The sequence below is a fragment of the Cryptosporangium sp. NPDC051539 genome, from assembly GCF_044454545.1.
GTDB lineage: Bacteria > Actinomycetota > Actinomycetes > Mycobacteriales > Cryptosporangiaceae > Cryptosporangium.
Map to the genome: position 1 here is coordinate 1 of NZ_JBITDV010000015.1, position 110,620 is coordinate 110,620.

The 110,620-nt window shown below is 71.8% G+C and carries 105 protein-coding genes and 4 pseudogenes (1 of these 109 cut by a window edge); 55 read left to right on the forward strand and 54 right to left on the reverse strand.

Translation table 11 applies throughout. The features are described 5' to 3' along the window. Positions 1-197: pseudogene (locus tag ACIBZJ_RS36880) on the reverse strand (hypothetical protein); the annotation flags it as partial. A 106-nt stretch (positions 198-303) separates the two neighbouring features. Here ACIBZJ_RS36880 and ACIBZJ_RS36885 point away from each other — a divergent pair. The 3 genes from ACIBZJ_RS36885 (at position 304) to ACIBZJ_RS36895 (ending at position 2,816) form a co-directional block, all read left to right on the forward strand. Further along, positions 304-1,170, forward strand: a complete 867-nt coding sequence (locus ACIBZJ_RS36885) for an enoyl-CoA hydratase-related protein (protein WP_395938165.1) — start codon at positions 304-306, stop codon at positions 1,168-1,170. Between the two features lie 33 nt (positions 1,171-1,203). Next, on the forward strand, positions 1,204-1,926 hold the full coding sequence (locus ACIBZJ_RS36890) for an alpha/beta fold hydrolase (RefSeq protein WP_395938167.1): 723 nt from the start codon (positions 1,204-1,206) through the stop codon (positions 1,924-1,926). 71 nt (positions 1,927-1,997) lie between these two features. Further along, entirely contained in the window at positions 1,998-2,816 is an 819-nt protein-coding gene (locus ACIBZJ_RS36895) for an alpha/beta hydrolase (protein WP_395938169.1), read from the forward strand. Positions 2,817-2,852: 36 nt separating this feature from the next. Here the strand turns inward: ACIBZJ_RS36895 and ACIBZJ_RS36900 are convergent, their stop codons facing one another. From ACIBZJ_RS36900 to ACIBZJ_RS36935, 8 genes are all read right to left on the reverse strand, one after another. Then, entirely contained in the window at positions 2,853-3,215 is a 363-nt protein-coding gene (locus ACIBZJ_RS36900) for a TetR family transcriptional regulator (protein ID WP_395938171.1), read from the reverse strand. 104 nt (positions 3,216-3,319) lie between these two features. Then, on the reverse strand, positions 3,320-4,996 hold the full coding sequence (locus ACIBZJ_RS36905; RefSeq protein WP_395938173.1) for a hypothetical protein: 1,677 nt from the start codon (positions 4,994-4,996) through the stop codon (positions 3,320-3,322). After that, complete coding sequence (locus ACIBZJ_RS36910; protein WP_395938175.1) at positions 4,993-7,689, reverse strand: hypothetical protein; 2,697 nt, start codon at positions 7,687-7,689, stop codon at positions 4,993-4,995. The genes ACIBZJ_RS36905 and ACIBZJ_RS36910 overlap by 4 nt, the downstream gene beginning before the upstream one ends. Beyond that, entirely contained in the window at positions 7,686-8,588 is a 903-nt protein-coding gene (locus ACIBZJ_RS36915) for a hypothetical protein (protein WP_395938177.1), read from the reverse strand. Before ACIBZJ_RS36915 ends, ACIBZJ_RS36910 begins: the two co-directional genes overlap by 4 nt. Then, positions 8,588-10,864 carry a hypothetical protein gene (locus tag ACIBZJ_RS36920; protein WP_395938179.1) on the reverse strand — a complete coding sequence of 759 codons (2,277 nt, stop codon included), beginning with the start codon at positions 10,862-10,864 and terminating at the stop codon, positions 8,588-8,590. Before ACIBZJ_RS36920 ends, ACIBZJ_RS36915 begins: the two co-directional genes overlap by 1 nt. Positions 10,865-10,882: 18 nt before the next feature. After that, the gene (locus tag ACIBZJ_RS36925) at positions 10,883-13,189 is read right to left on the reverse strand and encodes a hypothetical protein (RefSeq protein WP_395938181.1); all 2,307 of its coding nucleotides are present in this window, start codon (positions 13,187-13,189) and stop codon (positions 10,883-10,885) included. 3 nt (positions 13,190-13,192) lie between these two features. Next, positions 13,193-15,376 (reverse strand): hypothetical protein, encoded by a 2,184-nt coding sequence (locus ACIBZJ_RS36930; protein ID WP_395938183.1) that lies wholly within the window; start codon positions 15,374-15,376, stop codon positions 13,193-13,195. 18 nt (positions 15,377-15,394) lie between these two features. Then, positions 15,395-15,916, reverse strand: coding sequence for a hypothetical protein (locus ACIBZJ_RS36935; protein WP_395938185.1), 522 nt, complete (start codon positions 15,914-15,916; stop codon positions 15,395-15,397). Positions 15,917-16,142: 226 nt separating this feature from the next. Here ACIBZJ_RS36935 and ACIBZJ_RS36940 point away from each other — a divergent pair, with 226 nt between their 5' ends. Together ACIBZJ_RS36940 and ACIBZJ_RS36945 are read left to right on the forward strand one after the other, a co-directional pair. Next, complete coding sequence (locus tag ACIBZJ_RS36940; RefSeq protein WP_395938187.1) at positions 16,143-17,384, forward strand: neprosin family prolyl endopeptidase; 1,242 nt, start codon at positions 16,143-16,145, stop codon at positions 17,382-17,384. A gap of 3 nt (positions 17,385-17,387) precedes the next feature. Then, complete coding sequence (locus ACIBZJ_RS36945; protein WP_395938188.1) at positions 17,388-17,624, forward strand: hypothetical protein; 237 nt, start codon at positions 17,388-17,390, stop codon at positions 17,622-17,624. A 26-nt stretch (positions 17,625-17,650) separates the two neighbouring features. On the opposite strand, the gene ACIBZJ_RS36950 is transcribed toward ACIBZJ_RS36945, so the two are convergent. Further along, positions 17,651-18,541, reverse strand: coding sequence for an SDR family NAD(P)-dependent oxidoreductase (locus ACIBZJ_RS36950; protein WP_395938190.1), 891 nt, complete (start codon positions 18,539-18,541; stop codon positions 17,651-17,653). 102 nt (positions 18,542-18,643) lie between these two features. Between ACIBZJ_RS36950 and ACIBZJ_RS36955 the strand changes: the two genes are divergently transcribed. The 4 genes from ACIBZJ_RS36955 to ACIBZJ_RS36970 are packed head-to-tail and all read left to right on the forward strand — an operon-like array spanning position 18,644 to position 21,554. Next, on the forward strand, positions 18,644-19,318 hold the full coding sequence (locus ACIBZJ_RS36955; RefSeq protein WP_395938192.1) for a TetR/AcrR family transcriptional regulator: 675 nt from the start codon (positions 18,644-18,646) through the stop codon (positions 19,316-19,318). Between the two features lie 60 nt (positions 19,319-19,378). Further along, a complete protein-coding gene (locus tag ACIBZJ_RS36960; RefSeq protein ID WP_395938194.1) occupies positions 19,379-19,996 on the forward strand; it encodes a DUF998 domain-containing protein in 618 nt (205 codons plus the stop codon). Beyond that, positions 19,993-20,358: a YciI family protein gene (locus ACIBZJ_RS36965; RefSeq protein WP_395938196.1), complete on the forward strand. Its 366-nt coding sequence runs from the start codon at positions 19,993-19,995 to the stop codon at positions 20,356-20,358. Before ACIBZJ_RS36960 ends, ACIBZJ_RS36965 begins: the two co-directional genes overlap by 4 nt. Then, positions 20,355-21,554, forward strand: coding sequence for an RNA polymerase sigma factor (locus tag ACIBZJ_RS36970; protein WP_395938198.1), 1,200 nt, complete (start codon positions 20,355-20,357; stop codon positions 21,552-21,554). The genes ACIBZJ_RS36965 and ACIBZJ_RS36970 overlap by 4 nt, the downstream gene beginning before the upstream one ends. Positions 21,555-21,568: 14 nt before the next feature. Here ACIBZJ_RS36970 and ACIBZJ_RS36975 read toward each other — a convergent pair whose 3' ends face one another. Further along, positions 21,569-23,758, reverse strand: a complete 2,190-nt coding sequence (locus tag ACIBZJ_RS36975; protein ID WP_395938200.1) for an MMPL family transporter — start codon at positions 23,756-23,758, stop codon at positions 21,569-21,571. A gap of 142 nt (positions 23,759-23,900) precedes the next feature. On the opposite strand from ACIBZJ_RS36975, the gene ACIBZJ_RS36980 reads away from it, so the two are divergent. The 8 genes and pseudogenes from ACIBZJ_RS36980 to ACIBZJ_RS37015 all read left to right on the forward strand — a co-directional run. After that, complete coding sequence (locus ACIBZJ_RS36980) at positions 23,901-25,022, forward strand: sensor histidine kinase (protein WP_395938202.1); 1,122 nt, start codon at positions 23,901-23,903, stop codon at positions 25,020-25,022. Continuing rightward, on the forward strand, positions 25,019-25,720 hold the full coding sequence (locus ACIBZJ_RS36985; RefSeq protein ID WP_395938204.1) for a response regulator: 702 nt from the start codon (positions 25,019-25,021) through the stop codon (positions 25,718-25,720). The genes ACIBZJ_RS36980 and ACIBZJ_RS36985 overlap by 4 nt, the downstream gene beginning before the upstream one ends. Before the next feature lie 117 nt (positions 25,721-25,837). After that, the gene (locus tag ACIBZJ_RS36990; RefSeq protein WP_395938206.1) at positions 25,838-27,451 is read left to right on the forward strand and encodes an AMP-binding protein; all 1,614 of its coding nucleotides are present in this window, start codon (positions 25,838-25,840) and stop codon (positions 27,449-27,451) included. Continuing rightward, on the forward strand, positions 27,387-28,577 hold the full coding sequence (locus ACIBZJ_RS36995) for a lipid-transfer protein (RefSeq protein ID WP_395938208.1): 1,191 nt from the start codon (positions 27,387-27,389) through the stop codon (positions 28,575-28,577). Before ACIBZJ_RS36990 ends, ACIBZJ_RS36995 begins: the two co-directional genes overlap by 65 nt. Continuing rightward, positions 28,577-28,981 (forward strand): MaoC family dehydratase N-terminal domain-containing protein, encoded by a 405-nt coding sequence (locus ACIBZJ_RS37000; RefSeq protein ID WP_395938209.1) that lies wholly within the window; start codon positions 28,577-28,579, stop codon positions 28,979-28,981. The genes ACIBZJ_RS36995 and ACIBZJ_RS37000 overlap by 1 nt, the downstream gene beginning before the upstream one ends. After that, on the forward strand, positions 28,978-29,346 hold the full coding sequence (locus ACIBZJ_RS37005) for a MaoC/PaaZ C-terminal domain-containing protein (RefSeq protein ID WP_395938211.1): 369 nt from the start codon (positions 28,978-28,980) through the stop codon (positions 29,344-29,346). The genes ACIBZJ_RS37000 and ACIBZJ_RS37005 overlap by 4 nt, the downstream gene beginning before the upstream one ends. Before the next feature lie 4 nt (positions 29,347-29,350). Next, positions 29,351-30,169 (forward strand): SDR family NAD(P)-dependent oxidoreductase, encoded by an 819-nt coding sequence (locus tag ACIBZJ_RS37010; RefSeq protein ID WP_395938213.1) that lies wholly within the window; start codon positions 29,351-29,353, stop codon positions 30,167-30,169. A 3-nt stretch (positions 30,170-30,172) separates the two neighbouring features. After that, positions 30,173-31,645: pseudogene (locus tag ACIBZJ_RS37015) on the forward strand (long-chain fatty acid--CoA ligase); the annotation flags it as partial. Positions 31,646-31,681: 36 nt separating this feature from the next. Here ACIBZJ_RS37015 and ACIBZJ_RS37020 read toward each other — a convergent pair. Next, complete coding sequence (locus ACIBZJ_RS37020; RefSeq protein ID WP_395938215.1) at positions 31,682-32,833, reverse strand: TetR/AcrR family transcriptional regulator; 1,152 nt, start codon at positions 32,831-32,833, stop codon at positions 31,682-31,684. 82 nt (positions 32,834-32,915) lie between these two features. Between ACIBZJ_RS37020 and ACIBZJ_RS37025 the strand changes: the two genes are divergently transcribed. Next, entirely contained in the window at positions 32,916-33,881 is a 966-nt protein-coding gene (locus ACIBZJ_RS37025) for a zinc-binding alcohol dehydrogenase family protein (protein WP_395938217.1), read from the forward strand. On the opposite strand, the gene ACIBZJ_RS37030 is transcribed toward ACIBZJ_RS37025, so the two are convergent. From ACIBZJ_RS37030 to ACIBZJ_RS37040, 3 genes are read right to left on the reverse strand one after another with little or no spacing between them, the layout of a single operon-like run. Next, positions 33,871-34,338: a MarR family winged helix-turn-helix transcriptional regulator gene (locus tag ACIBZJ_RS37030; protein WP_395938219.1), complete on the reverse strand. Its 468-nt coding sequence runs from the start codon at positions 34,336-34,338 to the stop codon at positions 33,871-33,873. The two genes, ACIBZJ_RS37025 and ACIBZJ_RS37030, sit on opposite strands and share 11 nt — an antisense overlap. Positions 34,339-34,373: 35 nt before the next feature. After that, positions 34,374-35,444, reverse strand: a complete 1,071-nt coding sequence (locus tag ACIBZJ_RS37035; RefSeq protein ID WP_395938221.1) for a sensor histidine kinase — start codon at positions 35,442-35,444, stop codon at positions 34,374-34,376. Further along, positions 35,441-36,100 (reverse strand): response regulator transcription factor, encoded by a 660-nt coding sequence (locus tag ACIBZJ_RS37040; RefSeq protein ID WP_395938223.1) that lies wholly within the window; start codon positions 36,098-36,100, stop codon positions 35,441-35,443. The genes ACIBZJ_RS37035 and ACIBZJ_RS37040 overlap by 4 nt, the downstream gene beginning before the upstream one ends. Before the next feature lie 320 nt (positions 36,101-36,420). Between ACIBZJ_RS37040 and ACIBZJ_RS37045 the strand changes: the two are divergent. From ACIBZJ_RS37045 to ACIBZJ_RS37060, 4 genes and pseudogenes are all read left to right on the forward strand, one after another. After that, a pseudogene (locus ACIBZJ_RS37045) lies at positions 36,421-36,678 on the forward strand (trypsin-like peptidase domain-containing protein); the annotation flags it as partial. 193 nt (positions 36,679-36,871) lie between these two features. Further along, positions 36,872-37,876, forward strand: a complete 1,005-nt coding sequence (locus ACIBZJ_RS37050; protein WP_395938225.1) for a YbhN family protein — start codon at positions 36,872-36,874, stop codon at positions 37,874-37,876. Positions 37,877-37,896: 20 nt separating this feature from the next. After that, a complete protein-coding gene (locus ACIBZJ_RS37055) occupies positions 37,897-39,111 on the forward strand; it encodes a glycosyltransferase (RefSeq protein ID WP_395938227.1) in 1,215 nt (404 codons plus the stop codon). After that, positions 39,108-40,022, forward strand: coding sequence for a PIG-L deacetylase family protein (locus tag ACIBZJ_RS37060; RefSeq protein ID WP_395938229.1), 915 nt, complete (start codon positions 39,108-39,110; stop codon positions 40,020-40,022). The genes ACIBZJ_RS37055 and ACIBZJ_RS37060 overlap by 4 nt, the downstream gene beginning before the upstream one ends. On the opposite strand, the gene ACIBZJ_RS37065 is transcribed toward ACIBZJ_RS37060, so the two are convergent. After that, positions 40,023-41,462 carry an amidohydrolase family protein gene (locus ACIBZJ_RS37065; RefSeq protein ID WP_395938231.1) on the reverse strand — a complete coding sequence of 480 codons (1,440 nt, stop codon included), beginning with the start codon at positions 41,460-41,462 and terminating at the stop codon, positions 40,023-40,025. It abuts the gene before it with no gap. A 2-nt stretch (positions 41,463-41,464) separates the two neighbouring features. Further along, positions 41,465-42,682: an NAD(P)/FAD-dependent oxidoreductase gene (locus tag ACIBZJ_RS37070; protein ID WP_395938233.1), complete on the reverse strand. Its 1,218-nt coding sequence runs from the start codon at positions 42,680-42,682 to the stop codon at positions 41,465-41,467. A 91-nt stretch (positions 42,683-42,773) separates the two neighbouring features. On the opposite strand from ACIBZJ_RS37070, the gene ACIBZJ_RS37075 reads away from it, so the two are divergent. Beyond that, positions 42,774-44,180 carry a PucR family transcriptional regulator gene (locus ACIBZJ_RS37075; protein WP_395938235.1) on the forward strand — a complete coding sequence of 469 codons (1,407 nt, stop codon included), beginning with the start codon at positions 42,774-42,776 and terminating at the stop codon, positions 44,178-44,180. On the opposite strand, the gene ACIBZJ_RS37080 is transcribed toward ACIBZJ_RS37075, so the two are convergent. The 5 genes from ACIBZJ_RS37080 to ACIBZJ_RS37100 are packed head-to-tail and all read right to left on the reverse strand — an operon-like array spanning position 44,164 to position 48,755. Further along, a complete protein-coding gene (locus tag ACIBZJ_RS37080) occupies positions 44,164-45,141 on the reverse strand; it encodes a GlxA family transcriptional regulator (RefSeq protein WP_395938237.1) in 978 nt (325 codons plus the stop codon). The two genes, ACIBZJ_RS37075 and ACIBZJ_RS37080, sit on opposite strands and share 17 nt — an antisense overlap. Before the next feature lie 5 nt (positions 45,142-45,146). Further along, on the reverse strand, positions 45,147-46,079 hold the full coding sequence (locus ACIBZJ_RS37085) for an alpha/beta hydrolase (RefSeq protein WP_395938239.1): 933 nt from the start codon (positions 46,077-46,079) through the stop codon (positions 45,147-45,149). A gap of 5 nt (positions 46,080-46,084) precedes the next feature. After that, positions 46,085-47,083 carry an ABC transporter permease gene (locus ACIBZJ_RS37090; protein WP_395938241.1) on the reverse strand — a complete coding sequence of 333 codons (999 nt, stop codon included), beginning with the start codon at positions 47,081-47,083 and terminating at the stop codon, positions 46,085-46,087. After that, positions 47,080-47,793 (reverse strand): ATP-binding cassette domain-containing protein, encoded by a 714-nt coding sequence (locus tag ACIBZJ_RS37095; protein ID WP_395938243.1) that lies wholly within the window; start codon positions 47,791-47,793, stop codon positions 47,080-47,082. The genes ACIBZJ_RS37090 and ACIBZJ_RS37095 overlap by 4 nt, the downstream gene beginning before the upstream one ends. Next, positions 47,793-48,755 (reverse strand): sugar ABC transporter substrate-binding protein, encoded by a 963-nt coding sequence (locus ACIBZJ_RS37100; RefSeq protein ID WP_395938245.1) that lies wholly within the window; start codon positions 48,753-48,755, stop codon positions 47,793-47,795. Before ACIBZJ_RS37100 ends, ACIBZJ_RS37095 begins: the two co-directional genes overlap by 1 nt. Before the next feature lie 278 nt (positions 48,756-49,033). Between ACIBZJ_RS37100 and ACIBZJ_RS37105 the strand changes: the two genes are divergently transcribed. Then, positions 49,034-49,666, forward strand: a complete 633-nt coding sequence (locus ACIBZJ_RS37105; RefSeq protein ID WP_395938247.1) for a DJ-1/PfpI family protein — start codon at positions 49,034-49,036, stop codon at positions 49,664-49,666. 11 nt (positions 49,667-49,677) lie between these two features. Here the strand turns inward: ACIBZJ_RS37105 and ACIBZJ_RS37110 are convergent, their stop codons facing one another. Further along, a complete protein-coding gene (locus ACIBZJ_RS37110) occupies positions 49,678-50,178 on the reverse strand; it encodes an Lrp/AsnC family transcriptional regulator (RefSeq protein ID WP_395938249.1) in 501 nt (166 codons plus the stop codon). Positions 50,179-50,348: 170 nt separating this feature from the next. Here ACIBZJ_RS37110 and ACIBZJ_RS37115 point away from each other — a divergent pair, with 170 nt between their 5' ends. The 4 genes from ACIBZJ_RS37115 to ACIBZJ_RS37130 are packed head-to-tail and all read left to right on the forward strand — an operon-like array spanning position 50,349 to position 54,336. After that, entirely contained in the window at positions 50,349-51,326 is a 978-nt protein-coding gene (locus tag ACIBZJ_RS37115; RefSeq protein ID WP_395938251.1) for a thiamine pyrophosphate-dependent enzyme, read from the forward strand. Then, a complete protein-coding gene (locus ACIBZJ_RS37120; protein WP_395938253.1) occupies positions 51,323-52,291 on the forward strand; it encodes an alpha-ketoacid dehydrogenase subunit beta in 969 nt (322 codons plus the stop codon). The genes ACIBZJ_RS37115 and ACIBZJ_RS37120 overlap by 4 nt, the downstream gene beginning before the upstream one ends. A 12-nt stretch (positions 52,292-52,303) precedes the next feature. Next, positions 52,304-53,347 carry a Glu/Leu/Phe/Val dehydrogenase dimerization domain-containing protein gene (locus ACIBZJ_RS37125; RefSeq protein WP_395938255.1) on the forward strand — a complete coding sequence of 348 codons (1,044 nt, stop codon included), beginning with the start codon at positions 52,304-52,306 and terminating at the stop codon, positions 53,345-53,347. Between the two features lie 38 nt (positions 53,348-53,385). Continuing rightward, the gene (locus ACIBZJ_RS37130) at positions 53,386-54,336 is read left to right on the forward strand and encodes an acyl-ACP desaturase (RefSeq protein WP_395938257.1); all 951 of its coding nucleotides are present in this window, start codon (positions 53,386-53,388) and stop codon (positions 54,334-54,336) included. On the opposite strand, the gene ACIBZJ_RS37135 is transcribed toward ACIBZJ_RS37130, so the two are convergent. Beyond that, complete coding sequence (locus ACIBZJ_RS37135; protein ID WP_395938259.1) at positions 54,337-55,032, reverse strand: TetR/AcrR family transcriptional regulator; 696 nt, start codon at positions 55,030-55,032, stop codon at positions 54,337-54,339. Positions 55,033-55,169: 137 nt separating this feature from the next. Between ACIBZJ_RS37135 and ACIBZJ_RS37140 the strand changes: the two genes are divergently transcribed. The 5 genes from ACIBZJ_RS37140 (at position 55,170) to ACIBZJ_RS37160 (ending at position 59,736) form a co-directional block, all read left to right on the forward strand. After that, positions 55,170-55,616, forward strand: a complete 447-nt coding sequence (locus tag ACIBZJ_RS37140) for a nitroreductase/quinone reductase family protein (RefSeq protein ID WP_395938442.1) — start codon at positions 55,170-55,172, stop codon at positions 55,614-55,616. Between the two features lie 203 nt (positions 55,617-55,819). Further along, positions 55,820-56,839 (forward strand): zinc-binding dehydrogenase, encoded by a 1,020-nt coding sequence (locus ACIBZJ_RS37145; RefSeq protein ID WP_395938261.1) that lies wholly within the window; start codon positions 55,820-55,822, stop codon positions 56,837-56,839. After that, on the forward strand, positions 56,836-57,831 hold the full coding sequence (locus tag ACIBZJ_RS37150; RefSeq protein WP_395938263.1) for a methyltransferase domain-containing protein: 996 nt from the start codon (positions 56,836-56,838) through the stop codon (positions 57,829-57,831). Before ACIBZJ_RS37145 ends, ACIBZJ_RS37150 begins: the two co-directional genes overlap by 4 nt. Before the next feature lie 32 nt (positions 57,832-57,863). Beyond that, complete coding sequence (locus tag ACIBZJ_RS37155) at positions 57,864-59,255, forward strand: amidohydrolase family protein (RefSeq protein ID WP_395938264.1); 1,392 nt, start codon at positions 57,864-57,866, stop codon at positions 59,253-59,255. A gap of 13 nt (positions 59,256-59,268) precedes the next feature. Continuing rightward, positions 59,269-59,736, forward strand: coding sequence for a VOC family protein (locus ACIBZJ_RS37160; RefSeq protein WP_395938266.1), 468 nt, complete (start codon positions 59,269-59,271; stop codon positions 59,734-59,736). A gap of 25 nt (positions 59,737-59,761) precedes the next feature. Here ACIBZJ_RS37160 and ACIBZJ_RS37165 read toward each other — a convergent pair whose 3' ends face one another. Then, positions 59,762-60,673: an NmrA family NAD(P)-binding protein gene (locus ACIBZJ_RS37165; protein ID WP_395938267.1), complete on the reverse strand. Its 912-nt coding sequence runs from the start codon at positions 60,671-60,673 to the stop codon at positions 59,762-59,764. 92 nt (positions 60,674-60,765) lie between these two features. Between ACIBZJ_RS37165 and ACIBZJ_RS37170 the strand changes: the two genes are divergently transcribed. Beyond that, positions 60,766-61,302: a TetR/AcrR family transcriptional regulator gene (locus ACIBZJ_RS37170; protein ID WP_395938268.1), complete on the forward strand. Its 537-nt coding sequence runs from the start codon at positions 60,766-60,768 to the stop codon at positions 61,300-61,302. Here ACIBZJ_RS37170 and nagA read toward each other — a convergent pair. After that, positions 61,289-62,428: an N-acetylglucosamine-6-phosphate deacetylase gene (gene nagA, locus ACIBZJ_RS37175; protein WP_395938269.1), complete on the reverse strand. Its 1,140-nt coding sequence runs from the start codon at positions 62,426-62,428 to the stop codon at positions 61,289-61,291. The two genes, ACIBZJ_RS37170 and nagA, sit on opposite strands and share 14 nt — an antisense overlap. A gap of 4 nt (positions 62,429-62,432) precedes the next feature. Beyond that, positions 62,433-63,308 (reverse strand): alpha/beta fold hydrolase, encoded by an 876-nt coding sequence (locus tag ACIBZJ_RS37180; RefSeq protein ID WP_395938271.1) that lies wholly within the window; start codon positions 63,306-63,308, stop codon positions 62,433-62,435. Positions 63,309-63,394: 86 nt separating this feature from the next. On the opposite strand from ACIBZJ_RS37180, the gene ACIBZJ_RS37185 reads away from it, so the two are divergent. Beyond that, the gene (locus ACIBZJ_RS37185; protein ID WP_395938273.1) at positions 63,395-63,874 is read left to right on the forward strand and encodes a MarR family winged helix-turn-helix transcriptional regulator; all 480 of its coding nucleotides are present in this window, start codon (positions 63,395-63,397) and stop codon (positions 63,872-63,874) included. A gap of 159 nt (positions 63,875-64,033) precedes the next feature. Here the strand turns inward: ACIBZJ_RS37185 and ACIBZJ_RS37190 are convergent, their stop codons facing one another. Beyond that, positions 64,034-64,477, reverse strand: coding sequence for an Lrp/AsnC family transcriptional regulator (locus ACIBZJ_RS37190; RefSeq protein ID WP_395938275.1), 444 nt, complete (start codon positions 64,475-64,477; stop codon positions 64,034-64,036). Between the two features lie 133 nt (positions 64,478-64,610). Between ACIBZJ_RS37190 and ACIBZJ_RS37195 the strand changes: the two genes are divergently transcribed. Continuing rightward, complete coding sequence (locus ACIBZJ_RS37195) at positions 64,611-68,012, forward strand: indolepyruvate ferredoxin oxidoreductase family protein (RefSeq protein WP_395938277.1); 3,402 nt, start codon at positions 64,611-64,613, stop codon at positions 68,010-68,012. Positions 68,013-68,042: 30 nt separating this feature from the next. Here ACIBZJ_RS37195 and ACIBZJ_RS37200 read toward each other — a convergent pair whose 3' ends face one another. From ACIBZJ_RS37200 to ACIBZJ_RS37210, 3 genes are all read right to left on the reverse strand, one after another. After that, positions 68,043-68,987 carry an SDR family oxidoreductase gene (locus tag ACIBZJ_RS37200; RefSeq protein ID WP_395938279.1) on the reverse strand — a complete coding sequence of 315 codons (945 nt, stop codon included), beginning with the start codon at positions 68,985-68,987 and terminating at the stop codon, positions 68,043-68,045. A 198-nt stretch (positions 68,988-69,185) separates the two neighbouring features. After that, complete coding sequence (locus ACIBZJ_RS37205) at positions 69,186-70,004, reverse strand: crotonase/enoyl-CoA hydratase family protein (RefSeq protein ID WP_395938281.1); 819 nt, start codon at positions 70,002-70,004, stop codon at positions 69,186-69,188. Then, complete coding sequence (locus tag ACIBZJ_RS37210) at positions 69,997-70,917, reverse strand: hypothetical protein (protein ID WP_395938283.1); 921 nt, start codon at positions 70,915-70,917, stop codon at positions 69,997-69,999. Before ACIBZJ_RS37210 ends, ACIBZJ_RS37205 begins: the two co-directional genes overlap by 8 nt. 280 nt (positions 70,918-71,197) lie before the next feature. On the opposite strand from ACIBZJ_RS37210, the pseudogene ACIBZJ_RS37215 reads away from it, so the two are divergent. Next, a pseudogene (locus ACIBZJ_RS37215) lies at positions 71,198-71,296 on the forward strand (IS982 family transposase); the annotation flags it as partial. 16 nt (positions 71,297-71,312) lie between these two features. Here the strand turns inward: ACIBZJ_RS37215 and ACIBZJ_RS37220 are convergent. The 12 genes from ACIBZJ_RS37220 to ACIBZJ_RS37275 are packed head-to-tail and all read right to left on the reverse strand — an operon-like array spanning position 71,313 to position 82,989. After that, positions 71,313-71,930, reverse strand: coding sequence for a TetR/AcrR family transcriptional regulator (locus ACIBZJ_RS37220; RefSeq protein ID WP_395938285.1), 618 nt, complete (start codon positions 71,928-71,930; stop codon positions 71,313-71,315). After that, on the reverse strand, positions 71,927-72,373 hold the full coding sequence (locus tag ACIBZJ_RS37225; protein ID WP_395938287.1) for a nuclear transport factor 2 family protein: 447 nt from the start codon (positions 72,371-72,373) through the stop codon (positions 71,927-71,929). The genes ACIBZJ_RS37220 and ACIBZJ_RS37225 overlap by 4 nt, the downstream gene beginning before the upstream one ends. A 38-nt stretch (positions 72,374-72,411) precedes the next feature. Continuing rightward, entirely contained in the window at positions 72,412-72,927 is a 516-nt protein-coding gene (locus ACIBZJ_RS37230; protein ID WP_395938443.1) for a flavin reductase family protein, read from the reverse strand. Then, a complete protein-coding gene (locus tag ACIBZJ_RS37235) occupies positions 72,924-73,658 on the reverse strand; it encodes an alpha/beta hydrolase (protein WP_395938289.1) in 735 nt (244 codons plus the stop codon). Before ACIBZJ_RS37235 ends, ACIBZJ_RS37230 begins: the two co-directional genes overlap by 4 nt. Further along, positions 73,655-75,340: an FAD-dependent oxidoreductase gene (locus ACIBZJ_RS37240; protein WP_395938291.1), complete on the reverse strand. Its 1,686-nt coding sequence runs from the start codon at positions 75,338-75,340 to the stop codon at positions 73,655-73,657. The genes ACIBZJ_RS37235 and ACIBZJ_RS37240 overlap by 4 nt, the downstream gene beginning before the upstream one ends. Further along, on the reverse strand, positions 75,337-76,650 hold the full coding sequence (locus ACIBZJ_RS37245; RefSeq protein WP_395938293.1) for an NtaA/DmoA family FMN-dependent monooxygenase: 1,314 nt from the start codon (positions 76,648-76,650) through the stop codon (positions 75,337-75,339). Before ACIBZJ_RS37245 ends, ACIBZJ_RS37240 begins: the two co-directional genes overlap by 4 nt. 13 nt (positions 76,651-76,663) lie before the next feature. Next, positions 76,664-77,467: an ABC transporter ATP-binding protein gene (locus ACIBZJ_RS37250; protein ID WP_395938295.1), complete on the reverse strand. Its 804-nt coding sequence runs from the start codon at positions 77,465-77,467 to the stop codon at positions 76,664-76,666. After that, positions 77,457-78,272, reverse strand: coding sequence for an ABC transporter ATP-binding protein (locus tag ACIBZJ_RS37255; protein WP_395938297.1), 816 nt, complete (start codon positions 78,270-78,272; stop codon positions 77,457-77,459). Before ACIBZJ_RS37255 ends, ACIBZJ_RS37250 begins: the two co-directional genes overlap by 11 nt. Continuing rightward, positions 78,269-79,111 carry an ABC transporter permease gene (locus tag ACIBZJ_RS37260; protein ID WP_395938299.1) on the reverse strand — a complete coding sequence of 281 codons (843 nt, stop codon included), beginning with the start codon at positions 79,109-79,111 and terminating at the stop codon, positions 78,269-78,271. The genes ACIBZJ_RS37255 and ACIBZJ_RS37260 overlap by 4 nt, the downstream gene beginning before the upstream one ends. A 1-nt stretch (position 79,112) precedes the next feature. After that, positions 79,113-80,132 carry an ABC transporter permease gene (locus tag ACIBZJ_RS37265; RefSeq protein ID WP_395938301.1) on the reverse strand — a complete coding sequence of 340 codons (1,020 nt, stop codon included), beginning with the start codon at positions 80,130-80,132 and terminating at the stop codon, positions 79,113-79,115. Further along, on the reverse strand, positions 80,129-81,619 hold the full coding sequence (locus tag ACIBZJ_RS37270; RefSeq protein WP_395938303.1) for an ABC transporter substrate-binding protein: 1,491 nt from the start codon (positions 81,617-81,619) through the stop codon (positions 80,129-80,131). Before ACIBZJ_RS37270 ends, ACIBZJ_RS37265 begins: the two co-directional genes overlap by 4 nt. Positions 81,620-81,648: 29 nt before the next feature. Beyond that, positions 81,649-82,989 (reverse strand): LLM class flavin-dependent oxidoreductase, encoded by a 1,341-nt coding sequence (locus ACIBZJ_RS37275; protein WP_395938305.1) that lies wholly within the window; start codon positions 82,987-82,989, stop codon positions 81,649-81,651. Positions 82,990-83,182: 193 nt separating this feature from the next. Between ACIBZJ_RS37275 and ACIBZJ_RS37280 the strand changes: the two genes are divergently transcribed. Both ACIBZJ_RS37280 and ACIBZJ_RS37285 read left to right on the forward strand, forming a co-directional pair. Beyond that, complete coding sequence (locus ACIBZJ_RS37280) at positions 83,183-84,049, forward strand: LysR substrate-binding domain-containing protein (protein WP_395938307.1); 867 nt, start codon at positions 83,183-83,185, stop codon at positions 84,047-84,049. Further along, a complete protein-coding gene (locus ACIBZJ_RS37285) occupies positions 84,049-84,540 on the forward strand; it encodes a cupin domain-containing protein (protein WP_395938309.1) in 492 nt (163 codons plus the stop codon). The genes ACIBZJ_RS37280 and ACIBZJ_RS37285 overlap by 1 nt, the downstream gene beginning before the upstream one ends. Before the next feature lie 2 nt (positions 84,541-84,542). On the opposite strand, the gene ACIBZJ_RS37290 is transcribed toward ACIBZJ_RS37285, so the two are convergent. Genes ACIBZJ_RS37290 through ACIBZJ_RS37305 form a run of 4 tightly spaced genes read right to left on the reverse strand, consistent with a single transcriptional unit; the run spans position 84,543 to position 89,567 of the window. Beyond that, positions 84,543-85,319, reverse strand: coding sequence for an SDR family NAD(P)-dependent oxidoreductase (locus ACIBZJ_RS37290; protein WP_395938311.1), 777 nt, complete (start codon positions 85,317-85,319; stop codon positions 84,543-84,545). Positions 85,320-85,357: 38 nt separating this feature from the next. Then, complete coding sequence (locus tag ACIBZJ_RS37295; protein WP_395938313.1) at positions 85,358-87,670, reverse strand: FHA domain-containing protein; 2,313 nt, start codon at positions 87,668-87,670, stop codon at positions 85,358-85,360. Further along, positions 87,664-88,713 carry a type III polyketide synthase gene (locus ACIBZJ_RS37300; RefSeq protein ID WP_395938315.1) on the reverse strand — a complete coding sequence of 350 codons (1,050 nt, stop codon included), beginning with the start codon at positions 88,711-88,713 and terminating at the stop codon, positions 87,664-87,666. Before ACIBZJ_RS37300 ends, ACIBZJ_RS37295 begins: the two co-directional genes overlap by 7 nt. Before the next feature lie 29 nt (positions 88,714-88,742). Beyond that, positions 88,743-89,567 carry a UbiA family prenyltransferase gene (locus tag ACIBZJ_RS37305; protein ID WP_395938317.1) on the reverse strand — a complete coding sequence of 275 codons (825 nt, stop codon included), beginning with the start codon at positions 89,565-89,567 and terminating at the stop codon, positions 88,743-88,745. Between the two features lie 44 nt (positions 89,568-89,611). On the opposite strand from ACIBZJ_RS37305, the gene ACIBZJ_RS37310 reads away from it, so the two are divergent. The 6 genes from ACIBZJ_RS37310 to ACIBZJ_RS37335 all read left to right on the forward strand — a co-directional run bounded on the left by ACIBZJ_RS37310 (position 89,612) and on the right by ACIBZJ_RS37335 (position 95,395). Next, complete coding sequence (locus ACIBZJ_RS37310; protein ID WP_395938319.1) at positions 89,612-90,703, forward strand: methyltransferase; 1,092 nt, start codon at positions 89,612-89,614, stop codon at positions 90,701-90,703. Continuing rightward, positions 90,672-90,818: a DUF1059 domain-containing protein gene (locus ACIBZJ_RS37315; RefSeq protein WP_395938321.1), complete on the forward strand. Its 147-nt coding sequence runs from the start codon at positions 90,672-90,674 to the stop codon at positions 90,816-90,818. The genes ACIBZJ_RS37310 and ACIBZJ_RS37315 overlap by 32 nt, the downstream gene beginning before the upstream one ends. A 168-nt stretch (positions 90,819-90,986) precedes the next feature. Further along, the gene (locus tag ACIBZJ_RS37320; RefSeq protein WP_395938323.1) at positions 90,987-91,406 is read left to right on the forward strand and encodes a PEP-utilizing enzyme; all 420 of its coding nucleotides are present in this window, start codon (positions 90,987-90,989) and stop codon (positions 91,404-91,406) included. Between the two features lie 43 nt (positions 91,407-91,449). After that, on the forward strand, positions 91,450-92,883 hold the full coding sequence (locus tag ACIBZJ_RS37325; RefSeq protein WP_395938325.1) for a hypothetical protein: 1,434 nt from the start codon (positions 91,450-91,452) through the stop codon (positions 92,881-92,883). 59 nt (positions 92,884-92,942) lie between these two features. Beyond that, positions 92,943-93,548, forward strand: a complete 606-nt coding sequence (locus ACIBZJ_RS37330) for a hypothetical protein (RefSeq protein WP_395938327.1) — start codon at positions 92,943-92,945, stop codon at positions 93,546-93,548. After that, entirely contained in the window at positions 93,545-95,395 is a 1,851-nt protein-coding gene (locus tag ACIBZJ_RS37335) for a pyruvate, phosphate dikinase (protein ID WP_395938329.1), read from the forward strand. The genes ACIBZJ_RS37330 and ACIBZJ_RS37335 overlap by 4 nt, the downstream gene beginning before the upstream one ends. Before the next feature lie 11 nt (positions 95,396-95,406). Here ACIBZJ_RS37335 and ACIBZJ_RS37340 read toward each other — a convergent pair whose 3' ends face one another. Both ACIBZJ_RS37340 and ACIBZJ_RS37345 read right to left on the reverse strand, forming a co-directional pair. Next, on the reverse strand, positions 95,407-96,414 hold the full coding sequence (locus ACIBZJ_RS37340; RefSeq protein WP_395938331.1) for an HAD family hydrolase: 1,008 nt from the start codon (positions 96,412-96,414) through the stop codon (positions 95,407-95,409). Then, positions 96,411-97,403 (reverse strand): hypothetical protein, encoded by a 993-nt coding sequence (locus tag ACIBZJ_RS37345; protein ID WP_395938333.1) that lies wholly within the window; start codon positions 97,401-97,403, stop codon positions 96,411-96,413. Before ACIBZJ_RS37345 ends, ACIBZJ_RS37340 begins: the two co-directional genes overlap by 4 nt. Positions 97,404-97,546: 143 nt before the next feature. Between ACIBZJ_RS37345 and ACIBZJ_RS37350 the strand changes: the two genes are divergently transcribed. The 8 genes from ACIBZJ_RS37350 to ACIBZJ_RS37385 are packed head-to-tail and all read left to right on the forward strand — an operon-like array spanning position 97,547 to position 105,383. Further along, a complete protein-coding gene (locus ACIBZJ_RS37350; protein ID WP_395938335.1) occupies positions 97,547-97,840 on the forward strand; it encodes a EutN/CcmL family microcompartment protein in 294 nt (97 codons plus the stop codon). A 26-nt stretch (positions 97,841-97,866) separates the two neighbouring features. After that, entirely contained in the window at positions 97,867-98,190 is a 324-nt protein-coding gene (locus ACIBZJ_RS37355) for a BMC domain-containing protein (RefSeq protein ID WP_395938337.1), read from the forward strand. A 1-nt stretch (position 98,191) separates the two neighbouring features. Then, positions 98,192-99,580 carry an aldehyde dehydrogenase family protein gene (locus ACIBZJ_RS37360; protein WP_395938339.1) on the forward strand — a complete coding sequence of 463 codons (1,389 nt, stop codon included), beginning with the start codon at positions 98,192-98,194 and terminating at the stop codon, positions 99,578-99,580. Continuing rightward, positions 99,581-100,399, forward strand: coding sequence for an ethanolamine utilization protein EutJ (gene eutJ / locus ACIBZJ_RS37365; RefSeq protein ID WP_395938341.1), 819 nt, complete (start codon positions 99,581-99,583; stop codon positions 100,397-100,399). Next, the gene (locus ACIBZJ_RS37370) at positions 100,396-101,025 is read left to right on the forward strand and encodes a BMC domain-containing protein (RefSeq protein WP_395938343.1); all 630 of its coding nucleotides are present in this window, start codon (positions 100,396-100,398) and stop codon (positions 101,023-101,025) included. The genes eutJ and ACIBZJ_RS37370 overlap by 4 nt, the downstream gene beginning before the upstream one ends. Next, positions 101,022-102,254: a malate dehydrogenase gene (locus tag ACIBZJ_RS37375; RefSeq protein ID WP_395938345.1), complete on the forward strand. Its 1,233-nt coding sequence runs from the start codon at positions 101,022-101,024 to the stop codon at positions 102,252-102,254. Before ACIBZJ_RS37370 ends, ACIBZJ_RS37375 begins: the two co-directional genes overlap by 4 nt. Positions 102,255-102,256: 2 nt before the next feature. Next, positions 102,257-103,291, forward strand: coding sequence for an alcohol dehydrogenase catalytic domain-containing protein (locus tag ACIBZJ_RS37380; RefSeq protein WP_395938347.1), 1,035 nt, complete (start codon positions 102,257-102,259; stop codon positions 103,289-103,291). A 16-nt stretch (positions 103,292-103,307) separates the two neighbouring features. Continuing rightward, a complete protein-coding gene (locus tag ACIBZJ_RS37385) occupies positions 103,308-105,383 on the forward strand; it encodes a helix-turn-helix domain-containing protein (protein WP_395938349.1) in 2,076 nt (691 codons plus the stop codon). A gap of 7 nt (positions 105,384-105,390) precedes the next feature. On the opposite strand, the gene ACIBZJ_RS37390 is transcribed toward ACIBZJ_RS37385, so the two are convergent. From ACIBZJ_RS37390 to ACIBZJ_RS37405, 4 genes are all read right to left on the reverse strand, one after another. Then, positions 105,391-105,666, reverse strand: a complete 276-nt coding sequence (locus ACIBZJ_RS37390) for a BMC domain-containing protein (protein WP_395938444.1) — start codon at positions 105,664-105,666, stop codon at positions 105,391-105,393. A gap of 124 nt (positions 105,667-105,790) precedes the next feature. Continuing rightward, complete coding sequence (locus tag ACIBZJ_RS37395; protein ID WP_395938351.1) at positions 105,791-106,549, reverse strand: ATP-binding cassette domain-containing protein; 759 nt, start codon at positions 106,547-106,549, stop codon at positions 105,791-105,793. Further along, on the reverse strand, positions 106,546-107,559 hold the full coding sequence (locus ACIBZJ_RS37400) for an ABC transporter permease (RefSeq protein ID WP_395938353.1): 1,014 nt from the start codon (positions 107,557-107,559) through the stop codon (positions 106,546-106,548). The genes ACIBZJ_RS37395 and ACIBZJ_RS37400 overlap by 4 nt, the downstream gene beginning before the upstream one ends. Next, positions 107,556-108,611 (reverse strand): substrate-binding domain-containing protein, encoded by a 1,056-nt coding sequence (locus ACIBZJ_RS37405; protein WP_395938355.1) that lies wholly within the window; start codon positions 108,609-108,611, stop codon positions 107,556-107,558. The genes ACIBZJ_RS37400 and ACIBZJ_RS37405 overlap by 4 nt, the downstream gene beginning before the upstream one ends. 145 nt (positions 108,612-108,756) lie before the next feature. Between ACIBZJ_RS37405 and ACIBZJ_RS37410 the strand changes: the two genes are divergently transcribed. Beyond that, positions 108,757-109,770 (forward strand): LacI family DNA-binding transcriptional regulator, encoded by a 1,014-nt coding sequence (locus ACIBZJ_RS37410; protein ID WP_395938357.1) that lies wholly within the window; start codon positions 108,757-108,759, stop codon positions 109,768-109,770. Between the two features lie 51 nt (positions 109,771-109,821). Here the strand turns inward: ACIBZJ_RS37410 and ACIBZJ_RS37415 are convergent, their stop codons facing one another. Continuing rightward, a complete protein-coding gene (locus tag ACIBZJ_RS37415) occupies positions 109,822-110,346 on the reverse strand; it encodes a MarR family winged helix-turn-helix transcriptional regulator (RefSeq protein WP_395938359.1) in 525 nt (174 codons plus the stop codon). A 136-nt stretch (positions 110,347-110,482) separates the two neighbouring features. On the opposite strand from ACIBZJ_RS37415, the gene ACIBZJ_RS37420 reads away from it, so the two are divergent. Then, positions 110,483-110,620, forward strand: partial view of an FAD-dependent oxidoreductase gene (locus ACIBZJ_RS37420; RefSeq protein WP_395938361.1) — the 5' end (the start) only. Its footprint extends 1,011 nt past the window's final position; 138 of the gene's 1,149 nt are visible here — the first part of the coding sequence; its start codon is at positions 110,483-110,485; its stop codon lies beyond the right edge, outside the window.

The following is a 110,620-nucleotide window of genomic DNA, read 5'->3' on the forward strand; positions in this document are numbered from 1 at the left end:
GTGGACAGGTCGTTACCGAACGACGCGGTCTCGGACGTGAACCGGTCCCCGGTCAACTGCATCCCATCACCGGAGTCACCGGCAAACCGGATCACGACACGTTCCAGTTGCTGGACCTGCTTGTCCACAGCGCTTCCTGCCTCTCGCCGGCCCCGTCGAGAGGCGCCGTCAGCTCCCCAGCTTCCGTCCTCGTGGGGTCGGGCGGTAGGCCGGTTCTCCTGTTGACCTCATAACCTGCGCTTATGCCTGTCGAATGTGAGCCGGCCGCGACCCACCAAGCGATCGCTCGAATAGGCTGCCGCCATGACGGACCGGACGATCGCGCTCGAAGTGGCAGACCGGATCGCCACGATCACCCTCGACCGGCCGGAGCGCCTGAACGCGTTCACGCCCGGGATGGCCGGAGAACTCGTCGAGGCGTTCGACCGGACCGACGCGGACGATGACGTCCGGGTGGTGATCGTGACCGGACGCGGACGGGCGTTCTGCGCGGGCGCCGATCTCGGCGGGGGATCGGGGACGTTCGATCCTGCCCGCGGGCCTCGGACCACGGAGACGATCGACGGTTCGCCCCGGGACCTCGGCGGGGTCGCCTCGCTGCGGATCGCCGCGTCGCGGAAGCCGGTGATCGCCGCGATCAACGGACCGTCGGTCGGGGTCGGGGCGACGATGACGCTGCCGATGGACGTCCGGATCGCAGCGGAGTCGGCGCGGTTCGGGTTCGTGTTCGCGCGCCGAGGGCTGGTGCCGGAGGCCGCGTCGAGCTGGTTCCTGCCGCGTGTCGTCGGCATCTCCCAGGCGATGGAGTGGGTCGCGACCGGACGGGTGTTCCCGGCGTCGGAGGCGTTGAGTGGCCGGCTGGTGTCGCGGGTGGTGCCGGACGCCGCACTGATCGACACCGCGCGGGAGATCGCGGCCGAGATCGCCGCGAACACGTCGGCGGTGGCGGTGGCGGCCGCGCGTCACATGCTGTGGTCGATGCTCGGGTCGCCGTCGCCGTGGGACGCGCACCGGCTCGACTCGAAGGTGATCGCGACGCTCGGCGGCAGTCCGGAGGCCGCCGAGGGTGTCGCGTCGTTCCTGGAGAAGCGGCCCCCGGTCTTCCCGGGTTCGGCGCGCGACGCGATCCCCGGCATCGTCCCCGAATGGCCCGCCCCGCGGTGGCGGTAGCGCACGCCGGGCACCGTCGGAAACACTGCGTCCATGACTCTCTTCAGCGCTCCCTCGGACAAACCCACCGTCGTCCTGGTCCACGGAGCCTTCGCTGACGCGTCGAGCTGGAACGGCGTCATCGCGCCGCTGCTCGCCGACGGCTATCCAGTGCTCGCGCTGGCCAACCCGCTGCGCGGCGTGCTGTCGGATTCGGAGTACCTGCGCCGCACGCTGGCCGAGATCGAGGGCCGGATCGTGCTGGTCGGGCACTCCTACGGCGGCATGCTGATCAGCAATGCCGCGACCGGGAACCCGAACGTCAACGCGCTGGTCTACATCGGGGCGTTCGCGCCCGACGCAGGCGAGTCGGCGGGCGACCTGGCCGGCAAGTACCCGGGCGGCTCCCTGGGCGAGACGCTCACCCCGGTGAAGCTTCCGGACGGCACGTCCGACCTCTACATCCGCCCGGAGCTCTACCACGCGCAGTTCGCCGCCGACTCGAGCGCGGAGGTTTCCGCGGTGCTGGGGGCCGGGCAGCGTCCGATCACCGATCTGGCGTTGGGGGAGGCGTCCGGCGAGCCGGCGTGGAAGTCGATCCCGTCCTGGTTCCTGTTCGGCAGCGAGGACCTGAACATCCCGGTCGCCGCGCACCGGTTCATGGCCGAGCGCGCCGGCTCCCGCCGGACCGTCGAGATCGAGGGCGGCTCCCACACCGTCTCGATTCCCGAGGCCGCTCAGGTCGTCGACCTGATCCACGAGGCCGCCTCCGCCTGAGGCCGCGTCCGGCCTCACGGGTCCGTCCGAGGGCGGTCGGGACGCCGTCCTCGGGCCTCTAGGGTGGTGGCGTGAGGATCCAGGCGGACGACGTGGAGCTGTGCACCGAGGCGTTCGGCGACCCCGGCGACCCGCCGCTGCTGCTGATCGCGGGCCTCAGCATGTCGATGCTCTGGTGGGACGAGGAGTTCTGCCGGGCGCTGGCCGCCCGGGGCCGGTACGTGGTCCGCTACGACCACCGCGATACCGGCCGCTCCACGACCTGCGAGCCGGGCTACCGCAGCGGCGTCCTCACCGCCGACGCGCTCGCGATCCTGGATCAGCTCGGTCCGGCCGATCTGGTCGGAGTGTCGGCCGGCGGCGGAATCGCCCAGCAACTGGCCGTCGAGCATCCCGGGACGGTCCGCTCGCTGGTGCTCATCAGCACGTCGCCGGCGGTGGACGGCCCGCGCGACCTGCCCGGTCCCACCGAGAAGTTCCTGCACTTCTTCGCGAACACCGACGTCGACTGGTCCGACCGCGAATCCGTTACCCGGCACCAGGTCGGATCGTGGCGCGCCTGCGCCGGCGACCGCCCGTTCGACGAGGCCGCGACGGAGACAATGGTCCGCCGCGACCTCGCCCGGGCCCGCGACTTCAGTGCACTCCACCACCATGACCTGCTGATTCACGACGAGCCGCCGCGGTCGACGCTCGCGCAGATCACGGCACCGACGCTCGTGGTCCACGGCAGCGCCGACCCGGTGTTCCCGTTGCCGCACGGCGAGGCGCTCGCGGACGGGATCCCGAACGCCCGGCTGCTGAGACTCGAGGGCGCCGGCCACGGCCTGGAACGCATCGACTGGAGCACCGTCCTCGACGTGTGTCCACTCGCTACCACCGAGACGTGAGGAGACGCGGCCGCCCGCCCGGCGGCCGGGCCGACGCTAGCGGCCGGTGATGCCCGCCAGAAAGATGTCCACCCCAGCCGCCCGGGCGGCCTCGTCCCGGACCCGCCGCGCCCCTGAGGCATGCTGGGCCGCCGCGCCGAGCACGTAGCTGACCAGCGCCGCCCCCCTGTCGGACCGCGCCGCCCCGGCGATCCCGAGATCGTGCGGCAGCGCCCCGGCGCGGGTCCAGATCCCCTCACCGCCGACGGTGGCCAGCGCGGTCTCGACCACACCGTCCGCGGCTGCGGCGAGCAGATCGTCCTTGGTGGCCACGTGGTGGTAGATCGCACCCCGCCCGGTCGAGAGGTGGGCCGTGACCGCGCGGACCGTCGCGGCGAGGCCGAGGCCCTCGCCGCGCACGAGACCATCAACCTCATCGTCGGCCCCGCCGCCCCCAGGGCCTGGTCGACGTCGTCAACGGAGACCCCACCCCGGCCACCTGACCCGCCGTCCACGCTCGATCTCTAGACGACGACCAGATCGCCGGTCCTGACGTCCGACCAGGCGTCGGCGCCGTGGACGCGCCAGCGGTAGCCGGGGCGGAACACCGACCTCGGGGAGTAGCCCCACCCGACGCTCGGGCGGACCGGCGTCAGCAGCAGCGTGGTCGTCTCCGCGGGAGGGGCGTCCTGCGCGAGCAGGTCGACGGCCACGCGGCCGAGCGACTCGGTCCGGACCGTGACCGACTGCGGTCCGTGCCCGGGCAGCAGCGCGGGCGTCACCGTGAGCGCGGCGGCGGGCAGCGGCCCGACCCGGACGGCGGCGCTCCCGTCCAAGGGAGAGAAGTCGAGCGTCAGCGTCCCCGCGCCGAGGGTCTGCACGAACGCCACCGACGGCCGGTCACCGTCGAGCACGGCCTCGGCGACGCCGGATTCCGGCGTGGACGGTCGGAACGTCACCCGGACGGTGCTCTCGGAGAGGACCGGGCGGTCGGCCCGGACGGGGACGAACTCGACCGGGAAGTCGGCCGGGCCCAGCCGGACCGTGTCGTCGGCGTGGGAGATCTCGGGGCCGGTCAGCGGCTCGGCCAGTCCGGGAAGAACGACGTAGGTGACGCTGACGTACTCGACCGGCTCGCCCGGGGCGAAGCGCAGACGTACCGGCGGCGCGTCCGGCGGCAGCGGGAACGTGCGCAGCGCCCGGGATGGCTGCGGCCGGCGCGGCGGCTTCGGCGGTGCGATCAGTTCGACGCCGAGTTCGAGCGCACCGACCGGCGACGGCGGCAGGTTCGCGCTGATCGTCACGTCCACCGCACCGGAGTCGAGCGGCCGGACCACCCGCGATTCCACCAGCGCGTCCACCCCGTGCCGATCCGCCCACGAACGCGCGGGCAGCAGCGCGTCCGACGCCAGCGGCACCACCCGGTACGTGAGCAGTGGCTGACGCAGATCCCACCGCACGTGCCCCACCGGTGGCTCGGCCGGCAGCCGCAGCGCCGGCCGCCCGTCCGCGGTCACCGCCGGCTCGCCGTACCGGACGCGAATCCGGTCCGCCACCGCCGCCGCCAGCGCCTCCGCCGGCGAGTCGGCGTCTGCGTCCACCTCGATGGGCAGTTGCCCGGATGCCACCCGCGCCACCAGGTCCTCGCGCGCGACCACCTCGCCCAGTGCCGGGAGCAGTTGCTCCGGGGCGAAGGTCACCGCGACCGGCAACCGCGCAGCCACCCCGGGGTACTCCATCACCGCCCGCGTGCCCACCCCTACCGCTCCGCCCCCGAGCAGCCCGGCCAGCAGCGCCGCGGTCGCCCCCGGCACCCGCACGCTCAGCGCCGCCCGGTCGAGCCCGTCCGTCACCACCGCACGCGGCGACTCCAACGTCGAAAACCTTTGCATCCAGAGAAAACCGCTGCTCAGTGGCGTCGGCCGGACCGTGACACCGGGGATCGACCGGCGGAGCGCCGTGAGCGCGTCCTCGACCGGGCACTCCGCGAGGACGCTGAACTCGAGTACCCCGTACGGATCCGGCGGCAGCCCGGGCGCCGACCCCCGGACCAGGGTCAGGCGCAGATCCGGCGAACCGTCCGGACGCGACGCCACCTCCAGCCGGTCCGGGAGCACGAGCACCGCGCCACCCCCGAACGGGTGGTGCAGCCCGGGCGCGGGCGCGGCGAGGCCGAAGTCCGGCAGCCCGGTCAGGTTCATGCGTCGACCAGCGGAACCACCTGGATCGGCAGGATCGAGCTCTGCCGCCGCACCCACGGGCCGGTCGCGGTCCCGGTCAGCCGCACCGCGGTCACCCGGTACTGGTACTCGTTCAGCGAGGACGCGTTCACCAGCCAGTCCACCAGCGGCATCGCGAGGTCGACCGGCACCGACACCTTGATCGCGCCTTCCCGGAGCTGGTCCGAGGTGACCTGCACCGACACGTTCGTGCCGGCGCGGAAATCGACGATGAGCTCGACCGCTCGGTCGGCCCCGGCGAACGCGGACGCGAAAACCTCCAGCGTGATCGGGAACCGGTAGACCGCGGGTGCGGCCGAGACGACGACCGCGTCCCACACCGCGTGCGGCTCCGGATTCACCACGACCCCGCCGAGGTCGATCACGGCCTCGGGCGCCGTGCCCTCCGGAACCGGGGCCACGACGTCGCAGTCCAGGCCCGAACCGGGCGGCAAGAGCGCCGGCAGCGGCGGCGCCACCGCCCCGACCTGCGCCGGGAGGCCGGTGAGACGCGCGGCGAGCGTGTTGACCGTCACCGGGCTCTCGATCCGGTTGGTCAGCCGGACGTGGACCCGGCCGGGTCCCGCCGGGGTGCCGGCCACGTCGAGTACCGGCGGGCCGCTCGTCCGGCTGATCCGTGCGATCAGCCGGACGTGTTCGGTGTTCAGCGACCCGACCCGCACCGCGACGTCGCCCCGGAACAGCTCGGTGTCGGCGAAGAGCGCCTGGTAGACCGGCCGGAAGTCGGCCATCGCCATCGTCAGCGTGTCGACGATGCCGGTCCGCAGATCGACGAACGCGGTGGGCCGCGGCTGGGCGCCGGTCGAGCCGGTCCGGGACGGAATCGACAGGGTGTACGTCACCGCGCCGTCGGGAACCTGCAAGGCCTGGTGCACCGGACCGGTCACCCCGGACGGCAGCGACCCCGGCAGCAGGGGACGCAGCGCCGGGACGGCCGCGTCGAGCCGCCCCGGGTCGACGAACGGCACCGCGGTGAACCCGAACGTGACCTGGGTGGCCTCGACGTCCGCGAGATCCGCGCCGAGCTGCACCGACAGCGCGGGCACGTGCGGTGGGTCGTCCCGGCGCGCGAGCCGGAACTCGTCCGGGAGGTGGTAGAAGATCCACGGCCGGGCGGCGTCCTGGTAGTAGCTGTACGGACGGCCGCGGAACGACACGTCGGTCCTGGTCAGCCCGTCCGGCCCGGACGCGTCGCCGAGGCCGGAGAAGATCGGCGAGCCGGACGGGAACACGAACGGCTTCGGCGCCACCGCGGTCTCGTCCGAGTACGCGGTGACCCGGTAGCGGTCGGGCGCCGGCGCCGGTGGGTCGCCGCCCGGGCCGAACGTCACCCAGCGCAGCCGCAGGTTGTAGCCGTACTCGACCACCTGCATCTTGGCGACGTTCCCGGCCGCCGTGCGCACCGCGAACACCGACCCGGCGACGAGCTGGTTCGGCCCGTTCACGTGCCCCGGGATCGGGTTGGTGGAGAACGGCGCGGCCGCCACCTGCGACGGGAGCAGCGCGTCGAAGGCGGCCGGGCCGAGCGGAGCGATCGCCGCGCCGCCGGTCGGCACCATCAGCCGCGCGGTATCGGTCTGCTGCTCCCACCAGAGGTCGGCGCCGTCGCCGCTGGTCTCCGCCCCGGTGTCCACGTCGAACAGCCACGTCCCGTGCAACACGCCCTGACCGGCGGTGACGACCGGCGCGCCGGCCGGGCCCCGATCGGTGGAGTAGGTGACCCACTGCAGCGTGAGGTTGTAGCCGTACTCGACGACCCGCACCTTCGCGAAGTTGCCGCTGCTCGTGCGCACCGCGAACACGGTTCCGGGACCGAGTTCGTTCGGGCCGCCGACGTTGCCGGCCAGCGGCGTCGTCGAGTACGCCACCCCGGCCAGGTCGTCGACGGTCAGCGCGTCGAAGTCGCGTGCGCCGAGCGCCGCGGTCGCGGCTCCGCTCTGGACGACCAGCTCACGCAGGACGTCGGTGTGCTGCTCCCACCACACGTCCGCCGCGCCGAACGTCGTCTCCTGGCCGGAGTCGAAGTCGAACATCCAGGTCCCGCGCAGCACCCCCTGGCCCGACGACACGACCCGCCCGCCGGACCCGGGCACCAGCACCCCCACCGACGTGGACCGCCGGACGACCAGCTCGGCCGCGTACACCTGGTCGATCATCGCGAGATGGATCTGGTCGCGGGTGGCGCTGTCGGTGCCGCGCAGCACGGCGCGTACCCCTCCGGGCGTCGCGGTCCGCTCGTCCAGCGGCAGTTCCCTCACTCCGAGGATCACGCCGCCCGAGACGATCGCGAACCGCAAGGTGAGGCCGACGTCGTGCGGAAGCTCCTCGGCGTCCGCTCCCGACTGCTCCACCTCCGGCGCGCGGTACTTTTCCAGCTCGACGCTGAGCGACCAGTCGTTCGCGCCCTGGGCCAGGCGCAGCCGCAGCGGTGGGTCGTCCACGACGCGGTAGCGGGGCAGGTAGAGCTTGCGGGCCGGGTCGTCGGAGCGTTCGAACAGGACGGTGTCGGACGGCTCGGGGACCGGGCAGACCGGAACGGTCAGCTGGTCGCGGGGGAGGACGCGCGGGCGCGGAAGCGGGCGCCGGCGGATCGGGATGGGCCCGGCGGGGCCGCTGGGGTCGGGGCGGGCCGGGGTCCAGAGTGGCGCGTTCATGCCGGAGCCATCCCTACTGCGGCCGGGAGCCGGTGGCTCGACGTGATCGGAGCGAGCGTGACCGGGCCCGGACGCCAGCGCCTGCGGAGTGTGCTGACCTGGGGTGCGAGGACGTCGAGCATCGCGGGGTCGAACGGGAACAGCGTCCGGGCGGTGACGAAGAGCGCGAGGTCGAGTGGAGCGCGGTCCGAGCCGGTGGGGAGAGGCGGGCCGATGGGGAGGGGCGGGCCGGCGGCCAGGCTCAGGCCGAGCTTGCGTCCGGCGAGCCGGTGCAGGCCGTCGACGAGGTTCGCTTCCAGGGTGTGGGCGGCATCCGGGCGGCCGAGGGCGTGCAGCATGGCCGTGACCTCGGGCGGGTCGAGGGCGGGGAGCCGGACGTAGAGCTCGGTCCGGCCGGTGGCGGGCTCCAGGCCGAGCATCCGGGGTTCGGAGCCCGCGGGCAGCAGCGCGTGAGCGGCCTTCAGCGGCTCGGGCAGGCCGTACGCGACTCCGGCGGGCAGCTCGGCGTAGAGCTTGAGCGTCGCCGTGCCGTCGGGGTGCTCCCGGCCGCCCAGCCAGGCGCCGTACTGGAGATCACGGCCGCGCTGCGCCGCGCGCAGCGCGTCCAGAAGAACCGGGTTGAGGGGCTGGTGGGCATCCTGCAGGTGCCCGGCGGCGCGGTCGACGCGCTCGGGGTCGGGCACCTCGGGGCGGGCGACCTCGCTGACCCAGCGGGCCGCGGTGCCGGGCGGGCCGACCGTGACCTCGACCGGGAACCCGGACGGGGTCAGGCGGCTCCAACGGGTCACGACCTCGGGCCAGGCGGAGCGTTCGAGGTCGCGGAGGACCGCCTCGAGGTGTGCGGGCAGGCGCGGAGAGCCGGTGCAGTCCGACCAGAGGGCTTGGACCTGGGCTTTCATCAGCCGACTCCGATCAGGGTCTCGGTGCCGTCGATCGGTGGGCGCTGGTCGAACCGGCCGTCGGTGCCGATGACCGTGACGCGGTAGCGGAACGTGCGGGCGTCGGGGTCGAGGAGCGCGATGCGGAGCCGGACCGGCTCGGTGGCGTCGCCGCGGATCTCGAGGCGCTCCTCGCGGCGGTAGTGGTGGGGCCGGTCCTCGTAGAGGACGTCGACGAACGCGCGGCGAACGGTGCCCGGGGCGAAGAGCGGGACGAGCCGGAGGTCGAGCGCGGCCACGAACGGGTCGTCGACCGGGAGGTAGGGGGCGGTACCGGTGACCGGGTCGGAATCGCGGGTCGAGCCGTCGGCGAGGTGGTAGGTGAAGCGGGCGGTCCAGGTGCGGTGGGTGGGGTCGGTCAGGCGGAGCTTCCAGGTCTGCGCGGTGCCGGCAGGCAGGACCCGGATCGTGTCGTCGCGGCGGAACGTGTGGTTGTCGTCGTAGGTGAGGTGGACGTCGACGGCGTCGACCGCTCCCGGGTCGATGCGGTTGGGGAAGACCTGGAGCTGGAGGAATCCGAGGTCGTCGGACGGGTCGACGCTGAGGGTGCGGTCGATCGAGTTCTTCGGGGGGATGTCGTACGTGAGCTTCTCGCCGATCCAGTCGCCGTTGGGGTCGAAGTGGTACTGGGTGCCGACGGCGAAGTCGAGGTCGTGGCGGGCGTTGAGGAACGTGGTGAACGCCTTCGGGCCCGGGTCGGTGGGAGTGAGGCGGAATTCCTGGGGTGGTAGCTCCGGGGGATTGCCGTAGCGGACGGCGACGTCGATGGAGGAAAGGCCTATTCGGGCGAAGTCGGCGGGGGTGGCGAGGTCTACCCGGAGGCGTTCGAAGAACGGGTCGCGGAGGTCTACTTCGAGGAAGTGTTTCTGGCGGTCGGGGAGGTCGGCGAGGAGTAGGCCCAGGAAGCCCTGGGGGGCGTAGGTGCGGGTGACGGCGGTTTTTCGGTCGTAGGTGAGGCGGAGGTGTTTGCGTTCGTCCTGGTGGACGAATTTGAGTTTGAAGGAGACGAGGGAAGGCGTTTGGGGGGCGCCGGCGCCCTCGGCCGGGGGGTTTGGGGTGCCGCCTGGGGCTTCCGCGCTCGCGGGGGCTGGGGGCTGGGCGTCCGCGCCCGCGGGGGTTGGGGGCAGGGCGCTCGCGGGCAGCCGGCCCGCGGCGGCAGGCACCGCCGGGTGAGGCGCTCCGGCTCCGGGAGGCGCTCCGGCTCCGGGGGGCGCTCCGCCTCCGGGAGGTGCTCCGCCTGCGGGGGGCGCCCCGGCTCCGGGAGGTGCCCCGGCTCCGGGAGGGGTTGCGCCTCCGGGAGGTGCCCCGCCTCCTGGTGGGGTTGCGCCTCCTGGTGGGGTTGCGCCCGCGGGGAGTTGCTTTGCTTTGGCGAGGATGCCGTCGAGGCCGCTCGGGGCTCCGGCGCCCCCCTGGATCTTTCCCAGATCCAGCGACGGCTCGAACCACTTGCTCAGCAGGTGGTCAGTGAAAAAATCCAGCGCCCACTTCTCTTTCGCCTCGCGATCGGCCGTCCCGTGGAAGTCGATCACCTTCACCGTGATCGCACCCTGCTGCCGCAACCATTCCAGCGTCGCGTCGATACCGACCTTCAGCCAATAGATCTGCGCCTCGAGGTTCGCCGAGAACGCGGTGTAGACCCGCGACAGGTCAGCCTCGATCTCCACATTGATGTCCGGCGTCAGAACCGTGTACTGCAACTCGTAGACCACCCCGACCGGCGTGGCACCGGCCTCGAAGGCGCGCTGCATGATCGTCGCGCCCTCTTCGTCGAGTACCAGCGAGAACGCCGCTCGCTCGTCGCCGGCACCGGACGCCTGCCGGGCCCCGAGGATCTTCGTGACCCCCACGAACGATCCGGCCGGTGCGGCCGCCGCCGCGGTCCCGCCGCTCCCCTCGAGGTTGAGCGCGATGCACCGCACGGTCCCGGTGTCCACCGGCACCGGCGCCAGCCTGGGAGTCCCCCCGGGCACCAGCGGCGCGAGCTTCCCCATGATCTTGCTGCGCGTCGCGTCCGGAAGATCGACGACGGCCTCGAGCATCAGGAAACCGCCACCCCGGACGCCGGCATCAGCCACCGCGGGCTTGTACTTGATCAGGCTGAAGGCCGGGCTGTCGTCGGTCCGGCTCGCGAGCCGGACGCGGCTCGCGAGGTACCAGAACTGCGACGGGTCGGCATGGTCGCCGCGCACGATCACACCGTCGACCTCGATCTCGGGTCCGGTGCCGAGTTGCATCATGGGAGCCCCCGAGACGAGTCAGAGTGAGGAAGGAACGGTCACGACGTCCGCGTCGAAGCGGGTCCACTCCTGCTGCGCGGACAGACCGTTGCGCAGCACCCGGCGGATCCGCAGCTCGAACGGGTCGCGGGCCGGGTCGAGGTAGTCGAACTCGAAGAACGACGTGTCGCCTGCGGTCGTGAACGTGAACTGGTCGGCGAAGCTCAGCCCGGCGGCGTCGTCCGACGCCCGGGCCTCGACCTCGATCCGCTCCAGCCCGGCGGCCACGAAATCTGCCGGTGCGCGCAGCAGCACCGCCCGGTGCCCGCGCAGGTCGGCGCGGACGAAGATCCGGTTGTTGCGCGTCGTCGAGGCGGGCAGCTCGATCAGGCCGGTGTCGTTCATCAGCAGCGTGATCCGGTAACGGAGCAGGTTGAACCCGGGGTCGACCCGGTCGATCACGAACGGCTCCACCGGCTGGTCCGGCAGCACCTCGAGTGATCCCTCGACCAGCTGCCGGTTCGCCCGGTCGTCGTAGGAGATGTCGACGAACGCGCGCTCGACGTCGGAGCCGAGCGCCTCGACGACCTTGACGATCAGCCGCTGCGGCGCCGGATCGGCGATGTCGGCCTGCGGCTTGGTCAGCGGCGCGAACGCGGTCTCCCGTGTCCGTCCGTCGACGCCGAAGTAGGTGAACTTGGCCTCCACCGGTCCGGCGGCCGGCCCGACCGTGAACCGGGTCCACTCCGCGCTCGGCCGGTCGGCGGTGATCCGGACGACGTCGTCCTGGGCGATGCGCTGCGCCGCGTCGGTGTAGCGCAGCTGGACGTCGACCCGCGGATACCGCTCGAACGGGAACCTCGGCGCGGTGAGGATCGGGATCTTCTCCAGCCCGAACAGCTCCCGGGGCTGGATCTCCTGCTCCTCACCCAGCACCTCGACCGGCCCCGACCGCAGCTGCGACGGCCGCTCGCCGCCGTCGGCCGGGACCAGGTCGACGGTGTAGGTGAGCTGCACCGGCATCACCATCTGCCCACCGGAGAGCAGCGACGGGAACTCGACGGTGGCCTGGGGCCTCGTCGCGTCCAGCCGGAGCGTCTCGGTGCGGTCGCCGTACTTCAGCGTGCCGGTCATCGACCGCACCGGGTCGGCGGTGAAGTCGGCCCGCGAGATCAGCGTGACCTTCCGCCGCCGGAACCAGGGGTCGTCCACGTCCACCAGCGTCGTCACCCGCGCGGGATCGAACCCGGCCCCGAGCAGCCGGAACAATCCCGACAGGTGGCCCTGCGGGTAGATCGTCCGCTTGATCGTCGTGCTCTCGGAGAGGTCGACGTCGAGCCGCTTGCGGTCGATCCGGCTGTAGTGGGTCTTGCGGTAGGAGAACACGCCGACCGGGCCCGCGCGCCGGGGCGAGAACGACTTGATGACGTCGCGGGCCTTGTCCCAGCCGTCCGGTTCCTCGCGCAGCGGATCGATCGAGCTGACGAAGAACGCGTCGGTGATCATGTCGCGGGCCCGGGCCACCGCGGCGTCGCGGCGCTCCAGCACCGAGTTGGTGTCGTCCTCGGGCACGAACGTGTCGGTCTCGAAGACGATCGCGCGCTGCTCCTCCAGCTTCTCCACCGCGTCCTGGATCTGGACGTCGGTGAACAGGCTCTCGTGGCCGAACGTCGTGTCGAGAATGTCCTGCGTGCGGTCCCAGTCGATCGAGAGCCGCACGTGGTAGGCCGGCCGCAGCGCCAGGTAGTCCAGGCCGTAGACGACGCCGATCGGCGACATCTCGAGCGCCATCGCCTGACGCAGCAGCGTGATGCCCCGCTCGTCCAGCTCGACCGAGAACGCGGCGCGTTCGTCGCCGTAGAGCGCCGGATGGGCCGCGTGCCGGAACACTTTCACGAACCCGCCCGCACCCCCACCGCCTGCACCCCCACCGCCTGCACCCCCACCGCCTGCACCCCCACCGCCTGCAGCCCCGCCACCTGCAGCCCCGCCGCCCGCACCCCCGCCGGACTCGGCACCGAACAGCATCAGGCTGACCGTGCCGTCGACGACCGGCACCGGAGACAGGTGGGCCTCCGCGATCCCGGCGAGGTCGGCGACGCCGTCGGCGACCTCGGCGAGCTCGTCGTCGGTGAGACCCAGGTGGACGTCGAAGTCGACGAACCCGCCGCCCCCGGCCGCCGACCGGAACTCCAGCAGCGACAGCCGGGGCACCTCGAGGCCGCCGGACTTCTCGGTCACGAACCGCGGCGCCAGCGGCTGGTAGTAGAACTGCGTCGCGTCGGCGTGGTCACGCAGCACCGTGACGCCGTTGACCTGGTAATACGGGGGCGCTTCGAGCAACATCGCTCAGCCCGCGGGGAGTTCGAGGATCAGCGTCTCGTCGGCGATCGGCTCCGGCGACGACGCGGGGCGCTTCGACGAGTCCTTCATGAAGTAGGTCGCGGTCCAGGTGTAGGACTTCTTCGTGCGGTCGCGGATCGGGATCACGATCTGCTTCTCGGCCGCGCCGGCGCGGAACGTGGCGCCCTCGCGCTCGTCGACGTCGTGCGTGTCGTCCACGTAGTGCAGTTCGACCTGGACGAGCTTCACGACGTCCCACGGGACGAGGTCCGGCACGACGGTCACCTCGACCGTGGCGGCCTCGCGTCCGAGCAGCAGCGTGCCCCCGACGAGCGACAGTTCCCCGCTGTCGTCCGAGCTACCGTCGCGGAATGTGCCGATCGAGCGGTAGGTGACCTGCCCGGCGGACTCGTCGATCACCGGGAACGACCAGTCGAAGAACCGCTTGTCCTTGGAGAGCGCGATCGACGACGACTGCCGGTAGCCGTTGCCGTCGTCGGCGTACGACAGGTCGACGAAGTACGTGTCGATCTCCCGCTCGAAGTCACCGCGGGTCCGCAGCCGGACCGTCCGGTTCACCGAGAACGGGTCGTCCACGTAGAGCCGCTGGCCGGTCAGGCCGGGCAACTTCCGGACGAACTCGCGGCCGTCGGTCATGAAGAACTTCACCTCGCCCGAGTACGGCTGCACCGGCTGGAGCAGCACCTCCTCGACCCGGAACGTCGTGTGGTCCTTGTCGATGCGGAACCGGTTGACGGCCGGCACCCCGGGCGCGATCTCCGGGTGCGTCAGCGTCAGCTCAGCTGCCGTCACCTGCGTGAAGTTGATGTCGCCGACCTCGACGTCGACCAGCCAGAGCCCGAGCGCGTCCAGGTTGATCTTGAGGTCGTCACCCTCGTGGTCGTCCCACCGCGACGTGAACGCGCGGCTCTGCCCCTTGTAGTTGACGACGTAGCGGTACTTGAACTTCTTCGGCTGGCCGTCGGTGAACGCGTCGAAGTGGCCGATGTCGTCGGCCTTGGTGAACGTGAACGTCTTGATGCCGTTCTGGGCCGTGTGCGGCGGGTAGTCGATCGACACGTCGACGCTGAACAGCGGCAGCTCGGCGAAGTCGGCGTTGACCTGGATCGTCAGGTTGAGCTGGCGGAAGAACGGGTGGTCGAGATCGACCAGCTGGGCGTAGTCGTCCCAGTTGAAGCCCTGACTGACCAGCGAGGGCATGTTGCCCTGCGGCTCGGGCCGGAACGGCACCACGGTGTTCTTCGTGTAGTTGATCGTGACGTCCGCGCTCTTGTTCGTGACGACCGAACGGTGGATGTTCTCGAAATCCTCGTCGCGGATCTTCGAGAAATCGCGGTTCTCCGGTGGAATGGCGTCCAGCAGATTGCGCTTGGCCGCTTCGTCGAGCTGGCGCTCCACCGAACTGGTGAGGGAGTCGAGTGCTTTCGCGACTTCCGGGTCGGTGCTGACCAATCCCCCCGGATCGATCGTGACCGTGCGGGATTCGGAATTCCGGAAGATCTCGGTGATGTTCTCGGAGAAATCGTCCTCGCTCCAGAAGTTCTCGTCGAAATCGACGTCCTGCACGAAGCTGTAGAACTTCGACGCGTGCCAGGTGCCGGTCACCGATATCGGAGGCAGCCGCGCGGCGATCTCCAGCCCGTAGTTGACCCGCACGCCGCCGAGGCCCTGGCTCTTCATCGCGGCCTCGAAGACCGGCACGCCCCGCTGGGTCAGCTCGGCCGAGATCGCGACGACGAAGTTGCCGTACCGGGCCGGGCTGGCCGGCACGTTGGCCTTCTGCACCAGCGTGCCGTCGCCGGCCAGGATGTCGACGCTCACGGTCGCGTCCGAGACCTGCGGTTTGGCCAGCGTGAGCTGGGCCGGGTCGACCGGGTTGGGGTTGTTCGGGCCGCGACGCGCGTTGATCCGGGCCGCGATCTGCGTCCGCAGCGTCTGCTCCTGGGGCGGGGTGAGCGCGAGCTGGACGTCCATGAAGATGAGCGCGGCGCCGAAATCCCCGTTCGGCAGTGGCTTGAGCGTGCGGTAGGCGAGGTACTTGAACGCGGCCTTGTCGCCGTCCCGGCGGATCGTCGGCACGTTCGGCAGCGCGTACCAGGTGAGTTCGTCGCGGTCGTCGCCGTAGGCGGACGCGGTGGCGGTGTCGATGTGGTCGAGCAGGTTCAGCACGGCGGCCTCCGTCGGCGGTCAGGGATGTTCGAGCAGGTCAGCGATGTCGGCCGTCCGTTCGACCAGGCAGCCGGATGCGGGGGATTCCGGGGTCCGCGGGCCGGTCGGGTTCCGTCCGGGCGCGAACGCCGCGCGCAGCCGGACCCGCCCGTGGGTGCCGCTCAGCGCGGCCTTCACCGCCGGGGTCTGGTCAGCCGTCAGCACGGCCGACATCGCCGCGATCCACGGGGGCAGCCCGGAACTCGTGCTCGAGGCGAGCTCGGCCCACCGGGACCCGTGGTCGGAACGAATTTCCACCACGACCGCGTGGACGTCGATCGGCGCGCCGCGGACGGCGGTGGCCTCGGGATGAACCGCGCGGACACCGGTGAGCAGCGCGTCGACACGCTCGTCCGGCAGCCCCAGCCGGGCGGTCACCTGGAGGAATCCGGTCGTCCCGGCCTCGATCAGCCCGATCGCCGGAGCGCCGTCCGGAGTCCGGTCGAGCAGCGGGCGCGGCACGTACGTCCAGACGTCCGGCTCGTCCGGATCGGGACTCAACGCAATTCCGTCGACGTCGATTCGTGCGCACACCCCGGACCCACCCCCCGTTGTCACTCAATTGCCGGATCCACACTGTCCGGTCCGTTCCGGAGACCGGTCAACCTTTTCCGGGAACTGCCGGGGGAAATTCAGTGCTAGCACTGAAAAACGTTGCCCTGGGCTATTCGGCCGAGGTATTCGGTGATTGCGTCGACCTCGAATTGCCCGTCGGATGGAGAGCGCTATGGACGTCGGAATCGTCGAGAGAAACCCGGAAGCACCGCCGAGGGTGCCGGCGCCGCCGGCCGGACGGGAAGCGCCGGTCGCGGCACTGACCCGTGACGCGGGCTCCGATCGGGCGGCCGCGGCCCGCCTGGAGGAGATCCGCGAGTACTTCCACGACCAGTACTCCCAGCGCGACGTCGTCGCCCGCACCGCGACCAAGTCCGGGCAGCACGTCGACTGGGTGCCGGCCGAGTCGCAGACCCCGGACGGCGGGCCGCTCGCGGCCGCACCGCCGACGGCGTCGGTGCCGGAGGCCGACACCGCCGCCCCGCTGAACGGGATCGAGGCCGGTCCGCCGGGCACCGTGCCGCTGCTGCGCAAACCGGTCGAGACCCTGCGTCCGGCCGGCACGCTCCAGGACTACCTCGCGAAAGGACCCCGGCAGAAGGCGCTACCCCCGCCGGACGCCCTCGAGGCCCCGGCCGTCGCGGTGCCCGCGGTCGCGGCCGCCGTCCACAAATACGCGCACGCGGCCCAGTGGGTCACCTGTTACGGCACCGAGGGATACATCAACACCTGGAAGCCGTACGTGCAGTGGTCCAACGAGTTCTCGCTCGGACAGCTCTGGCTCGCGCGCGGCTCCGGTGCCGGCCTGCAGACCGTCGAGGCCGGGGTGCAGGTGCTCAAGGACCTCTACGGCGACTGGGAGCCGCACGTCTTCATCTACTACACGACCTGCGGATACACCCGCAGCGGCGCGAACGTCGGCGGGTACAACACCGACGTCGGCGGGTTCGTGCAGGCGTCCACGACGGTGTTCCCCGGCATGAACGTCGCGCTCAGCGTGCCCGGTGGGCCGGCCTACGACCTGCGGCTGAAGGTCCAGCTCTTCGACGGCAACTGGTGGATCCAGGTCGGCGACCAGTGGATGGGCTACTACCCGGCGTCGCTGTACAACGCGGCCGGGCTGCAGTCGCAGTCCGACCTGGCCGACTGGGGCGGCGAGATCGTCGACGACTCGGCGACGCACCCGGAGCCGACGAAGACGTGGATGGGCAGCGGTGCGTTCCCGCCCGGTGGTTTCGGCTGGGCCGCGTACATGCGCAACCTGGCCTACCAATCGGACCCGGCGGGCACGATGACGCCGTTACAGGGGGCTCCGTCGGTGACGAATCCGGCGTCCTACGACATCGTGACCGACTTCAGTGGTACATCGACGTGGGGATCGAACTTCTACTTCGGGGGACCGGGAGGCGTCTGAGCGATGACGAGCGACGACGAGCGGCCGGACGTCATTCCCTCGGCGGTCGATCCGGAGATCGAGTGCGTGCGGATCGACGGCCCGGTGGCCGCCGCCCCACCGGGCGGACGCCCGGACGAGCCGGGGCCGTGCCCGGAGGGGTACGTGCCCCGCCGTCGTCGTCGGCCGTACGGCCTGGACGGGAAGTCGGTGCTCACCGGCCGTCCCCCTGAACAGAATCCGGCTCCGCCGCCGGAGTGAGCCGTCCGCGCTCGACCGCCGGTATCTCACACGGGGAAGGTCACGCCGGTGAGGTCCTCCGACACCGCCCAGAGGCGCTGCTGGACCGCCACGTCGTAGGACTCGGCGCTGGACGTGACCAGCCGCGGGCACCCCCGGACCTCGCCGACACCCTGCGGGCCGTAGTACTGGCCCCCGAGGACGGCGGGGTCGGCCGCGGCCCGCAGGGTGGGCAGCGCGCCCATCGACGGCTTCTGCGTGACCATCGAGGCGAACGGGGCGAGCGGCCGGCGCACGACCGCCGGGGAGTTGCGGATCAGCTCGGTGTCGGACATGCCGGGATGCGCGGCTACCGCGGCGGTCGTGCCGTGCGGGGCGAGCCGCCGCTGCAGCTCGTAGGTGAACATCAGGTTGGCCAGCTTGGACTGCCCGTAAGCGGTGATCCGTCCGTACGAGCGGGTCAGCTGCAGATCGTCGAAGTGGATCGAGGCCCGGATGCGGTGGCCGACGCTGCTGACCGTGACGACCCGCGAGCCGGGTACCGGGAGGAGCCGGTCGAGCAGCAGCCCGGTGAGCGCGAAGTGGCCGAGGTGGTTGGTGCCGAACTGCATCTCGAAGCCGTCGCGGGTCGTCTGCTGCGGCGTGTACATCACCCCGGCGTTGTTGACCAAGAGGTCGATCTGCTCGTGCCCGGCGCGGAGGGCGGCCGCGGCGTCCCGGACGGAGGCGAGCGACGTCAGATCCAGCTCCTGCACGGTGACGTCACCGTGCATCTTCGCAGCCGCCTGTTTGCCCTTCTCGGTGTTGCGGACGGCCAGCACCACGCGTGCGCCGTGCTCGGCCAACGCCCGGGCGGTCTCGAACCCCAGACCGGTGTTCGCACCGGTCACGACCGCGGTGCGTCCGGTCTGATCGGGGATGCTCTGCTCGTTCCACATGACGTCGTCTCCTAAAGAACCGCCGGTCTCTTACGATTCCGACGTTAAGAGACCGGCGGTCTGATGTCAAGAGACCGTCGGTCTTTAAGCTAGGGTGAACTCATGACGTTCCAGCGGGCGCGCAGCGAGGAGCAGCGTGAGGTCCGGCGCCAGGCGATCCTCGACACGGCGGCGGCGATGCTCGGCGAGATGCCGGTGGCCGACGTGAGCCTCAACGAACTGAGCCGTCGGGTCGGTCTGGCCAAGTCGAACGTGCTGCGGTACTTCGAGTCGCGCGAGGCGGTGCTGCTCGCGCTGCTGGACGACTTCATGCGGTCGTGGCTGGCGGAGCTCGACGGCGAGCTGGCCGCCGACCTCGACCCGGTCCTCCCGGCCGAGGTGCGGTCGGAGCAGCTGGCCGAGGTGCTCAGCCGGACGCTGGCCGGCCGCGTGGCGCTGTGCGACCTCGTCGGCGCGCAGGGCGGCGTTCTGGAGCAGAACGTCTCCGCCGAGGTGGTGCGGGGTCACAAGCGGGCCCTTCTCGCCCACCTCGCGACGATGGTCGGCCTCGTGCGCCGTGCCGTGCCGGAGCTCGGCGAGGGCGCCCAGCTGGTGTGCCTGCAGGCCACGGTCATGGCCGGGGCGTTGTCGACGTACTGTTCGCCGACGCCCGCCGTGCTCGCCGCCTACGCGGCCGAGCCCGAGCTGGCCGTGCTCCAGTTCGACCTGCGTGAATCGCTGCGGGTCGCGATCGTCACGGCCATCCTGGGCGCGCTTCCGCGTCCGCCCGGTGGGTGATGTCGAGATCGGCGGGACGACTCCGAGGTAGCGGTGAAACCGTTCCGAACGGAGGAAGTCATGACCACGATCACCGCACCCCGCGTCCGACCGGCCGGGCTCCTGCTCGCCGGCGCGCTGGCCGGCCCGCTGTTCTTCGCCTCGGCCGTCACCCAGATGCTCACCCGCGACGGCTTCGACCTGACCCGGCACCCGATCAGCCAGCTCTCCACCGGCGGCCTCGGCTGGATCCAGATCGCCACGTTCGTCGTCGCCGGGCTCGGTGTGCTCGCGCTGGCCGGGGCCCTGAGCAAAACCGAGACCGCGCTCTCGATCCTGATCGGCATCTTCGGTGCCGGGCTGATCGTCTCCGGACTGTTCACGATGGACCCTCAGTACAACTTCCCGGCCGGCACCCCCGACGGCCCGGTGGATCACCTGTCGTGGCACGGGATCGTCCACGCGACCGCCGCGCTGATCACGTTCACCGCGCCGGCGATCGCCGCGATCGTGCTGGCCGTCCGGTACGTCCGACGGCGTTCGGCGCGGCTCGCGGTGCTGAACGGTGCCGTCGCGCTCGCGCTCCTGTTGCCCTTGCCGTCGGTGTCGGTGAGCATTCAGATCGCCGTTGCCGGGGTCGTCGCGTTCACCTGGACGACGGTCCTCGCGCTGAGCCTGATCGACGGAGGAACACGATGAAGTACCTGGTGCTCGGTTACGCGCCGGTCGCGGAGTGGGACGCCACCGACACCCCGTCCGAGGAGGCGCTGGCCGCCTACGCGGTGTACGCGCAGTTCGAGGCGGAGCTGCGGGCCACCGGGGAGTTCGTCACCAGCGAAGGTCTCGGTCACCCGGCGGTCAGCACGACGATCCGCCGCACACCGGACGGCGTCGTGGCCACCGACGGCCCGTTCGCCGAGCTCAAGGAGGTGCTGGCGAGCTTCGCGATCATCGACGTCGTCAGCTACGACCGCGCCGTCGAGATCTGCTCGCGGATCGTCGAGGCGCTCGGCGAGCCGCTCGAGATCCGTCCGATCATGCCCGAGGATTTCGCCGGATGACCCCCGACGTCGAGCACCTGCTGCGCCGCGAGGCGCCGCAGGTGCTCGGCGCGCTGGTCCGCCGGTTCGGGCGCTTCGACTTGGCGGAGGACGCCGTGCAGGAAGCGCTGCTGGTCGCGAGCCGGAGCTGGCCGGCCGACGGCATTCCGCAGGACCCGCGGAGCTGGCTGATCCGGATCGGGTACCGCAAGATGGTCGACCAGCTCCGCGCCGATCAGGCCCGGCGGCGGCGCGAGGTGCTCTACCAGGAGCCCTCCGGTCCGGTCTCCGCGGCCGACGACAGCCTGACCCTCCTGTTGCTGTGCTGCCATCCGGTCCTGTCCGCGGTCTCCCAGGTCGCGCTCACGCTCCGCGCGGTCGGCGGTCTGACGACCGCGGAGATCGCGCACGCCTACGGCACCACCGAAACCACGATGGGGACGCGGGTCAGCCGGGCGAAGCAGGCACTGGCCCGGGTGGACGCCCGCTTCACGCTGCCGACGGATTCCGACCGGCCGGAGCGGATCGCGGCCGTGATGCAGGTGCTGTACCTGGTCTTCAACGAGGGGTACACGGCGTCCGGCGGCGCGGCGCTCGCCCGGGTCGACCTGACCCGGGAGGCGATCCGGCTGACCCGGCTGCTCCACGCGTCCGTCCCGGACGACGGAGAAGTCGCCGGCCTGCTCGCGCTGATGCTGCTCACCGAGTCCCGGCGGACGGCCCGGACCGGCGCCGACACCGCGCTGATTCCGCTGGACGCCCAGGACCGGAGCCGCTGGGACGCCGGCCTGATCCGCGAGGGCACGGCGCTGATCGACGGGGTCTGGGCCCGGTACGACGTCGGTCCGTACCAACTGCAGGCGGCGATCGCGGCCGTGCACGCGTCCGACCGGGCCGACTGGCCGCAGATCGCGGCCTTGTACCTGGCGCTGGAGCACCTCCGGCCCACCGCGCCGGTGCGGCTCAGCCGGGTGGTGGCCGTGGCCAACGCGTACGGGGCCGCACAGGGCCTGGAGCTCCTCGACGATCTCAACCACCGGTTCGCGCTGGACGAGGATCCGCTGACCCGGCACCGCGAGCGGGCCGTCCGCGCCCACCTGCTCGAGCTGACCGGCGACCACACCGGCGCGGCCGCGCTCTACCGGGAGGCCGCGACGCTGACCCGCAACGAGGTCGAACAGCGGTACCTCCGCGACCGCGCCGATCAGCTGGCCTGACCGCCGGGGGCGACTCACGTCCGGACGTCGGCGACCTCCCGGGCCGGTTCCGCGACGAGCCCCGTGCCCTCCACGTCGACGTTCGGCAGACGCCGGTCCAGCCAGCGCGGTAGCCACCAGGCCGCCCGGCCGAGCAGCGAGAGCACGGCCGGCACGATCGTCATCCGGACCACGAACGCATCCACCGCGACGCCGAACGCGAGCGCGAAGCCGAGCGACTTGATGATCGGCTCGTCGGTGAGGACGAACCCGGCGAAGACGCTCATCATGATGATCGCGGCCGCGCTGACCACCCGGGCACCGTGGCTGACGCCGCTGATCACCGCGGCGTCCGGCGAGGCGCCGTGCACGTACTCCTCGCGGGCGCGGGTGACCAGGAAGACCTCGTAGTCCATGGCCAGGCCGAACAGGATGCCGATCAGGAAGATCGGCATCAGGCTGACGATCGGCCCGGTGGTGTCGAGGCCGATCAGGCCGGCGAACCAGCCCCACTGGAACACGGCGACGGTCGCGCCGAACGTGGCCGCGATCGAGAGCAGGAAGCCCAGCGTCGCCTTGAGCGGCACCGCGAGGCTGCGGAACACCAGCGTGAGCAGGACGAACGCCAAGCCGACGACCACGGCCAGGTACGGGACGAGCGCGTCGGTGAGCGTGTCGGAGACGTCGATGCCGAGTGCGGTGGGGCCGGTGACGGCGAGCGTGGCGCCCTCGGGGTCCGGGAGCGCGCGAATCGTCTCGACGAGATCCTTCGTGCTCTCGTCGCTGGGGCCGCCCGCCGGGATCACGGTGAGCACCGCGGTGTCGCCGGCCGGGTTGACGGTGGGCGGGGTGACCGTGACGACGTCGTGCAGGCCGGTGAGGAGGCGGTGCGCCTGCTCGGCGGCGCTGTCGGCCCGGCCCTCGCCGGCCCGGCCCTCGCCGGCCTCGACCAGGACGACGAGCGGGCCGTTGAAGCCCGCGCCGAAGCCCGCGCTGAGCTGGTCGTAGGCCTTGCGCTGGGTGGTGGCGGGAGAGGCGGTGCCGTCGTCGGGCAGCGCGAGCCTCAGATCCAGCGCGGGCACGGCGGTGAGCGCGAGCAGCCCGGTGGCGGCCAGCACCACCGCGACCCGGTGCCGGACCACGGCCCGCCCCCACCGCTCCCCGAGAGCCGCCCGCCCGGCCCGGTGCTCCCAGCCGCTGCCGGGGCCCTGGCGCCGGCCGCTGCCGAGGCTCCGGCGGCTCCGGCGGGGGAGCACCCTCGTGCCCGCGAAACCGAGCAGCGCGGGCAGCAGCGTCAGGCTGATCACGACGGCCACCGCGACCGTGGCCGCGGCGGCCAGGCCCATCGTGGTGAGGAAGCTGATGCCCACCACCGACAGTGCGGCCAGCGCGATCACCACCGTGAGACCCGCGAACACCACCGCGGACCCGGCGGTGCCGATCGCCCGCCCGGCGGCCTCCTCGCCACTGCGGCCCTGTCCCAGTTCGTACCGGTACCGCGACAGGATGAACAGCGCGTAGTCGATCCCGACGGCCAGCCCGAGCATCAGCGCGAGCGTGGACGTGGTCGCGCTGAGGTCGAAGAATCCGGTCGCGATCTGGATTCCGAGCATTCCCAGCCCGATCCCGATGAGCGCGGTGAGCAGCGGCAGGCTCGCCGCGACCAGCGACCCGAACGTCAGCACGAGCACCACCGCCGCGACCACGACCCCGAGGATCTCGCCGACCGGCGCCTCGCCGCCCCCGGCCACGGCCGACCCGGCGAACTCGACCCCGACGCCGGCCGGCTCGGCGGACCGGCCGGCGCCGAACAGGGCGTCCCGGGCGTCGTCCGTGAGATCAGCCGGGGGGACGTCGTAGGTGACCGTCGCGTAGGCCGTCCGCTGATCCTTCGCGAGGATCGCGTCGGTCACCGCCGCGACGTCCGGAAGCGCACGGAGCTCCGCGACCGCGTCCTCGATCGCCGCCTGCTGCCCGGCCGAGCCGGACGACGTGAACACGACGTTCGCCGACGCGTTGTCCCCGGACCCGGTCCCCATCTTCGTGCTGAGGACGTCCATGGCCCGCGACGACTCGCTGCCCGGGATCGAGAACCCGTCTTCGGTGGGGCCCGACAACGTCGCCGCGCCCAGACCGGACAACACCAGCAGCAGGGCCCAGACGAGGGTCGTCCGGCCGCGCCGGCGATAGGAGAACCGGCCGAGCCGGTAGAGGAGAGTAGCCACGCTCCGACGATCGCGATCACGGGACGCGGCGTCGTCCTGCCGCTGCGGACCGGGCACTACTACACCTGCGGTATCCGGCCGGCGGGACGCTACCGCGGGTGAAGGAGGTGTGGTCCTCCCGCCCGAACTACTGTCGGCCGGGATGACGCGGCACCGGGCACTACTGGGAGATCTGCTGCTCGCGGCGCTGATGAGCTTCCTCGCTCTGCAGGCCGAGCAGCCCGTCGACATGCCCTGGCGGGTGCCGCTCGCGGTACTCGGCGTGGCGGCGATCCTGGTGCGCCGCCGCTTTCCGCGGACGACGCTGGCGGTCGTCACGATCGTGGTGTCGGTCGGGGTGGCCTTCGGCCTGCTGTTCCCGGCGCTCGCACTCGCGATCGGCGTCCTCCTGTACGCGGTCGTGCTCGACCTCGACGGGAAGCGCCCGTGGCCGTACGCGATCGTCGCTTCGGCCGCCGTGTGCGTCCCCGGTCTGGTCCTGCACTTCCCCGACTGGTGGGGGCTGAACTCGCTCGCGGTACCGGTCTGGATCTTCGGCGGAGCGGCGATCGGGGACGCGACCCGGTCGCGGCGCGCCTACATCGCCGAGGTCACCGAACGTGCGCGCCAGGCCGAGCTGACCCGCGAGGAGGAGGCCCGGCGGCGGGTGATCGACGAGCGGCTGCGGATCGCCCGCGAGTTGCACGACGTCGTCGCGCACCACATCGCGGTGATCTCGGTCCAGGCCGGGGCAGCCACCCACGTGCTGCGCCGCGACCCGGAGCAGGTCTGGCCGGTGCTCACGCACATCCGGCAGGCCGCAGACACCGTGCTGACCGAGATCCAGTCCGTGGTCGGCGTATTGCGCGACCCGAACGAGCTGGCGAGCACGGAGCCGACGCCGGGCCTGGACCGGCTGCCCGCGCTGCTGGAGGACTTCCGGGTGATGGGGTTCCGGGTGTCGTGCCGGGAACACGGCGACACGCGCGAGTTGCCGGCGATGACCGACATCACCGCGTTCCGGATCGTCCAGGAAGCGCTGACCAATGCGCACCGCTACGGGGACGGGACGGCGTCGCTCGATCTCACGTTCACCGAGGAGGAGGTCCAGGTGGAGCTGACCAACCGGATGCGCCCGTCGGTCCGGTCCGGACCGGGCTCGGGATTCGGCCTGATCGGTATGCGCGAGCGCGCCGCTGCGGCCCAGGGCACGCTGGTCACCGGGCCCACGCCGGACGGCCGGTTCCGGGTCCGGGCGGTGCTGCCCGCGGCGACCGCCCCGTGATCCGGGTACTGCTCGCCGACGACCAGGCGCTCATCCGGGCCGGGTTCCGGATGATCATCGACGCCGAACCCGGGCTGGAGGTCGTTGGTGAGGCCGCCGACGGCCGGGCCGCCGTCGATCTCGCCCACACCGCGATGGCCGACGTCGTCCTGATGGACCTGCGCATGCCGACGATGGACGGCATCGAGGCCACCCGGCGCATCGGTGCCGACGACCGGCTGGCCGGTGTCCGCGTGCTCGTCCTGACGACGTTCGAAGAGGACGACAACGTGGTGCACGCACTGGAAGCCGGGGCCAGCGGATTCCTCGGGAAGAACGTGGCACCGGACGACCTGGTCGCCGCGATCCGCGTGGTCGCCGACGGTGAGGCGCTGCTGTCCCCGCGCGCCACCCGGGGGCTGGTCGCGCGGTTCATCGCGCAGCGCCGCCCGGAGGCACCGGAGTACCCGGGCCTGCGCTACCTCACCGACCGCGAACGCGAGGTGCTCGCGCTGGTCGCGCACGGTCTGTCGAACGACGAGATCGCCGCCCGGCTCCTGGTGTCGCCGCTGACCGCGAAGACCCACGTGAACCGCGCGATGACCAAGCTCAGCGCCCGGGACCGGGCCCAGCTGGTGGTCGTGGCGTACCAGAGCGGCCTGGTGCAGCCCGGCGAACCTCTGGCGTCGCCGGATCCCGACCGGCCGGGAGCCCGGTGACGCGGACGCTGCGGCCGGCTCTTGACACGAAGTAAACACTGAGCAATTCTCGGTTCCGCACTACTGACCTGATCCAGGCGTTCGTAAGTATTTAGCCGATCAGAAGGTTGTGAACCGATGGCTGACGCCGTTGTCATCTCGGGTGATCGCCAGGACCAGTTATCCGGCGTGCGGTCGCGGGCCGCGCGCCTCGGCGCCGGGCTGCGCTCGCTGGGCGTCGGGCCCGGTGATCGGTACGGCATCCTCATGCGCAACGAAACCGGCTTCCTGGAGGCCAACCTCGCCGCGCAGGCGATCGGTGCGGTGCCGGTGCCGATCAACTGGCACTGGACCGGGGCCGACCTCGCGCACCTGCTGGCCGACAGCGGCGTCACGGTGGTGGTCGGCCACACCGATCTGCTGCCGGCCGTCGAGCGGCTCGCAGCGCCGCACGTGCGGCTCGTGGAGGCGCCGGTGCCGCCCGAGGTCGCGCGGGCCTACCGGCTCGGGGACGTGCCGCTCACCGGGCGATTTCCGACCACCACCGAGCTCGTCGACGGGCATTCCGAAGCCGCGGGCGGCGCGGCACCGCCGATGTCGGTGATCTACACGTCCGGCACCACCGGCCTGGCCAAGGGGATCCTGCGGGAGCCGGTGACCGACGCGGCGGCGCTGCTCGGGCTCCTGCGACGCGTGATGGGGTTCGCCCCGGGCGGTACGACGCTGCTGCCGGCACCGCTGTACCACTCGGCCCCGAACGTCGCCGCCACGTTCGCCGCCGCGATGGGCCTGAACCTGGTGATCCTGCCGCGGTTCGATCCGGAGGAGTTCCTGCGTGCCGTCGAGGGGCACCGGGTGACGAGCGTCCAGATGGTGCCGACGATGTTCGTCCGGCTGCTGCAACTGCCCGGCGAGGTGCGGGCGAGGTACGACGTGTCCTCGCTGGAATCGGTCGTGCACGCGGCCGCGCCGTGCCCGCCCGAGGTCAAGCGGGCGATCATCGGCTGGTTCGGGCCGATCGTCAGCGAGTACTACGGCGGCTCCGAAGGCGGGACCTGGGTCCACTGCGACAGCGCCGAGTGGCTGGCCCACCCGGGCACGGTCGGCAAGCCGGTGCTCGACGCGCGGATCAAGATCCTCGGTCCCGACCGGAGGGAGGTGCCGGTCGGACAGATCGGCGTCATCTACGGCCGCTCGCCGTCGGTCTGGCCCGACTTCACCTACCTCAACGACGACGCCAAGCGGCGGGACATCGATGCCGGGGACGGGTTCATCACGGTCGGAGACGTCGGCCGGGTCGACGCGGACGGCTTCCTGTACCTGACCGACCGGCTGAACGACATGGTGATCTCCGGCGGGGTGAACATCTATCCGGCCGAGATCGAGGCGTGTCTGTCCACGCTCGACGGGGTGGCCGATTCGGCCGTGTTCGGCGTCCCCGACCAGGATCTCGGCGAGGTGGTCGCCGCCCACGTGCAGGTCCGGCCCGGCCGGACGCTCTCCGAGGCGGACGTGCGGGAGCACGTCGAGCACAACCTGGCCAGGTACAAGGTGCCCCGGGTGGTGGCGTTCGAGGCGGAGTTGCCGCGCGAGGACTCCGGGAAGCTGTTCAAGCGCCGTCTCAAGGAGCGGTACCGGAACGGCTCACCCGGGCCGGCCGGACCGCATGACGACGAAGGAGCCGGACATGACCGAGCGGGTGGTGGTAGCCGGGGTGGGGATGATCCCCTTCAGCAAGCCCGGCCGCAGTGAGAGTTACGACGTCATGGGCGCCGAGGCCGCCCGCCGGGCACTCGCCGACGCCGGCGTCGGCTACGCGGCGGTCCAGCAGTCCTACGTCGGGTACGTCTACGGCGACTCGACGTCGGGCCAGCGCGCGCTCTACCACCTGGGGAGGTCGCAGGCGCCGATCCTCAACGTCAACAACAACTGCTCGACCGGATCGTCGGCGCTGTGGCTGGCCCGCCAGGCGGTCGCGAGCGGCACGGCCGACGTCGTGCTGGCACTGGGCTTCGAGCAGATGACGCCGGGTGCGCTGAGCGCGGTGTACGCGGACCGGCCGGACGTGCTCGGGGCGTTCGCCGAGGTCCGCGACGAGGTGGCGGGGGTCCCCGACCCCGGCGTCCCGATGGCCGCCACCTACTTCGGCGCCGCGGGCGCGGAGTACGTGCGCAAGCACGGCATCGACCCGGAGGTGTTCGCCCACATCACGGTGAAGTCGCGCCGGCACGCCGCGGCGAACCCGTACGCGGTGTTCCGGGCGCCGCTGACGCTGGACGAGGTGCTGGGCTCCCCGCACGTCTACGGTCCGCTGACCCGGTTCCAGTGCTGCCCGCCGACCTGCGGTGCGGCCGCCGCGGTGGTGGTCTCGGACGGGTACGCGAAGGCGCACGGCCTGCGGTCCGACGTCGTCGTCGCGGGTCAGGCGCTCACCACCGACCCACCGTCCACGTTCGAGGGTGACCTGGCCAACCTCGTCGGTTACGACATGGCGGTCGCGGCGTCACGGCAGGTGTACGAGCAGTCGGGCATCGGACCGGAAGACGTCCGCGTCGCCGAGCTGCACGACTGCTTCACGACGAACGAGTTCCTCACCTACGAGGCGCTGGGCCTGACCCCGGAGGGCACCGCGGAGAAGTTCGTGCTCGACGGTGACAACACCTACGGCGGACGCGTGGTGACGAACCCGTCCGGTGGCCTGATCTCGAAGGGCCACCCGCTCGGAGCGACCGGCCTGGCCCAGTGCGCCGAGCTGGTCTGGCAGTTGCGCGGCCGGGCCGAGGGCCGCCAGGTCGACGGCGTCGACGTGGCGCTGCAGCACAACCTCGGGCTCGGCGGCGCCTGCGTGGTGACCATGTACCAGAAGGTGGACGCCTGATGGCGTCGCTGCTGGTCAGCCGCAGCCGGTTGCGGTTCTTCGCCGAGGCGACCGGCCAGACCGACCCGATCTACGTGGACCTGGACGCGGCCCGGCGGGCCGGGCACCGCGATCTGCCGGTGCCGCCGACGTTCTTCTTCGGCGTCGACCTGGAGGAACCCGACCCGTTCGGCTACCTGGCCGGGCTCGGCGTGGACCTGCGGTCGGTGCTCCACGGCGAGCAGGAGTTCGTCTACTCCGAACTCGCCTACGCCGGGGACGAGCTGACCACCACGCCGGCGATCGTCGACGACTACGAGAAGAAGGGCGGCGCCCTGCGGTTCCTGGTGCGCGAGACCCCGGTCACGAACCAGCACGGGCGCACGGTCGCCACGATGCGCTGCACATTGGTGGTGCGGACGTGAAGCTGGAGATCGCGCCGATCTCCCGGACCACGCTCGCGCTGTTCGCGGGCGCCTCCGGAGACCACAACCCGATCCACGTCGACCTCGACGTCGCCCGATCCGCCGGGCGGGACGACGTGTTCGCGCACGGGATGCTGTCGATGGCCTACCTGGGCCGGCTGCTGACCGACCACTTCCCCCAGTCGCGGCTGCGGTCGTATCGCGTGCGGTTCGCGGCGATCACGCCGATCCACGGGCAGCCGACGTGCACCGCGGTCGAGCGGGAGCGGCACGAGGGGCTGGTGACCTTCGATCTCACGGTCGCGCTCGCCGACGGCACGGTGACGCTCTCCGGTGAGGCAGTCGTCGCACTCGATGAGAGGTGAATCCATGGGCAAACTCGAAGGCAAATCCGCACTCGTCACCGGCGCCGGCCGGGGCATCGGCCGGCAGATCGCGCTGAAGCTCGCGGCCGAGGGCGCGCGGGTGGTCGTCAACGACCTGGACAAGGAGCCCTGCGAGGAGACCGTCGCGGCGATCGGTGGGGCGGCGGTGGCCCATCCCGGCAGCGTCACCGCCGACGGGTTCGCGCAGGGATTCGTCGCCACCGCGGTCGAGCACTTCGGCGGGATCGACATCATCGTCAACAACGCCGGCTACACCTGGGACAACGTCGTCCAGAAGATGACCGACGAGCAGTGGCACGCGGTCGTCGACCTGCACCTCAAGGCTCCGTTCGACCTTCTCCGCGCGGCCCAGCCGGTGATCAGCGCCGCCGCCAAGCGGGAGAAGGCCGAAGGCCGGGTCGTCCACCGGAAGGTCGTCAACGTCTCCTCGGTCGCCGGCGTGTTCGGCAACGCGGGTCAGGCCAACTACTCCTCGGCCAAGGCCGGGGTGGTCGGGCTGACCAAGACCATGGCCAAGGAGTGGGGCCGCTACCACGTCAACGTGAACTGCGTCGCGTTCGGCTTCATCCGCACCCGGCTGACCGAGGCCGCCGCCGACGGCGACGCGACGATCAACGTCGAGGGCCGCGAGATCAAGGTCGGGGTGAACCCCGCGGTCCTCGACGCGCTCCGGGCGGCGATCCCGCTCGGCCGCCCGGGCACCCCGGAGGAAGCCGCCGGGTCGGTCGCCCTGCTCACCTACCCCGAAGCCGACTACATCAGCGGTCAGCTGATCGTCGTCGGCGGCGGATACGAGGGCTGAGCCGTGCAGCTGACGCGCGCACTCCACAACGCGGCCCAGCGGGACCCGGGCGGCACCTCGACCATCTACCGCGACCGCCGACGGACGTTCGGCGAGACGCTCGACCGGGTGTCCCGGCTGGCCGGCGCGCTCCGGGCGCTGGGCGTCGCCTCTGGTGACCGGGTCGGGATCTACGCCTTCAACAGCGACCGGTACCACGAACTGCTGTTCGCGGTGCCCTGGGCCGGCGCGGTCGTCAACCCGGTCAACGTGCGGTGGAGCCGGCCCGAAGTGGACTACTCCCTGCGGGACTGCGACACCGACGTGGTGTTCGTCGACGAGCACTTCGTGGGCGACCTGCCCGTGCGTACGGTCGTCTTCTGCGGCGAGGGCCCGGCGCCGGACGGTCTGCTCTCTTACGAGGAACTGATCGCGAGCGACCCGGTCGACGACGCCCGCCGCGGTGGTGACGACCTCTACGGCGTCTTCTACACCGGTGGCACGACCGGCGACCCGAAGGGCGTGATGCTCTCGCACCGGGCCTGCCTGGTCTCGGCGATGGGCAGCCTGGTGACCACCGACATCCTCGGGCGGGGCGGGGTCTTGCTGCACGCCGCCCCGATGTTCCACCTCGCCGACATCGCCGCCTGGAACATGGGCAACCTGACCGGCGCGACCCATGTCATCGTGCCGTCGTTCACGCCGGCGGGCGCGCTCGAGGCGATCGAGAAGCACGCGGTCACCGACGCGCTGCTGGTGCCGACGATGATCCAGATGCTGGTCGAGGCGGCCGACGGCGCGGATCTCTCGAGCCTGGAGCACGTGATGTACGGCGCCTCCCCGATCTCCGAGACGGTGCTGGCCAAAGCCCGTGCGACGCTGCCCAACGCGTCGTTCACCCAGGCCTACGGCATGACCGAGCTCGCGCCGGTCGCGACGCTGCTCACCGCGGCCGAACACGACGACCCGACGCTCACCGGTTCGTGCGGGCGTCCGGCCGCCCACAACGAGGTGCGGATCGTCGGCCCGGACGACGTCGAGGTGCCGCGGGGTGAGGTCGGGGAAATCGTCGTGCGGGGTGACCACATGATGACCGGCTACTGGAACAAGCCCGCGGAGACCGACGCGGCCCTCCGTGGCGGGTGGATGCACACCGGCGACGCCGGCCGGATGGACGAGCGCGGCTACGTCTACGTCGTCGACCGGATCAAGGACGTGATCATCACCGGTGGCGAGAACGTCTACTCGGTCGAGGTCGAGAACGCGCTGGCCAAGCACCCGGCCGTGGCCCAGGTCGCGGTCGTGGGCCGTCCCGACGACCGGTGGGGTGAACGGGTGCACGCGGTGATCGTCGCCCGGGAGGCGGTGACGCTGGAGGACCTCCAGGTTTTCGCCCGGGGACTGATCGCCGGCTACAAGCTGCCGCGCAGCGTCGAGATCGTCGACGCGCTGCCGATGTCGGGCGCGGGCAAGGTCTTGAAACGCGAGCTGCGAAAGGCGGCCCAGCAGGTCGGCCCGGTGGACTCGTCCGGGTTACTCGAACAGGATCGCCTCGACCAGCACCTCGACGTTGGCCGGGAACGCACGGTCGAGTGAGACCCGCCGGTTCCGGTAGAGGTCGGCGATCAGCAGGATGCTCATCTGCACCCGCAGCCGGGCCTGGCGGGGCGGGATGTCGGGGCGGGCGAGGTTGAGCAGCGCGACCCACTCGGCGACGTATTCGCGCTGGCTGTTGAGGGCGTCCTCGGTGACCGTGAGCTCGGCGGTCGGGTCCTCGAACACCATCGACCAGCTCCGGGCGATCCGTGCGTACGAGCGGACGACGGCGACGAGCGCCTCGTGGGGCGTCCGGGCGTCTTCGAGCGCGTGGTCCAGCCCGAACCACAGCGCGTGGCGGCCCCGGTCGTACACGGCCCGGAGCAGGTCGGCCTTGCTGTCGAAGTAGCTGTAGAGGTTCTGGCCGGTGACGTCGGCGGCCGCACCGACGCTCGTCATCGACGTCTCTTCGTAGCCGTGGAGGCCGAACTGTTCGAGCGCGGCCTGGAGCAGGCGTTCCCGCCGCGAGACCGGCGCGAACGTCGCCGGGCGGGGCTGCTGCGGCCGGCCGGTCGGTTCCAGCGGCGCGTCGACCATGGCCCGGATCGCCGCGGTCACCGCAGGCACCCGGCTGGCGGCCGGCGCGTGGATCGCCCGCCGGCCCAGGCAGGAGAACGCGGACTGGAACGCCCACACGAGCAACTCCTGCTGCCCGGCGTCCAGATCGGGACGGCGGGACGCGACGGCGGGCCGGACGGAGTGCACCCACGCCGTCATCCGGCGGTTCAGCTCGGCCCGCCGAGCGGCGGGCAGGTACCGGATCTCGTGGATCCACAGGTCGGAGAGGTTGGGGTGGTCGCCGACCCTCGTGATCGCTTCCGCGACCGCGCGGTCGAAGTCGGTCTCAGTGACCGGGTGCGACAGCCACTCGAAGCTGTCGTCGACGACGTGTTCGAGCAGCACGGCCTTGTTGTCGAAGTGGCGGTAGAGCGCGCCCGCGGTGATGCCGAGGCGCTCGGCCAGCAGCGCCATCGAGACGTTCGGATACCCGCGCTCGACGAACAGGCCCCGGGCCGCCACCAGGATCTGCTGCTTCCGGTCGCGAGGACGGCGACGGGGCACCGCGGGGGATTCCGGGACCGACGTCACGAGAAACACCCTAAGGGCTTGAGAAAGTTTGTGGAACGAACTAAGTTGGTTCGTGACACAAACAAATCTTTCGGAGGACGTCATGGAGATCCAGGCCGCGGTGGTCCGCTCGTTCGACCGTCCGCCCCGTTTCGAGCCGTTCGAGCTGCCGGCCCTGACCGACGAGGACCAGGTGGTGGTCGACGTACTGGCCGTCGGCCTGCACCCCCGCGTCCGGACCGGCGCGTCCGGCCGCCACTACACGAGCGCCGGCCGGCTGCCGCTGGTGCCCGGCGTCGACGGCGTCGGCCGCCTCCCCGGCGGGCAACTTGTGTACTTCGTCGCCGAGGACGACGTGATCGGTTCGATGGGCACCAAGACCGTCATCGACGCACGCCGCACGGTTCCGCTGCCCGACGACGCCGACATCGTCAAGATCGCCGCCGCGATGAACCCGGCGATGTCTTCCTGGGTCGCGCTGCGCCGGCGGGTCCCGATCCGGCCGGGCCAGTCCCTGCTGATCCTCGGCGCCACCGGCAACGCCGGTCAGATGGCGATCCAGGTCGCCAAGCGGCTCGGCGCGGGCCGGGTGGTCGGCGCCGGTCGCGACCGGGCCCGGCTGGAGACGCTGCCGTCTATCGGCGCCGACGCGACCGTCGCGCTCACCGACGACCGCGAGGCCACGGCGGCCGCGCTCGCCAAGGCGGCGTCCGACGTCGACCTGGTGATCGACTACCTCTGGGGACGCCCGGCGAGCGACGCGATCGTGGCGCTGCTGACGGCGCGCGGCGACCGGAGCCGGGAGCTGAACTGGATCGAGATCGGTTCGATGGCCGGTCCGACGATCGAGCTGCCGTCGCAGGCGCTGCGGTCGGCCAACTTCCGGCTGCAGGGCAACGGGCAGGGTGCGGTCTCGACGCGTCAGTACCTGGCCGAGCTGCCGTCGCTGGTGCAGGAGATCAACGACGGCGGCCTCACGGTCGCGGCCCGGGCGCTGCCGATGGCCGACGTCGAGTCGGTCTGGGAGCTGCCGGAGGAGCCCGGCACCCGGACCGTACTCATTCCCTGACCGCGTTCCGGGTCAGAAGGCCGATGCGCGGGTCGACGCCGTGGCGCAGGGCGTCGGCCAGCGCGATCTGGAGGGCCGATCGGGCGAGCTGCCGCTGCTCGGCCGGCGACAGCCCACCGGTCATCACCTCGACCTGGGCCGCGAAGCGCTCGACCATCGCGTCGATCAGTTCGCGGCCCCGCGCGGTGATCACGACCCGGAACGAGCGGCGGTCGTCCTCGCTGGCCACCCGGGTCAGCAGGCTCCGGCGCTCGGCCCGGTCGACCAGGCCGGAGACCGAGGACTTGTCCAGCCCGAGGTGCCGGGCGAGCTCGAGCATCTTCGGCTCCCGGTCGCGCAGCACGCCGAGCATCCGGACCTGCACCAGCGACAGGTCGTACTCGGTCGCGATCTCGGTCATCGCGCCCTGGACGGCGAACGACAACTGCGCGAGCGCGTCCACCAGGTCTTCGTTCATGCGTCCAGCTTAGGCGAAGATGTTTGCCTCACGAACTAATTCGGGAACGACACTTCGATTCGTAGCCCGTCGTGCCCGGTCGACGTGGCCGCGATCACCCCGTCGTGGGCGCGGATGATCGAGCGGGCGATCGAGAGGCCCAGCCCCACGCCGCCGCTGTGGTCGATCCGGGTCCCGGCGAGACGGCGAAACGGCTCGAACAGCCCGGGGACGGCGTCCACCGGCACGTCGTCGCCGGTGTTCGTCACGACCAGCGCGGGAGCGTCGCCGACCCGGACGTCGACCGTGCCGCCGGGCCGGTTGTACCTGATCGCGTTCTGCACCAGGTTCGTGACCAGCCGCTCCAGCAGGACCTGTTCGCCCATGACCACCCGCGGGTGCAGCGTGCTGGTGATCGTCAGCCCGGCGTCGTCGGCGCGGGCCCGGTGGGCCTCCAGCGCCTCGGCGGTGATCTCGTCGAGGCGCAACGGCGTGCGCGACAGCAGGCCGCGGTCGCTCTCGCTGAGCACCAGCAGGCCCTCGATCAGCCGCTCGTTGCGCTCGTTCGTCGTCAGCAGCTGCCGGGTCAGCAGCGCGAGCTGGTCTTCGGTGAGGGCCCCGGCCATGCTGACCTCGATCAGCGTCCGCTGGACCGCGAGCGGGGTACGCAGCTCGTGGGACGCGTCCGCGGCGAACCGCCGCTGGGCGTCGTAACCGACGGCCATCCGGTCGGTCATCTCGTCGATCGCGCGGCTGAGTACGGCCAGCTCGTCGCGGCCCGGCCCGGGCCGGAGACGGTACCCGAGGTTCTGCGGCCCGACGTGCGCGATCACCGGCACGAGATCGCGGATCGGCCGCAGGCACCACCGCGCGGCCGCCCAGCACCCGGCCAGGAACACCAGCAGCACGAGCGTCGTGACGAACCCGGACGAGATGCTGGGCCGCTGGTAGAGCTGCTGGCAGACGAACGAGGCGTCGGAGTCCGGCGCCCGCAGCGGCGGCCGGGCGCACCAGTCCGGTCCGAGCACGGTCCAGAGCTCGAGAATCCGGCCGGCCAGCCACGGGGCGGACTGCGCGACGACGAGAACGGCCGCGCACAGGGCGAGCACCCGCCGGGCGGGCTTCACGTCCCGAGCCGGTAGCCGACGCGCGGCAGGGTCCGGATCGGCGAGGGGTCGCCCAGCTTGCGGCGCAACGTCATGACCGTGGTGCGGACCGTGTTCGTGAACGGGTCGGTGTGCTCGTCCCAGGCCTGTTCGAGCAGGTCTTCGGTGCTCACCACCCGGCCGCCGGCGCGCATCAGCACGTGCAGGACCGCGTACTCCTTCGGGGAGAGCGAGAGCGGCAGCCCGTCGCGGGCGGCAGTGTGCCTGGCGACGTCCAGCACGAGGCCGTCCTGTTCCAGGATCGGGGGCAGCGCCGTCGTCGAGCGGCGGGAGAGCGCCTGCAACCGGGCGACGAGTTCGGCGAACGCGAACGGCTTGGTCAGGTAGTCGTCGGCGCCGAGACCGAGTCCCTCGACCCGCTGGCGGATGCCCGCGGCCGCGGTCAGCAGCAGCACCCGGGTGCCGGTGTCCGAGCCGGCGATCCAGCGGCACACCTCGTCACCGGTGCGGCCGGGCATGTCCCGGTCGAGGACGGCGACGTCGTAGCGGTTGACCCCGAGCCGCTCCAGCGCGCTCTCGCCGTCGTAGACCACGTCGACGGCCATCGACAACCGGCGCAGCCCCTCCGCGACCGTGTCGGCCAGCACCTGCTCGTCGTCCGCCACCAGCACACGCACCGCGGTTCGTCCTTCCGGGGGGAGAGATCGTCGTCAGGCTGGCACAGCGCTCGTCAAGGATCCGTCAAGACGTCGCTCACCGTCCTCGGACGGCAGGATTCGCAGCATAAGTCCCTATGTTGCTCCGATGGCTCGTCGACGTCCTGCTGGTGGGAGCGGCGACCGTCGCCCCGGTGGGCGTCCGCCCGGCTGCCGCGATCGCCTACGGCGAGGACGCCGACTACTCGTTCGCGGTCCTGCTGACGATGACCGGTCTGCCCACCGCCGACCAGGGCACCCGTGACAGCTCCTGCTCCGGCGCGCTGATCGCGCCCCGCTGGGTGATCACCGCCGGTCACTGTTTCCGCGACGCCCGCGGACGCAAGGTGAGCCGGCCGGTGGCGGCCCGGACCGTCGCGACGATCGGCCGGGCCGACCTGAGCGCCCGGACCGGCTGGGAGCGGGAGGTCGTCGCCGTGCGTCAGGCCGAGAACGCCGACGTGGCCCTGGCCGAGCTCAGCGACGACGTCCCGGGTCTCACGCCGCTGGAGGTCGGCCGCAGTGCCCCGGTGGCCGGCGAGACGGTCCGGCTGGTCGGCTACGGCCTGACGATCCGCGGCGGCTACTACTCACCGGCGGCCCGGCTGCAGACCGGGGAGTTCGTTCACGGCGGCGGGTGGTGCCGGTCTCGTGCTGCTGGTCGTGGCCCTCGCCGGGTTCCGGCGGATCCGGGTCCGCCGCCGCTGATCTTCTTTCAGGTTTCCATCAGGAAACGACTGTCAACCTGCGGGCGTGATCATCCGTTTCCGCCGCGCTCTGCTGCTTCTCGCCGCGATCGCCCTCGCCGTTCTCGCCTGCCGGCACCTCAGTGCGCTCGGCGCCGACTGGTCGGTCGCGGTCCACCGCCTGGCCGGGCTCGGCTGGGGGCGACTGCTCCTCCTCGGCGCGGTCTGGATGCTCGGGCTCTGGGTGCACACGCTGGTGCTCACCGCCTCGCTGCCCGGCCTGACCCACCGGCGCGCGCTGACGCTGAACCTCTCCGGTAGCGCGGTCTCGAACGTGCTGCCGCTGGGCGGTGTCGCCGGCACCGCGATGAACCTCGGAATGGTGCGCGGCTGGGGGCACTCCGGCCGGGACTTCGCCCGGTTCACGATCGTCTCCAAGGTCAGCGACGTCGCGAGCAAGCTGCTGCTGCCGTTCGTCGCGACCTGCGCGCTGCTCGCGCTCAACCGGCTGCAGCCCGGCCCGCGGGCCGGCGTCTGGCTGGGCCTCTCGGCCGCGGCCGCCGTCGTCGGGATGCTGCTGGTCGCAGCCCTGTTCGGCCGCGCCCGCCCGTTGCTGCGGGTAGTGGCGCTCGCCGAACGCCTGACCCCCCGCAAGCGTGGCCCGGCCGCCCCCCGGGGCTGGACCGCGCACGCCGAAGCCGTGCTGGCCGGGACCGACGAGCTCGTCCGGCACCGGTGGGCGGCGCTGACCGGGGGCATGAGCGGTTACCTGCTCTTCCAGGGCCTGCTGCTCTGGTTGTCGCTGGACGCGGTCGGCGTCCACACCGCGCCGCCGGTCGTGTTCGGCGGGCTCGTCGTCGAGCGCGCGCTGACCCTGGTCGCGCTCACGCCCGGCGGCGCCGGGCTGGTCGAGGCCGGGACGGTCGCCGCGCTCGCGGTGCTCGGCGTCGATCCGACCGGCGCGCTGGCCGGCGTGCTGCTCTACCGGGCCTTCATCTTCCTCGCCGAGATCCCCGTCGGTGGCGTCGCCACCGCGCTCTGGGCGATCGGCCGCCGCGTCCGCCCCGCCTGACGAACCACGGAGCTCCCCCCATGCGCATCGCCCACGTCACCGACGTCTACCTGCCCCGCCTCGGCGGCGTCGAACTGCAGGTCCACGACCTGGCCTCCCGCCAGCGAAGTATCGGCCACGAGCCGATCGTCGTCACGACCACACCCGCGCCGAGCCTGACCGAGGCCGACGGGCTCGCCCGGCAGTTCGCGCACGTACCGGTGGTACGGCTCGGTGACGGCGCGCTCGCCGCCGGCCCGTACCGCGGGGTGTCGCACCGCGAGCTCGCGCACGTCCTCGACGGGTTCGGCATCGACGCCGTGCACGTCCACCTCTCGACGTTCTCGCCGCTCTCGTGGTCCGCGGCGCGCCTCTCGGTCCGGACCGGACGGCCCACCGTGGTCTCGGTGCACTCGATGTGGAACGACGTGCTCCCGCTCGTCCGTGGTTACGCCCGGTGGCACGGCGCCCGCACCTGGCCGGTGACCTGGGCCGCCGTCAGCACCGCGGCCGCGGCCGCGGTCCAGGAGGCCCTTGATGGTGCACCGGTGTCCGTTCTTCCCAACGGCATCGATCCGGACGCCTGGCGGCGACCGTCCGCCCGTCGTTCCGGCGACGTCCCGACGCTCGTGAGCGTGTCGCGGATGGTCCGGCGCAAGCGTCCGCGGGCGCTGCTGCACACGCTGCTCGAACTCCGGGCGGCACGCCGGTTCCGGGCCGTGCTGGTGGGCGACGGGCCGCTGGTGCCCGCGCTGCGCCGGGACGTCGCCGCGGCCGGGGCCGGGGCCGACATCACGCTGACCGGCGCCCTGGACCGCCCGGCCATCCGTGACTTGCTCGCCGGGGCCGACCTGTACCTCGCCCCGGCGCTCCGGGAGTCGTTCGGGATCGCCGCGCTGGAGGCGCGCAGCGCGGGGCTGCCGGTGCTGGCCCGGTCCGGCAGTGGGGTCGGCGACTTCGTCGCGCACGGCGTGGAGGGCTGGCTCGCCGGTTCGGAGGACGAGTTCCGGGCGGCCATCGCGGGCCTGCTCGCCGATCCGGCCCGGCTGCGGGCCGCGGCCGCTCACAACCGGGCCGTCCCGCCCCGGATCGCCTGGGGCTCGGTGCTGGCCGCCGCCGACCAGCTCTACGACCGCGCCGCCGCCCCCCGGCGCGCCGGAAGCCCGCAGGCCCAGGGTCCGAGCGGTCAGGGTCCGCGTGGGCAGGGTCCGCGCGGCCGGGACCCGCGTACCCCGCTGGCCGGGGCCGGCCGGTGAGGCGGCCGCGGACGATCGTCGCGTTCCATGCCCACCCGGACGACGAAGCGCTGCTCACCGGCGGCACGCTCGCCCGGGCCACGGCCGGTGGGCACCGGGTCGTGCTCGTCGTCGCCACCTCCGGCGAAGCCGGCCTGGCCGCCCCGACCGCCGGACCGGCCACCAATGGCGCCGGACCGGCCGTCAACGGCGCGGGACCGGCTACCGCAGGCGCGGGAACTGCCACCAACGACGCCGGACCGGCTACTGACGGCACGAGGCCGGCCGCCGGCGGCGGAGGGTTGGGCGACCGGAGGCAGCGCGAGCTCCTGGCCGCAGCCGCCGCGCTCGGCTGCGCCCGCGTCGAGACCCTGGGCTACGCCGACTCCGGCCTGCACGGCGACGCGCCGGGCGCCCGCCGGTTCTGCGACGTGCCGGTCGACACCGCGGCCGCCCGCCTGGCCGCGCTGCTCCTCGACGAGCGCGCCGACGTGCTGCTCAGCTACGACGCCCGCGGCGGCTACGGGCACCCCGACCACGTGCAGGTCCACCGGGTCGGCGCGCGCGCCGGTGAGCTGGCGGGCGTACGGGTGCTCGAGGCCACGATCGACCGGGACACGCTCCGCCCGCTCTTGCGCCTGCTCCGGTTCGCCGGGCGCCTGCTGCCGACGTTGCCGCTGGGCGGCGTCCAGACCGTGTTCACCGAACGGGCCGAGATCACCCACGTGATCGACGTCCGCGCCTACCTCGGCCCGAAGCGCGCGGCGCTGGCCGCACACGCGAGCCAGACCGAGGGCGGCCTGCGGACGGTGGGCGCGCTCCTGCGCCTGCCGTCCCGGGCGTTCGCGGTCGTCGCCGGCCGGGAGTGGTTCGTCGAACGCGGACGCACGCCGCAACCGGCGCCGCTGACCGACCTGTTCGCGGGTACCTGATCAGCCCCGCACGGGCCGGCCGGGGAGCGCGTCCGGCCGCAGGACGCCGTCGGTGACGACGGGTTCGCCGTTGACCAGGACGTGGACGAAACCGGTCGAGGGACTGACCGAGTGCTGGTAGGTCGCGGTGTCGGTGACCCGCGCGGGATCGAACACCACGACGTCGGCGTCGAAACCCGGCCGGAGCCGCCCCTTGCGCGAGAGGGCCGGGACGATCAGGGCCGGTTCGATCGTGCACCGGGCGATCACGTCGGCGAGCGGCAGGACGCCGCTCGCGAGCCGCAGCGAGCGTGCGAACGTGCCCGCGCTGCGCGGGTGGGTCCGGACGAAGGCCGGCGGCGGCCACTGCAGCGGGTCGTAGGCGTGGCCGTCCTCGACGATGAACGGGATCGCGTCGGACGCGATGACCGCGTGCGGCAGCGCGGCGATCCGGGCCAGGCGGTCCGGCGACGCGGCCTCGTCGAACATCGTGAGGAACGCCGGCCCGGACGGGTCCGCGGCGCGCAGCGCGAGCAGGCGCTCCGCGGACGCGACCGTCTCGCCGGTGCGGGCGTAGATCACGTCCCGGGGCGTTCCGGTGGCGCCGAGCAGGTGCAGCCGGTCGGGGTGGAAGAAGTCGGCCCCGATCGAGCTCATCCCCGAGCCGTACGGATAGACCTCGCTGGTCACCCGCGCACCCTCGGCGCGGACCGCCTCGACCAGGGAGTGGACCCGGTCCAGGTGGCGTGTCGACGTCGAGTTGATGTGGCAGTAGTGCATGTGCGCGCCGGTCTCCCCGGCCGCCCGGGTGAGTTCTTCGGCGCCGTCGACGACGACGTGCGGATCCTGCTCGACGAGGGGCCGCGCGTGCGTGAACGTCGGGACGTTCGCCGCCGCCGCGAGCCGGGCGACCTCGGTGTACTCGGCCGGATCGGTCGCCGCGGCGTAGCCGAGCAGGATGCCGATGCCGAGCGCGCCGTCGTCGAGTTCCCGCTGAAGCAGCCCGAGGACGTCCGCGAGCGGGGCCGGGCCGCGCCAGGCGTCGGATCCGAGATCGTCGAGCGGCCCGTGGCCGGTGTCGGTGAGCGGCCGGCCGCCGGCGACGGCCATCCGGATCCGCGCCCAGGAGGCCGAGAACCCGTAGTTGATCGGACGGCCCTCGGCCGCGGCCCGGCGGTAGGCCGCCGCGACCGGTGCCGCGCCCGCCTCGAGTTCGAGCGCGGTGGTGACGCCGTCCAGGGCCTGGAGACGGCCTTCGGCGATCGCCTGCCCGTGGCTGTGCAGGTCGATGAAGCCCGGTGCGACCACCAGCCCGCGCGCGTCGACCGCCGTCCGGCCGTCGAGGTCCTCTTCGGACACCGCGGCGATCAGGGGACCGGTGATACCCACGTTGCGGACGGCGTCGAGCCCGGTCTCGGGGTCGAGGACGCGGCCGCCGCGCAGGACGACGTCGTAGCTCATCGTCAGCGCAGCGGGTCGACGGCGCGGAGGGCGTCCGGCGTCCGGCCGGTGACGATCTGCTGGGCGATCAGCTTGCCGGTGACCGGGCCGAGCGTCATGCCCCACATGCCGTGGCCACCGGCGACGTAGACGTGCGGGTTGCGCGACCGCCCGATGAGCGGCAGCCCGTCGCTGGTGCACGGGCGCGAGCCGACCCACTCGTCCTGCCGGTCGTCCAGGTTCGCGCCCCGGAGCAGTGGGGCCGCGGCCTTGCGGATCGCGGCGATCCGGCGCGCGTCCCGGGGAGCGTCGACCGGGCGGAACTCCATCATCCCGGCGAGCCGGAGCCGGCCGTCGACCGGCGTGCAGGCCACCCGCTCGGCCGGGAAGTACACCGGCCCCTGCGGCAGGTGCTCGGTCGCGACCGTGAAGCTGTATCCCCGACCGGCCTGGACGAGGCGCTTGACGCCCACCGCACGCGCCAGGTCGGTCAGCCGTGCGCCCGAGGCGATCACCGCCGCGTCGAACTTCTCGCCCGCGATCCGGACGCCGTCGCGGTCGTCGTCGATCGCGTGGACCGGCCGCTGGATCCGGACCTGGACCCCGCGCCGTTCGACGACCTCGCCGAGGCCGCGGACGAACGCCGCCGGGTTCAGGAAGCGCTGGCCGTGGATCCGGATCGCCGCGCCGATCGCGCCCGAGAACGCGGGCTCGGCGGCCTGCGCCTCGTCGCCGCTGAGCAGCTCGTACTCGACCGGCTGGCCGGCCTTCTCGATGTGCCGGAACTCCTCCACCAGCACTTCCCGGGCGTCCTCGTCCCGGTACGCGGCGAGGAACGGGGTGGCCGGCCGGGTCGTGACGCCGAGATCGGGCACGTCCAGTTCCGCGAACGCGTCCAGAGCGCCTTCGTTCAGGGGGACCAGCGACGACATCGCGCGTTCCCACTGGACCTGGGTGCAGTTGCGGGCGAACTGGAGCAGGAAGCGGAACAGCCGCGGGTCGAGCGTCGGCGGGACGTAGACCGGCGAGGACGGGCTCAGCAGCGCCCGGAGGCCGTACTTGAGCACCGAGGGCTCGGGGAGCGGGGTCGCGATCGTCGGTGTCAGCCATCCGGCGTTGCCCCAGCTGGAGCCGGAGGCGACGTCGTCCTGCTCGAAGACGACGGTCTCGACGTCGTGGTTCACGAGGTGCCAGGCCGTGGAAAGGCCGACCATGCCGGCTCCGATCACTGCTACACGCATGTCCTGAGATTAAGGGCGCGTCCGGCCGCGGTATATGTCGGCGGCGACCATTCAAGGGCGCCTGGAGTGTCGGTTCACTACACTCCGGCGCATGCCCAGTGCGGTGGAGGTCCTGGCTGACCTCGGGGAGAACCTGGTGCGGATCGTGGGCGTCGGGGCGCCGGTGGACGTCACCCACGTGCACGTCTACGACGGCGAGGCACGGCCGGCCCCCGGAGCACTGGTCGCCGCGGTGGGTGTGCGGGCGCTGCCGGAGGCGGTACCCGTCGCCGGGGTCGTGTTCAGCGACCCGGGAGCGGACGTTCCCGGTGTCACGGTGGGCACCCTGGAGGGCGGCACCGACTGGGCGACGTTCATCGCGGCCGCGACCTCGGCGTTGCAGGGCCAGCCGCCCGGCGACTCCCTGGACCTGCATCCGCGTCTGTTCGAGCTCGCCGACCAGGTCGCTGACCTCCTCGGCGCCCCGGTGACGATCGAAGACTCCCGGCACCGGGTGGTCGCGTACTCGGCCGGGGAGGGCCCCCACGACGACGCCCGGACGCAGAGCATCATGGGCCGGGCCGTGCCCGCGGAGTTCGTCACCCGGCTGCGTGCGATGGGAGCGTTCCGGCGTCTGCTCGCCAGCGACGAGCCGTTCTTCGTGCCGGCCGCGGCGCCCGACTTCCTCCAGCGGCTGGTCCTCCCGCTCCGGCTGGGCCCGGAGACGCTGGGCTCGATCTGGGCGATCCGGGAGGACGGGCTGACCGAGGAGGTCCGCCGCCGGGTACGGCAGCCGGCCCGGACGATCGCGCTGTGCCTGCTGCGGTTGCGGGCGCACGAGAACAGCGCCGGCCGGTACTCGGTCGAGCAGGTCCGCACGGCGCTCGCCACCGCGGCCGACACCGATCTCGCGCTGCCCGGCGACACGACCCGGGTCGTCGCGCTGAGCCGGTGGGAGGGGACGTCGGCCGCCGACGACATCTCGGTCTGGCGGACGACGTTCCGCCGGCACGCGTGGGCCCACCCGATCCTGGCCGACCTCGACGGCCAGGTGTTCGCGCTGGTCACCGACGGCGCCACGGCGGGCGGCTGGGAGTGGCTGCGCGCGCTGAGCGAGCGGGGCGACCTCGGCGTGGTGGGCGCGAGCCGCCCGGCGTCGACGACCGCGTCGTTGCCGGACCGCAGGGCGGAGGCGTCCGAGGTGTTGCGGGCCGCGGCCGCCGCGGGCTCGAGTGCGGCCTCCTACGAGGAGGTCTGGGCGTCGATCGTGATCCGGCGCGGCAGCCAGGCCGTCGGCACCGGTGCCCGGGACGACCTGCGCGACCTGCCGGACCACCTGGCCGAGACGCTGCTGGCCTGGCTGCTGGCCTGGGGCGACTACGCCCGGACGGCACGGGAACTGCGGATCCATCCGAACACGGTGCGCCAGCGGATGCGCCGGATCCGGGAGGTGCTGGACCTCCTCGACCTGGAGGATCCGGAACAGCGGCTGGCGCTGACGCTCATCCTCGCGCGCTGACCCGCATCGTGGCGGCCCGGCGGTACTGCGTCGGCGAGACCTCGAGGTCGCGGATGAACGCGCGGCGCATGACCTCCGGCGACCCGTATCCGCAGCGGCGCGCGATCCGCGTCACGCCGTCGGCGGTATCGGTCAGCATGCGCTGCGCCGCTTCCAGGCGGATCAGGTCGACGTACCGGCCCGGGGTGACGCCGACCTGCTCGGTGAACGCCCGGGCGAAGTGCCGGGTGGACAGGCCCGCCCGCTGGGCCATCGCCGGCACCGACAGGTCTTCGGCGAGGTTGTCGACCGCCCAGTCCTGCACTTCCCGGAGCGGATCCGAGCTGGCGACCTGCGCCGAGAGCTGCAGGCTGACCTGCGCCTGGTTGCCCGGACGACGCAGGAACACCACGAGCAGCCGCGCGATCTCGTGCGCGGCCGCGCGTCCGTAGTCCTCCTCGACCAGCGCGATCGCCAGATCGATACCGGCCGTCACCCCGGCCGAGGTGGCGATCGGCCCGTCCTTGACGAAGATCGGGTTCGGGTCGACCGTCACCTTCGGGTACTTGGCCGCCAGGTCGTCGCAGGCCTCCCAGTGCGTCGTGGCCCGGCGGCCGTCGAGCAGCCCGGCCTCGGCCAGCACGTACGCCCCGGTGCAGACCGAGACGACGCGGTTGATGCCGGGCGCCCGGTGGCGTAACCAGCCGGCCAGCCGGTGGCCCGCTTCCTCCGCGCCGGGACCGCCGGGGACGAGCAGGATGTCGGGGTCCCCGACCTCGAGCAGATCGACGTCCGGCACCAGCCGCAGGCCACCGGCGCCCCGGACGCCCCCGCCGCCGAGCGACGCCGTACGCACGACGTAGGGGAGGCCGGGGCCGCCGGTGAAGCGCTCGGCGAGCGCGAACACGTCCATCGGCCCGGCCACGTCCAGGGGCTGGACTCCGTCGAACAGGACGACGAGCACTGATTTCGACGGAGCCACGACGCCTACCCCTCCATGCGTAGTCCCGCCCCTCGCCGGATGAGGGAGCTGACTGTGGTGGTGAGACGGGTGAAGGCCCGATCGGCCGACGGCACGCGAGGTGCGAAGTCGATCCAGCCGTGCACGAGCTCGGGATCGAATTGGATTGTCACCGCAACTCCCGCCTCCAGCAACCGTCGGGCGTAATCCTCGTTCGAGGGCCGCAGCAGGTCGTTCCCGGCGACGACCATCACGGCCGGGGGCAACCCGGTCAGGTCCTTCGCGCGGCCGGGCAGCGCGTACTCGGAGCCCTGGGACCCGTATTGCCGCAGCAGGAACCGCAGGTCCTCGAGCGTGATCCGCGACGTGTCGGCCAGCGCGCGCACGTCCGGACGGTCGACGTCGTCGTCGATACCGGGATAGATGAGCACCTGGGCATCGATGCGGGGACCACGATCGTCGCGGGCCTTCAGCGCGATGCACGCCGCGAGCGTGCCGCCCGCGCTGTCGCCGGCGACCAGGAACGGCAGCTCGGGGTGTAACGCACCGGCCCAGACGGCGGCGTCGTAGGAGTCGTCGAACGGGGCCGGGAACGGGTTCTCCGGAAGCATCCGGTAGTCGACCGAGACCACGACCGCGCCGGTGTCGCGGCACAGGCGCCGGGTGACCAGGTCGCTGGTCTCGATGCCGCCGGTCGTCCAGCCGCCGCCGTGCAGGAAGACGAGGACGGCGGTGGGGGTGCCCGGGCTGTAGATCCGGACCGGGATGTTCCCGGCGCGACCCTGCACGAGGACGTCCACGACGTCGTCGACCGGGATGGGGTCGGCGCCGCGGGTGAAGGCGGCGATCGCCTGCCGGGCGCCCTGGCGGAGCTCGTCGGCGGTGAGGTCCTCGGCGGGTACGGGGGAGGGCGGGCCGAGCTGGTCCAACAGGGCGCGGACGTCGGGATCGATGGTCATGGTGGCTACCTCTTCCGGTAGATACGGGCCCGGCGGAGGTGGTCGACCGCGACCGCGCAAACGAGGATCGCCCCGATCACGATGCTGTTGTACTGCGGAGGGATCCGCGAGAGCACCAGGGCGTTGTCGATGAGGGAGAGCAGGACGGCGCCGACCGCGATGCCCTGGATGCTGCCCAGGCCGCCCATCAGGCTGACACCGCCGATGAGCACCGCGGTGATCGCGATGAGCGTGGTCGAGGTACCGCCCGCGGTGACCTGTCCGGCGCCGACCCGGGCCGAATAGATCATTCCGGCCAGGGCGGCGGTGGCCGCGGCGATCACGTACAGCGCCAGGTCGAGCCGGAACACCTTCAGCCCGTTGCCGACCGCGGCCTGGCGGTTGCCGCCGAGCGCGCGGACGTTGACCCCGAACCGGGTCCGGTCGAGCAGGAACCAGAACACCAGCCCGACGACGACCGCGATGACCACGATGTTCGGTATCCCGGCGATGCTGCCCTGGCCGATCCGCTGGAAACCGGCCGGCAGCGGCAGCACGTCGAAACCGCCGGTGACCAGGTTGTCGAAGCCGGTGAGCATGAAGAACGTGCCGAGCGTGGCGATGATCGGGGGCACGTGCAGGTACGTGATGATCAGGAAGTTCACGACGCCGACCGCGCAGCACGCGGCCATCCCGATCAGCACCGCGACCGGCCAGGGCACGCTGCTCACCATCAGCTTGCAGGTCACCAGTGCCCCGAGCGTGAACACCGCCCCGGCCGAGAAGTCCAGGCCGCCGCCGATGATCAGCAGCGCGGCCCCGCAGGCCATCACGAAGTAGATGACCGTGCTGCGGAGGATCTCGGTCAGGTTGGCGCTGCTCAGGAACAGGTCGGAGCGGGACGCGGCCAGGCCGCCGACGACGACGATGACCAGCAGGAGGCTCGTTTCCTGCCGGACCATGACCTTGGTCAGCAGGCTCTCGCGGTGCGTTTCCCGGGGCGCCGTGAGCGCCGTGGTCGTCATGCGCGGATCGCCCCCGTGATCATGCCGATGACCTCTTCCCGTCCGACGTCGGCGATCCGGCGGGTCCCGACGGTCCGGCCGAGCCGGAGGACGGTGACCCGGTCGGCGTGCGAGAAGACGAAGTCCAGGTCGTGGCTGACCAGGAGAACGGCCTTCCCGGAGGCGCGGAGCTCCTCGATGATGTCGCCGACGTGCGCGGTCTCCTGGACGCCGAGCGCGGCGGTCGGCTCGTCCAGGAGCATGATCGGCCGGTCCATCCGGACCGCCCTGGCGATCGCGACGACCTGGCGCTGACCGCCGGAGAGCAGTCCCACCGGCGTCCGCACGTTGCCGACCCGCACCTTGAGGTCGCCGAGCACCTTGGCGGCCTCGCGCTCCATCCGGCGGCGGTCGAGCACGATCCCGAACTTCCGCGGCAGGTTGCCCAGGGCCATGTTGTGGGCGATGTCGAGGCACTCGACCAGGGCGAGGTCCTGGTAGACGACCGCGATGTCCCGGTTGCCCTCGGCGTCTCCCTCGACCAGCACCTCGCCCTCGTCGGCCCGGTGGATGCCGGTGATGATCTTGATCATCGTGGACTTGCCGGCGCCGTTGTCGCCGACCACCGCGTGCACCTCACCGGGGTAGGCCGCCAGCCCGACGTCCTCGAGGGCCGAGACCGACCCGAAGTACTTCCGGACGTTGCGGAGCTGCAGTACCGGGGTGGCCACTACACCCAGCCCTGGTCGAGCAGGGCCTGCATCTGGTCCTTGCCGACGACCTGGATGCGGACCGGCACGGTGGGCGCGGGCTTCTTCTCGTGGACGTCCATGACCCCGTCGACGAGCTCGGTGCCCAGCGAGCAGACGTTCTGCAGCAGCACCAGGTTCGCGGTGCCCTCCTGCAGCGCCTCGGTGCCGCCGTTGTCGTGGCCACCGGCCAGCAGGAACGTTTTGCCCTTGCGTCCCTGCGACTTGATCGCGGCGACCGCGCCGGGCGTCGTCGTGCCCATGTGCGTCACGATCTCGGTGACGTCGGGGTGGGCGGTGAGCAGCGCGTTCACCTGGGGGAGAGCCTTCGCGGCGTCGTCGCCGGTGTAGACCTCGCCGGCGATCTTGACGTTGCTGGCCGTCGCCGCCGCGGCCTTGACGCCGTCCAGCCAGGACTTGCCGAGCCCGGTGTCGGCGGCCGCGACGAGCCCGAGTACGTGCTGCCCGGGCAACGCGGCGACGGCACTGACCAGCTTCTGCCCGATCTCCGACCAGTCCGGACCGGCGTTGATGTCGGCGTCGCCCGGCGTCCCGTAGAGCGTCCCGGTGACCATCCCGCTGGACTGGGCCTGCTTGAGCACCGGCGCGAACCCGTCGCTGACCGGCATCGTGATGACCGCGCCCTTTTTGTTGGCGATGGCCTGCTGGACCTGCTGGATCATCGCGCTGGCGTCGAGGGCCTGGCCGCTCGGGCCGCTCTCGGTGAACTCGGCGCCGCGCTTGACCGCCTCCTTCTCCATGCAGTCGCCGATCAGTTTCCAGGTCGGGTAGTTGGGCAGCGGGTTGACGAACTGGATCGTCATGGCGCCCGGCTTCCCGGACGTCACCGGGCCGGTGGAGGCGGTGCCGTCGGAGCAGGCGGTCAGGCCGACGAGAACGATCGCGGACGTGGTCAGCGCCGTCAGGGTGGATCTGGCGGTCATGGGGGTTCCTCCTGGAGGGCAACCGCGGTTCGGGCCGTGGTTCGGGCCGGACCGGGCCGGGGTTCGGGCCGGGTTCGGGCCGTGGCGAGGGTGGTGCCGTTGGCCGGCGTGGAGGGGTCGACGGTGATCGATCCCGCCGTGGTCCGGGACTGTAACCACGCCTCGCGGGCCGCCATATCCCCCTGCGGTGATCGTGGCCGAAATCGTGGGGCGTGCGTCCTTGCTGGTCAGGGTCGTGCGTTGTCACGATCGACTCCCTATTGAGCAGAGGAGCCCGTATGCAGGTGGCGATCGTTCTCTATCCCGGCTTCACCGCGCTGGACGTGTTCGGCCCGTACGAGGTGTGGGGCCGGCTCCCCGATACCGAGGTGGTTTTCGTCGCCGAGAACCCGGGTCTGGTCGGCAACGATCTGAAGAGCCTGAGCGTCAACGTCGTCGCGACGCTCGCGGACGTGCCGTCGCCGGACGTGGTCCTCGTGGGCGGTGGCCCGGGCCAGGCCCAGCAGATGGACGACGGCCCGCTGCACGAGTGGCTGCGCACTGTGGACCGGACGACCACCTGGACGGCGTCCGCGTGCACGGGGTCGCTGATCCTGGCCGGCGCCGGGTTACTCGCCGGGCGCCGGGCGACGAGTCACTGGCTCGCGCTCGATCTCCTCCCGCAGTTCGGCGTCACGCCCTCGAAGGAGCGGGTCGTGATCGACGGTCACTACGTCACCGGGGCGGGGGTGTCGGCGGGCATCGACATGGCGTTGACCGTGGGCGGTCTGCTGGCCGGCGACGACGTCGTCCAGACCGTGCAGCTCATCATCGAGTACGCGCCGGAGCCGCCATTCTCCGCGGGTTCGCTCGACACCGCACCGGCCGCGGTCGTCGAGAGCGCACGCCGGAGGCTGTCGGGCCGGTTCTAGGGGGGCCGGTTCTAGGGGGCCGGTGTCGAACGGCCCCATCCGGCGTCGCGCGTGACGTCGGTGAGCAGGGGAAGAACGCGGTGCGGGATCGGCGTCGACACGGTGAACGTCGACGTCGTCTTGCGCACGCCGTCGAGCAGGACGATCGCGGCGGTGAGCCGCTGGAGCTCCTCCAGCGACGCGATCGCGACGTGGACCAGCAGGTCCTCGCGTCCGGCCTGGATCCGGACCTCGAGCACCTCGGGCAGGTCGCGGAGACCGTCGATGATCGTCGGCATCTCGCGCTGGTCGATCTCCAGGCTCACCAGCGCCTGGACCCCCAGACCGATGACCGACAGATCGATGATCGGCTGGAAGCCGACCAGGATGCCTTCCTCCTCCAGCCGGCGCAGCCGGTGCTGCACGGTCGTGCGGCTGACCCCGAGGTCGGACGCGAGCTCGGCCACCCCGGCCCGGGCGTTCGCGATCAGGCGGGACAGCAACTCGACGTCGAGCCGGTCGATCGTTGCCAATGTGCCGACCTCCTCGCCGGGACACGCGGGGCCATCGCATCGATCTGCCTAGTTGGCCCGAAGTTAGTTGACGATTTCGCTGAGCATAACGAAGCTTTGCACGTCAGACCGACAAGGCGGAAGATCCCGCGGCGGTCTGGACGTCCCGCCTACCGGCATCAGGGAGCACCATGACAGAGCAAGTCGACGTCGACCTTGCCCGCACGCTCTACCGCGACATGGCCAGAGCTCGCCGCCTCGACCAGGAGGCGCTGGCCCTCGCGCGTCAGGGACAACTCGGGCTGTGGCTGCAGTCCTGGGGACAGGAGGCCGCCCAGGTCGGTTCGATGCGCGCGCTCGACGCGAACGACTGGGTCTTCCCGTCCTATCGCGAGCACGCCGCCGCCCTCACCAGGGGCATCACGCCCGCCGAGCTGTTGTCGCAGTGGCGCGGCTCGACCCACGCCGGCTGGGACCCGGCCACCTACTGTTTCCACTTCTACTCGCTGGTCCTCGGCACACAGACCCTGCACGCCACCGGCTACGCGATGGGCACCAAGCTCGACGGCGGCAACCAGATCGTCGTCACGTACTTCGGGGACGGCGCCGCCAGCCAGGGTGACGTCAACGAGGCCTTCAACTGGGCGGCCGCGCGCAGCCTCCCGGTGCTGTTCGTCTGCCAGAACAACCAGTGGGCGATCTCCACACCGACCGAACTGCAGTTCGGCGCGCCGCTGCACCAGCGGGCGGCCGGCTTCGGCCTGCGGAGCTTCGTCGTCGACGGCAACGACGTGCTGGCGGTGCACGCCGTCACCCGGGAGGCGGCCGAGGTCGTGCGGTCCGGCCAGGGCCCGGCCTTCGTCGAGGCGGTCACGTTCCGGATGGGTGGTCACTCCACCGCCGACGACCCGGCCCGCTATCGCGACCCGGCCGACGTCGAGGCCTGGGCGGCCAGGGATCCGCTGCTCCGGCTCCGCGCGGTCCTGCACTCGGAGGAGGCGTTCTTCTCCGATCTGGACGCCGAGATCGACGCGTTCGGGGCCGAGGTCCGGGCCGCGTGCCACGGGCTCGGAGAGTGCGATCTCGACGAGGTCTTCGGCTACACCTACGCCGAGCCCCACCCGTCGCTCGCCGTGGAGCGCGCGGCCCGGCTGGCGAGCCTGACGTGACCGCGTCGCTGACGCTCGGTAAAGCGCTCAACGCGGCTCTGCGCCGCGAGCTGGCCGACGACCGGAAAGTCCTGGTGATGGGCGAGGACGTCGGTGCGCTCGGAGGCGTCTTCCGGGTCACCGACGGCCTGCAGAAGGAGTTCGGGGCCGATCGGGTCCTCGACTCGCCGCTGGCCGAATCGGCCCTGGTCGGCACCGCGATCGGCCTCGCGCTCCAGGGCTACCGGCCGGTGGTCGAGATCCAGTTCGACGGTTTCGTCTATCCGGCGTTCGACCAGATCGTGTCGCAGCTCGCGAAGATGCGGGCCCGCTCGCGGGGCACGGTCACGCTGCCGGTCGTCATCCGCATCCCGGTCGGCGGCGGGATCGGCGCGGTCGAGCACCACAGCGAGTCCAACGAGGCGTACTTCGCGCACACCGCCGGGCTGCGAGTGGTGTCGTGCTCGCACCCGCTCGACGGCTACCGCCTGCTGCGGGCCGCGATCCGCAGCGACGACCCGGTGATCTTCTACGAGCCCAAACGTCGCTACTGGGACAAGGGTGAGGTCGACCTCGGCGCGCAACCCGCGTCGCTCGATCGCGCCCGCGTGCTGCGGACCGGCAGCGACGTGACGCTGGTCGCGCACGGGCCGTCGGTCGGGGTCGCCCTGGAGGCGGCCGGCCAGGCGTCGTGTTCGGTGGGCGTGGTCGACCTGCGGACGCTGGCACCGCTCGACCTGCCGACGCTCCGCCGCTGTGCGGAGGCGACCGGACGAGTGATCGTCGTGCACGAGGCCTCGACGTTCCTGGGGATCGGCGCCGAGATCGCCGCCGCGATCACCGAGTCGTGCTTCTACGCGCTCGAGGCACCGGTACTCCGGGTCGGCTCGTATCACCTGCCGTACCCGCCGTCGTCGGCCGAGGAGGAGTTCCTTCCCGACGTCGACCGTGTGCTCGATGCCGTCGACAAGTCACTGGCCTACTGAGGAGACCTCGCGATGTTGCACGACTTTCTGGCCCGGGACTTCGAGCAGCTGGTGGTGTGCCGCGATCCGGGTACCGGCCTCGAATCCGTGATCGCCGTCCACGACACCACGCTCGGCCCGGCGCTCGGCGGCGTCCGGATGCGGCGCTACGACGATCCGGAGGCCGCCGTCCGCGACGCGATGAACCTCGCGCAGGCGATGACCTACAAGTCCGCCGTGGCCGGCCTCGACCTGGGCGGCGGCAAGAGCGTCATCAACGCGCCCGCGGATTCGGCCTCGCGCGACGAACTACTGGCCGCGCACGGGCGTTTCATCGGATCGCTGGGCGGGCGTTACATCCCGGGCGCCGACATGGGCACCGGGGCGGCCGACATGGACCTGCTGGCCCGGTACGTGCCGCGGGTGTCCAGCCGTCGCGATCCGTCCCGGTTCACCGCCCGGGGGGTGCTGCGCGCGCTGGACGCGGCCGTGGCCTGGAGCGGGGTGGGCAGCCGGCGGGTGGCCGTGCAGGGCCTGGGCAAGGTCGGGACGCATCTGGTCGAGCTGCTGCGGGCCCGGGGCACGGAGGTGGTCGTCACCGACCTCGATCCGGCCCGCGTGCGCCGCGCGATCGATGCCTACGGCGTCGAGGCCGTGCCGGTGGACGAGATCCTGTCGACCGACGCCGACGTCGTCTGCCCGTGCGCGGCCGGTGGTGTGCTGACCGAGGCCGCGATCGACCGGCTCAAGGCCCGGGTGGTGATCCCGGGCGCGAACAACGTCCTGGCTGCCGACGCCGACGCCGACCTGCTCGTGGCCAGGGGGATCGTGTTCGTCCCCGACTTCGTCGCCAACGCCGGTGGCGTCATCGCCTGCGAGGCCGAAGTGAAGGGAACCGACGAGGGCATCAACGCGAAGATCGACGCGATCGGCACCACCACGACGGCGATACTCGAGGAGGCCTCCCGGCGGGGAACCGACGTGGTCACGGTGGCCACGATGCTCGCCGAGCGACGCCTGCGTGAACGCCGCTCGCAACGGCCGTACTGGCAAAACGCGAAATCTACGATAGCGTAGGTTACGGAAGCGTAACCGAGCTCAGGGGAGTGGCCCGCATGGCCGACCAGTTGTCGACGACTGACTTACTTCGCGAACTGGAACCGGTCGTGGAGACCAACCTGAACCGGCATCTGTCCACGGCCAAGGAGTGGTTCCCGCACGAGTACGTCCCGTGGAGCCAGGGCACCGACTTCGACGGCGTGCTCGGCGGCGAAGCGTGGGCGGTCGAGCAGTCCACGCTCTCGGACGTGGCGCGCACCTCGCTGATCGTGAACCTGCTGACCGAAGACAACCTGCCCAGCTACCACCACGAGATCGCGACGATGTTCGGCCGCGACGGTGCCTGGGGCACGTGGGTGCACCGGTGGACCGCGGAGGAGGGCCGGCACGGCATCGCGATCCGCGACTACCTGCTGACCACCCGCGCGGTCGACCCGGTCGCCCTCGAGCGGGCCCGGATGGTGCACATGGGCACCGGCTTCGAGAACGCCTATCTGGACGACACCGCGCTGCACGGTATCGCCTACGTGTCGTTCCAGGAACTGGCGACGAGGGTGTCGCACCGCAACACCGGCCGCATCAGCGGTGACCCGATCTGCGACCAGCTGCTGGGCCGGGTGGCCGCGGACGAGAACCTGCACATGATCTTCTACCGGAACCTGCTCGGGGCCGCGTTCGAGCTGGCCCCCGATCTGGCCATGCGGGCGGTGTGCGATGTCGTCAAGACGTTCCAGATGCCCGGGCACAGCATCGAGAACTTCGGTCGCAAGTCGGTCCAGATCGCGATGGCGGGCATCTACGACCTGCGCATCCACCACGACGAGGTGGTGATCCCGGTGCTGCGCAACCTGAAGGCGCTGGAGGCCACCGGGCTGTCGGCCGACGGCGAGAAGGCGCGCGACGAGCTGGTGGAATTCCTGGCCGAGCTCGACCGCCAGGCGACGCGGTTCACCGAACGCCGGGACAAGATCGCGGCGACGAAGGCCGCGAGGGCCGCCCGCGCGTAGTCAGTTCAGGCCGAGCCGGGCGCCCACGCCGGTCATCTGGAACACGAAGTAGGCCTCGTAGTCGTGGATCACGTTCTTCAGGTGGTCGAACAGCTCGAAGCTGATGCTGCCGATCAGCTGGGTCCAGGCCATCAGCGCGCGGGCGTACTGCTCGTCGCTGAGGCCTGGCGCGATTTGCGGGCGTAGCGCCTCGAAGTCGGCGCGCACCGGCGCCGGGATGTCCGCGTCGCGCGCGTCGCGCAGCTGCCCGGCGTCCGCGGCGTCGTTGAGGACGCGCAGGAGCAGCAGCGGGACCCGGGTGGCCGGATCGACGGTCGTGCCGGGCGCCCGGTAGCCGGGCACCGGGCTGCCGAAGATCAGCGCGTACTCCTCGGGACGAGCCACCGCCCACCGCCGCACGGCGGTCGCGGTGACGAGCCAGCGGCCGGCGTGATCCGCGCGCGCGACGGAGGCTTCGGCCTGCTCGGCGGCAGCGCCGACCGCGTCGTAGGCGTCGACGATGAGGGCGGTCAGCAGTTCGTCGCGGCTGGGGAAGTACCGGTAGACCGCCGACGACGCCATCCCCAGTTCGCGGGCCACCGCGCGCAGCGACAGCGCGGCCGCGCCAACGTCGGTGAGCTGCCGGGACGCGGCTGCCTTGATCTCCCGGGTCAACTCCTCGCGGGCGCGGGCTCGGGCGGTTCGGGGTGCACTCATGACGCTCACTATGCCGGTCGTCCGAGAGCGCTGCAACTTTTCGAGAGCACCGCTCTTGACTTTGTCGACTCCAGGGGAGATCGTTGATCTCAACAGAGAGCGGTGCTCTCGAAACGAAGGAGAAGGCGATGGCCACCATGGAACAGACCCCCCGTTACCTCGAGCCCGGCTGGTTCACCCACCACGTGTTCAACCGCGCGGTGCGGACGCTGACCGGGGCCGGCCTGAGCCTCGCCGGCTCCCGGGTCCTGCGGGTGCGGGGCCGCAAGAGCGGCGAGTGGCGCGAGACCGCGGTGAACCTGCTGACGCTCGACGGCGAGCGCTACCTGATCTCGCCGCGCGGTACGACCCAGTGGGTCCGCAACCTGCGCGTCGCCGGTGACGGCGAACTGCGCGTCGGCCGGCGGGTCGAGGCGTTCGCCGCGACCGAGCTGCCGGACGAGGTGAAGCTCCCGGTGCTGCGCGAGTACCTGCGCAAATGGGGCTGGGAGGTCGGTCAGTTCTTCGAGGGGATCACCAAGGACTCGACCGACGCCGAACTCGACGCGATCGCGCCCGGCTTCCCGGTCTTCCGCCTCTCCTGATCAGCGAACGCCAGGGTCCGGCCGGCCGATGTCCGCATCGCGCATGGCAGGACGGCGTCACGCATAGCCTTTGACATTCGCGCGAATCGCGTCCTAGTCTCAGCGCCAACGCGAGTAGGCAACAGACTCCGTTGGTGGACCCCCGTTGCAAGCCGGTCGGCTTGCACCCGCCCGGCTCACAAGCCGAGCGAGCGGAGTAGTTGATGCGAGCGGTTCGCCATCACGTTCACGGCGGTCTCGACGCGCTGGTCGTCGACGACGTGCCCGTGCCCGAGCCGGGCCCCGACGAAGCCCTCGTGCGGGTCGAAGCCTGTGCGGTGAACTTCCTCGACATCCAGCAGCGGCGTGGGCCGGCCCTGATCCCGGGCTTCCGGCTCCCGCACATCGCGGGCATGGACATCGCCGGCACGGTCGAGGCAGGCGACGGCATCCCCACCGGCACCCGCGTGGTCGTGAACCCCGCCGTGCCCTGCGACGATTGCGACACGTGCCGGTCCGGCCGCGACGGTCACTGCCCGAACGCCAAGGTCCTGGGCGGAACCATCCCGGGCGGCTACGCCGAGTACGTCGTGGTGCCGGTGGCGAACCTGTACCCGGTGCCGGACGGCCGCGACCTCGTGGAAGCGGCCGTGGTGCCGACCATCTGGATGACGGCCAACCACGCGTTGCACGTGACCGGCCGGGCCGCGGCGGGGGAGACGGTCCTCGTCCACGCCGGGGGCAGCGGGGTGAGCACCGCGGCGATCCAGCTCGCCCGTGCGGCCGGCCTGCGGGTCATCTCGACCGTGAGCCGGCCGGAGAAGGCGGACTACGTCCGGGCGATCGGCGCCGACGTCGTCATCGACACGTCCGCGCAGGACATCGTCGGCACGGTCCGCGAGGTGACCGACGGGCGGGGCGTCGACCTGGTGCTCGACCACGTCGGTCCGGCGACCTGGGCCGCCGGCCTCTTCAGCCTGGCCGCGCGCGGCCGGCTCGTCTTCTTCGGCAACACCACCGGCGACGTCGCTGAGACCAACCTCGTCTACGCCTACCACTTCGGGCTGCAGCTCCTGGGTTCCGACCCGTACGACCGCGCCGAATTCGCGCCGGTGCTCGACGCCTACTGGAGCGGCGGCTTCCGGACGCCGATCGACAGCGAGTTCGCGCTGACCGACGCCCGGGCGGCGCAGGAGCGCCTGGAGCTCCGGCAGGCCACCGGCAAGGTGGTGCTGCGGCCATGACCAGTCCCGCGCCCGTCTGGGATCTGATCAACGGCTACGCGGCCTACTGGGCGCTGCACACCGCGGTCGAGCTCGGGCTCTTCGAGCACCTGCCGGCGACCAGTGCCGAGCTCGCCGGAGCGACCGGCGTCGCCGACCCGGCCGACGTCACGCTGCTCGCGCAGCTGCTGGCGGCGAAGGGTCTGCTGGAGACCGACGGCGAGCGGTGGAGCGCCACCCCGGTCTCCGAGCGGTTCCTCACCTCGGAATCGCCGGCCACGATGACCGGGCTGGTCCGGCACTCGCCCGGTCCGAAGGCGGGCTGGGCGGCGCTGGCCGACACACTTCGCGCCGGTCGGCCGTCCGTGGAGATCCGCGACGCGCTCGACGCGCTCTACCCCGAGCTCGTCGCGGCGACCGCCGCGACCCAGGGCGCGGTCGCGCGCGGGGTGGCGGCCGAGCTCCGCACCCGCGGCCTCTGGGACGGCTCCCGCCTGGTCGTCGACCTCGGTTGCGGCTCCGGTGCCTGGCTCGAGGCGCTGACCGCCGACGGCGCGGGCGGTATCGGCGTCGATCTGGCCCACGTGCTGCCGGGTGCGCTGAACCGGCTGGCCGGGGGCACGGTCGCGTTCATCGCCGGTGACTACCTCGAGGTCACGATTCCGCCCCGGCGGGCAGGCGTCGTGATCCTGGCGCACGTCCTGCGCGCCGAACCCGCCGATCGGGCCGAGGCCCTCTTCGGTCGTGCGCTCGACCTGCTCGCCGAGGGCGGCGTCCTCGTCGTCGCCGACTACTTCCGTCCGGCGGACGGTGCCCTTACCCAGGCCTGTGCCGACGCCGTCCACGACGTCACCTTGGCGCTGACCATGCGGGCCTCGACGCTCGGCCGCGGGCTCACCGAAACCGCGCTGGCCGACTGGTGCGCCGCCCGCGGGGCCCGCACCGTCGCGGTGGTGGAACCCGTGCCACGCCAGCGCGTGCACCTCATCACGCTCTCGGGAGGTTCCCAATGACCAATGCCGACCCAATGACCAATGCCGACCCAATGACCACGACACATGCCGACACGCTGATCGTCGGCACGACCGTCGTCAGCATGAACGACGAGCGGCACGTGATCACCGACGCGGCGGTAGCGATCAAGGACGGTCTGATCGCCGCCGTCGGGAAGACGGCCGACGTGCGGGCGGCGTGGCACGCCGACGACGTGATCGACGGACGCCGTTTCGTCGTGACGCCCGGCCTGATCAACACCCACGTGCACGCGACCGGCGAACCGCTGACCCGCGGGTTCGTCCCGGACGACACGCCGTTCATCGAGAACGTGTTCGAGTGGCTGACGCCGATCCACACGTTCTACAGCGAGGAGGACGAGCACATCTCGGCCCAGCTCGCCGCGCTCGAGATGCTCAAGTCGGGCACCACGACGTTCCTCGAGGCGGGCACGGTCCGCTTCATCGACCCGGTGGTGGAGGCCCTGGGCGAGATCGGCATCCGGGCCCGGGTCGGGCCGTGGGCCTGGGACCTGGTGCAGGACTACGACGTCCTGAAGATGGACACCGACACCGCGATCGCGACGCTCGAAGACTCGATGAACCGGCACGCGTCGAGCTACGACGGGCGGATCCAGGCCTGGCCGATCATCATCGGGCACACCTGCTGCAGCGACGAGCTCTGGAAGGCCGCGAAGGAGCTCTCGGTGCGGCACGGCACCGGGCTGAGCTTCCACATGTCGCCGGCCGCGATGGACCCCGAGGGCTTCCTGGCGAAGTTCGGCCAGCGCCCGATGGTGCACCTCGACGAGATCGGGGTGCTGGGCGAGAACGTGATCCTCACCCACGCCGTCCACGTGGACGACGAGGAGATCGCGCTGCTGGCCAGTACCGGCACGAGCGTCTCGCACTGCCCGACGACCGCGCTGAAGGTCTCGTACGGCGTGACGCAGATCGGCAAGTTCCCGGAGATGGCCGCCGCCGGTGTCAACGTGGCGATCGGCACCGACGGCAACAACGCGTCGAACTACCACGACCTGATGCGGGCGACGTACCTGGTCGCGGGCCTGTTCAAGGACGCGCGCCGGGACGCCACGATGTTCCCGGCCGAGACCGCGTTCGCGATGGCCACCCGCAACGGCGCCCGTGGGCTGCAGGAGTCCGACCGGCTCGGCTCGATCGAGGTCGGCAAGCAGGCCGACCTGGTGCTGCACGACACCGACCGTCCGGAGTGGCGTCCGCTGCACAACGTCGCCAACCAGCTGGTGTGGTCCGCCGACGGGCGTGGCGTCCACACCGTGATCGTCGGCGGGCGTCGCGTCGTCGAGAACTACCGCTGCACCACGCTCGACGAGTTCGACCTGCTGGAGCGCGCGCAGCGCGCCGGCGACGGGATCCGTCGCCGCTCCGGGCTCCCCGACCGGGCCAAGTGGCCCACCATCTGAGAGGACAACGATCATGGCTCAACTGACCGAACCCCGCTGGACGCACGTCGCACTGCCCGTCACCGACCTCGACGCGTCGATCGAGTTCTACACGACGGTGACCCCGCTGGTGATCGTCACGCGCAACGTCGACGACAACGGCCGGGGCGTGTGGCTGTCGAACGCGAACCAGGTCGACTCGCCGTTCGTGCTGGTGCTGGCCGAGTTCAAGCCGGAGATCGGCAAGAACTTCGGCATCGAGCCGGGGCAGAAGGCGACGACGCTCGCGCCGTTCGCGCACCTCGGCATCGAGCTGCCGAACCGCGAGGACGTCGACGCGGTCGCCGAGAAGGCCCGCGCGGTCGGCGCGCTGGAGTGGGAGCCGCGGGACATGGCGGCGCACATCGGCTACATCTGCGCGGTGAAGGACCCCGACGGCAACACGGTGGAGTTCTCGCACAACCAGAAGGTGTTCTCGACGATCACCGAGCTCTGGGGCTGAGTACGTCCGGCCCGGCCTCCTGCGATCAGGGGCGCCGGGCCATGTTCTTCTGCGCCCACTCGTCGAACGTCGTGAGCCCGATGCCGAGTTCCGTGGCGAATTCCGGTCGCGCGGGCTGTCCGGCGACGTTCATCAGCTCCATCGGGAGGGACGCGTAAGCCGGCATGCCTGCGGCGAGCGCCTCCGGCCCGGTCAGGTCTGGTGCGGTGATCGGAGTTCCGAGGGCGCGGGACAGGACCTCGGCGATCGCGGTCATCGGCAGGTAGTCGCTCGCCAGTTCGAGCTCGACCCGGTGGAAGCGTTCCGGCTGCGCCACGGCGGCGGCGACCGTGGCACCGATGTCGTCGACCGCGACCAGCGACAGGCTCGTGGTGGGCCGGAGCACGGTCACGAGTCCGCCCTCGGCGCCGCGGGGCAGCAGGTACGCGGCCGAGAGCAGGAAGTTCTCCATGAAGAAGCCGGGCTTGACCAGCGTCCAGAACGGAAAACCGGCCTCGCGCACGCGGTTCTCGATGCCCTGCTTGGCAGCGTAGTACGGCTCCATCGGAGCCCAGCGGCCCTCCGCGTAACCGGGCGCGGTCTTCAGCCGGCCGGAGCCGGAGACCGAGGTGTGCACGAACTGCTCCACGTTCGCGGCGCGCGCCGCGTCGATCAGGTTGGCCGCCAGCCGCACCTCGCCGTCGAAGTCGAACGCGCCGTTCTTGACCTCGGGCATCTGGATCGAGAAGACCGAGGTCACGCTCTCGACGGCGGCCCGGAGCGACTCGCGGTCGCGCAGGTCGCCGACGACGAGGTCAGCGCCCGCGCCGGCCACCGCCTGCGCTGCGGGGGACGCCGGGTCGCGCACCAAGGCGCGGACGGGGACGCCCGCGGCCAGCAGAGCGCGGGCGGACGCGCCGCCCTGCTGGCCGGTGGCGCCGACGACGAGGACGGTCATCGTTATCTCCTTCGGGCAATAAACGGCGGGGCCCGCCGCTTCTGTGTTCGCTAAGATACGGCGGGGCCCGCCACTTAGCAACCGGAGGTGTCATGCGTGCCGACGCCCAGCGCAACTACGCGGTGCTCCTGGAGGTGGCCGCGCGGGCGGTGGCGGAGCAGGGCGCCGACGCGTCGCTGGAGCAGATCGCGCGGACGGCGGGGGTCGGCTCCGGGACCGTGCGGCGGCACTTCCCGAACCGGCAGGCCCTGCTCTCGGCGGTGTTCCGCAACCAGGTCGACGCGCTGGCGGAACAGGCCGAGGCGTTGGGCGGGCACCCGGACGCCCGGGCGGCGCTGCTGGAGTGGCTCCGGGCCGTCCTGACGTTCGCGGCGACGAACCGCGGGCTGGCGGAGGCCCTCAACCGCGACGCCGTCGACCCGCACGAGCACTGCGCGACCGGACGGCTGACCGCGGCCGGTGCGCCGCTGGTGCGCCGCGCCGCGAACGCGCTGGCGCCCGGGGTGACGATCACCGACCTGCTGACCCTGGTCACCGGGATCGCGCTGGCGACCGAGCGCCATCCGTCCGCGGCCGCCGAGGCCGAGCGGCTCCTCCGGCTGACGATCGACGGGGTCAGCCCGAGCTGAGCCTCACGTCGCGGACCTGGAGATCCTCGTCCAGCCGGACCAGGTCGGCGGCCAGGCCGGGGGAGAGGCTGCCGGTGCGGTGAGTGAGGCGCAGCACGGCCGCCGGGGTGGTCGCGGCCGAGACGGCAGCGTCCACGATGGACAGGCCGGTGACCCGGACGGCGTGGCGCAGGGCGGCGTCCATCGTGAGCGTGCTGCCGGCCAGCGTGCCGTCGGTGAGACGAACGGTGCCGTGGTCGGCGATCACCGGCACCGGGCCGAGGTGGTACCGGCCGCTGCTCATGCCGGCGGCGGGGGTGGCGTCGGTGATGAACGCGATGCGCCCGGGCCCGGCCGCCGCGACCGCGAGCCGCACGGCGTCGTCGTGGACGTGGACGCCGTCGTTGATGACCTCGCAGGTGACGCCGGGGTTGGCAAGGGCCGCGCCGGCCGGTCCGGGATCGCGGTGATGGAACTGGCGCATCGCGCTGAACAAGTGCGTGGCCAGGCGAGCGCCGCCGGCGAAGGCGTCCCGGGCCTGGACGTAGTTGGCCTCGGTGTGGCCGACGGCGGCGATGACGTCGTTCGCCACTACCTCGGCCAGCAGCTCCATGCCGCCGGGCAGCTCCGGGGCGAGCGTGATGACCCGGACGTGTCCGCGGCCGGCGTCGCGCAGCCGGTGGAACGCGGCCAGGTCGGGGGCGAGCAGGTATTCGCCGTGGTGGGATCCGCGTTTGGCCGGGTTGAGGAACGGACCCTCCAGGTGGATACCGGCGATGCCGGGCTCACCGGCGTCGATCAGATCGGCGATGACGCCGACGGCGGCGAGCATCCGGTCGAGCCGGTCGGTCACCAGGCTGGCCAGGGTCGTCGTGGTTCCGTGGGCGCGGTGGAAGGCGACCGCGCGGCGGATCTCGTCCGGATCGTCGGTGGTGATCTGAGCCCCGCCCCCGCCGTGCATGTGCAGGTCGACGAAGCCGGGTAGCAGCCATCCGCCGTCGAGGTCGACGGTCTGCCGATGGGGTGGAGGAGTGCCGCGGCCGATCGCGACGATCCGGGAACCGTCGACGGTGAGCCAGCCCGGGTCGAGGACCGCGGAGGGAGTGACGATGCGGCCACCGGTGTACGCGATCACGTCGGGGGGCACGAGCTCATCGTTGCTCAGCCAGGTGGCCGTTGTCGACGCGGGCGGCGAACGTCAGGATCGCGTCGGCCAGTGGTCCGGGGGCTTCCTGGGCCACCAGGTGGCCTACTCCGTCGAGGTGGACCGAGGTGACCTCGCCCGCGCTCACCTGGCGGAACGTGTTTTCGGTGAGCGATGCGCTGGGGCCCCCGACGGTGAGCACCGGTACGGTGAGCGGGCTCGATTCGGCCAGTTCCCTGGTGGCGCCGTGGTCGGCGAAGATCGCCTGGTAGAGGCCCGCGGTGCCGCGCCAGCCGTCGGGGCGCGCGTATGTGCGGAGGAATTCGTCGAGGTCGGCGTCGGTGACGGCGTCTTTCGTGGCGCTCATCATTGGGTAGGCCCAGCCGGCCAGCAGGTCGCGCTCGTGGCCGGGTAACAGGAGCTCCGGAATGCCCGGGGTGCCGAGGAAACCGACGTGCCAGGAGCCGCCGTGGTTGACGTCGGCGAGGTTCTCGAGGCCGTACCCGGGAAGGGTCGTCTCGACCGCGATCAGGCTGAGTACGTCGGCGGCGTGCGTGGCGGCGAGGTGGAAGCCGACGCCACCGCTGATGTCCTGGACGGACAGGTGGACCGGGCCGGCGCCCAGGTGCTGGACCAGGTGGTGCAGGTCCTCGGCCGAGGTGGCCGGGTCGTAGTCGCCGTCGGCGTGGCTGGAGTCGCCGAAGCCGCGGAGGTCGACGGCGTAGACCCGGTGGGTCTCGGCGAGCAGCGGGATGAGCTCGCGGAACGCCCACCACGTCTCGGGCCAGCCGTGCACGAGCAGGATCGGGGAGCCGGTGTCGCCGGCCGAGACGTAGTGCAGCTCGGCGCCGTTGACGTCGGCGAGATGGTGGCTGACGTTCATGGTTACTCCCGAATTCGACAACCTGACTGTCGAAAATATTAGACAGCCAAGTTGTCGATGTCAACAGCTCGGTTAGGCTGCCCGGCATGTCACGATCCGGCGCCGACCTCGCGCTGCTGCTGCTCGGCGGATTTCGTCACCTGGCTGACCGGGCGACCGTCGAACTCGCGGCCCGGGGCTACGAGGACGTGCGCCCGGTGCACGACTTCGCGCTGACCGCGATCCTCGGCGGAGCCGACAACGCGTCCGAACTCGGAAGGCGGATGTCGGTGACCAAGCAGTCCGCGGCCAAGATGATCACCGTGCTGGAGGAGCGCGGGTTCGTGAACCGCGAGCCCGATCCGGCGGACGGACGCCGGATGCGGCTGCACGTCACCGAGCGCGGCCTCGCGATGCGCCGCGAGGGCGAAGCGATCTTCGACGAGCTGCGGGTGGAGTGGGAGCGGCAGGTGGGGGAGCGCACACTGGCGGCCGTGGAGGACGCACTCCGGCACCTGGTCGGCGACGGCCCCGGCCGGATCGATTCTCCCGGCTGGCTGCTCCAACACCTCCCTTCGGACGAATGATCGCCCGGCTCGTCCTGGTGGAGCCCGGGACAGGCGAAGACCCGTGTGCTGTGCAGGGAGGTTGGTCAATCGGGTGATGGGTGGCTGGGCTCTGATGGCGGCCATCGTTTCGCGGTGCGCCAGGCGACCCGTAAGTACTCCGCGGCACTAGCGTGGGACCTAGCGCGGTTCGTCGCGGGTCCAGGAACCCATGACCATGAGCGTCTTCGTCCCGACCACCGAGCCGGTACGGCGCAGCCGATCGATCACCTGCTGCAGGTGGCCGATGTCGCGGACCCGCAGGTGGATCAGCGCGTCCGGGTCGCCCGCGATCGTGTAGACGGCCTCGACCTCCGGCACGGCGGACGCCGACCCGATGATCTGACTCACCGGCGTGGCACCGGCGTAGCGCAACTCGGTGAAGGCCTCGACGTTCCACCCCAGCTTCGCGTGATCGATCTTCACGGCGAACCCGGTGATGATCCCGCGCTCCCGCAGGCGGTCGACCCGGCGCTTCACGGCCGCGACCGACAGGCCGACCTCGCCCGCCATCTCGGAGAACGTCCGCCGGCCGTCCGCGGCCAGCAGACGCAGCAGTTCGTGGTCGATGTCATCCACGGTCATACGCAAGAGTTTCACGCCATCCGTGCTCGCTGCGTGCGGTTTTTGCGTGATTCCCCGCGCTTCTCGCAAGGTGCTTGCGGCGCTGGTGCCGTCCCAGGTCAGCTGAGGCCAAGCCCCGCAGGAGGAGAAGCCCATGAGCGCCTCGGTTTCCCTGGACGACAAGTACACCGCTGAGAACGGCCGGGTCCTGATCTCCGGCATCCAGGCCCTCGTCCGGCTCGTGCTCGAGCAGCGGAAGCTCGACGAGGCCCGGGGCCTGAACACCCGGATCTTCGTGAGCGGATACCAGGGCTCGCCCCTCGGCGGCCTGGACATGGAGATGGTCCGGGCCCGGCGGTTCCTCGATCCCGCGGGTGTCGTGTTCCGGCCCGGCCTCAACGAGGAACTCGCCGCTACCGCGGTGGGCGGCACGCAGCTGCTCGGTCAGGTCCCCGGTGCGCGCCACGACGGGGTCGTCGGATTCTGGTACGGCAAGAACCCCGGCCTGGACCGCGCGGCCGACGCGATCCGGCACAGCAACGTCGCCGGAACCGCCGCGCTCGGCGGCGCGGTGGCGCTGATCGGCGACGACCCCGGCAGCAAGTCCTCCACGGTGCCGAGCTCGTGCGAGCCGATGTGCGAGAACCTCTCGATGCCGTTCCTGGCCCCGGGGACGGTGGCCGAGCTCATCGAGTACGGACTGCACGCGGTCGCGCTGTCGAGGGCGTCCGGCCTGTGGGTGGGTCTGAAGATCGTGGCCGACGTGGCCGACGCGTCGACCACGCTCGACGTCACCGGAACGACGGCGGGTGTGCCCGCGCCGGGACGCACGCCCCGGCCGGCTCCGCCGATCCTCGTCGGACCGGCGTCGCTCGACGCCGAGCACGACATGCTGACCCGCCGTCTCAACCTCGCCCGCGAGTACGCCCGCGTCGCGGGCCTCAACCGGATCGTGTTCAGCGCCCGGCGGGCGACGCTCGGCGTCCTCGCGTCCGGCACCGGCTACGCCGTGCTGCAGCGCGCGCTGGACGACCTCGGCCTCGACGAAGCGGCCCAGGAGCGGCTCGGGCTGCGCCTGATCAAGCTGGCCATGCCCTACCCCGCCGACCGCGAACTGCTCGCCGAGCTCACCGCCGGTCTGGACGAGGTCCTCGTCGTCGAGGACAAGGTCCCGTTCCTCGAGGGGCATCTGAAGGAAGCCCTCTACCGGCGGCCGGACGCACCGATCGTGGTCGGCCGGTACGACGAAACCGGCCGCCCGCTGCTCACCGCGCGCGGCACGCTCAGCGCGGACGACGTCGCGACCGCGCTGGTCGCCCGCATCGGCGCCGAGCACTTCCCGGAGAAGGCCGCGGCGACGCCCCGGCCCCGCATTGCGCTGCCGACGATCTCCGCCCGGGCTCCGTACTTCTGCTCGGGCTGCCCGCACAACACCTCGACCCGCACCGCCGACGACACGCTGGTCGGCGTCGGCATCGGCTGTCACGCGATGGTCGCGCTCGACCAGCACGGCCGCGGCACCCCGGTCGGCATCACCCAGATGGGCGGTGAGGGCGCCCAGTGGATCGGGCTCGCCCCGTTCACCGACGACCGCCACTTCGTGCAGAACCTCGGCGACGGCACGTTCCACCACTCCGGCTCGCTGGCGATCCGCGCGGCCGTCGCGGCAGGCGTCCGCATGACCTACAAACTGCTCTACAACGACGCGGTCGCGATGACCGGCGGTCAGCGGGCCGAAGGCCGCCTCGACATCCCGACGCTGACCCGGTGGCTGGCCGACGAAGGCGTCCGGAAGGTCGTCGTCACCACCGACGACCCCGGCGCCTACCGCACCGTCCGGCTGGACCCGATCGCCTCCGTCCGCCACCGAGACCAGTTCGCGGACGTCGAACAGCAGCTCGCCGCCGTCGACGGCGTCACCGTCCTCCTCCACGACGACCGCTGCGCCGCCGAGGAACGTCGGCTGCGCAAACGCGGGCAGCTCCCGACGCCGGCCGAGAAGGTCGTCATCAACGAGCGGGTCTGCGAGGGCTGCGGAGACTGCGGGGAGAAGTCCACGTGTCTGTCGGTGCAGCCGGTGAGCACCGAGTTCGGCCGCAAGACCCGCATCCACCAGGCCTCCTGCAACTCCGACTTCACCTGTCTGACCGGTGACTGCCCGTCATTCCTGCTGGTCGAGCCGGGGAAGCCGACGCCTCGCACGGTTCCCCCGGTGCCGGTCGCGCTGCCGGAACCCCGCCCGCGCTTCGCCGGCGCCGACGTGCTGCTGCGCATGCCGGGCATCGGTGGCACCGGTGTGGTCACCGCGTCGCAGATCCTGCAGATGGCCGCCCACCTGGACGGGCTGCACACCGCCGGCCTGGAGCAGACCGGGCTCGCGCAGAAGGGCGGTCCGGTCGTCAGCGACGTCCGGATCTCGACGGCGCCGCTGACCGGTGCGCTCCGCGCCTCCCGCGGAGCGGTGGACGTGCTGGTCGGCTTCGACCTCCTGGGCGCGGCCGCGCAGTCCACGCTCGACACGGCCAGGGCCGGCCACACGATCGCGGTGCTCAACAGCGCGATCGTCCCCACCGCGGCGATGGTCACCGGCCGCGTCGTGCTCCCGGACAGCCCGGACGACGCGCTGGAGCGCATCGCGTCGGTCACCCGGTCCGACGCGACCATCCACGTCGACGCGCAGGGACTGGCCGAGGCGCTGTTCGGCGACCACATGCCGGTGAACATGCTGCTGCTCGGCGCCGTCTACCAGCACGGGTGCCTACCGCTGTCGGCCGGCGCGATCGAGCAGGCGATCCGGCTCAACGGCGCCGCGGTGGACCGGACCCTGGCGGCGTTCCGGTGGGGGCGGGCCGTCGTCGTCGACCGGAGTGCCGTGGAGGCCGTGTTCCGGGCGGCCCCGGCGGCGGGGGTCTCGTTCGACGAGGTGCTCGCCACCCGCGTCGCCGACCTCACCGGCTACCAGGACGCGGCCTACGCCGCCCGCTACCGCGACGAGGTCGAGCGGATCGCCGCGCTGGCCGGCGAGCGGTCCGGCGCCGAGGCCGGTGAGCGGATCGGCGTCGCCTACGCCCGGGGCCTGCACCGGTTCATGGCCTACAAGGACGAGTACGAGGTCGCCCGGCTGCACCTCGACCCGGCCGAGCGGGCCCGGCGCGAGGCCGAGTTCGGCGCCGGCGCGGCCGTGTCGGTGCTGCTGCACCCGCCGGTGCTGCGCGCGCTGGGGATGAAACGCAAGATCCGGCTGCGCCGGACCGCGTCCCCGGCGTTCCGGATCCTGCGCCGGGCCCGGCACCTGCGCGGGACCCCGTGGGACGTCTTCGGCTACGCCGAGGTCCGGCGGGTCGAACGCGCGTTGATCGCCGAATACCGGGCCGCGGTCCGGGAGGCGCTCGCGGCCGGCACCACCGACCAGGTCGTCGCCGTCGCGGAACTCGCCGAGGTGGTGCGCGGGTACGAGGACATCAAGCTGGCCCGGGTGGAACAGTTCCGGGAGCAACTCCGGGCCGCGCTGGCGGAGATCGCGGACGGCGACCGGCGGCCGGCGGCCGCGGTCTGACGTCACGGCCGGCCGCTGCCACGACCGTGCTCAGGTCGTCGGCAGCGCGGCCGGGAACGAGGTGCCGGTGAGCTCCTCGGAGATCTGCCAGATCCGGCGTGCCTCGTCCTCGCTGCGCAGCCGCGAGTAGACGTCCTGCTCGGCGGGCGCACCCGACAGATGCCCGAGCCCGCCCGGGCCGTAGAACCGTCCTCCGCGCGCGTCCGGGGAGGTCGCGGCCATCAGCGCGGGCAGCGCGGCCGACTCCGGCGTGCCCAGCAGGCCGACGCGGGACAGCGCCCGGATGACACGCACCGCGGCCGTGTCCTTTCCCCGCCCGACCTCCGGGCGCGCGGCCAGCAGATTCGTCGGCGCCACGCCGGGGTGCGCGATGTTGCTGGTGATTCCCCAACCGGCGGCCCGGCTGCGGCGGTCGAGCTCGAGCCCGAACAGCCCGAACGCGATCTTGGACTGGCTGTACGCGTCCCCGCCTTTGTACGACTTCTCCCAGTTCAGGTCGTCCCAATTGATCGCGCGCCCGTTCGCGGCGACGCTGAGCTGCGACGTCACCCGGGCCCTCCCGTCGCGCAGCAGCGGCAGCAGGTGACCGACGAGCGCGAAGTGCCCCAGGTGGTTGCTGCCGAACTGGAGTTCGAAGCCGTCGGCGGTGGTCTGCCGCTCCGGCGGCGTCATCACGCCCGCGTTGTTGATCAGGAGGTGGATCGGCCGGTTCTCGCCGCGCAGCGTGGCTCCGAGCGCGGCGACCGAGCTCAACGACGACAGGTCGAGTTCGCGCAGCGACACCGTCGCGCCGGGGTTCCGCGCCGTGATCGTCGCGATCGCCGCGTCACCCTTCCGACGGTTCCGGACCGGCATGATCACCTCGGCCCCGGCGGCGGCGAGGCGGGTGGCCAGGTGCAACCCGACGCCGTCGCTGGCTCCGGTCACGACCGCGAGTTTTCCGGAGAGGTCAGGAACGGTGAAGGTGCGCGCCATGGTCATCCTCGGCTTCAATCGAATTCGGTGGACGACATTCAGGCTGCACGTCCGTCGCGGAGCTATCCACGGCCTGTCGATCCCCGGCTGGCGGGAACCCGGATGCGTGCCTGCGGCGGGTGTCGCGGATTCTCGGCACGACGGACCGGCGGTCGTGGCGGCAACTGGCGTTTCACCCGCGTGTGAGGGCCGACGCGCTCAGCCGGCGTCGGTGAAGTTCGGCGCCCGCTTCGCGAGGCCGGCGGCGACCGCTTCGGCCTGGTTGGGCGTGCCGATCAGCGCGGCGATCTCCTTCTGCTCGGCGGCCAGGCCCGCCTCCAGGTCGACGGTGTCGGCCAGGTCGAGAAGCCGTTTGGACGCCCGGATCGCGTCCGGGCTGCGGCCGGCGATCTCGCGGGCCAGCGCGAACGCGGCCGCGAGCGGGTCGTCGGCCGTGCGGGTGGCCAGACCGATCGCCGCGGCCTCGGTGCCGAGCACCTTCCGGCCGGTGAACACGAGTTCTCGCGCCTTGTCCGGGCCGACCAGCCGGGGCAGCACCTGGGTACCGGTCATGTCGGGCACCAGCCCCCAGCGCACCTCCATCACGCAGAGCACGGCGTCCGGCGCCACGATTCGGATGTCTGCCCCGAGTGCGACTTGCAGACCACCGCCGAGCGCGTTCCCGTGGACCGCGGCGATCACCGGTACCGGGACCTGCGTCCAGACGTACGCGGCGCGCTGCCCGAGCGCCTTCGCCGGCCCGTCACCCGGCGGCAGATCCACCCCGCTGGTGAGCCGGTCACCGCTGCCGAGCGCCTGCATCGCGCCGAGGTCGAGCCCGGCGCAGAAGTCCCGGCCCGTGCCCGACAGCACGACCGCGCGGAGCCCGGGTTCGGTGCGCAGCCGTTCGCCCGCGCGCACCAGCGCTTCGAACATCGCCGGGTCGAGCGCGTTGCGCTTCTCCGGCCGGGCCAGCCGCACGTCGGCGATCCCCTCGGCGACGTCGACCGTGACCCGAGTACCACCCGCATCAGCCATCCGCACACCATAAGCGTTCCCGACGATTCAGACGCCGGAGCAGGACCGCGAGCGCCAGCGCGACGACCGTGAAGTCGTACCGTCCGCCGAGGCCGGCGCCTCCGGCGAGCAGGACGAAGAACGCGAGGACGCCGGTCAGGCCCGGCAGTGCCGCGCCGCGGGGCACGAGCCGTACTCCGGCGACGATCGGCACCAGCGTGAGCGCGAGCCCGAGCGGCCACGCGAGCCCACTCGACGCCACCGTGTAGACCAGTACGAAGTGGACGGCGGTGCAGGCGAACGCCACGAGGGCCGCAGGCCGCGGCCGGTATCGGCCCTTCGCGTGAGCCGTCGTCCGGCCCCGGGGAACCAGGAAGGCCGCCGCGATCAGCACCACGAACAACCCGGCCGACGCGACCACCGGGCCGAGCGGGCCACGCTCGTACGTCTCCCAGGTCACAAGCGGTACCGACGCGAACGCCGGCGCGGGCAGCACCAGCCACCGCAGCCGCAGCCAGGGTTCGTGCCGGAAGGCGGGGAACAGACGCTCGACCAGCACGATCGACGCCCCGATGCTCACGACGACGTGGAAGGCCGTGAGGTGCGTGGCGAGCACCAGGCTCGTGCCCCACACCCGGCCGTAGTCGCCGACCCCGACCCTTGCCGCGTACCCGGGGTCGAACCAGTAGTCGTCGACCAGCGCTTCCTCGTACACCGCGTACGCGGCGGCCAGCAGCGCCAGCCCGAGCGTCCCCAGCCGGAACCGGCGCGCCAGCTCTCGGCAGAGCAGCGCGCCGCACCCGTAGAGCGGGATCAGCACGAGCGGTCCCCAGACGAGGAGTTCGAGCGGCGCCGTCGCGGTCGACAGGCACTCACCGAGGACCGGGGCCAGCACCAGGATCGTGAGTACCGGCCGGAGACGAGAACGCGCCATGGCTCCAGCGCACCACCCGGCCCTGCCGCCCGGCCGCGGCCGGAGGACGATCCTCCGTCGACGAAGGTCGATAGCGCCCGGTCGCGCGGGCCGCGGAGTACCTCCGGGTCGCCTGGCGCACCGCGAAACGATGGCCCGACCGCTACGCCTCGGCCGGTGGTCCGCAGGATCGTGTATCTGCGCTGGAAACAACGCCACCCCGGTCGGCTGCGGCACGTCCCGAGAAACCGTCCACCGCTCCGACCTGGCCGGATACGAGTTCGAGAGCCAGCTGACCGGCCGCGTCGCCCAACGCCTCCTCGCACTGACCGCCGCGATCTGGCACGACGACCACACCGGCCAACCGGTCACCCGATCACTGATCGCCTACGACCACTGACATGGGAATCAACCACCTAGACCAGGGACGCGAGCACGATCTCGCGCACGCCTCGGACCGTGGCCGCGAACGCCGCCGGGTCCCGTCCGAGGCGTTCGGCGCCGGCGCGCACCGCACCCGACAGCAACTCGACCAGCAGCTGCACGTCGCCGACGTTCCGGAACTCCCCGCTCGCGATGCCGTCCCGGACGACGTTCTCCACTTCGTCCACGACCGCGGTGAACGGATTGCCGGGCCCCTTGGGGACCTCGGCCACCAACGGCGCGGAGCCCGGCCGGAACATCAGTTGCAGTGCCGGGTCGGTGGACGACCGCAGGACCACCTCGATGATCTCGCGCATCCGGTCCGGGGCCGGGTCCGCGGACCGTGCGGCGATCGCGGTCACCTGCTCGAGCATGGGCCGGCTCGCCCGTTCGGTCAGGGCCAGCACCAGCGCGCTCTTGTCGCCCGCGTAGTTGTAGAGGGTGTTGCGCGCGAGCCCGGCCCGGGCCGCGATGTGCCCCATCGTGATCGAGTCGTAGTCGCGCTCCAGCAGGAGCTGCCGCATCGCCTCGGCGAGGTCGGCCCACACCATCTCGTGGTGCTGCCCGATGCTGGCTCCCCGGATCCGCGGCATCCGCCGATCTTCCCTCATCCCTCCTGAGCAGCGAGGGCGACGCCCGAGAGGTGCGCGTTCTCCTGGTGCGCCGCGGTCAGCCGAACCCGGCTCAGCCGCCAGCCGCCGGACGTGCGGACCGCCTCGTTGTCGTAGAAGCCGACCACCAGCCAGCGGTCCGGCTCACCGGCGACCCAGTGTTCGGCCCGCACGTGCGCGTGGATCGTCGCCGTGTCCCCGTCGATGCGGACGACGGGGCCGGTGATCGCGTGGTGGGTCGCGGTGAACGGCGCGAACGAGGCTCGGAGGATCTCGACGTAGTCGCCGAGCGGCACGGTCATCGGGGGGATGGCGGCGACCGACCGGAAGTCGAGCGTGACCGGGTCGGTGAAGACCAGGCCGGGGAGCTCGGTGTACTCCTTCAGGTCCGCGAGGTCGGCGTAGCGGGACAGCAGCTCGACGAGTTCGTCGCGATCGGTCACGGAAGGCTCCTTCATTTGACGACAACCTGTCGCAAAGATTACGACAGATTGTCGTCAAAAACCAGTGACTCCAGGTGGCGGAAGCGGCTGGCGTGGAAGATCAGCGGGCTCAGGTCGTGGTGGGCGTCGAGGTCCACCACCCGCAGCACCACGATGTCGTGGTCACCCGCACGCACCTCCTGCTCGATGCACGTCTCGAACCAGCCGCTCGCGTGCTCCAGCAGCACCGCACCGCCGTCGGTGGCACGCCAGGACAGGCCGGCGAAGCGGTCCGCCGCGCGGCCGGCCAGCTGACGACCGGCGTGTTCCAGGGCGCCGGACAGGATGCTCACGCCCAGGCTCGGGGCGGCGCGCAGCACCGGCCAGGTGGTCGACGTGCGCGCGATGCAGAAGGACACCAGCGGCGGATCGAGGGACACCGACGTGAACGAGCTCGCGGCCAGGCCCGCCGGAGCGTCCCCGGTCAGTGCCGCCACCGCCACCACGCCGGACGGGAACGCGCCGAACACGTGCCGGAGACGCCGCGGGTCGGTCCGCGAGGAGGTCACGGTCACCACGCGCTCGATTCGACCGAGAGCACCGGACGTAGCTCGTTGCGCACTGTCTCCAGGAACGTGACGATCTCCGCGGCCACCGAGCGGTGCTGCAGGTCGTTGAGCACGTCGTGGTGACCGTCGTGCACGACGACGAGCCGGGCCCGGGGGAGCGCCTTGGTCAGGCCGGTGAGCGCGGCCCGGTCGGCGTACGGGTCCGCGTCGCCGATCAGCAGCAGGTGCGGCAGGTCGGCGGTGCTGCCGTAGGCCGCGTCGAGCAGGTCCGCCGGTGGGGCCTCGTCGAGCGCGCCCGGCTCCACGTCCGCGTCGCCGGACAGAACTCCACGATGGACCGGACAGTGGGTACGCGCGTCCAGCTCCTCGTCCCACGAGGCGGTGGTCGACCGGGCGTAGCCCGGCAGGCCGGCGAGCACGACCGCCTGCGGCCGCCCTCGCCCGGTCGTGTCCCCGCCCGCCACCAGCGCGCCGACGGCGGCCGCGCTCAGGTCCGAGCCGACGAGGACGATCGGCAGCACCGGATCCGGGCCGAGGTCCGCCACCGCCCCGGCCACGACGGCGGCGAGCCCGTCCGGGGAGGCGGGCGGGGCCAGGACCCGCACCCGGTAGGCGTCGGCGGCCAGCCGGGCGCCGAACCGGGCGTAGCTGCGCCGGGTCTCGCCGCGGCCGGGGAGGACCAGGATGGTGCCGCGGGTCCGCAGGCCCTGCGGACCGAGGTACTCGTGCTCGGTCACGAGCTGGCTCCTGTCAGTACTCGGTCGGCGGCGGTCGCGCCGAGGATCCGGTCGAGGACGGCGGCGGCGCCGCCGGTCGGGAGGTCGCGGCCGCGCCAGGCGACGTGCTGGTCCGGGCGGACGAGGACGTTGTCGGCGCCGTAGAGGGCCCGGACCTCGGGGTCGGCGAGGTGGACGACGGTGAACGGAAGCCCGCGGGCGGCGGCCTCGGCGGCGAACGCGGCCTCGGCCGTGCGGTCGGGGGCGAGCACCAGGAGCGCGAAGCGGTTGCCGATCCGGTCGTAGAGCGTGCCGCCGTAGGGGTCGATGACGCCGTCCGGCGCGCGGTGCCCGGGCCGGGGATCGTCCTGGTAGACGTCGGGGCGCCAGGCGGGCTCGGTGTCGTGCTGGCCGTCCTCGTACCAGAGCACCCCGGAGGCGTCGTAGCGCTCGTCGAACGTGACGCCGGTCGCGTCCTGCCGGTCGGCGGCGATCCGGCGGGCGATCTCCTCGCGCCGGGCCCTGGCCTCCTCGCCGGTGTCGGCGTCCGCCGGGACGCCGATGCGGCGGATGTCGGCGAGCGTGGCCCGGTTGCGCCGGGCCCGGGCGAGCGCGAAGTCGGCCACCCGCTGGTTGTGCGGACGCCGCTCCTGGTCGTACGAGTCGAGCAGACGGTCGTCGGCGTGCCCGGCGAGCACCGCGGCGAGTTTCCAGCCCAGGTTCACGACGTCGCCGAAGCCCTCGCCGAGGTTGCCGCCCGGCGTGCGCACGTGCGCGGCGTCGCCGGCCAGCAGCACCCGGCCGGAGCGGAACGTCCGGGCGATGCGGGTGGCCTCGTAGAACGTCGTCGCGGACGCGATCTCGAGGTCCAGGTCGAACCCGAACGCGGCCCGGGCGGTGTCGAGCAGCTCGTCGTCCGACGGGTCGTGGTCGAGCGGGAACGGGCCGGCGTACACGCGCCACTCGCGGGTGCTGACCGCGGCCAGGAAGCCGGAGGCCTTCTGGTTGAAGACGATGTTCGTGCCGCTCGGGGCCGGGCCGACGCGGCCGGAGATGTCGCCGGTGCGCACGATGAGGCGCAGGCGTTTCTCGGTGGCGCGCTCGCCGTCCCGCTCGATCCCGGCCAGCCGGCGGACCGTGCTGCTGCCGCCGTCGGTGCCGAGGAGGTAGCGCGCCCGGATCGTCTTCCGGCCGACGACCGCCTCGATGCCGTCGGACGTCGGCCGCAATGCGGTGAGCGGCCGGCCGCCGGCCACGGTGACGCCGCGCTCGGCCAGGTGGTCCAGGAAGACGCGCTGGAGTGCGGACTGCGGGCGGCGCAGCGCCTCCTCGGAGGAGCTCCCGGCGGTGCGGCCGGTGGACGCGAACGACGGGGCGCGGCCGGGCGCCAGGTCGTGGCCGACCAGCGAGGTGACCAGCCGGATGCCCCGGTTCCACTCGGGCGGGAACGTCCACTCGTCGCGGATCCGCTGCAGCAGGCCCCAGCGGCGGAAGTGCTCGACGACGCGGGGCGTGTGACCCATTGCCCCGGCGCGGATCAGCGTCGCTTCGCGCGCCCGGTCGACGACCGCCACGCCGACGCCGCGCCCGGCGAGCTCGACGGCGGCGGACAGCCCGACCGGCCCGGCGCCGACGATCAGCACGTCGACGTCGTCCGGCGGCGCGGCCGACGGGAAACGGACGGTGTGGATGTCCCGGCTCATGACGCGTACCGGTTGCCGGGGATCGGCAGGCCGAGATGCCCGCGCAGGGTCTCGGCCTCGTACGAGGTGCGGAACAGGTCGCGCTTCTGCAGGAGCGGCACCACCCCGTCGACGAAGTAGTCGAGCTCCTCCTCGGTGCGGAACGCGAGGTTGATGCCGTCGAACGTGCCGGCGGCGAACCACTGCTCGATCGTGTCGGTGACGGTCTGCGGAGACCCCACGAACGGCGAGTGCTTGAACTCGTTGACCGTGTCGACGACCTGCCGCAACGTCAGGTTCTCCCGCCGGGCCCGCTCGATGATCTTCGTCGCGCCGGTGCGTCCGCCCCGCTCGGCGAGGTGGGCGACGTCCGGGAACGGGCCGTCCGGGTCGTACACGCTGAAGTCGTGGGCACCGAAGCCGCGTCCGAGCAGCGCCAGGTTGCGTCCGAAGTCGTTGTCCTCGGCGAAGATCTCCCGTTCGCGCTCGCGGGCGGCCGCGTCGGTCGCGGCGACGACCGGGCCGCCGTGGATGAAGATCTTGAGGTGGTCCGGGTCGCGTCCGGCGGCGGCGGTGCGGCGCTTGACGTCGGTGTAGTACTCGTGGGCCTGCTCGATCGAGCTGCCGGGCGCGTAGATGCCCTCGGCGACGGCGGCCGCCAGATTGCGTCCCTCCTCGGAGACGCCGGCCTGGAAGATCACCGGCTGGCCCTGCGGCGAGCGCGACAGGTTGAGCGGCCCGTCGACCCGGAAGTGCTCCCCGACGTGGTTCAGCGCGTGCAACTTGGCGGGGTCCAGGAACACCTCGCCCTCGGCCGGGAACGCGTCGTCCTCGTAGGAGTCCCAGAGGCCGCGGACCACCTCGACCGCCTCGAGCGCCCGGCCGTAGCGGGTGGCGTAGTCGAGGTGCTCCTCCAGCCCGTAGTTGCGCGAGGTTCCGGTGTCGAAGCTGGTCACGACGTTCCAGCCGGCCCGGCCGCCGCTGATGTGGTCGAGCGAGGCGAACCGGCGGGCCAGGTTGAACGGCGAGTTGTAGGTCGAGCTCGCGGTGCCGACCAGGCCGATCCGGGACGTGTGGACGGCGACCGCGGAGAGCAGTGTCAGCGGCTCGAGCCGGTTGAGGTAGTGCGACGGGTAGGTGCTGTTGATGAACTGGCTGTCGACGATGATCAGCGCGTCGAACAGGGCGTGCTCGGCCGCCTGGGCCTGCCGGATGTAGTACTGGATGTCGATGCTGGCGTTCTTGGCGATCCGGGGGTCTTTCCACAGACCGTGCTGGCCGGGGCCGCCGACGCCGTAGGGGTGCAGGGCGAGGTGGATCTTGCGGGACATGAGGGCCTCCCGATCAGGCGTGCAGGAGCGCGCGGAGTTCTTCGCGTCCGGCCCGGTCGGCCGCGGCCGACCGCAGCGTCGGTACCGAGCTGACGAGTAGCCGGGTGTAGGTGTGCTCGGGGGCGGTGATGACGCGGCGGGCCGGGCCGTCCTCGACCAGTTCGCCCTGGTACATCACCGCGATGCGATCGGCGATGCCGGCGACCGAGCCCAGGTCGTGGGAGATGAAGAGCTGCGCGACCCGGAGTTCCTTGAGGATCGCCAGGACCTGGACCCGGTTGGCCGAGTCGAGGGCACTGACCGGTTCGTCGAGGATCAGCAGCGCCGGGTCGGTGATCAGCGCCCTGGCGACGGCCACCCGCTGCCGCTGGCCGCCGGAGAGTGCGCCGGGCAGCCGGTCGAGCAGTTCCTCCTCCAGCCGGACGCGGTCGAGCAGACGGCGGGCACGATCGCTCGCCTCCCGCCGGGCCACGCCCTGCACCAGCAGCGGCTCGATCAGCGACTCCTCGATCGTCAGATCCGGATCGAGGCTGCGCAGCGGGTCCTGGAACACGTACTGGACGACGCCCCGGCGCCGGAACGCTCGCCACTGCCGCGGCTTGTACGAGAGGACGTCGGTTCCGTCCACCACCACCTGCCCGGACGACGCCGCGACCAGGCCGAGCACCGCGCGGGCCAGCGTCGACTTGCCGGAACCGGTCTCGCCGATCACCCCTACGGTCTCGCCCGCGTTCACCCGGAGCGAGACGTCGCGCAGCGCGTGGTGCCTCCGGTAGTGCACGTTCAAGCCGGTGACCTGAAGGATTTCACTGGGCATGGGCCGGCTCCCCGAGGTACTTGTCCAGGCCGTACTGTTCGTGCTCGGCGATGAGCAGCCGGGTGTACTCGTCCTGCGGGTTCTCCAGCACGTCCGACGTCGAGCCCCGCTCGACGACGTCGCCGTGGCGCATGACCAGCACCTCGTCGCAGACCTGGGCGATCACGGCCAGGTCGTGGGAGACCACCAGCAGCGCGAGCCCGGTGCGTTCCCTCAGGTCGGCGAGGAGATCGAGGATCTCGGCCTGCACGATGACGTCGAGCGCGGTGGTGGCCTCGTCGGCGATGAGCACGGCCGGGTCGGCGGCGATCGCGGAGGCGATCAGGACCCGCTGCAGCATCCCGCCGGACAGCTCGTGGGCGTACTGCTGGTACACCAGCGCCGGGTTGCGGAGGTGAACCGCCGCGAGGAGCTCCACCGCGCGGCGGCGGGCGTCCCGCCGGGAGAGCCGCTTCTTGACCCGGAGCACCTCGGCGATCTGCGCCCCGACCCGGATCGACGGGTTGAGATAGGACGCCGGATCCTGGAACACCGCGCTGATCGTCGACCCGCGCAGGCCTGTCCATTCGGCGTCCGAGAGCCCGGCGATGTCCCGTCCGCCGATCTCGACCGTGCCCGCCGAGATCGCGAAGTGCTCGGGCAGGATGCCGAGCGCGGCCCGGCAGGTCAGCGTCTTCCCGCTGCCGGACTCGCCGACGATGCCGACGACCCGGCCCGGCGTCAGGTCGAACGAGATGCCGTGGACGATCTCGCGGTCGTTGACGTAGTCGTGGATGTGGAGGTCGCGTACGGCCAGTGCGGTCATCGGAGCTGTCCTGCCTTCCGTGCGTCCACCAAGGCCCGTCCGGTCGCTCCGGAGACGTCGCGGATCGCGTCGGCCAGCAGGTTGGAGGCCCAGACCGTCGCCATGATCAGCGCGGCGGGAGCGACCGGCGCGAAGGGCCGGTAGTGCAGGTAGTTGAGGTCGGAGGCGAGCAGACCGCCCCAGGTGGGCGCGGGCGGCTGAACGCCGATGCCGAGGAACGTGAGGCTGGAGACGATGATGAAGCCGACTCCGATCGTCTGGGCCAGCGCCACCGCGATCGGCGGGAGCACCTTCGACCAGACGTGCCGGCGGATGATCCAGCCGATCGAAGCGCCGGAGATCTGCGCCGCCTCCACGTACTGCGAGTGCGCGACCGCCATCGTCGCGGCCCGGGTGACCCGGTAGAACAGCGGCGAGACCAGTACCCCGGTGACGACCATGGCCTGGGTGAGCCCGTTGCCGAGGAGTGCCGTGACCGCGACGGCGAAGACCAGGAACGGCAGGGCGACGAGAGTGTCCACCAGGCGCAGCGTCGTCCATTCGAAGACCCGCCCGAGCAGCACCGAGAGCAGGCCCGGAAGCACGCCCACGACCAGCGCCACCAGCGCGACCAGGACCGATCCGACCACGCTGTCCCGGGAACCGGCCAGCAGCCGGCTGAAGACGTCGCGCCCGAGGTAGTCGGTGCCGAGCCAATGCTCGCCGGACACCCCCAGCAACGGTGTGGTGGCGGCCCGGTCGGACGCCAGCAGCGGACCGAGGACCGCCAGCAGCGCGACCAGGAACAGGATGCCGAGGGCGATCCGGCCCGCGCGCAGCGCGAGAACGCGTCGGAGCATCTCAGACCCCCCGGTGGGCGGCCGGCGTGATCCGGCCGAGCACGAGATTGACGATCAGGTTGAAGCTCACGACCAGCACGATCGAGACGACCAGCACGCCCTGCACCTCGGGCACGTCACCGGCCTGGGCGGCGTCGTTGGCGAAGCGCCCGAAGCCCTGCAGGCCGAAGATCCACTCGGTGACGACCGAGGCGCCGATGATCACCGGGAACTTCAGGCCCAGCACGGCCAGCGCCGGTCCGACGCCGTTGGGCAGGACGTGCCGGAGAAAGATCCGCCGCCGGCTCAGCCCGCGGACCACCGCGCCGGTGACGTAGTTCTCCGAGTAGGCCCCGACCAGCCCGGCCCGTAGCTGCCGGGCCACGTCGGCGATCGCGTCGAAACTCAGCGCCAGCGCCGGCAGCAGCAGATGCGAGAACCAGGGCGAGATGCCGACGCTGAACGGGACGTAACCGCCGGACGGGAACCAGCCCAGCCCGACCGCGAACACCTCGACCAGCAGGATGCCGATCACGAACGGCGGCATGATCGAGAACAGCGTCAGCACCGCGGTGATCGACCGGTCGATCCAGGTACCGCGCCGGAGCGCGGCCAGCGCTCCGAACGCGAACCCGAAGACGACGCCGAGGATCATCGCCAGCGTGGCGATCGACAGGCTGATCGCGAGCCCTTCCGCGATCAGCGTGCTGACGTCCACCCCGTTGGTCCAGCTGCGGCCGAGGTCACCCCGGAGCACGTCGCCGAGCCAGTGCCAGTACTGGACCAGGAACGGCTGGTCCAGGCCCCACTCGTGCTCGATCCGGGCCACCGCCTCCGGGGTGGCGTCCTCACCGAGCTGACTGTGCGCCGGGGTCAGCCCGCTCAGCGCCCGGAGGGCGAACGTCACGAACGTCGCCACCAGGAAGACCGGGACGAAGATCGCCAGCGACCGGGCGACCGTGAGCAGAATCCGGCCGGCGGCGCGCCGCAGGGTGATCCCGGCGAGGCCGGTCCCGAACGTCGGCTCCAGGGCGATCGTCATCCGATCCTGACCCCGGTCCAGTCGAGGTGGCCGGGATTCGCGGGCAGCGCCGACACCGACTTGCTCTTCGCCAGCAGGTTGGGTGAGGAGTACGTGAACACCAGTGCCCGGCTCTCCAGACCGGCCCGGGTGGCCGCCTGCAGTGTTGCCGCGTACTCCGGCGACTCGATCGGGGTCTGGCGCACCTTCGCGACCGCGGAGTCGAACCCCGACGGCTGGTACGGCGAGCTCAGGTTGAGCGGGCCGTTCGGGCCGAAGTGCGCGGTCAGCGTCTGGACGGCCGAGTCGCGTCCGGTGGTCCCGTACAGCGACAGCGTCAGGTCCTTGGCGAAGAACGGCGTGGCCCAGTTCTTGTCGACCTTGATGTCGACGGTGATCCCGACCGCGGCCAGCTGCGACTGGACGATCTCGGCCTGCGGATCGGCGGACGGGATGACGAGCGTCAGCGTGATCTTCGGGATACCCGACAACAGCTGCTTGGCCTTGGCCGGGTCGTACGGGTACTTGTCCTTCGACTGCGGGTCGTAGGCGACGTAGCCGGGCGGGAACGGCTGGTCGGTGGATTCGCCGTAGCCGAACCCGAGCTTGTCGACGAATTCCTTGCGGTTGATCGCGTACCGGACCGCGTCGACGACCTTCGGGTTGTCGAACGGCGCCTTGTTGATGTTCAGGCTGATGTTGTTGGCGTTGAAGCCGGGCTGCACGAACACGTCGAGCCCCGCGTCCTTGGCCGCGGTCGCGTTGTTCGGTGTGATGTCGGCGAAGTTGTAGACGCCGGTCTGCAGGCCCGAGACGACGGTGGCGGCGTCCGGTGCCGAGATCAGCTCGACGTGCTCCAGGTGGATGTTCTTGGCGTCCCAGTAGTCCGGGTTCTTCTTCAGGACGGCCTTGGTGCCGGGAATCAGCTGGGTGACGATGAACGGCCCGGCCCCGACCGGCTTCTGGTCGAGTGCCTGGGGGTCGGCCTTCGGGCTGGCCACCTGGAGCACGCGCTCGCCGAACAGCAGCGGGATCTGGTAGTCGGTCTGGGTCAGGTGCACGACGGCGTCGAGATCGCCGTTCGTCGTCACGGATTTGATCGACGTCAGGTCACCGAAGAGCGCGGAGTTCTTCTGCGTCTTGGCCCGCTCGACGGCTGCTTTGACCGCGGCCGCGTTGACCGGGGCCCCATCGCTGAACGTGAGACCCGCGCGCAGGTGGAACGTCACCTCGTCGCCGGTGCTGTTGTACTTCCAGCTCTCGGCGAGGTCCGGAACCGCGTTGCCCTTCGCGTCGGTCCTGGTCAGTGAGGCGTAGACGAGCGCGAGCTCGCGGAACTGCGCGCCGCTGCCCGAGACGACCGGGTCCCAGTGCGTCGGGAAGTACGACGTGGCCCATTTCAGCGTGGCCGTGCCGTCGCCGGCGGCGGCGGTCCCGCCACCGGCGCAGGCGCCGACGGCGAGGATCAGCAAGGCCGCGAGGGCTACCCGGATCGGTCGCGAGGGCATGGCGGTTCTCTTCCGTCGTGGGGTGGGGGTCATCGGACCGGCTCCGGCGTCCGGCGCGCCGCCGTGTGGCGGTTCCGGGGGAGGGGGAGGCCGAGGTTTCCGCGCAGGGTGTCCGCTTCGTACTCGCTCCGGACGACGCCCCGGGCGCGGAGAATCGGCACGACCTGCTCGGTGAAGCGGGCGAACTCGCTCGGTGAGTTGACGCTGACGCTGACGCCGTCGAAGCCGCCGCCCTCGAACCACCGCTGGATCTCGTCGGCCACGGTCCGGGGCGAGCCGACGAACGGCGAGCGGCCGGCGTCGACCTGGTGCTCGACCACCTGGCGGAGCGTGAGGCCGTTCTCCCTGGCGTGCCGGGAGATGTTTTCCGCCTGGGTGCGGAAGCTGCTGCCGAGCTCGACGTCCGGGAACGGGGCATCCAGGTCGTATTGGCGGAAGTCGTGCCAGCCGAACGGGCGTCCGAGCTCGGCCAGGGCCTTGTCGAAACTCTTGGCGCCGAGGATCGCGGTCTCTTTGGCCCGGGCCTGCTCGTCGGTGTCGGCGATGATCGGGAAGATCCCCGGGACGATCAGGACGTTCTCCGGGTCGCGGCCCTTGGCGGCGGCCCGCTCGCGCAGTTCGGTGCGGAACGCCCGGGCTTGTTCGAGCGTCGCCGCGTGCGTGAAGATCGCGTCGGCGACGGCGGCGCCGAGGTCGCGGCCGTCCTCGGAGTCACCGGCCTGGAAGATCACCGGCTGGCCCTGCGGCGACCGCTCGAGGTTCAGCGGCCCGGCGACCCGGAAGTACTCGCCCTGGTGGTCGAGCGTGTGTTGCTTGGTGCGGTCGAAGAAGACGCCGCGTTCCTTGTCACGGGGAAACGCGTCCTCTTCGTACGAGTCCCACAGACCCTGCGAGACCCGGACGTGCTCGAGCGCGCGGCCGTAGCGGGTCGGGTAGTCGTAGTGCTCGTCGCGGCTGTAGTTGCCCGCCGTACCGGCGTCGCCGCTGGTCACGACGTTCCAGCCGGCGCGGCCCCCGCTGATGTGGTCCAGCGAGTAGAGCCTGCGCGCGAGGTTGAACGGCTCGTTGTAGGAGGTGGTGGCCGTACCGACCAGGCCGATGTGGGTGGTGTGGACGGCGATCGCCGACAGCAGGGTCAGCGGCTCCAGGCGGCTGAGGTAGTGGTTCGGCGAATCCGGCGTGATGAACTGGCTGTCGACGATGAAGACGAGGTCGAACTTGGCCGCTTCGGCTTCCTGCGCCCGGGCGATGTACCAGCGGACATCGACGCTGGCGTCGGCGGCGACGTCGGAGTTGAGCCAGGTGTTGTGCTGACCCGGGCCGCCGACTCCGAGGAGAATGGCGCCGAGTTTCAGGGTGCGGCGAGACATACGGGTGCCTTCCGGGCAGGAGTGGTCTCAGCGGGCGTGACGTCAGCGTCAGCGACAAACCGCGGGGTGCATCACACTCTCCGGCGGCTTCATGTCCACTATCCTGATCGACTAGGTAGGGAAAGTCCAACGACGGTTAGCGATCGCGATCCATCACGTCCGCTGATGAATCGCGGAGCCGAGGGGAGGGGCCATGACCCTGGACATCGCGCCGCTGCGGAGCATCGTCGCCGTCGCCGACCGCGGCGGATTCCTGCGCGCCGCGCAGTCGCTGCAGCTGAGCCAGAGCGCGATCAGCCAGCACGTCCGGCGGCTGGAGGCGGCGATCGGCCGTCCGCTGGTCGTGCGCCACGGTCGCGGATCGCGGTTCACCCCGGACGGCGAGCACCTGCTGGCGCACGCCCGGCGGATCCTCGCCGCCCACGACGAAGCGCTCCGTGCGTTCGGTGTCGAGGCCGACCGGGCCATCGTCATCGGGTCGACCGAGCACGCGGCAGCGCAGCTGCTGCCGTCGCTGACCGCGGCGCTGGAGCGGAGTCTCCCGGCCTTCCGGACGCGGTTCCGGATCGACCGCGGTACGCGGCTGCGCGACAGCCTCGCGGCCGGGACGATCGACCTGGCGCTGCTGCTGGGCGCCAGCGACGACCCCAGGGCGGTGCCGGTCGGGGAGCTGGAACTCACCTGGTACGCCGCGCCGTCGTGGCAGCCGTCGGCCGGGCGGCCGATCCCGATCGCGGCGTTCGACGATCCGTGCGTGCTCCGCAGCCGCGCTCTGGAGACGCTCGCCGAGCACGGCGTCGCGGCCGAGATCAGCGCCGAGTCGGCTCAGCTCGCCGGGGTGCAGGCCGCGGTCGGCGCCGGGCTCGGCGTCGCGCTGATGGCGACGCTCGGGCAGACGCCGGAGGGCCTGGTGCCGCGGGCCGACCTGCCGCGGCCGCGCCCGGTGACGCTCAACGTGTGGTCGCGCAGCGGTCTGTCGTCCGACGTGACCCGGGCCGCGGCCGACGCGGTGGCACGGTTGGTGGGAGATCCCGTTTTCGAACTGGCAAGGGGTGCCTGATGTCTGCTCTTCACGTCCCAGCGGGCTCGACGCCGAGCGGTGTGGTGCTGCCGGACGACCTCGACCCGTTCCACCGTCGTCTGCACCGGATCGCACCGGCCGGGCTGGTCGGCGACACCACGCAGACCACCGGCATGCGCCGGGTCGAGGCGATCAGCGGCAAGTCGGTCGGCGCGCGGAATCTCTGGATGGGCCAGACGCACGTTCCGGCGTCCACGAACTCGGCGAACCACCACCACGGTGCGTCGGAGACCGCGATCTACGTGGTGTCGGGGTCACCGGCGTTCGTGTTCCTCGACCTCGAGGGCGACGAACCGGTCGAGACCCGCATCCAGACCGGTCCGGGCGACTACGTCTTCGTGCCTCCGTTCGTCCCGCACCGGGAGGAGAACCCGGATCCGGACGTGGAGGCCGTGGTCGTCATCGCCCGGACGACGCAGGAGGCGATCGTCGTCAACCTCGAGTCGCTGAGCTGGGACGGCGTCGGCTGATCCTACTTCGGAGGCATCCGGATGCCGCCGTCGACGCGGATGACCTCGGCGTTCATGTAGCTGTTGGTGAGCACCTCGACGACCATGCTCGCGAGTTCGTCGGCGATGCCGAGGCGCTTCGGGAAGAGCACGCTCTCTCCGAGTTTGGCCTTGAACGCGTCGGCGCCCTCGCCCTCGCCGTAGATCGGGGTGTCGATCAGCCCGGGCGCGATCGTGTTGAGCCGGACGCCGACCGCGGCCAGGTCGCGAGCGACCGGCAGCGTCATGCCGACGACCCCGCCCTTCGACGCCGAGTACGACGCCTGGCCGATCTGCCCGTCGAACGCCGCCACCGAGGCCAGGTTGACGATCGCGCCCCGCGCGCCGTCGGCGTCGGGCTCGTTGCGGCTCATCGCGGTCGCGGCGATCCGCGTCATGTCGAACGTGCCGACCAGGTTGATCGCGATCACCTTGCGGAACGCGTCGAGGTCGTGGGCGGAGTCGAACTCGCCGTCACGGCCGACCGTGCGCTGGGCCCAGCCGATGCCGGCCGAGTTGACCACCGCGCGGAGCGGGGCGAGCTCGGTCGCCGCGTTCACGGCCGCCTTGATCTGGTCGGTGTCGGTGACGTCGACCCGGACGAAGAGGCCGCCGATCTCCTTGGCGAGCGCTTCACCCTTGTCGGCCTGGAGGTCGGCGACCACGACGGTCGCACCCTTCGCGGCGAGCTGACGGGCCGCGGCGGCCCCGATACCCGACGCCCCTCCGGTGACGATCGCGCTTGCGCCGTTGATTTCCATGTTCGGGCGTCCACCTAACCTCGGAAACGGGTGGGTTTTTACTGTAGTGACCGTCGGCGGCGCACCTGCAGGAACGCCAGGACGACAAAAACGGAACCGATCGCGATCGTGAGACCGAGGTTCCGGAGCCAGACGTCGCCGGCGTTCCGCCAGAGCGGGTCGGTGTTGTCGCCGACCGGCGGAATGAGGACGTTGAGGTTCACGGTCGACGCGGCGGCGGCGAAGCCCCACCGGGACGGAGCGAGCCAGGCCAGCTGCGAGAGCCCGGCGATCCCGGCCAGCGGCAACACCCCGCCGGACAGGATCACCTGCCCCATCGTCAGCATCACCAGGAACGGCATCGCCTTCTCCGACGTGCTGACGAACGCCGACACGAGCAGACCCAGGCACATCGAAGCCAGGGCCAGCGCCGTGATGCTGATCAACAACTCCAGCAGCGGGGCGTCGCGCAGGTAGGCGCCGTGCGCGGGCAGCTTCCGGCCGGCCAGCCCGAGCAGCACGATGACGCACGACTGCACCACGGTGATCAGGCCGAGCACCGCCAGCTTGGAGAGCAGGTACGCGCCCGGCGACAACCCGGCGGCTCGTTCCCGCACGTAGATCGAGCGTTCCTTGACCAGTTCGCGCACCGAGCTGGCGGTACCGGCCAGACATGCGCAGACGACCATGATCTGCAGGAGTTCCTGGGCCGGCAGGTTGACGCCGGGCGGCCCGGTCAGGCCGTTGGCGGCCGGCACGAAGTGGATCAGCAGGCCCAGGACGATCGGCAGCAGACCCATGAACAGCAGGTAGCCGCGGTCGGCGGCGATCACCCGGGTGTAGCGGCGGGTCAGCGTGGCGACCTGGCGGAACCAGCCGCGGCGGGGCGGCCGGCCCGCCGGCGTGTTCCCGGCCTGCGCCGCCGGCCTGGTGCTGGGCAGCGCGTACCGGGCGTAGAGCGGTGAGCCCGCGAACTCGGCCGCCCAGTCGCGGCCGGGCTGCTCGTGGAAGGCCTGGAAGACGTCGGCCCAGGCCGGCATGCCGAAGTAGCGCAGCCCCTCCTCCGGCGGGCCGTAGTAGGCCATCTTCCCGCCCGGCACCAGGACGAGCAGCCGGTCACAGGTGTTGAGGTTGGCGACGCTGTGGGTCACGACGACCACGGTCCGGCCGTCCTGGGCGTCGTGGGCCAGCACCCGCATCTGTTCCATCACCGACTTGTCCAGGCCGGGATCCAGGCCCGACGTGGGTTCGTCGAGGAACAGCAAGGACGGCTTGGTCAGTAGCTCCTGGGCCATGTTGACGCGTTTGAGCTGGCCGCCGGAGAGCCGGTCGGCCCGGGTGTCGGCGTGCTCGGTGAGGCCGAGCTCGTGCATCACCTCGTCGATCCGGGCCTCGCGCTCGCTGGCCTTGGTGTCGGTGGAGAACCGCAGGTCGGCCGAGTACCGCAGAGCCCGGCGCGCGGTCAGCTGGGTGTGCAGGATGTTGTCCTGCGGCACCAGCCCGATCCGGTGCCGGAGCGCGGCGTAGTGCTGGTACAGGTCCCGGCTGTCGTAGAGCACGGTCCCGCTGGACGGGCGGCGCGTCCCGGTCAGCGCGCCGAGCAGCGTCGACTTGCCCGCGCCGCTCGGGCCGATGACGGCGAGCAGGCACCGTTCGGGGATCGAGAACGCGACGTTGTCCAGGAGCACCTTGCCCTGGGCCAGCCGCACGGTGAGCCCGTCGGCGACGAACGTGACCTCACCCTCGTCGACGTGCTGCCGGAGCTCTCCGTCGGCGAGCCGGAACGTCGAGTGGCCGATGCTGACGACGTCGTCACCGGTCAGCGGATGCGCGGAGATCCGGCCGCCGTTGACGTAGGTGCCGTTGGAACTGCCCAGGTCGACGATCTCGTAGGTGTCGTCGCGGCGTCGCAGCTCGGCGTGGTGGCGGGAGACCTCGAGGTCGGCGAGGACCAGGTCGTTGTCGGGAGCGCGTCCGATCTTCAGGCGCGGGGCCGGTAGCCGCACCAGAACCGTGGGCTTCCGATCGACGTTGAGGCCGGATTCGGTCGTCGTCGACGGCACGAACAGCGGGCTCAGCCCCACTCCGAGGCCGTCGGCGGGATCGCCCAGCCGGACGTTCCCGGCCCTGGTCAGCTCGATGCGCGACACCGGCTGGGCGTCGGCGAACGTGCCGTTGGAGCTGCCCAGATCGGTCAGGAACCAGCCGCCGGCGTCGCCCTGGACGGTGGCGTGCCGCCACGAGACCCGGGGGTCGGCGAGGACGATGTCGGACGCCGGATCGCGGCCGATCCGATACAGCCGCCCGCTCCGGAGCGGGTAGTCGTGGCCGGCGATCCGCAGCAGCGCGATCGAGCTGTCTCCGGTCACCATCGCAGCAACACCAGCTCCACGCTGACCCCCGGACCGAGCCCGATCATCAAACCGAACGAGTCCGGCGGTGGGGCCTCGGCCGCGAGCGTCTGCTCCAGGATGTGCAGGACCGAGACCGACGACAGGTTGCCCGCCTCGGCGAGCGAGCGGCGGCTGAGCGCCAGCGCCGGCCGGGGGAGACCCAGGCAGCTCTCGACGACGTCGAGCACTTTCGGGCCGCCGGGGTGGCACACCCAGCGCGCGATGTCGTGGCTGGTCAGGTGATGCGCACCGAGGAAGTGCAGCACCAGCGGGCGCAGATTGCGCTCGATCGCCACGGCCAGTTCGGTGGTGAGCACGATCCGGAACCCGTTGGAGGCCAGGCGCCAGCCGAGTGCCCCGCTGCTGGCCGGGATCACCTCGCTGCGTGAATCGACGACGTGGGGGCCGGAACGATCCCGGTCCCCGGTGGCGACCACGGCGGCCGAGCCGTCTCCGAACAAACCGCAGGCGACGAGGTCGGCCGTCGTGGCGTCACCCCTCGGCCAGGTCAGCGAACAGAGCTCGATCGCGAGCAGCACGGCCGTGTGATCCGGCCGTCCGAGCAGGTAGTCGTGGAGCCGGGCGAGGCCGGCCGCACCGGCGACACAACCCAGCCCGAAGATCGGAACGCGCCTGATGTCCGTGCGCAGGCCGAGCCGCGGGATCAGGAGGGCATCGAGCGACGGAACCGCGACTCCGGTCACCGACGTGACCATCAGCAGGTCGACGTCCGGCGCGGTCCGGCCGGAGGCCTGCAGGGCGCTGGTGATCGCCGCCGCGCCGAGTTCGGTGGCCACCTCAAGGTAGCGGTCGTTGGCGGCCCCGAACTCGCGCAGGCTTCCGTACTGATCGATCGGGAGCGCGAGGTGACGGGTCCGGACCCCGGAGTTCTGGTGCAGCCGCTGCTGTAACGCGCGCTGCCCGGCGTCGAGATGGCTGAGCCCGGCCTGCGCGTCGGTGAGCTCCGCCTGCGGATAGCGGTTCGGCGGAAAGGCCGATCGAACGGCCGCGATGCGTGTCACCGGTGGATCCTCCGTTCACCGGGCCCCGACTACGTCAGGGCCGTACCACCCAGGACCAACAGCGCCACGTCCACGCCCGCGAGGGCGATCGCGGCCAGGAACGGAGTGCGGCCGGACGTCGTCGCGCCGACGACGCCCAGCGCGACCGTGGCCACCAACCCGGCCGCCACGATCGGCGGCGGAAGCCCGCCGACGGTCAGGAGCAGGAGCGACGCGGCGCCGAGCAGCACGATCGCGGTGGCCCGCACCGCCCCCGGTCCCCAGGCCGCGGCGACGCGCTGGGGCAGCCCGCCGACCCCGGCCGCCCGATCGCCGTCGAGGTCCGGCAGCACGTTGACGAAATGAGCGCCGAGCCCGAGCGCGCCGGCCACCACGGTCATCGACCAGCGCGGCCAGGGGTGTCCCGGCAGGGCGCTGGTGGCGTACGCCGGCAGCGGCGCGAAGCCGAGCAGGTACATGGCCCCGGACGCGAGCGTGGCCTTGAGACCGAGGTTGTAGGCCCAACCGGCACCGATCACGACCGCGGTGAGCAGGGCCGTCGTCACGCTCACCGCCAGCGCGAGCCCCAACGCGACCACCAGACTCACGACCGCCGTGATCCAGATCGTCCGCGCGCTGATCAAGCCGGTGGCGACCGGCTTGTCGGTACGGCCGGCGGCGGCGTCCCGCCGGGCGTCCGCGGCGTCGTTGGACCAGCCGATCGACAGCTGTCCCGCCAGCATCGCCGGCCCCATCAAGAGCGCGTCGGACCCGTCCGGCGACGCACGGACGGCGAGTGCCGTCACCATCGCGCTGATGGCCAGCGAAGGCCCCGGGTGGCCGGCGCCGATCCAGGCCTGGAAGCTCCGGTTCATCGCGAGAGCCGATCCCGTCGACAGTGGACGCCCATACTCTAGGGGTGCGGCTTTCGTTGCAGGGCGCAAACGTGCTGGAAAGAACGGCACTTCGGCTGGGGCTGGTTCCCCGGGCGGCGGCGGAGGCGTGGGCCGGGATGGCGCTCTCCGGAATCCTCGTGGCGGCGGTCGAGACCGGCGTGTTCGCCGAACTCGCGCGCCGGCCGGCCGGTGCCGCGGAGCTCGCGGAGACGCTCGGGCTGGACCCGCTGCCGACCCGGCTGCTGCTCGACTGCCTCCGCTCGACCGGGTATCTGGGCTTCACGGCGGACAAGTACCGGCTCCGCCGCGCCGCCCGGCGGTGGCTGAGCCCGGATTCGGACCTTTCCGTCGCGCGGTACGTGGCGGGCACCGCGGACTACTGGTCCTGGTGGGCCGGGTTGGGCGAAGCGACCCGGACCGGCCGGTCGACGGCCTCGCACGACGTGCCGGCCGGCGACCCGTACTGGCAGCGGTACCTCACCGGGCAGCGTGACCTGGCCCGCCTGAGTGCGGCGGAGGTCGCCCGCAAGCTCCGCGTCCCGCCCGGCGCCCGCTCGGTGCTGGACGTCGGCGGCGGCCACGGCTGGTACTCGGTCGAGCTCTGCCGCCGCACTCCCGGGCTGACCGCCACGGTGGTCGACCTGCCCGGCAGCGTGGCGGTGGGGCGCGAGATCGTCGCGGCCGCGGGCCTGGGAGACCGCGTCCGTTTCGTCGAAGGCGACGCACGGACCGCTGACCTCGGCGGCCCCTACGACGTGGTGCTGTGTTTCAACCTCGTGCACCACCTCACGCCCGGCGAGATCGGGACGCTGTTCGGACGGCTCCACGACGTGCTGACGCCGTCCGGCGTCCTGGCGGTGATGGACGCGTTCGCCGATCCGCGACGACGGGCGTCCGCGGCGGCCAACTTTCTCGGGATGTTCGTCTTTCTCAGCTCCGGATCGCAGGTGCACACGCCGGCGCAGCTACGGGAGTGGCTGCGCGCAGCCGGCTTCGCGTCACCCCGCCGGGTGCGGGTGCTGCGCGTCCCGGGGCTGGCTCTGTACTCGGCGAGGCGGCCCGGAACCGGTGTATACCAGCAGGATGAAGCGACAGCTGACCTGCCCGTGCGGTGAGCACATCGAAGGCGTGGACGAGGACGACCTGGTGACCAGGGTGCAGGCGCACCTCGCCGCCGAACACCCCGACCACGAGTACTCCCGCGACGAGATCCTGTTCCTCGCGTACTGACCCGGGTCTGTCCCGGGCAGACAACGAGCCCGGCGACTTTTATCTGTCCGGTCCATCGGCGTGATAGCCGCCCTGAGGCACTGTGACCTGCGCGACACCACGGATCCTGGGCCTTTGCGGTGGACCATCGGAGGCCGTGGCACCCCCTGAGTTCGAGGAGGAACTCCCATGGCCGACGTGCTAGCGGAGGGTTACAACGTCTTCGACACCGGCAAGTCACCGAGCGGGATCGTGAAGTATCTGGTCGCACCGGCCGACGTGATCACGCTGATCCAGTCGGGCCGGCTCGCCGAACACATCCTGCTGGTGCAGGGCGGCACGACGACCTTCCTCGCCCCCGCGCTGAGCATGGGCGCGATCGGCGTGATCACGATGTCCGGCGCCCCGGAGTCGCACCTCGGCATCCTGTCCCGCGAATTCCAGACCCCGTGCGTGATGACCGCCCACCTGACCAGCAGCGACTCGCGTTACGTCGTGGGCAGCACCGATCCCGCCCACTTCGAGGAGATCGCGAAGGCTCTCGACGGCCGCAAGGTCCGCCTCGACTGCTCCGACCACGAGATCGGCCGCGTCGTCGCCGACGACTGAGCCGCAGCCCACGACCGAGCCACCGGGACAGGAGCAGAAGTCAATGACGACTACCGAGGGCAAGCGCGCCAGCTACAAGAAGCGATACGAGCAGGACGACGACGGACTCCGATTCCAGGACCTCACCTACACCGGCAACTTCGTGGGCCTCGAACCCGTCACCGACGGGATCAAAGGCGACAAGATGCTGCGGGCGAGGGCCAAGAGCAGAGTGCTCGAGAAGGTCTCCAGGGAAGACGTTCTCCGCGACGAGTTCACGATCGACGAGCTCAACGACCTGAACAACTATCTGGCCTGGAACATCTGGGACGTGCTGGTCATGCGCGCCACCGAGGGCGTATCCGGCATGATCCCGCGCCAGGAATACGAGATTCTCGCGTTCATGCACGAGTTCTACCGCTGGCCGGAGATTCTCCGGATGACCACGGACGAGGTCGGCGGCGGGCAGGGGATCATGGACATCGGCGCCACCGCGCGCCGGGAGATCGGCACCAAGGTCAACGCGGTCCACGACTGGTGCATCGGCGCGGTCGGGTTCGGCATGGGCCGCTGCGGGCTCCTCGCGCTGGAGGCCATCAAACCCGGCGACTACGTCGGGGAGTCCAACGAGATCCTCAAGTTCATGCAGCGGGTGCTGTGGGGCAAGCGTCAGGACGGCTACATCCTCAACTCCCAGGACCGGTACCGCTGCCGGATCCACGAGCCGGACTTCCTGCAGCAGCTGACCAGCCAGGTCGAGCCGCTGGAGAACGGCAGCCCCGAGCACGCCGCGTTCACCCGCTTCAACGCCGCGGCCGAACTCCTGGCCTTCCTGGACCACTACGACTGCCGGCTGGGGCTGGGCGACACCGGACCCTACGAGCTTCCGGACGGCAATCTGCTGATCCTGCGTGACCTCTTCGTCAACGAGGAGGTGTTCCACTGGAGCGACGTCTGCGAGGACGCCGGGCTGCCGCACTGCTACACGCTCGCGATCGTCATCGACCCGGAGAAGATGGCCCTGGACGAGATCCGGGTCAACGACATCTCGACGACGTTCACCCGCCCGAAGAACTACATCGAGGCGATCGTCGGCGGTGCGGTGTTCGCCAGGGAGAAGTGGAACACCCCGATGGGCGAGGTACGCCCGATCAAGATCGCCGAGCTGGCCGACCACCTCGGCCGGGTGCAGACCGCGACCCTCAAGCTCTACTCGAAGACGTCGAAGATGTGCCGCCGCGACCTGATCTGGAACGGCCAGTACGTCTACTACATCGACATGATCCTGCCGCACCTGCGGCTGGCCGGCACGTACGAGAAGGCCTGCCGCGACTACGACCTCTGGGAGATCGACCAGCGGGTCGCCAACTACTACTACGACATCACCAAACGCGGATTCGCGCAGGAGACGGTCCCCAGCAAGATCTTCTCCGGCGCCGGGTACCTGCCCTTCCCGGAGAACGCGAGCCTGCGCAGTTCCAAGGGCCGCTGGCTCTGACCACCAGCCGGGTGGCGCGATCACTCGCGCCGCCCGGCTCCCGCGGAGGGGCCACCTGGATGGACACGACCGACTACGCCGTGCTCAACGGCGTCGCGCTGAAGAAGATGGCCACGGCGTCCGCCATCGCCGCGGCCAGCGGCCTCGACGAGCCCGACGTGGCCGCCGTGCTCGACCGCCTCGCCGCGTCCGGCCTGCTGTTGACGGCCGCCGGCTCCGCGTTGCCCACCGACGCCGCCGGGCCGGCGCTGGCGTCCGCCGCCGCTACCCGGTACGCGGCGTTGCGTCAGGACGCCGGGATCGCCGCGCTCGCCGACCGGTTCGACCCGGTCAACCAGCAGTTCCTCACCACGATGTCGTCCTGGCAGCAGATCGACGTCGGCGGCCGCAAGGTGGCCAACGACCACTCCGATCCCGCCTACGACGCCAAAGTCGTCACTCGGCTCGCGCGGCTCGTCGACCGGCTCGGGCCGCTGCTCGACGCGCTGGCCGCGTTCGACCCCCGCTTCTCCCACTACGGGCGCCGCTTCGACGCGGCCGTGGAGGGCATCGACGCCGGAGCCGTGGAACTGGTCGCCTCGCCGACCGTGGACTCGGTCCACAACATCTGGTTCGAGTTCCACGAGGACCTGCTCCGCACGCTCGGCCGGACCCGCACCGAATGACCGTCCCACGTTTCACGCTCGCGTTCGACGAGGCCGACCCGGACGACGTCGACCGCCTGGGCGGCAAGGGCGCCGGTCTGGCCCGGCTGACCCAGCAGGGTCTGCGGGTACCGCCCGGCTACGTCATCGGTACCGACGCCTGCCGCGGCTACCTGCGCGAACACGCTCTTCCCGACGGGGTGGCCGACGAGGTGCGCAGCCGCCTGACCGCGCTGGAGTCGCGGACCGGGAAGACCTTCGGTGGCGGCCCGCTGCCGCTGCTGCTCTCGGTGCGGTCGGGGGCTCCGGTCTCGATGCCCGGCATGATGGACACCGTCCTGAACCTGGGCCTCAACCGGGCCGCGGTGGTGGCACTGGCGTCGGCCACCGGCGACGTGCGGTTCGTCGCGGACCTGCTCGCCCGGTTCCACGCGATGTACGCCGAGATCGTCCTCGGCGCGTTCGACCCCGGCGAAGGCATCGACGTCCTGGTGAAGGCGGTCGCGCCGGGCGACGACCCCGGCGAGGTCTACGACCGCGTCTGGGCGGCGTGCGAGGCCGCTGATCCCGGGGTGCCCGACGATCCGGCGACGCAGCTGTCCGGGGCGATCGAGGCGGTGTTCCGCTCCTGGAACACCCGCCGGGCCCGCACCTATCGCGAGCACCACGCGATCCCGCACGACCTGGGCACGGCCGTCGTCGTGCAGGCGATGGTGTTCGGTTCGCTCTCCGACGACTCGGGCTCGGGGGTGGTGTTCACCCGCAATCCGGTCACCGGCGAGCCCGGGCTGTTCGGCGAGTACCTGGCGCGCAGCCAGGGCGAAGACGTCGTGGCCGGTCTTCGCACGCCCGATCCGGTCGCCGCGGCGCTGGAGCCGGCCGTCCTCGCCGAGCTGCGGGAGCGGTGCGCCGGACTCGAACGGACCCAGCGCGACGTACTCGACATCGAGTTCACCGTCGAGCGCTCCACGCTCTACTTCCTGCAGGTCCGCAGCGCCAAGCGGACGCCGGAGGCGGCGATCCGGATCGCCGCGGACTTCCTGGCCGAGGGGATGGCACCGGCCGAGGCGCTGCGCGCCGTCACCCCCGAGCAGGTCCGGCAGGTGCAGCGTCCGGGGTTCGCCCCGGCCGAGGTCGAGGCCGCCCGCGCCGAGGGTCGCCTGCTCGCGACCGGCACCGGCGCCTGCCCCGGTCAGGTGACCGGTGTGATGGTGCTGGATCCCGACCGCGCACAGCAGAGGTCGGACGCCGGGCAGCCCGTGATTCTCGTCCGGGCGATCACCAGCCCGACGGATCTGCACGGCATGATCGCCGCCCGGGGCATCGTCACCGCGACCGGCGGCTCGACCAGCCACGCGGCCGTCGTCGCCCGGTCACTGGGCACCGCGTGCGTGGTGGGAGCGGGAGCGCTCGTGGTCGACCCGGAGCGCCGGGAGGTGCGGGTCGACGGCCGGATCGTGGCGGAAGGCGCCGTGGTGTCGCTGGACGGGTCTTCCGGCGAGCTGTTCGCCGGGGAGATCGCGCCCGCGCCGCGGTCGGGCGGGAGGGGTCCGCTGAACACGGTCCTCGCGGTGGCGGCGGAGGTATCGGGCTCGGACGTGCGCGCTCCCGGGGACGCGGAGTGGCCGCGGATCTCGCTGGACGCCGTTCCGGCCGAGCCGACCGCCGGTACCGGGGTGGCTCCGGCTGGCGTGGCTCCGGCCGGCGTGGCTCCGGCCGGGGCCGCTCTGACCGGCGTGGCTCTGACCGGGGTGGTGACGCAGCCGGCCGTGGACCGGCTGTACTCGGCCGGCCTGCGGCGGTTCACGATCGATGCGGCGGAGGCAGGCCCGTTGCTCCTCGCGCTCGGCAAGGCCGCTCTCGCCTGAGAGCGGCCCGGTCAGCGCCGCACCACTCGCCGCACGGCCGCCAGCAGCTCGTCGGACGCCGTGCCGGGGGACGCGGCGGGCGCGTCCAGCAGTGCCCGCAGCGCCGCGGTGGCCGACTTGCGGCGGTCCCGGCGAAGCGTGGCGGCGCGGCGCGGATCGTCCTCGGACGGGGGCGTGCAGGCACCGTCGCAGCCGCACCCGCAGTCCGCGGCCGGAATCGCGGAGGCGGGAGCCACGGAGGCGGGAGCCACGGAGGTGGGAGTCGCGGCGGCGGGAGTCACGGCGGCGGGGGCAGGGATCGCGCAGGCGCCCTCCGGGGGCAGCGAGGCCGCGTCGCCGAGGAGATGGGCGGCGAGTTCCTGCGGCCACAGCGCCACGAACTCGGCCCCGGCCGCCGTGAGCTGCTCCACCGAGTGCATTCCCCAGGCCACGCCGACGACCCGGATGCCCACTTCGAGCGCGTCCCGGACGTCCCCCGCGGTGTCGGTGACCAGCACGGTGCTGGACGGGTCCGGCAGCCGGGCCGCCCCGGCTTCGTCGTAGTCGGCGGCGCAGCGCCGCCCGAACCCGCTGCCGGCGTCCGCGAGGAACACCCGCATCGCGGCCTTCTTGTCCGGAGCGACGTCCCCGCCGAACACGTGCGCGAAGCAGAACGCCAGGTCGTTGGCGAGCAGCACCCGGCGTAGCACCTGCATCGCATTCGACGACATCACGGCCAGCGTGCAATGCCCGGCCAACCGGCGGACGACGTCGGTGATACCCGGGACCAGTGACGGGGTGTAGTCGCTGCGCAGCAACTCGAGGAACGCGGCCTTGGCTTCCGCGGCCTGCGCCTCGTCCCGGCAGAGCTCGTCGAGCGAGGCGAAGATGTTGCCGCGGAACAGGTCGAAGTACTGCTCCGGCTCGTCGACGCCCAGGTCGAACCGCGTGTTGATCCGGCGGAAGATCTCCCAGGACGCGATCCGCGTCTGCACCAGCGTGCCGTCCAGATCGAACAGCACCGCCCGGACCGGTTTCACCGGTCTGCGGAGTAGAGGGCGCCCAGCTCACCCAGCCCGACGAAGTCCATGCACTCGCCGTAGGCGGTCCGGCCGTCCAGCGTCCACCGGAGCAGGCTGTTGTGCCCGACCACGCCCGGCTGGGACTGCCACGGGAACGTGGTCAGCGCGTCGCCGTCCGCGGTCCAGACCCGGCCGTCGACGTCGGTGACGCTCACCTCGATGTGCTCGGGATACAGCCCGGCGCGGGTGGTGACGCCCGCGCCACCCACGAGCGGTCGCACGGTGCCGTCCTCGAGCACGTAACCGTGCGTCAGCGTCAGCGGCGAGGGCCCGTCGAGGCCGCCGTCGGTGGTGAAGTCGAAGAGCATGTGCAGGGCCAGGTCCGCCGATACGTGGGCGTGCATCCAGCTGAGCCGCGAGGTCTGACGCTCGGCCCGCACGCCCCAGCTGTGGTCCATCGTCGACACGCAGTCGATCGGCGTGGTGACCCCGCGCAGCCGCAGTTCGCCCTCGTAGTGCCCGGTCTGGTCGAAGTGGCCGGCGTAGGCGTGGCCCCAGGTCTTGTCCAGGTCGCGGGCGGCGGCCATCGGGTCCTGGCCGGGGTCGTTGATGTCGTAGGGCTCCATCAGCGCGGTGTAGCGGAAGTGCAGCTCGAGTCCGGCGGCCGGATCGGTGAAGTCGACGTCCCAGATCCGGTTCGGCTCCGAACAGACCACGTGCAGGCCGTTGGCGAGCCGGTAGTCGAGCAGGTTCGCCGGCCGGGGGACGACCAGGTGCTCCCACGCGTCCCAGTAGTCGGCCGCCCACGGCATCGTGACGCGGCGGCTGTTGATCGACACCGTGGAGCCGACGACGCCCAGCGGCTCGCGGAACAGCCCGTACAGGCCGATGTTCGTGGGCCGGTCGGTGTCTTGCCCGGCGTAGAGGCCGAAGTAGTTCGTCTCGGCCCAGAGCGGGTCGTCGCTGGTCGGCGGATGGAACTGCGCGTCCTCGGACCGGATCACCACGGAACCTCCTCGAGCGGCCTACGTGCTCCGCACAGTCTCCGATTACCCCTCCGGTCGATAGTGCGTCCGAGGACAAGGGGGCCGAGGAGCGTTGTCCGGCCGGGATAAAGCGGCGCCCGGTTTTCCCGTCCTACTGTCCCGGCATGCAGCTGGCGAAGGTGCTGGGCCAGGTGGTCTCCACCGTCAAGGAGCCGGGACTCGCCCGGTTCACACTGCTGCTCGTCCAGGACGCGGGAGGAGCTGATCCGGAGCAGACCCGGGGCGCGGCCTACGTGGCGGTCGACCTGGTGGGCGCCGGCATCGGCGAGATCGTGCTGATCGCGACCGGCAGCGCGGCCCGCGTCGCCGCCGGAGCCGACGCCCCGACCGACCGGGCCGTCGTCGGCATCGTCGACACGGTGACCCGGTCGGGCCGGACCACCTACCGCAAGGACTGAACCGTACGAGTCTCCAGGAGGAAGACATGGCTGCACCGACCGGCACCCCTGGCGCGCCCGCTGTCCGCGGCGCGCTGGGCCTGATCGAGACCAAGGGCCTGGTCGGTGCGATCGAGGCCGCCGACGCGATGGTCAAGGCGGCGAACGTCCAAATCGTCGGTCACCGCGAGATCGGCGGTGGCCTGGTCACCGTGATGGTCCGGGGTGACGTCGGCGCGGTGAAGGCCGCGACGGACGCCGGCGCGGTCGCCGCCGGGAAGGCCGGCGAGGTCGTCTCCGTGCACGTCATCCCGCGGCCGCACGACGAGACCGAGGGCATCCTCGCGGTCCTGACCCGCCCGAAGAGCTGACGTGCAGGCGGCACTCGACGCCGACCTGGCCGGCCTCGCCCAGGTGCGGGCCAAGGCCCGGGCCGCCCGCCGGGCGTTCGCCGCCCTCGAAGGCGCCGACCAGGAGACCCTCGACCGGTTCGTCCGGGCGATGGCGTTGGCCGGCACCAAGGCGGCCGAGGAACTGGCCCGCCTGGCCGTCGACGAGACCGGCTACGGCGTCTACGAGCACAAGGTCTACAAGAACCGCTACAACACCGGCTTCGTCGCGAAGTGGATGCTCGAACGGCGAGCGGTCGGCGTCCTCTGGGTCGACGACGACGCCCGGGTGACCGCCGTGGGCTCACCGATGGGGGTCATCGCGGGCATCATCCCGGTCACCAACCCGACGTCGACGGCGCTGTTCAAGAGCCTCGCGGCGGTGAAGTCCGGTAACGCGATCGTGCACGCGCCCCACCCGCGGGCCGCCCGCTGCACGCTGCGGGCCGTCGAGGTGATGGCCGAGGCCGCGGTCGCGGCCGGCGCGCCGGAGGGACTGATCTCCTGCCTGGAGGAGCCGACCCTGCCGCTCACCCAGGAGCTGATGCGCCGCGAGGAGATCGCGCTCGTACTGGCGACCGGCGGGCCCGGGATGGTCCGCGCGGCCTACTCCAGCGGGAAGCCGACGATCGCGGTCGGCGCGGGCAACGTGCCGGCCTACGTCGGGGCCAGCGTGGCCGATCCGGGTGAGGCCGCGGAGATGATCCTCACCTCGAAGTCCTTCGACAACGGCACGGCCTGCGTTGCCGAGCAGTCGGTGGTGGTCCACGACCGGGCCGCACCGGCGTTCCTGGCCGAGTTCGGCGCCCGGGGCGCGTTCTGGATGGACGCCGGGCAGCAGGCGGCGCTGGCCGCGGTGATCTTCGACGAGCGCGGCGGGCTACGGCCGGGCTCGGTCGGGCAGGGCGCGGCGCGGCTCGCGGAGCTCGCCGGGTTCGCGGTGCCGCCGGCCACCCGGGTACTGGCGTGCGAGCTCGACCAGGTCGGCGTGCGGACGCCGCTCTCCCGGGAGATTCTCGGTCCGGTGCTCTCGGTCTACCGGGCACCCGACGCCGCGGCGGGCCTCCGCCGTTGCCGGGAGATCCTCGCGCTGGACGGCGAGGGCCACACGGTGGCGGTGCACGCGTCCGACCCGGAGGAGATCGCGCCGTTCGGCACGCTGCCGGCCGGACGGATCGTCATCAACACCCCGGCGCTGTTCGGGGGGATGGGCTACTCCACGGACGTCGACCCGTCCTTCCAGCTGGGGACCGGCACCTGGAGCGGCTCGATCTGCTCCGACAACGTCACCCCGCTGCACCTGATCAACATCAAGCGGATCGCGCACGAGGTTCGTCCCTGGCGGACCGTCTACGACCCGGTGGAGCTGTAGATGGCGGTGGTGGAGGTGGATCCGCGGGAGTTTCTCGACGCGGCGGCGCTGGTCGCGGACGGTGCACGGCCGGCCGAAGTGACGCTCCCGCTACGGGTCGGCGTCGACCTGGGCACGGCCAGTTGCGTGCTGGTGGTGCTGGACGCCATCGACCGGCCGGTGCTCGTGGACAGCGCGGCCTCCGGGGCGCTCCGCGACGGCGTCGTGGTCGATTTCGCCCGGGCCACGGCCACGGTGCGGCGGCTGCGGGAGTCCGCGCAGGAGACCCTGGGCGTCGTGCTGCCGGCCGCGGCGACGGCCTATCCGCCGTGCATTCCGGTGCGGGACGCGCGGGCCTGCGTCTACGTCTGCGAGTCGGCCGGCTTCGCGGACGTCGTCCTGGTGGACGAGGTCAGCGCCGCCCAGCGGACGCTCGACGTGCGCGACGGGGTCGTGGTGGACGTCGGTGGCGGGTCGACCGGGGTCGGCGTCTTCCGCGGCGGCGAACTGGTGGCGCTCGACGACCGGCCCGGCGGGGGACACCATCTGGACCTCGTGCTGGCGGGCGCGCTGGGCATCCCGCTGGAGGAGGCCGAGCCGTACAAGCGCGCGCACCCCCGGGAGTCGTACCCGGTGCTCGTGCCCGGTCTGCAACGGATCGCGGAGAACGTCCGTGCGCTGACCGTGGGCCACGAGGACCTGCCGCTGCACCTGGCCGGCGGCGCGTTGATGATCCCCGGCGCGGAGAACGTGCTGGCCTCTTATCTGGAGCGAACCGTGGTGAGCTATCCGCACGCGCTGCTGATCACGCCCCTCGGAATCGCGAGGTCGGCGGCATGAGCGGGCCGACGCTGCGCACCTACGCGTTCATCGACCGGATGCAGCCGCAGTGCGCGGCGCACATCGCCGCGACCAGCCCGGGCGACGTGCCGCTGGCCGGCATGGCCGAGCTGTACATCGAGATGGCGCCCGGGAACGAGGTGTTCCGGGCCGCCGACATCGCGCTCAAGGCGGCCGGGGTACGCCCGGCGCTGCAGATCATCGAGCGGGAGTTCGGGCTCCTGGAGATCCATTCCGAGCAGCAGGCCGAGGTGCTCGCCTCCGGGCAGGCGGTGCTCGACACGCTGGGTCTCACCGAGAGCGACCGGATCAAGCCGGTGATCGCGTCGACGCAGTTCATCACGAACGTCCACCCGTACCAGGCCCAGCTGCTGAACAAGTGGCGGAAGGGCTCGATGCTGCTGCCCGGGCAGAGCCTGTTCGTGCTGGAGGTCGCGCCGGCCGCGTACGTGTCGATCGCCGCGAACGAGGCCGAGAAAGCGGCGTCGATCACGGTGATCGAGCTGCGCGCGGTGGGGCGGTTCGGGCGGATGTTCCTCTCCGGTACCGAGAGCGAGGTGCAGACGGCCCGCGATGCCGCGGTGGCTGCGCTGGAGGGTCTGAGCGGGAGGGAGGACCGGCGATGACGGTCTGGGGCGCCGGGGCGGTCGAAGCGCTGGGTGCCGGGGGCACGCTGCGGGTCGCCCCCGGCGACGTGGTGACGCCGCTCGCGAGGGAGCGAGCCCGCGAACTCGACGTGGTGATCGAGCCCGGGACGCCTGCGGCGGGCGGGACGCCTGCGGCGGGCGGGGCGCCTGCGGCGAGGGCCGCGGCTGGGTCCGGAAAGGCCGCGTCCGCGCCCGTGCAGCCTCGGCCGCCGTCGGGGGCGCTGTTCCGCCGTGGCGCCCCGCTGCCGCCGGGGACCGGGCCCGGCGGCAGCGGGGCGGGGAGGGTCGTCATCGTCGGGGCCGGCAACGTCGGGATGATCGCGGCGCTCCGGCTCGCCGACGCCGACCTCTTCGACGAGATCGTGCTGGTCGACATCGACGAGGGCCGCGCGGCCGGCGTCGCGCTCGACCTCTCCCACACCGCCCCGCTCAGCGGCTTCGCGACCCGGATACGCGGCGTCGGAACCGTCGAGGCGGCCGGACGCGCCGACTACGTGGTGATCACCGCAGGCAAACCCCGCACCCCGGGCATGAGCCGATCCGACCTGATCGGCACCAACGCCGCAATCGTCGGCGACGTGGCCGCCCGGGTCGCCGCCACGTCCCCCCAGGCCGTGATCGTCGTGGTCACCAACCCGCTCGACGAGATGACCCAGCATGCCTGGACCAGCTCGGGCTTCCCGGCCGAGCGCGTCGTCGGCATGGCCGGCGTCCTCGACACCGCGCGCTTCCAGGCGCTCTCCGCCCTCGCCACCGGCGGCCGCGCCGACCGGATCGAGGCCTGGGCCCTGGGCAGCCACGGCGACGAGATGGTCGTCCCGCTCTCCCGCGCCAGGCTCGACGGCCGCCCGCTGGCCGAAGCGGTCGGCGCGACCGCGCTCGACGCGGTGGTCGGCCGGGCCCGCGGCTCCGGCGCGGAAGTCGTCGGTTTGCTCCGTTCGGGCAGCGCGTTCCTGGCGCCGGGCCTGTCGGCGGCCCGGATGGTGCTCGCGATGGCCCGCGACACCGGCGAGGTACTCCCGGCCGCGGTCCTCGCCGACGGCACGTACGGCATCCGCGACGTCTACGTCGGCCTTCCCGCCCGGTTCGGCCGCGGTGGCGTCCGGGCCATCGTCGAACTCGATCTGCGTCCGGAGGAATTGACCGCGTTGCGCAGCGCGGCGGAGCGGATCCGGGAGCGGCTGGGTTCGCTGGCCGGGGTGTCCTGACCATGCGGGCGGTGCGGTTCGCCGGCGACGGCGCGGTCCGGGTCGGACCGGTGGCCGAACCGGTGCTGAAGGACCCGGCGGACGCGATCGTGCGGGTACGGAGGGCCGCGATCTGTGGCACCGACCTGCACACGGTCGCGCACGGGACGAGCCTGGGGCTGGGTGCCGTGCTGGGCCACGAGTTCGCCGGGGAGATCACCGCGCTCGGCCCGGCCGTCGCCGGTCATCGGATCGGCGACCTGGTCGTCGGCGGCGACTTCACGGCCTGCGGCACGTGCTGGTGGTGCCGTCGCGGCGATCACTGGGAGTGCGGGCAGCGCCGGTTCTTCGGTACCGGCGGCGCTTTCGGGCCACCGCTGGACGGCGCCCAGGCCGAACTCGTCCGGGTGCCGTTCGCCGACACGGTTCTCCGGGCGATCCCGGACGGCGTGAGCCTGGACGCGGCGGTGTTCCTCGGCGACACGCTGGCCACCGGATACGCCGCCGTGCAGCGGGGCGGGCTGGTCCCCGGCGACTGCGTGGCCGTGCTCGGTGGCGGTCCGGTCGGCCAGTTGACGAGCCTGGTGGCCCAGGCCTGCGGCGCGGCGTCGGTCGTGCTGGCCGAACCGATCGCCGGACGCCGCGACCTGGCCGTCCGCGAAGGAGCGCTGGCCGTTGCCCCGGAGAACGCTCGCGAGCTGATCGACCGGCTCACCGAGGGCCGCGGCGCCGACGTCGTGATCGACGCGATCGGCGGCCCGGCCGGGCTCGACCTGGCCCTCGCCACGGTCCGTCGGCGCGGCACGGTCGTCTCCGTCGGCGTGCACACCGGCCCGGCCTGGCCGATGCCGGTCGCCGACGCGTTCGCGGGTGAGCTGACGTTGCGTTTCGTGATCGGCGACTTCCTGCGCGACGCCGACCCGATCTGCGCGCTCGTACGCTCGGGCGCCGTCGACCCGACCGTGGTCGCCTCCGAGACCGTGCCGCTGGACGCCGCATCCGAGGCATACCGCCGGATGGGGGAGCGCCGTACGCTCAAAACGCTGATCGCGTTGTAGCTGCTCGGGGGCGTCGATGACACTGGACGAGTTACGCGAGGTCGAGGCCCCGCCCGGTAGACGGCTGACCGCACTGCTCGGGACCCTGCCCACCGACGTCGAGGCCGCCGCCGAGGATCTCGCCGCGGTCGCCGGCGAGCTGGTCGGCGCGCCGGTCACGGTGGGCTCACCGGCCGACGCTGAGCCGGGAGGGTCGATCACCGCGGGTGCCGTCCGGCTGCGCTGGGAGACCACCACCCAGCCCCCGGCCGCGGTCGTGCCGCTGCTGCGGCAGGGCTGCGTCTGGCTCTCGCTGCTGCGGCGGGAGCGGGCCGCGTGCGCGCAGGCCGATTCGGCCGCCGTGGAAGCCGAGGCGATCCGGGACGTGTCCCGCCAGCTGTTGTCCGTACGGGACCTGGACCACCTGCTGCGTTCGATCGCGGAGCGGGTCCTGCTCCTGCTCGAATCAGACATCTGCGGCGTGATGCTGCGCGAGGGCGACGTCGTCCGGATGCGGGCCTGCGTCGGTAACCGGGCCGCCGACACCGCCCGCCTGCGGATGCACCGCGGGCAGGGCGTCGCGGGTCTGGTCTTCCTCACCGGCGAACCGGCGCGGGTCGACTCCTACCTCGAGGACGAGACCATCAGCCAGGATTTCGTCGCGCTGGCCGAGAAGGAGGAGACCCGCTCGGCCCTGGCCGTTCCGCTGCGCCTGCAGGGTGAGTTCATCGGCGTCCTCGAGGTCTGGCGTCGACGGCACTCCACGTTCACCGACCGCGACCTGCGCCGCATGGTCACGCTCGCCGACTTCGCCACGATCGCGATCGACAACGCCCGGCTCCACGACGAGCAGGCGGAGGCCGCGGTCCAGACCGAGACCGCCCGGGACGCGCTGCAACGCCAGGTCGCCGTGCTGGACCGCGCCTCCCGGCTGCAGCAGAACCTGCTCAACACCGTGGTCCAGGGCGGTGGGCTGCCCGCGATCACCCGGGCCGTCGCGACCGAGCTCGACTGCGAGGTCGGCGTCTACGGACCCGACGGCACGCGGCTGGCCGCGCACAGCGGAAACCAGCTGGTCGCCTCCTTGCCCGGCAGCATGCCGGTCGGCCGGCGGTCCACGGCCGACGCGCCCGACCGCGGGGTCTGGGCCCGGCCCGTCTCGTCCGACGGTGACCAGATCGGCCTGGTGCTGCTCGCTCAGGGCGGGCAGTCGGCCGACATCATGGACGCGGTCGCCGGGCAGGTCGCGATGGCCTGCTCGCTCGCGCTGCTCCGCGAACGGGCGGCCAGCCGGGCCAGGGCCGAGACCATCGAGCAGGTGCTGTGGGACCTCGTCCAGGGGCCGGTCGAGCACCGCCTGGCGGCGCGCACCCGCGCCCAGCAGCTGAACCTGTCGCTCACCGGCTCCCTCCGGGTGCTGCACGGGCGGATCGAGAACCTGGAGAGCCTGGCGACCGAGCAGGGCTGGGACACGTCCCGTACCGACCGGGTCCGCCGGCAGGTGCTGCGTACGGTCCGGACCCTGGACGGTCGCGGGCTGGCCCTGGCCAGCCTGCGCGGCGACCTCATCGTCGCGATCGCGGTGGACCTCGACCGGGCGGCGTCCCGCGACCGGGTCGACGCCTACACCGCCGCCGTCCACCAGGAATGGCCTCAGCTCCAGCTGACCTGGGGTGTCAGCCGCGAGCACGACGACGTGCTCAACCTGCCGAGCGCGCTGAACGAGGCGCGCACCGCGCTCGCGGCGGCCAAGCGGCTCGGCGGAGAGCACGTCTTCCTCTACGAGGAACTCGGCATCGTGCGGCTGCTGCTGGGCTCCGGCGACGATCCCGACCTGCAGACGTTCATCGACGACGTCACCGGCCCGCTGCTGGCCTACGACCGGGACAACGACGGGTCGCTGATCCGCACGCTCCGGGCGTTCTTCGACGCGGATTGTTCCCAGCGCCTGGCCGCCGAGCGGCTGTTCGTGCACCACAAGACGCTGCGCTACCGGCTGGAGCGGATCCGGCAGCTGACCGGGCTCGATCTCAGCCGTCACGAGGACCGCATGCGCGCGGACTTCGCGCTGCGTCTGCTGCAGGTCAACCAGGCGGCGGTGGAGGAGAACTAGCTCGGAACTAGCTCTCGGTCAGGTGGGTGACGACCTGGTCGACGACGCCCTCGGTCTCACCGTGCGGGCGCGGGATGACGTGGCTGCTGTAGAGCTCGCCGACCCGCGCGGCCGCCGCCTTCCCGGCGTCCACGGCCGCCTTCACGGCGCCGACGTCGCCGCGGACCAGCACCGACACCTGCCCGTTGCGGAGCGTCCGGTATCCCTCGATCTCGACGTTGGCGGCTTTCACCATCGCGTCCGCGGCCTCGATCGCGCCGACCAGGCCCTTGGTCTCGATCATTCCGAGCGCACCACGCGTGACCGCCACGGCCGCCTCCTGTTCGCCGGATTTCCCCGAACGGTAGGCGTGGCCGCGGCCCGGGGCGTTGTCTCGTCCGGACAACGTCCCCGGGCCGGCTTATCCGTCAGAGCGTCAGGGCGCCGGTCATGATCGCCACGGCCTCGGGCATGGTGTGCGACGCCGGGGTGACCACGCCCGCGCAGCGGCCCAGCCGCTGGATGTGGATGCGATCGGCGACCTCGAACACGTGCGGCATGTTGTGGCTGATCAGGATCGTCGGCAATCCGCGCGAGCGCACCTCCCGGATCATCCGCAGCACCTGGTTGGACTCCTTGACCCCGAGGGCGGCGGTCGGCTCGTCCAGCACGATGACCTTGCTGCCGAACGCGGCGGCGCGGGCCACCGAGACGGCCTGACGCTGGCCGCCGGACAACGTCTCGACGGTCTGCGACATGTTCTGGAGCGTGCCGATGCCGAGGTCGGTGAGCGCCTTGGCGGCATCGTCGCGCATGCCGCTCTGGTCGAGCATCCGCAGCACGTTCCCGAGGAAACCGGGCCGGCGGCGCTCCCGGCCCAGGTAGAGGTTGCTGGCGATGTCGAGGGCGGGGGCGACCGCGAGCGTCTGGTACACGGTCTCGATCCCGGCCGCGCGGGCGTCTTGCGGGCGGCGGAACTGCACCACCTGCCCGTCGACGCGGATCTCGCCCGCGTCCGGGACGAGAGCTCCGGTCAGGCACTTGATCAGCGTCGACTTGCCGGCACCGTTGTCGCCGATGATCGCCAGCACTTCACCGGGGTACAGATCGAGATCGACGCCGTCGAGGCCGACGACGCGCCCGAACGTCTTCACCAGCCCCCGGGCGGAGAGCACCGGATCGGTCATGCCCGCACCCTCCTGATCCACTGGTCCACCCCGACGGCCGTGATCACCAGCAGGCCGACGGCGAGCACCCGGTACTGGTCGTCCACCCCGGCCAGGGAGAGACCACTGCGGAAGGCGCCGACGATGAGCGCGCCGAGCAGCGTGCCCAGCAGCGCGCCCCGGCCACCGAAGAGGCTGGTGCCGCCGATGACCACCGCGGTGATGCTCTCCAGGTTGGCGTCGGTGATGGCATTCGGGCTGGCCGCGCCGGCCCGGCCGATCAGGATCCAGGCCGTCAGCCCGTAGATCGCTCCGGCGACGACGTAGACGCTGAGCAGCACCCGGTCGACGCGGATGCCGGCCAGGCGGGCGGCCTCTTTGTCGTCGCCGACCGCGTAGACGTGCCGCCCCCAGGCGGTGTTCGCCAGCGCGAAGCCGACCCCGAGGTAGAGCAGCACGACGAGGATCACGCCCCAGGTGATCCGCCACCGGCCGGCGCCGAACGACTCACCGGTCCAGTTCAGCAGCGCGGGGAGTTCGTCGGCCTGGACGCTCTGCCCGCTGGTGTAGAGCAGGCCGATCGCCGTGAACACGCTCAGCGTCCCCAGCGTGACGATGAACGGGGGGAGCGCGATCCGGGTCACCAGCGCACCGTTGACCAGCCCGGCGAGGACGCCGAGAGCAACCGCGACCAGCACCGCCAGCGCACCGGGGATGCCGCTGCCTTCGGCGAGCTTGGCCGCGACCATCATGGCCAGGATCGTGACCGCACCGACCGACAGGTCGATGCCCGCGGTGAGGATGATCAGCGTCTGGCCGACCGCCAGCGCTCCGATCACCGCCACCTGCTGCAGCAGCAGCGAGAGCGACGCCGGTTGGGCGAAGCGGGGGTTGAGCGCCGAGAACACGGCGAACGCGATGAACAGGACGATCAGCGGGCTGATCGCGGGATGGGCGTGCAGGAGGTGCTGGACGCGCTGGAGCGGGGACTGCCGGCGTCGCGCGAACTCCTCCGCGGCGGTGGTGGTCATTTGCCCCAGCACAGTTCCGCGCCCTTGGTGGTGTCGATGCTCTCGACGCCGGTGGCCGCCTTGTCGGTGACGAGCGCGACGCCGGTGTCGAAGAAGTCCTTGCCGCCGGTGACCTCCGGCTTCTTACCGCCGGTCGCGATGTCCTTGATCGCCTTCACCCCGAGCTCGGCCATCTTGATCGGGTACTGCTGGGAGGTCGCGTTGATGATGCCGTCCTTGACCTGCTGTACGCCGGCGCAGCCGCCGTCGATCGAGACGACCAGGACGTTCTTCAGGCCCGCGGCCTGCAGGGCCTTGTGCGCGCCGACGGCGGCCGGCTCGTTGATCGTGTAGACGACGTTGATGCCCGAGTTCTTGGCCAGGCACCGCTCCATCGCGGTGCGGCCGCCGTCCTCGGCGCCTTGCGTCGGCTCGTTGCAGGCGATCTGGTACGTGCCGCCGGAGTACTTGCCGGACTTCGCCTCGTCGCCGTTCTTCTTGTCGTCGCCGGTGGGGATGCCCATGCCGGTCAGGAAGCCCTGGTCGCGGTTGTAGTCGACCGAGACGATCTTGTCGTTGAACAGGTCGAGCATCGCGATCGTGGCCGGCTTGCCGCCGAGCTGGACACCGGTCCATTTGCCGATCAGTTCGCCGGCGCGGAAGTTGTCGGTGGCGAACGTGATGTCGACGGTGTCGGCGGGATCCGGCGGGGTGTCGAGCGCGATGACGTAGAGCCCGGCGTCCCGCGCCTTCTTGATCGCGGAGTTGACGCCGGGGCCGTTCGGCGTGATCAGGATGCCCTTGTCTCCCCGGGCGATCGCGTCCTCGATCGCCTGCACCTGGGTCTGCTCGTCGCCGTCCTCTTTTCCGGCGGCGATCGTGAGTTTGACCCCGTCGGCCTTGGCGGCCTTCTTCGCGCCGTCCTGCATCGTCACGAAGAACGGGTTGGTCGAGTTCTTCGTGATCAGCGAGACCGAGACGGAATCGCCGTCGCTGCCGCTGTCACCGCCACAACCGGCGGCGGCCAATGTCAGGACGATCGCGGTGACAATGCCTGAAACCCGCTTGTTCATCGTCTGCTCCTTCGCGCACGACGGCGGCTGACAACGATGTCGGGGAGTGTCGACCCTCTGAATCGTGGGAGTCAATAGTGGACGCTCATCGAGTCGCGAAAGGATGCTGCTTGACATCGATGTCGATTCTGGACACGCTCCGGAGATGGGCCGGGCGACGCTGCGGGACGTGGCGCGGTTGGCTGCCGTCAGCCCGAAGACCGTCTCCCGGGTGGTGAACCGCGAGCCCGGCGTGACCGACGCGAAGGTCGCCGCGGTGACCGCCGCGATCGAGAAACTGGGCTACCGGCCGAACCTCACCGCGAGCAGCCTGCGGCGGGCGCGCGGCCGCACGGCGACGATCGGGGTGGTGCTCGAGAACGTCGCCAACCCGTTCTCCTCGGTGCTGCACCGGGCCATGGAGGACGTCGCCCGCGACCACGGCGTCTCGATCCTGGCCGGCAGCGTCGACGAGGACCCGGCCCGCGAGCGCGCGCTCGTCGGCATCTTCGCCGGACGCCAGGTGGACGGGCTGATCGTCGCGCCGGCGAGCAGCAACCAGGGCTACCTGACGGCGGAGATCCTGGCCGGAACGCCGGTGGTGTTCGTCGACCGGCCACCGGCCGGCGTCCAGGTCGACACGGTGCTGATCGACAACCGGGCCGGAGCCCGGGAGGCCGTGGGTCAGGTGGTCGCGCACGGCCATCGCGCGATCGGTTACCTCGGTGATCTGCGCTCGGTCGTCACCGCCCGCGACCGTCTGCAGGGATACCGGGACGCGCTCGCCGACGAAGGCATCCGTCCCGACCCGGCGCACGTCGTGGAGGACCTCCACACCGAGGAGGCCGCCGAGCGGGCCGTCCACCGGCTGTTCGCACTGGACGCCCCACCGACCGCGCTGTTCACGGCCCAGAACCTGGTGACGATCGGTGCGATCCGCGCGCTGCGGACGCTGGGACGCCAGCACTCCGTCGCGCTGGTCGGTTTCGACGACTTCCCGCTGGCCGATCTCCTGGAGCCCGGGGTCACGGTCGTGGCCCAGGATCCGTGGGCGATGGGACGCCTCGCGGCGTCGCTGATCTTCCGCCGCCTCGCGGGGGAGTACTGGGAGCCTGCGATCCACGAGATCCCGACCCGGTTGATCGCCCGCGGCTCGGGCGAAATCCGCCCGGCGAACTAGTACGGCAACGGCGTGTACGCGGTAGAGCGGCACCCGGCGCCTGCACCGCCGCTACCGGTGACTATCCCGGGACGGGTTCGAGTCGGTCTGCGCAGACGATGGGGAGTCGCCGAGGTAGGTCTCCATGGCGGTGCGCAGCGTGTCGGCAGCGCGGGTGATGGTGTCCAGTTGCGCTGTCGTGAACTCCCCGAGCACGCGGCCGAGCTGCTGCTGCAGAGGTTCGAAGAACGCGTCGGCGGCGGCGTTGATCGCAGCGGTCGAGCGCAGGGTCACGATGCGACGGTCGGTACCTTCCCTGGTGCGCTCGACGTGCCCGGCTACCTCCAGACGTCCGAGCAGGATCGAAGTGGCCCCGGGAGAGAGGCCCACGCGTTCGGCGAGGCGTGCGGGTGTCAGCGGCCGGCCAAGATCCTCCGCTTCGATGATCAGCACGATCGCGGCGGCGTCGGTCGTGTGCATGCCCATGCTCCGGGCGAAGCACCGCGACAGTTCGTTCTGCGCTGCGCTGAACGCGGTGAAACTCTGCACCACGCGCTCACGCGCGTCGCTTGCCCCGGCCGGCATGTCGTCGCTCATCTCCCGTTCCTTCGTTCGATCCCCATACTACCTCTTGCCGCCGAATAGTTTTGCTGCATAATAGTTTTACCGCAGCACATTCCTGCGGTGCCGACGGCGTTCGCCGCTGGGTTCACGACGAGGTTCGGAGCACCACATGAACCGCTCGATGACGATCATCGGGGCCGGGCTGGCCGGGTTGACGCTCGCCCGCGTCCTGCACGTCCACGGCATCCCCTCGACCATCTACGAGGCCGAAGCCTCTCCGATGGCCCGTACGCAGGGAGGCCAGCTC

What these genes read in the sequence shown, in the direction of transcription:
- ACIBZJ_RS36885 (WP_395938165.1), top strand. Translation starts at nt 304, where the DNA reads ATGACGGACCGGACGATCGCGCTCGAAGTGGCAGACCGGATCGCCACG.
- ACIBZJ_RS36890 (WP_395938167.1), top strand. Translation starts at nt 1,204, where the DNA reads ATGACTCTCTTCAGCGCTCCCTCGGACAAACCCACCGTCGTCCTGGTC.
- ACIBZJ_RS36905 (WP_395938173.1), bottom strand. Translation starts at nt 4,996, where the DNA reads ATGAACCTGACCGGGCTGCCGGACTTCGGCCTCGCCGCGCCCGCGCCC.
- ACIBZJ_RS36910 (WP_395938175.1), bottom strand. Translation starts at nt 7,689, where the DNA reads ATGAACGCGCCACTCTGGACCCCGGCCCGCCCCGACCCCAGCGGCCCC.
- ACIBZJ_RS36915 (WP_395938177.1), bottom strand. Translation starts at nt 8,588, where the DNA reads ATGAAAGCCCAGGTCCAAGCCCTCTGGTCGGACTGCACCGGCTCTCCG.
- ACIBZJ_RS36920 (WP_395938179.1), bottom strand. Translation starts at nt 10,864, where the DNA reads ATGATGCAACTCGGCACCGGACCCGAGATCGAGGTCGACGGTGTGATC.
- ACIBZJ_RS36925 (WP_395938181.1), bottom strand. Translation starts at nt 13,189, where the DNA reads ATGTTGCTCGAAGCGCCCCCGTATTACCAGGTCAACGGCGTCACGGTG.
- ACIBZJ_RS36940 (WP_395938187.1), top strand. Translation starts at nt 16,143, where the DNA reads ATGGACGTCGGAATCGTCGAGAGAAACCCGGAAGCACCGCCGAGGGTG.
- ACIBZJ_RS36945 (WP_395938188.1), top strand. Translation starts at nt 17,388, where the DNA reads ATGACGAGCGACGACGAGCGGCCGGACGTCATTCCCTCGGCGGTCGAT.
- ACIBZJ_RS36950 (WP_395938190.1), bottom strand. Translation starts at nt 18,541, where the DNA reads ATGTGGAACGAGCAGAGCATCCCCGATCAGACCGGACGCACCGCGGTC.
- ACIBZJ_RS36955 (WP_395938192.1), top strand. Translation starts at nt 18,644, where the DNA reads ATGACGTTCCAGCGGGCGCGCAGCGAGGAGCAGCGTGAGGTCCGGCGC.
- ACIBZJ_RS36960 (WP_395938194.1), top strand. Translation starts at nt 19,379, where the DNA reads ATGACCACGATCACCGCACCCCGCGTCCGACCGGCCGGGCTCCTGCTC.
- ACIBZJ_RS36965 (WP_395938196.1), top strand. Translation starts at nt 19,993, where the DNA reads ATGAAGTACCTGGTGCTCGGTTACGCGCCGGTCGCGGAGTGGGACGCC.
- ACIBZJ_RS36970 (WP_395938198.1), top strand. Translation starts at nt 20,355, where the DNA reads ATGACCCCCGACGTCGAGCACCTGCTGCGCCGCGAGGCGCCGCAGGTG.
- ACIBZJ_RS36980 (WP_395938202.1), top strand. Translation starts at nt 23,901, where the DNA reads ATGACGCGGCACCGGGCACTACTGGGAGATCTGCTGCTCGCGGCGCTG.
- ACIBZJ_RS36990 (WP_395938206.1), top strand. Translation starts at nt 25,838, where the DNA reads ATGGCTGACGCCGTTGTCATCTCGGGTGATCGCCAGGACCAGTTATCC.
- ACIBZJ_RS36995 (WP_395938208.1), top strand. Translation starts at nt 27,387, where the DNA reads ATGACCGAGCGGGTGGTGGTAGCCGGGGTGGGGATGATCCCCTTCAGC.
- ACIBZJ_RS37000 (WP_395938209.1), top strand. Translation starts at nt 28,577, where the DNA reads ATGGCGTCGCTGCTGGTCAGCCGCAGCCGGTTGCGGTTCTTCGCCGAG.
- ACIBZJ_RS37010 (WP_395938213.1), top strand. Translation starts at nt 29,351, where the DNA reads ATGGGCAAACTCGAAGGCAAATCCGCACTCGTCACCGGCGCCGGCCGG.
- ACIBZJ_RS37025 (WP_395938217.1), top strand. Translation starts at nt 32,916, where the DNA reads ATGGAGATCCAGGCCGCGGTGGTCCGCTCGTTCGACCGTCCGCCCCGT.
- ACIBZJ_RS37030 (WP_395938219.1), bottom strand. Translation starts at nt 34,338, where the DNA reads ATGAACGAAGACCTGGTGGACGCGCTCGCGCAGTTGTCGTTCGCCGTC.
- ACIBZJ_RS37055 (WP_395938227.1), top strand. Translation starts at nt 37,897, where the DNA reads ATGCGCATCGCCCACGTCACCGACGTCTACCTGCCCCGCCTCGGCGGC.
- ACIBZJ_RS37065 (WP_395938231.1), bottom strand. Translation starts at nt 41,462, where the DNA reads ATGAGCTACGACGTCGTCCTGCGCGGCGGCCGCGTCCTCGACCCCGAG.
- ACIBZJ_RS37070 (WP_395938233.1), bottom strand. Translation starts at nt 42,682, where the DNA reads ATGCGTGTAGCAGTGATCGGAGCCGGCATGGTCGGCCTTTCCACGGCC.
- ACIBZJ_RS37075 (WP_395938235.1), top strand. Translation starts at nt 42,774, where the DNA reads ATGCCCAGTGCGGTGGAGGTCCTGGCTGACCTCGGGGAGAACCTGGTG.
- ACIBZJ_RS37085 (WP_395938239.1), bottom strand. Translation starts at nt 46,079, where the DNA reads ATGACCATCGATCCCGACGTCCGCGCCCTGTTGGACCAGCTCGGCCCG.
- ACIBZJ_RS37090 (WP_395938241.1), bottom strand. Translation starts at nt 47,083, where the DNA reads ATGACGACCACGGCGCTCACGGCGCCCCGGGAAACGCACCGCGAGAGC.
- ACIBZJ_RS37100 (WP_395938245.1), bottom strand. Translation starts at nt 48,755, where the DNA reads ATGACCGCCAGATCCACCCTGACGGCGCTGACCACGTCCGCGATCGTT.
- ACIBZJ_RS37105 (WP_395938247.1), top strand. Translation starts at nt 49,034, where the DNA reads ATGCAGGTGGCGATCGTTCTCTATCCCGGCTTCACCGCGCTGGACGTG.
- ACIBZJ_RS37115 (WP_395938251.1), top strand. Translation starts at nt 50,349, where the DNA reads ATGACAGAGCAAGTCGACGTCGACCTTGCCCGCACGCTCTACCGCGAC.
- ACIBZJ_RS37125 (WP_395938255.1), top strand. Translation starts at nt 52,304, where the DNA reads ATGTTGCACGACTTTCTGGCCCGGGACTTCGAGCAGCTGGTGGTGTGC.
- ACIBZJ_RS37130 (WP_395938257.1), top strand. Translation starts at nt 53,386, where the DNA reads ATGGCCGACCAGTTGTCGACGACTGACTTACTTCGCGAACTGGAACCG.
- ACIBZJ_RS37135 (WP_395938259.1), bottom strand. Translation starts at nt 55,032, where the DNA reads ATGAGTGCACCCCGAACCGCCCGAGCCCGCGCCCGCGAGGAGTTGACC.
- ACIBZJ_RS37140 (WP_395938442.1), top strand. Translation starts at nt 55,170, where the DNA reads ATGGAACAGACCCCCCGTTACCTCGAGCCCGGCTGGTTCACCCACCAC.
- ACIBZJ_RS37145 (WP_395938261.1), top strand. Translation starts at nt 55,820, where the DNA reads ATGCGAGCGGTTCGCCATCACGTTCACGGCGGTCTCGACGCGCTGGTC.
- ACIBZJ_RS37150 (WP_395938263.1), top strand. Translation starts at nt 56,836, where the DNA reads ATGACCAGTCCCGCGCCCGTCTGGGATCTGATCAACGGCTACGCGGCC.
- ACIBZJ_RS37155 (WP_395938264.1), top strand. Translation starts at nt 57,864, where the DNA reads ATGACCACGACACATGCCGACACGCTGATCGTCGGCACGACCGTCGTC.
- ACIBZJ_RS37160 (WP_395938266.1), top strand. Translation starts at nt 59,269, where the DNA reads ATGGCTCAACTGACCGAACCCCGCTGGACGCACGTCGCACTGCCCGTC.
- ACIBZJ_RS37165 (WP_395938267.1), bottom strand. Translation starts at nt 60,673, where the DNA reads ATGACCGTCCTCGTCGTCGGCGCCACCGGCCAGCAGGGCGGCGCGTCC.
- ACIBZJ_RS37170 (WP_395938268.1), top strand. Translation starts at nt 60,766, where the DNA reads ATGCGTGCCGACGCCCAGCGCAACTACGCGGTGCTCCTGGAGGTGGCC.
- ACIBZJ_RS37180 (WP_395938271.1), bottom strand. Translation starts at nt 63,308, where the DNA reads ATGAACGTCAGCCACCATCTCGCCGACGTCAACGGCGCCGAGCTGCAC.
- ACIBZJ_RS37185 (WP_395938273.1), top strand. Translation starts at nt 63,395, where the DNA reads ATGTCACGATCCGGCGCCGACCTCGCGCTGCTGCTGCTCGGCGGATTT.
- ACIBZJ_RS37190 (WP_395938275.1), bottom strand. Translation starts at nt 64,477, where the DNA reads ATGACCGTGGATGACATCGACCACGAACTGCTGCGTCTGCTGGCCGCG.
- ACIBZJ_RS37195 (WP_395938277.1), top strand. Translation starts at nt 64,611, where the DNA reads ATGAGCGCCTCGGTTTCCCTGGACGACAAGTACACCGCTGAGAACGGC.
- ACIBZJ_RS37200 (WP_395938279.1), bottom strand. Translation starts at nt 68,987, where the DNA reads ATGGCGCGCACCTTCACCGTTCCTGACCTCTCCGGAAAACTCGCGGTC.
- ACIBZJ_RS37205 (WP_395938281.1), bottom strand. Translation starts at nt 70,004, where the DNA reads ATGGCTGATGCGGGTGGTACTCGGGTCACGGTCGACGTCGCCGAGGGG.
- ACIBZJ_RS37210 (WP_395938283.1), bottom strand. Translation starts at nt 70,917, where the DNA reads ATGGCGCGTTCTCGTCTCCGGCCGGTACTCACGATCCTGGTGCTGGCC.
- ACIBZJ_RS37220 (WP_395938285.1), bottom strand. Translation starts at nt 71,930, where the DNA reads ATGAGGGAAGATCGGCGGATGCCGCGGATCCGGGGAGCCAGCATCGGG.
- ACIBZJ_RS37240 (WP_395938291.1), bottom strand. Translation starts at nt 75,340, where the DNA reads ATGAGCCGGGACATCCACACCGTCCGTTTCCCGTCGGCCGCGCCGCCG.
- ACIBZJ_RS37245 (WP_395938293.1), bottom strand. Translation starts at nt 76,650, where the DNA reads ATGTCCCGCAAGATCCACCTCGCCCTGCACCCCTACGGCGTCGGCGGC.
- ACIBZJ_RS37250 (WP_395938295.1), bottom strand. Translation starts at nt 77,467, where the DNA reads ATGCCCAGTGAAATCCTTCAGGTCACCGGCTTGAACGTGCACTACCGG.
- ACIBZJ_RS37255 (WP_395938297.1), bottom strand. Translation starts at nt 78,272, where the DNA reads ATGACCGCACTGGCCGTACGCGACCTCCACATCCACGACTACGTCAAC.
- ACIBZJ_RS37260 (WP_395938299.1), bottom strand. Translation starts at nt 79,111, where the DNA reads ATGCTCCGACGCGTTCTCGCGCTGCGCGCGGGCCGGATCGCCCTCGGC.
- ACIBZJ_RS37265 (WP_395938301.1), bottom strand. Translation starts at nt 80,132, where the DNA reads ATGACGATCGCCCTGGAGCCGACGTTCGGGACCGGCCTCGCCGGGATC.
- ACIBZJ_RS37270 (WP_395938303.1), bottom strand. Translation starts at nt 81,619, where the DNA reads ATGCCCTCGCGACCGATCCGGGTAGCCCTCGCGGCCTTGCTGATCCTC.
- ACIBZJ_RS37275 (WP_395938305.1), bottom strand. Translation starts at nt 82,989, where the DNA reads ATGTCTCGCCGCACCCTGAAACTCGGCGCCATTCTCCTCGGAGTCGGC.
- ACIBZJ_RS37280 (WP_395938307.1), top strand. Translation starts at nt 83,183, where the DNA reads ATGACCCTGGACATCGCGCCGCTGCGGAGCATCGTCGCCGTCGCCGAC.
- ACIBZJ_RS37285 (WP_395938309.1), top strand. Translation starts at nt 84,049, where the DNA reads ATGTCTGCTCTTCACGTCCCAGCGGGCTCGACGCCGAGCGGTGTGGTG.
- ACIBZJ_RS37290 (WP_395938311.1), bottom strand. Translation starts at nt 85,319, where the DNA reads ATGGAAATCAACGGCGCAAGCGCGATCGTCACCGGAGGGGCGTCGGGT.
- ACIBZJ_RS37295 (WP_395938313.1), bottom strand. Translation starts at nt 87,670, where the DNA reads ATGGTGACCGGAGACAGCTCGATCGCGCTGCTGCGGATCGCCGGCCAC.
- ACIBZJ_RS37305 (WP_395938317.1), bottom strand. Translation starts at nt 89,567, where the DNA reads ATGAACCGGAGCTTCCAGGCCTGGATCGGCGCCGGCCACCCGGGGCCT.
- ACIBZJ_RS37315 (WP_395938321.1), top strand. Translation starts at nt 90,672, where the DNA reads ATGAAGCGACAGCTGACCTGCCCGTGCGGTGAGCACATCGAAGGCGTG.
- ACIBZJ_RS37320 (WP_395938323.1), top strand. Translation starts at nt 90,987, where the DNA reads ATGGCCGACGTGCTAGCGGAGGGTTACAACGTCTTCGACACCGGCAAG.
- ACIBZJ_RS37325 (WP_395938325.1), top strand. Translation starts at nt 91,450, where the DNA reads ATGACGACTACCGAGGGCAAGCGCGCCAGCTACAAGAAGCGATACGAG.
- ACIBZJ_RS37330 (WP_395938327.1), top strand. Translation starts at nt 92,943, where the DNA reads ATGGACACGACCGACTACGCCGTGCTCAACGGCGTCGCGCTGAAGAAG.
- ACIBZJ_RS37335 (WP_395938329.1), top strand. Translation starts at nt 93,545, where the DNA reads ATGACCGTCCCACGTTTCACGCTCGCGTTCGACGAGGCCGACCCGGAC.
- ACIBZJ_RS37350 (WP_395938335.1), top strand. Translation starts at nt 97,547, where the DNA reads ATGCAGCTGGCGAAGGTGCTGGGCCAGGTGGTCTCCACCGTCAAGGAG.
- ACIBZJ_RS37355 (WP_395938337.1), top strand. Translation starts at nt 97,867, where the DNA reads ATGGCTGCACCGACCGGCACCCCTGGCGCGCCCGCTGTCCGCGGCGCG.
- eutJ (WP_395938341.1), top strand. Translation starts at nt 99,581, where the DNA reads ATGGCGGTGGTGGAGGTGGATCCGCGGGAGTTTCTCGACGCGGCGGCG.
- ACIBZJ_RS37370 (WP_395938343.1), top strand. Translation starts at nt 100,396, where the DNA reads ATGAGCGGGCCGACGCTGCGCACCTACGCGTTCATCGACCGGATGCAG.
- ACIBZJ_RS37375 (WP_395938345.1), top strand. Translation starts at nt 101,022, where the DNA reads ATGACGGTCTGGGGCGCCGGGGCGGTCGAAGCGCTGGGTGCCGGGGGC.
- ACIBZJ_RS37380 (WP_395938347.1), top strand. Translation starts at nt 102,257, where the DNA reads ATGCGGGCGGTGCGGTTCGCCGGCGACGGCGCGGTCCGGGTCGGACCG.
- ACIBZJ_RS37385 (WP_395938349.1), top strand. Translation starts at nt 103,308, where the DNA reads ATGACACTGGACGAGTTACGCGAGGTCGAGGCCCCGCCCGGTAGACGG.
- ACIBZJ_RS37390 (WP_395938444.1), bottom strand. Translation starts at nt 105,666, where the DNA reads ATGATCGAGACCAAGGGCCTGGTCGGCGCGATCGAGGCCGCGGACGCG.
- ACIBZJ_RS37395 (WP_395938351.1), bottom strand. Translation starts at nt 106,549, where the DNA reads ATGACCGATCCGGTGCTCTCCGCCCGGGGGCTGGTGAAGACGTTCGGG.
- ACIBZJ_RS37400 (WP_395938353.1), bottom strand. Translation starts at nt 107,559, where the DNA reads ATGACCACCACCGCCGCGGAGGAGTTCGCGCGACGCCGGCAGTCCCCG.
- ACIBZJ_RS37405 (WP_395938355.1), bottom strand. Translation starts at nt 108,611, where the DNA reads ATGAACAAGCGGGTTTCAGGCATTGTCACCGCGATCGTCCTGACATTG.
- ACIBZJ_RS37410 (WP_395938357.1), top strand. Translation starts at nt 108,757, where the DNA reads ATGGGCCGGGCGACGCTGCGGGACGTGGCGCGGTTGGCTGCCGTCAGC.
- ACIBZJ_RS37415 (WP_395938359.1), bottom strand. Translation starts at nt 110,346, where the DNA reads ATGAGCGACGACATGCCGGCCGGGGCAAGCGACGCGCGTGAGCGCGTG.